This is a genomic window from Dyella sp. M7H15-1, assembly GCF_004114615.1.
Taxonomy (GTDB): Bacteria; Pseudomonadota; Gammaproteobacteria; order Xanthomonadales; family Rhodanobacteraceae; genus Dyella_B.
Map to the genome: position 1 here is coordinate 2994846 of NZ_CP035300.1, position 115343 is coordinate 3110188.

The 115343-nt window shown below is 58.2% G+C and carries 89 protein-coding genes, 3 pseudogenes and 2 riboswitches (2 of these 94 cut by a window edge); of the genes and pseudogenes, 52 read left to right on the forward strand and 40 right to left on the reverse strand.

Annotated features, from left to right (window positions below):
- Nucleotides 1–965, reverse strand: the 5' portion of a protein-coding gene (gene metK / locus EO087_RS13765; protein WP_128899367.1) for a methionine adenosyltransferase. Its footprint begins 232 nt before the window's first position; 965 of the gene's 1197 nt are visible here — the first part of the coding sequence; its start codon is at nucleotides 963–965; its stop codon lies off the left edge, out of view.
- A gap of 32 nt (nucleotides 966–997) precedes the next feature.
- Between metK and EO087_RS13770 the strand changes: the two genes are divergently transcribed.
- From EO087_RS13770 to EO087_RS13795, 6 genes are all read left to right on the forward strand, one after another.
- Nucleotides 998–1579, forward strand: a complete 582-nt coding sequence (locus tag EO087_RS13770) for a hypothetical protein (RefSeq protein ID WP_128899368.1) — start codon at nucleotides 998–1000, stop codon at nucleotides 1577–1579.
- A 291-nt stretch (nucleotides 1580–1870) separates the two neighbouring features.
- A complete protein-coding gene (locus EO087_RS13775; RefSeq protein ID WP_240669209.1) occupies nucleotides 1871–2761 on the forward strand; it encodes a DUF535 family protein in 891 nt (296 codons plus the stop codon).
- 14 nt (nucleotides 2762–2775) lie between these two features.
- On the forward strand, nucleotides 2776–3306 hold the full coding sequence (locus EO087_RS13780; RefSeq protein WP_128899370.1) for a sigma-70 family RNA polymerase sigma factor: 531 nt from the start codon (nucleotides 2776–2778) through the stop codon (nucleotides 3304–3306).
- Nucleotides 3303–4313: a FecR family protein gene (locus EO087_RS13785; RefSeq protein ID WP_240669063.1), complete on the forward strand. Its 1011-nt coding sequence runs from the start codon at nucleotides 3303–3305 to the stop codon at nucleotides 4311–4313. The genes EO087_RS13780 and EO087_RS13785 overlap by 4 nt, the downstream gene beginning before the upstream one ends.
- Before the next feature lie 130 nt (nucleotides 4314–4443).
- Nucleotides 4444–6843, forward strand: coding sequence for a TonB-dependent receptor (locus EO087_RS13790; protein ID WP_128899371.1), 2400 nt, complete (start codon nucleotides 4444–4446; stop codon nucleotides 6841–6843).
- A gap of 832 nt (nucleotides 6844–7675) precedes the next feature.
- Entirely contained in the window at nucleotides 7676–9832 is a 2157-nt protein-coding gene (locus EO087_RS13795; protein WP_164931852.1) for a S53 family peptidase, read from the forward strand.
- Between the two features lie 397 nt (nucleotides 9833–10229).
- Here EO087_RS13795 and EO087_RS13800 read toward each other — a convergent pair whose 3' ends face one another.
- The 5 genes from EO087_RS13800 to rfbB are packed head-to-tail and all read right to left on the reverse strand — an operon-like array spanning nucleotide 10230 to nucleotide 15056.
- A complete protein-coding gene (locus EO087_RS13800; protein ID WP_128899373.1) occupies nucleotides 10230–11642 on the reverse strand; it encodes a mannose-1-phosphate guanylyltransferase/mannose-6-phosphate isomerase in 1413 nt (470 codons plus the stop codon).
- Nucleotides 11643–11645: 3 nt separating this feature from the next.
- A complete protein-coding gene (rfbD, locus tag EO087_RS13805) occupies nucleotides 11646–12572 on the reverse strand; it encodes a dTDP-4-dehydrorhamnose reductase (RefSeq protein WP_128899374.1) in 927 nt (308 codons plus the stop codon).
- On the reverse strand, nucleotides 12569–13126 hold the full coding sequence (gene rfbC, locus EO087_RS13810) for a dTDP-4-dehydrorhamnose 3,5-epimerase (protein ID WP_128899375.1): 558 nt from the start codon (nucleotides 13124–13126) through the stop codon (nucleotides 12569–12571). Before rfbC ends, rfbD begins: the two co-directional genes overlap by 4 nt.
- 11 nt (nucleotides 13127–13137) lie before the next feature.
- A complete protein-coding gene (rfbA, locus tag EO087_RS13815; RefSeq protein ID WP_128899376.1) occupies nucleotides 13138–14010 on the reverse strand; it encodes a glucose-1-phosphate thymidylyltransferase RfbA in 873 nt (290 codons plus the stop codon).
- Nucleotides 14007–15056: a dTDP-glucose 4,6-dehydratase gene (gene rfbB / locus EO087_RS13820; protein WP_128899377.1), complete on the reverse strand. Its 1050-nt coding sequence runs from the start codon at nucleotides 15054–15056 to the stop codon at nucleotides 14007–14009. The genes rfbA and rfbB overlap by 4 nt, the downstream gene beginning before the upstream one ends.
- 177 nt (nucleotides 15057–15233) lie before the next feature.
- Here rfbB and EO087_RS13825 point away from each other — a divergent pair, with 177 nt between their 5' ends.
- The 4 genes from EO087_RS13825 to EO087_RS13840 all read left to right on the forward strand — a co-directional run bounded on the left by EO087_RS13825 (nucleotide 15234) and on the right by EO087_RS13840 (nucleotide 28813).
- Nucleotides 15234–16436 (forward strand): acyltransferase, encoded by a 1203-nt coding sequence (locus EO087_RS13825; protein ID WP_164931853.1) that lies wholly within the window; start codon nucleotides 15234–15236, stop codon nucleotides 16434–16436.
- Between the two features lie 201 nt (nucleotides 16437–16637).
- Complete coding sequence (locus EO087_RS16810) at nucleotides 16638–19952, forward strand: filamentous hemagglutinin N-terminal domain-containing protein (RefSeq protein WP_128898384.1); 3315 nt, start codon at nucleotides 16638–16640, stop codon at nucleotides 19950–19952.
- A 1660-nt stretch (nucleotides 19953–21612) separates the two neighbouring features.
- A complete protein-coding gene (locus EO087_RS13835) occupies nucleotides 21613–25200 on the forward strand; it encodes a hemagglutinin repeat-containing protein (RefSeq protein WP_240669210.1) in 3588 nt (1195 codons plus the stop codon).
- A gap of 400 nt (nucleotides 25201–25600) precedes the next feature.
- Nucleotides 25601–28813, forward strand: coding sequence for a hemagglutinin repeat-containing protein (locus tag EO087_RS13840; protein WP_128899380.1), 3213 nt, complete (start codon nucleotides 25601–25603; stop codon nucleotides 28811–28813).
- A 315-nt stretch (nucleotides 28814–29128) separates the two neighbouring features.
- On the opposite strand, the gene EO087_RS16310 is transcribed toward EO087_RS13840, so the two are convergent.
- On the reverse strand, nucleotides 29129–29608 hold the full coding sequence (locus EO087_RS16310; RefSeq protein ID WP_164931712.1) for a hypothetical protein: 480 nt from the start codon (nucleotides 29606–29608) through the stop codon (nucleotides 29129–29131).
- A 22-nt stretch (nucleotides 29609–29630) separates the two neighbouring features.
- Here EO087_RS16310 and EO087_RS13850 point away from each other — a divergent pair, with 22 nt between their 5' ends.
- From EO087_RS13850 to EO087_RS13875, 6 genes are all read left to right on the forward strand, one after another.
- Nucleotides 29631–33377 (forward strand): hemagglutinin repeat-containing protein, encoded by a 3747-nt coding sequence (locus tag EO087_RS13850; protein WP_128899382.1) that lies wholly within the window; start codon nucleotides 29631–29633, stop codon nucleotides 33375–33377.
- A 32-nt stretch (nucleotides 33378–33409) separates the two neighbouring features.
- On the forward strand, nucleotides 33410–33790 hold the full coding sequence (locus tag EO087_RS13855; protein ID WP_128899383.1) for a hypothetical protein: 381 nt from the start codon (nucleotides 33410–33412) through the stop codon (nucleotides 33788–33790).
- A gap of 198 nt (nucleotides 33791–33988) precedes the next feature.
- Nucleotides 33989–34420 (forward strand): IS200/IS605 family transposase, encoded by a 432-nt coding sequence (tnpA, locus tag EO087_RS13860; RefSeq protein WP_128898014.1) that lies wholly within the window; start codon nucleotides 33989–33991, stop codon nucleotides 34418–34420.
- Between the two features lie 69 nt (nucleotides 34421–34489).
- Entirely contained in the window at nucleotides 34490–36961 is a 2472-nt protein-coding gene (locus tag EO087_RS13865; protein ID WP_128899384.1) for a hemagglutinin repeat-containing protein, read from the forward strand.
- A 409-nt stretch (nucleotides 36962–37370) separates the two neighbouring features.
- Nucleotides 37371–37556: a hemagglutinin repeat-containing protein gene (locus EO087_RS13870; RefSeq protein ID WP_128899385.1), complete on the forward strand. Its 186-nt coding sequence runs from the start codon at nucleotides 37371–37373 to the stop codon at nucleotides 37554–37556.
- Nucleotides 37553–38419, forward strand: a complete 867-nt coding sequence (locus tag EO087_RS13875) for a hypothetical protein (protein ID WP_164931854.1) — start codon at nucleotides 37553–37555, stop codon at nucleotides 38417–38419. Before EO087_RS13870 ends, EO087_RS13875 begins: the two co-directional genes overlap by 4 nt.
- On the opposite strand, the pseudogene EO087_RS13880 reads toward EO087_RS13875, so the two are convergent.
- The 5 genes and pseudogenes from EO087_RS13880 to rpsU all read right to left on the reverse strand — a co-directional run.
- Nucleotides 38410–38649: pseudogene (locus tag EO087_RS13880) on the reverse strand (transposase domain-containing protein); the annotation flags it as partial. The gene EO087_RS13875 and the pseudogene EO087_RS13880 overlap by 10 nt on opposite strands.
- Before the next feature lie 410 nt (nucleotides 38650–39059).
- Nucleotides 39060–39677 carry a DedA family protein gene (locus EO087_RS13885; protein ID WP_128899387.1) on the reverse strand — a complete coding sequence of 206 codons (618 nt, stop codon included), beginning with the start codon at nucleotides 39675–39677 and terminating at the stop codon, nucleotides 39060–39062.
- Between the two features lie 43 nt (nucleotides 39678–39720).
- Nucleotides 39721–41508: a DNA primase gene (gene dnaG, locus EO087_RS13890; protein WP_128899388.1), complete on the reverse strand. Its 1788-nt coding sequence runs from the start codon at nucleotides 41506–41508 to the stop codon at nucleotides 39721–39723.
- Between the two features lie 92 nt (nucleotides 41509–41600).
- Nucleotides 41601–42047 carry a GatB/YqeY domain-containing protein gene (locus tag EO087_RS13895; protein WP_128899389.1) on the reverse strand — a complete coding sequence of 149 codons (447 nt, stop codon included), beginning with the start codon at nucleotides 42045–42047 and terminating at the stop codon, nucleotides 41601–41603.
- A 164-nt stretch (nucleotides 42048–42211) separates the two neighbouring features.
- Complete coding sequence (gene rpsU, locus EO087_RS13900; protein ID WP_115477777.1) at nucleotides 42212–42427, reverse strand: 30S ribosomal protein S21; 216 nt, start codon at nucleotides 42425–42427, stop codon at nucleotides 42212–42214.
- Between the two features lie 250 nt (nucleotides 42428–42677).
- Between rpsU and tsaD the strand changes: the two genes are divergently transcribed.
- From tsaD to EO087_RS16315, 4 genes are read left to right on the forward strand one after another with little or no spacing between them, the layout of a single operon-like run.
- A complete protein-coding gene (gene tsaD / locus EO087_RS13905) occupies nucleotides 42678–43730 on the forward strand; it encodes a tRNA (adenosine(37)-N6)-threonylcarbamoyltransferase complex transferase subunit TsaD (RefSeq protein ID WP_128899390.1) in 1053 nt (350 codons plus the stop codon).
- A 32-nt stretch (nucleotides 43731–43762) separates the two neighbouring features.
- Complete coding sequence (gene folB, locus EO087_RS13910; protein ID WP_128899391.1) at nucleotides 43763–44122, forward strand: dihydroneopterin aldolase; 360 nt, start codon at nucleotides 43763–43765, stop codon at nucleotides 44120–44122.
- A complete protein-coding gene (gene folK, locus EO087_RS13915; RefSeq protein ID WP_128899392.1) occupies nucleotides 44122–44604 on the forward strand; it encodes a 2-amino-4-hydroxy-6-hydroxymethyldihydropteridine diphosphokinase in 483 nt (160 codons plus the stop codon). Before folB ends, folK begins: the two co-directional genes overlap by 1 nt.
- Before the next feature lie 16 nt (nucleotides 44605–44620).
- Complete coding sequence (locus EO087_RS16315; protein ID WP_164931855.1) at nucleotides 44621–44767, forward strand: hypothetical protein; 147 nt, start codon at nucleotides 44621–44623, stop codon at nucleotides 44765–44767.
- Between the two features lie 9 nt (nucleotides 44768–44776).
- Here EO087_RS16315 and EO087_RS13920 read toward each other — a convergent pair whose 3' ends face one another.
- Complete coding sequence (locus tag EO087_RS13920; RefSeq protein ID WP_240669064.1) at nucleotides 44777–48220, reverse strand: ankyrin repeat domain-containing protein; 3444 nt, start codon at nucleotides 48218–48220, stop codon at nucleotides 44777–44779.
- A gap of 467 nt (nucleotides 48221–48687) precedes the next feature.
- Here EO087_RS13920 and EO087_RS13925 point away from each other — a divergent pair, with 467 nt between their 5' ends.
- Nucleotides 48688–50097, forward strand: coding sequence for an outer membrane protein transport protein (locus tag EO087_RS13925; protein WP_128899394.1), 1410 nt, complete (start codon nucleotides 48688–48690; stop codon nucleotides 50095–50097).
- 182 nt (nucleotides 50098–50279) lie between these two features.
- Here the strand turns inward: EO087_RS13925 and rpmG are convergent, their stop codons facing one another.
- Nucleotides 50280–50447, reverse strand: a complete 168-nt coding sequence (gene rpmG, locus EO087_RS13930; protein ID WP_126675274.1) for a 50S ribosomal protein L33 — start codon at nucleotides 50445–50447, stop codon at nucleotides 50280–50282.
- An 11-nt stretch (nucleotides 50448–50458) separates the two neighbouring features.
- Nucleotides 50459–50695, reverse strand: a complete 237-nt coding sequence (gene rpmB, locus EO087_RS13935; RefSeq protein WP_128899395.1) for a 50S ribosomal protein L28 — start codon at nucleotides 50693–50695, stop codon at nucleotides 50459–50461.
- A 395-nt stretch (nucleotides 50696–51090) separates the two neighbouring features.
- Here rpmB and secB point away from each other — a divergent pair, with 395 nt between their 5' ends.
- The 7 genes from secB (at nucleotide 51091) to EO087_RS13970 (ending at nucleotide 57728) form a co-directional block, all read left to right on the forward strand.
- Nucleotides 51091–51588 carry a protein-export chaperone SecB gene (secB, locus tag EO087_RS13940; RefSeq protein WP_128899396.1) on the forward strand — a complete coding sequence of 166 codons (498 nt, stop codon included), beginning with the start codon at nucleotides 51091–51093 and terminating at the stop codon, nucleotides 51586–51588.
- Between the two features lie 11 nt (nucleotides 51589–51599).
- Nucleotides 51600–52625, forward strand: a complete 1026-nt coding sequence (locus EO087_RS13945) for an NAD(P)H-dependent glycerol-3-phosphate dehydrogenase (RefSeq protein WP_128899397.1) — start codon at nucleotides 51600–51602, stop codon at nucleotides 52623–52625.
- 95 nt (nucleotides 52626–52720) lie between these two features.
- Nucleotides 52721–55744, forward strand: a complete 3024-nt coding sequence (locus tag EO087_RS13950) for a DEAD/DEAH box helicase (RefSeq protein ID WP_128899398.1) — start codon at nucleotides 52721–52723, stop codon at nucleotides 55742–55744.
- Nucleotides 55745–56242: 498 nt separating this feature from the next.
- Entirely contained in the window at nucleotides 56243–56599 is a 357-nt protein-coding gene (locus EO087_RS13955) for a hypothetical protein (RefSeq protein ID WP_128899399.1), read from the forward strand.
- A 15-nt stretch (nucleotides 56600–56614) separates the two neighbouring features.
- Entirely contained in the window at nucleotides 56615–56971 is a 357-nt protein-coding gene (locus EO087_RS13960) for a hypothetical protein (protein ID WP_128899400.1), read from the forward strand.
- 16 nt (nucleotides 56972–56987) lie between these two features.
- Complete coding sequence (locus tag EO087_RS13965; protein ID WP_128899401.1) at nucleotides 56988–57350, forward strand: hypothetical protein; 363 nt, start codon at nucleotides 56988–56990, stop codon at nucleotides 57348–57350.
- Between the two features lie 15 nt (nucleotides 57351–57365).
- On the forward strand, nucleotides 57366–57728 hold the full coding sequence (locus EO087_RS13970) for a hypothetical protein (protein ID WP_128899402.1): 363 nt from the start codon (nucleotides 57366–57368) through the stop codon (nucleotides 57726–57728).
- On the opposite strand, the gene EO087_RS13975 is transcribed toward EO087_RS13970, so the two are convergent.
- The 5 genes from EO087_RS13975 to EO087_RS13995 form a co-directional block, all read right to left on the reverse strand.
- Entirely contained in the window at nucleotides 57729–58172 is a 444-nt protein-coding gene (locus EO087_RS13975; RefSeq protein WP_128899403.1) for a D-Ala-D-Ala carboxypeptidase family metallohydrolase, read from the reverse strand.
- 94 nt (nucleotides 58173–58266) lie between these two features.
- The gene (gene tssD, locus EO087_RS13980) at nucleotides 58267–58746 is read right to left on the reverse strand and encodes a type VI secretion system tube protein TssD (RefSeq protein WP_128899404.1); all 480 of its coding nucleotides are present in this window, start codon (nucleotides 58744–58746) and stop codon (nucleotides 58267–58269) included.
- Nucleotides 58747–59084: 338 nt separating this feature from the next.
- On the reverse strand, nucleotides 59085–59768 hold the full coding sequence (locus EO087_RS13985; protein ID WP_128899405.1) for an HAD family hydrolase: 684 nt from the start codon (nucleotides 59766–59768) through the stop codon (nucleotides 59085–59087).
- 65 nt (nucleotides 59769–59833) lie between these two features.
- A complete protein-coding gene (glk, locus tag EO087_RS13990) occupies nucleotides 59834–60844 on the reverse strand; it encodes a glucokinase (protein ID WP_128899406.1) in 1011 nt (336 codons plus the stop codon).
- A 128-nt stretch (nucleotides 60845–60972) separates the two neighbouring features.
- On the reverse strand, nucleotides 60973–62499 hold the full coding sequence (locus EO087_RS13995) for a S53 family peptidase (RefSeq protein ID WP_128899407.1): 1527 nt from the start codon (nucleotides 62497–62499) through the stop codon (nucleotides 60973–60975).
- A 209-nt stretch (nucleotides 62500–62708) separates the two neighbouring features.
- Between EO087_RS13995 and hemB the strand changes: the two genes are divergently transcribed.
- Nucleotides 62709–63710 (forward strand): porphobilinogen synthase, encoded by a 1002-nt coding sequence (gene hemB, locus EO087_RS14000; RefSeq protein WP_128899408.1) that lies wholly within the window; start codon nucleotides 62709–62711, stop codon nucleotides 63708–63710.
- Between the two features lie 79 nt (nucleotides 63711–63789).
- Nucleotides 63790–64260, forward strand: coding sequence for a hypothetical protein (locus EO087_RS14005; protein WP_128899409.1), 471 nt, complete (start codon nucleotides 63790–63792; stop codon nucleotides 64258–64260).
- A 35-nt stretch (nucleotides 64261–64295) separates the two neighbouring features.
- Here the strand turns inward: EO087_RS14005 and EO087_RS14010 are convergent, their stop codons facing one another.
- A complete protein-coding gene (locus EO087_RS14010) occupies nucleotides 64296–65642 on the reverse strand; it encodes a hypothetical protein (RefSeq protein ID WP_128899410.1) in 1347 nt (448 codons plus the stop codon).
- Between the two features lie 148 nt (nucleotides 65643–65790).
- Between EO087_RS14010 and EO087_RS14015 the strand changes: the two are divergent.
- Nucleotides 65791–65916: pseudogene (locus EO087_RS14015) on the forward strand (IS4 family transposase); the annotation flags it as partial.
- A gap of 110 nt (nucleotides 65917–66026) precedes the next feature.
- On the opposite strand, the gene EO087_RS14020 reads toward EO087_RS14015, so the two are convergent.
- Both EO087_RS14020 and EO087_RS14025 read right to left on the reverse strand, forming a co-directional pair.
- Nucleotides 66027–66926: a hypothetical protein gene (locus EO087_RS14020; RefSeq protein WP_128899411.1), complete on the reverse strand. Its 900-nt coding sequence runs from the start codon at nucleotides 66924–66926 to the stop codon at nucleotides 66027–66029.
- Nucleotides 66927–67072: 146 nt separating this feature from the next.
- Complete coding sequence (locus EO087_RS14025) at nucleotides 67073–67870, reverse strand: glutaminyl-peptide cyclotransferase (protein WP_128899412.1); 798 nt, start codon at nucleotides 67868–67870, stop codon at nucleotides 67073–67075.
- A 112-nt stretch (nucleotides 67871–67982) separates the two neighbouring features.
- Between EO087_RS14025 and EO087_RS14030 the strand changes: the two genes are divergently transcribed.
- The gene (locus tag EO087_RS14030; RefSeq protein ID WP_164931856.1) at nucleotides 67983–69080 is read left to right on the forward strand and encodes a glycosyltransferase family 9 protein; all 1098 of its coding nucleotides are present in this window, start codon (nucleotides 67983–67985) and stop codon (nucleotides 69078–69080) included.
- Between the two features lie 163 nt (nucleotides 69081–69243).
- On the opposite strand, the gene EO087_RS14035 is transcribed toward EO087_RS14030, so the two are convergent.
- The 6 genes from EO087_RS14035 to folE all read right to left on the reverse strand — a co-directional run bounded on the left by EO087_RS14035 (nucleotide 69244) and on the right by folE (nucleotide 76767).
- Nucleotides 69244–69990: a pteridine reductase gene (locus EO087_RS14035; RefSeq protein ID WP_128899414.1), complete on the reverse strand. Its 747-nt coding sequence runs from the start codon at nucleotides 69988–69990 to the stop codon at nucleotides 69244–69246.
- A 75-nt stretch (nucleotides 69991–70065) separates the two neighbouring features.
- A complete protein-coding gene (locus EO087_RS14040) occupies nucleotides 70066–70752 on the reverse strand; it encodes a hypothetical protein (RefSeq protein WP_128899415.1) in 687 nt (228 codons plus the stop codon).
- A 172-nt stretch (nucleotides 70753–70924) separates the two neighbouring features.
- Nucleotides 70925–73732: a TonB-dependent receptor gene (locus EO087_RS14045; protein ID WP_240669065.1), complete on the reverse strand. Its 2808-nt coding sequence runs from the start codon at nucleotides 73730–73732 to the stop codon at nucleotides 70925–70927.
- A 325-nt stretch (nucleotides 73733–74057) separates the two neighbouring features.
- Nucleotides 74058–74564, reverse strand: coding sequence for a DUF1993 domain-containing protein (locus tag EO087_RS14050; RefSeq protein ID WP_128899416.1), 507 nt, complete (start codon nucleotides 74562–74564; stop codon nucleotides 74058–74060).
- Nucleotides 74561–75916 carry a TCR/Tet family MFS transporter gene (locus tag EO087_RS14055; protein WP_128899417.1) on the reverse strand — a complete coding sequence of 452 codons (1356 nt, stop codon included), beginning with the start codon at nucleotides 75914–75916 and terminating at the stop codon, nucleotides 74561–74563. The genes EO087_RS14050 and EO087_RS14055 overlap by 4 nt, the downstream gene beginning before the upstream one ends.
- 248 nt (nucleotides 75917–76164) lie before the next feature.
- Nucleotides 76165–76767, reverse strand: a complete 603-nt coding sequence (gene folE, locus EO087_RS14060) for a GTP cyclohydrolase I FolE (protein ID WP_128899418.1) — start codon at nucleotides 76765–76767, stop codon at nucleotides 76165–76167.
- Between the two features lie 131 nt (nucleotides 76768–76898).
- On the opposite strand from folE, the gene EO087_RS14065 reads away from it, so the two are divergent.
- Complete coding sequence (locus EO087_RS14065; RefSeq protein ID WP_128899419.1) at nucleotides 76899–77714, forward strand: shikimate 5-dehydrogenase; 816 nt, start codon at nucleotides 76899–76901, stop codon at nucleotides 77712–77714.
- Nucleotides 77715–78103: 389 nt separating this feature from the next.
- Here the strand turns inward: EO087_RS14065 and rmuC are convergent, their stop codons facing one another.
- The 3 genes from rmuC to EO087_RS14080 are packed head-to-tail and all read right to left on the reverse strand — an operon-like array spanning nucleotide 78104 to nucleotide 81214.
- Nucleotides 78104–79528, reverse strand: coding sequence for a DNA recombination protein RmuC (rmuC, locus tag EO087_RS14070; protein WP_128899420.1), 1425 nt, complete (start codon nucleotides 79526–79528; stop codon nucleotides 78104–78106).
- Nucleotides 79529–79544: 16 nt separating this feature from the next.
- A complete protein-coding gene (locus tag EO087_RS14075; protein WP_128899421.1) occupies nucleotides 79545–80717 on the reverse strand; it encodes a class I SAM-dependent rRNA methyltransferase in 1173 nt (390 codons plus the stop codon).
- A gap of 59 nt (nucleotides 80718–80776) precedes the next feature.
- On the reverse strand, nucleotides 80777–81214 hold the full coding sequence (locus EO087_RS14080; protein ID WP_128899422.1) for a hypothetical protein: 438 nt from the start codon (nucleotides 81212–81214) through the stop codon (nucleotides 80777–80779).
- A 483-nt stretch (nucleotides 81215–81697) separates the two neighbouring features.
- Here EO087_RS14080 and EO087_RS14085 point away from each other — a divergent pair, with 483 nt between their 5' ends.
- Together EO087_RS14085 and EO087_RS14090 are read left to right on the forward strand one after the other, a co-directional pair.
- Nucleotides 81698–82135 (forward strand): hypothetical protein, encoded by a 438-nt coding sequence (locus tag EO087_RS14085; RefSeq protein ID WP_128899423.1) that lies wholly within the window; start codon nucleotides 81698–81700, stop codon nucleotides 82133–82135.
- 64 nt (nucleotides 82136–82199) lie between these two features.
- Nucleotides 82200–85967 (forward strand): glycosyltransferase, encoded by a 3768-nt coding sequence (locus EO087_RS14090; RefSeq protein ID WP_128899424.1) that lies wholly within the window; start codon nucleotides 82200–82202, stop codon nucleotides 85965–85967.
- 147 nt (nucleotides 85968–86114) lie between these two features.
- Here EO087_RS14090 and EO087_RS14095 read toward each other — a convergent pair whose 3' ends face one another.
- Entirely contained in the window at nucleotides 86115–87431 is a 1317-nt protein-coding gene (locus EO087_RS14095; protein ID WP_164931857.1) for a glycosyltransferase, read from the reverse strand.
- A 20-nt stretch (nucleotides 87432–87451) separates the two neighbouring features.
- Entirely contained in the window at nucleotides 87452–88915 is a 1464-nt protein-coding gene (locus EO087_RS14100) for a glycosyltransferase (protein WP_128899425.1), read from the reverse strand.
- 185 nt (nucleotides 88916–89100) lie between these two features.
- Between EO087_RS14100 and EO087_RS14105 the strand changes: the two genes are divergently transcribed.
- From EO087_RS14105 to EO087_RS14160, 12 genes are all read left to right on the forward strand, one after another.
- Entirely contained in the window at nucleotides 89101–90270 is a 1170-nt protein-coding gene (locus EO087_RS14105) for a PLP-dependent aspartate aminotransferase family protein (protein ID WP_128899426.1), read from the forward strand.
- Between the two features lie 316 nt (nucleotides 90271–90586).
- A complete protein-coding gene (gene gmd / locus EO087_RS14110) occupies nucleotides 90587–91621 on the forward strand; it encodes a GDP-mannose 4,6-dehydratase (RefSeq protein ID WP_128899427.1) in 1035 nt (344 codons plus the stop codon).
- Between the two features lies 1 nt (nucleotide 91622).
- Nucleotides 91623–92516, forward strand: coding sequence for a GDP-mannose 4,6-dehydratase (locus tag EO087_RS14115; RefSeq protein WP_128899428.1), 894 nt, complete (start codon nucleotides 91623–91625; stop codon nucleotides 92514–92516).
- 73 nt (nucleotides 92517–92589) lie between these two features.
- Nucleotides 92590–93936 carry a phosphomannomutase gene (locus EO087_RS14120; RefSeq protein ID WP_128899429.1) on the forward strand — a complete coding sequence of 449 codons (1347 nt, stop codon included), beginning with the start codon at nucleotides 92590–92592 and terminating at the stop codon, nucleotides 93934–93936.
- A gap of 110 nt (nucleotides 93937–94046) precedes the next feature.
- Entirely contained in the window at nucleotides 94047–94847 is an 801-nt protein-coding gene (locus tag EO087_RS14125) for an ABC transporter permease (RefSeq protein ID WP_128899430.1), read from the forward strand.
- A gap of 13 nt (nucleotides 94848–94860) precedes the next feature.
- Entirely contained in the window at nucleotides 94861–95610 is a 750-nt protein-coding gene (locus EO087_RS14130) for an ABC transporter ATP-binding protein (protein ID WP_128899431.1), read from the forward strand.
- Nucleotides 95610–96971: an FkbM family methyltransferase gene (locus tag EO087_RS14135; RefSeq protein WP_128899432.1), complete on the forward strand. Its 1362-nt coding sequence runs from the start codon at nucleotides 95610–95612 to the stop codon at nucleotides 96969–96971. The genes EO087_RS14130 and EO087_RS14135 overlap by 1 nt, the downstream gene beginning before the upstream one ends.
- Before the next feature lie 48 nt (nucleotides 96972–97019).
- Nucleotides 97020–97643, forward strand: coding sequence for an acetyltransferase (locus tag EO087_RS14140; RefSeq protein WP_128899433.1), 624 nt, complete (start codon nucleotides 97020–97022; stop codon nucleotides 97641–97643).
- Nucleotides 97644–97658: 15 nt separating this feature from the next.
- Nucleotides 97659–98759: a DegT/DnrJ/EryC1/StrS family aminotransferase gene (locus EO087_RS14145; RefSeq protein WP_128899434.1), complete on the forward strand. Its 1101-nt coding sequence runs from the start codon at nucleotides 97659–97661 to the stop codon at nucleotides 98757–98759.
- Nucleotides 98760–98761: 2 nt separating this feature from the next.
- Nucleotides 98762–99796 (forward strand): glycosyltransferase family 4 protein, encoded by a 1035-nt coding sequence (locus EO087_RS14150; RefSeq protein WP_128899435.1) that lies wholly within the window; start codon nucleotides 98762–98764, stop codon nucleotides 99794–99796.
- Entirely contained in the window at nucleotides 99793–100824 is a 1032-nt protein-coding gene (locus tag EO087_RS14155; RefSeq protein WP_128899436.1) for a glycosyltransferase family 4 protein, read from the forward strand. The genes EO087_RS14150 and EO087_RS14155 overlap by 4 nt, the downstream gene beginning before the upstream one ends.
- Nucleotides 100821–102125: a glycosyltransferase gene (locus tag EO087_RS14160; RefSeq protein WP_128899437.1), complete on the forward strand. Its 1305-nt coding sequence runs from the start codon at nucleotides 100821–100823 to the stop codon at nucleotides 102123–102125. Before EO087_RS14155 ends, EO087_RS14160 begins: the two co-directional genes overlap by 4 nt.
- 314 nt (nucleotides 102126–102439) lie before the next feature.
- Here EO087_RS14160 and EO087_RS16950 read toward each other — a convergent pair.
- Nucleotides 102440–102529 (reverse strand): annotated as a pseudogene (locus EO087_RS16950) (cysteine synthase A); the annotation flags it as partial.
- Nucleotides 102530–102623: 94 nt separating this feature from the next.
- A riboswitch (SAM riboswitch) is annotated at nucleotides 102624–102741 on the forward strand.
- 83 nt (nucleotides 102742–102824) lie between these two features.
- Here EO087_RS16950 and EO087_RS14170 point away from each other — a divergent pair.
- From EO087_RS14170 to EO087_RS14180, 3 genes are read left to right on the forward strand one after another with little or no spacing between them, the layout of a single operon-like run.
- On the forward strand, nucleotides 102825–103862 hold the full coding sequence (locus EO087_RS14170; RefSeq protein ID WP_128899438.1) for a homoserine O-succinyltransferase: 1038 nt from the start codon (nucleotides 102825–102827) through the stop codon (nucleotides 103860–103862).
- 3 nt (nucleotides 103863–103865) lie between these two features.
- Nucleotides 103866–105074, forward strand: a complete 1209-nt coding sequence (metB, locus tag EO087_RS14175; RefSeq protein ID WP_128899439.1) for a cystathionine gamma-synthase — start codon at nucleotides 103866–103868, stop codon at nucleotides 105072–105074.
- Complete coding sequence (locus tag EO087_RS14180; protein WP_128899440.1) at nucleotides 105071–106156, forward strand: homoserine dehydrogenase; 1086 nt, start codon at nucleotides 105071–105073, stop codon at nucleotides 106154–106156. Before metB ends, EO087_RS14180 begins: the two co-directional genes overlap by 4 nt.
- 10 nt (nucleotides 106157–106166) lie before the next feature.
- On the opposite strand, the gene EO087_RS14185 is transcribed toward EO087_RS14180, so the two are convergent.
- A complete protein-coding gene (locus EO087_RS14185; RefSeq protein WP_128899441.1) occupies nucleotides 106167–107825 on the reverse strand; it encodes an APC family permease in 1659 nt (552 codons plus the stop codon).
- 161 nt (nucleotides 107826–107986) lie between these two features.
- Here EO087_RS14185 and metF point away from each other — a divergent pair, with 161 nt between their 5' ends.
- The gene (gene metF / locus EO087_RS14190) at nucleotides 107987–108820 is read left to right on the forward strand and encodes a methylenetetrahydrofolate reductase [NAD(P)H] (RefSeq protein WP_128899442.1); all 834 of its coding nucleotides are present in this window, start codon (nucleotides 107987–107989) and stop codon (nucleotides 108818–108820) included.
- A 269-nt stretch (nucleotides 108821–109089) separates the two neighbouring features.
- Nucleotides 109090–110007, forward strand: coding sequence for a branched-chain amino acid transaminase (locus tag EO087_RS14195; protein WP_128899443.1), 918 nt, complete (start codon nucleotides 109090–109092; stop codon nucleotides 110005–110007).
- Between the two features lie 93 nt (nucleotides 110008–110100).
- On the opposite strand, the gene ahcY is transcribed toward EO087_RS14195, so the two are convergent.
- The 4 genes from ahcY to EO087_RS14215 all read right to left on the reverse strand — a co-directional run.
- On the reverse strand, nucleotides 110101–111564 hold the full coding sequence (gene ahcY, locus EO087_RS14200; RefSeq protein ID WP_128899444.1) for an adenosylhomocysteinase: 1464 nt from the start codon (nucleotides 111562–111564) through the stop codon (nucleotides 110101–110103).
- Between the two features lie 62 nt (nucleotides 111565–111626).
- Nucleotides 111627–111712: riboswitch (S-adenosyl-L-homocysteine riboswitch) on the reverse strand.
- 123 nt (nucleotides 111713–111835) lie between these two features.
- Entirely contained in the window at nucleotides 111836–112009 is a 174-nt protein-coding gene (locus EO087_RS14205) for a BrnT family toxin (protein WP_128899445.1), read from the reverse strand.
- A gap of 57 nt (nucleotides 112010–112066) precedes the next feature.
- Complete coding sequence (locus tag EO087_RS14210; RefSeq protein ID WP_128899446.1) at nucleotides 112067–114208, reverse strand: ATP-binding protein; 2142 nt, start codon at nucleotides 114206–114208, stop codon at nucleotides 112067–112069.
- Between the two features lie 7 nt (nucleotides 114209–114215).
- Nucleotides 114216–115343: the 3' end of a hypothetical protein gene (locus tag EO087_RS14215; protein ID WP_128899447.1), read on the reverse strand. It continues 1608 nt past the right edge of the window; 1128 of the gene's 2736 nt are visible here — the last part of the coding sequence; its start codon lies beyond the right edge, outside the window; it ends in the stop codon at nucleotides 114216–114218.

Sequence of the window (115343 nt, forward strand, 5' to 3'; positions counted from 1 at the left end):
TTGCCAGTGCCGAAGGTCGTGACCGAGATGGAGGTGGGCTCGGCCACACCGATGGCATAGCTCACCTGCACTTCGCAGCGGTCGGCGATGCCGGCGGCCACGATGTTCTTGGCCACGTAGCGGGCGGCATAGGCAGCCGAACGATCCACCTTGGACGGATCCTTGCCCGAGAACGCGCCGCCACCGTGACGGGCCCAGCCGCCGTAGGTGTCGACGATGATCTTGCGGCCGGTCAGGCCGCAGTCGCCCACTGGGCCGCCGATCACGAACTTGCCGGTCGGGTTGATGTGGAACTTGGTGTTCTTGTGCAGCAGCTTGGCTGGCAGCACCGGCTTGAGGATGTGCTCGCGTACGGCCTCGACCAGATCCTTCTGCTTTACATCCTGATCATGTTGAGTGGAGAGCACCACGGTGTCGATCGCTGTTGCCACACCGTCTTCATAGCGCAGGGTGACCTGGCTCTTGGCATCCGGGCGCAGCCACGGCAGCGGGGAGTTCTTTTTTTTGCGGACCTTGGCCTGCTGCTCCACCAGGCGGTGCGAGTAGTAGATCGCCGCTGGCATGAAATCCTTGGTTTCATGGGTGGCGTAGCCGAACATCAGGCCCTGGTCGCCAGCGCCCTGCTCTTCGGGCTTCTTGCGGTCCACGCCCTGGTTGATGTCGGGGGACTGCTTGCCGATCAGGTTCAGCACGCCGCAGGTCTCACCGTCGAAGCCGACTTCCGACGAGTCATAGCCGATATCCACGATGACCTTGCGGGTCAGGGCTTCCAGGTCGATCCAGGCACTGGTGGTGATTTCGCCGGCGACAACCGCCACGCCGGTCTTCACCATGGTTTCGCAGGCCACGCGCGCGCGCGGATCCTGCGCAATGATCGCGTCGAGGACAGCGTCGGAAATCTGGTCGGCGACCTTATCTGGATGACCTTCGGAGACCGATTCGGAGGTGAAGAGGTAATTGCTCATCGTGGCTTATATCCTTCTTTACGGATAAAGAGATGGAAGATGGAGATTGCGAATCATACACGCAGCTACCCGGTTTTTCACCGCCAAGTCTGGCGTATCCACACGACAGTGAGGCTGGATTCAGGCGCGGATGGCACTGCCCGGCCGAAGCCAGGGGGGTGCCCAGCCCGCGTCCGCAATGTAAGTCACCACTTTACGTCCACCTGGTACTCAGCAACTGGCTCGACGGCACCCCGTGGGACGTCGGCGACTTCGCCATCACCACCCCCGGCAGCTTCGCCTTCGACATGCCCGACTGGCTGCTCAACCGGGTCGCCGCGTGGAGTGGGTTAGTGACCTTCACCATCGATGCCACCTTCATCGACGACCACCTCATTCCCGCCGCCGTCTATCTGGCGGAAGGCTACGTCCAGCTCGGCAACCGGCGCGATCCGTACGGCGCCATCACCGTGCCAGGCAACGTCTACGAACTTAACTTTGATCCGCGCGACGACGTCGGCACCTCGAAGCGCAGCGTGCCAAGGACACCCTTGCGCAACTGCGTCCAACACAATAGCCCACCTAAAACAGGCCCTGCCACTCCATTTCAAAATCCAGCCCATCAAACGTCTTAGGAGCACTGTCAAACATCCCTTGGGGCGAATGCCTTGAACAAAACCAATCATCCCCCCGCTGGCGTCCTCGGTATCGGTATGGAAGCTTCCCTCTCCTCTGGCGCTTATACAGCGGAATTGCAGCGCTTTGACCGTAATTCGTTGTCCTCCCCCGAAAAGAGTTGTGACACCGCAACAGAGCCTTCCGCCGTTTTTGTCCGCAGCGCACTTAAGAATCTGCTGACTTCCTTCCGCCATCGCTCGGACTGGGTTGGTCCATGGCACAAACGAGGCTTGATGGCCTTCAAGTACATGTTGCGTTCCGCTTGTGTACCGCTGCGACATGCGCGCTTTCTATCTTTCGTTGCAGCCCACCCGCAAATGCGGGCTTATCAGCAGCGCGATCCTCGCATGTTGGAACGTCATAACCATCGTTATATGAACGTGCACTCGAGTCTGCGTGAACGCGTGGAACAGGTGCGGCAGCATTATCGTTTTGCACTGACACAGCTTCCAAGCGACCTGTTCGAGCTGATCTATGTCTTTGGCTATGCCAGTTTGGGATGCCTGAGTGCCAAGGATGGCTCCCTTCTGACTCTTTTCCTGCGGCCACCGATTTCCAATGGCTGCGAGGGTGAGCTTTACTTGCAGTTGTGCGATAGCAATGAAGATCCGCTCTACAGCATCGTGTTCACCGTATCCGATGAAGAGCCAGCGATCCGGATCGGCTGTCTGCAAGGTCCGCGAGGCGAAGGTGCGAAAGAGTTGGTTCGCGAACTGACGCGCAATATGTATGGCATGCGGCCTAAGCAATTGATGTTGTCGCTGGTCTATGCCTTTGCGAACCACTACGGTATCAAGCAACTGATGGGGGTCAGCAATGAAGCGCATCCGCTCCGGCGCAAAGGGCGTGCGATTTTTTCCGATTACGACGCCTTTTGGGAAGAGCAGCAAGGCCAGTTGACCAAGGGTGGCTGGTATGCCTTGCCGTCAACGCCGACGCATAAGAGTGAGGCGGAAGTGCCGAGCAATCATCGCTCTGCCTTCCGCAAGCGCGAAGCTTTCCGCCTGCAGGCCGAGCGATTGCTGATCAACGCACTGGTACAACCTATTCCCAAGTTGCCTGACTTCCAGGTACCGGAGCGTCAGAAGGCCAAGCGTCCGTTGCGGGATCTCCGGGTTGAAGCGTCTTGGGTAAGCTAGGCGCATCAGCCGCTATGGCTACGACGACGGTATCGCTGCCTATGCATGTGGACGAGATCGAGAAGCTGTTCCGCGAGCATAATCGCGCCCTGGTCGCCTTCCTGCAATGTCGGTTGAATTCGCGTTCCGACGCCCAGGAAGTCGCCCAGGAAGCCTACTTGCGCGTTCTGACCATAGACAACCGGGATGACATTGATTCCTTGCGCGGTTACTTGTTCAAGATCGCAGGCAACCTGGCCATTGACCGGCTGCGCAAGCGCAAGGTGCGCAGTGATTTCGCCGTGGCGCAGGCAAGTGAAGAACCAGTCGGTGAATCCACGCCGGTGCACCACGCGATGGCGGTAGAGCAAGTGGCGGGCATTCGGCGCGCGTTGCGCGAATTGCCGGCCAAGGTCAGTCAGGCGTTTGTGATGCACGTTATTGAAGGGCGCGACTTTGGAGTCGTCGCACAAACCATGAATCTGAGTGAGCGCATGGTGCGCTACCACGTTGCCAACGCGCTGGCCCATTGCCGCGCGAAGATAGACGAGAAGGAGATGTCATGATGGCAAAGATAACGCAGGACGATACCTTGCACATCGCCACAGACTGGTGGGTGCGTTTGCGTGCCCCGGATGCTACGGGTGATACCACCGATCAGTGGTTGGCCTGGACACAGGAAGATGCCAGCCACCTGGAGATGTTTGAACGCATCAACGAACTTGCTTCGCGGCTGGGTTCGCTCGACAGCATCTCGCGTCAGAGCCTGGTCAACGCCTTTGTCAGCGCCGCCGCGCCGCGGCGCCGCTGGCTGCCACGGGTGGCGGCAGCATCGTTTGTCGCAGTGATTTTCTCGGGGCTCGTTTATTTCGCCTGGATCCAGCTTGCGCCAGGCGTCAGCACGCAGGTGTACAACAGCGCCATCGGACAGAATCGGGACATCACTTTGTCAGATGGCACGCAGGTGGCGCTTGGCGCGGCATCCACGATGACCACCCAGTTCAGCAAGGGGCAGCGTCACATCGAACTGACGAATGGCGAAGCCTTCTTCCGGGTGGTGCATGACCATAGCCGTCCATTCGTGGTAGCCGCCGGCGATATTTCGGTGCGTGACATGGGTACGGCTTTCGATGTGCGGCGCACCGGCCAGCAGGTCACCATTGCCGTAACGCAGGGACATGTCGAGATTGCCGACATGAACCTGAAACCGGGCGAAACCCAGCGCGGTACTTTGGAAGTCAAGGCGGGACAAATGGTGTCCTACGATCCTGGCACCTCGGCCATGACAGTCGGCAGCATCACGCCTGAGCAAGCCACGGCCTGGCGTAGTGATCGCCTGGAGTTTATTGACGAGCCACTTGCCGTAGTGATCGCTAATGTGAACCGCTACAGCCACCGATCCTTGCATATTGCTGACGCCGACCTGGGCAAGCTGAGCTACACCGGCAGCATTCGTACGGATGCCATCGATAGCTGGTTGAATGCTTTGCCACAGGTCTTCCCTGTGCGTGTGAGCAAGGACGCCAATCAGGTCATTCTTTCCGACGCACAGCACCCATCTTCGCATCGCTGAGCAAATGGCTGCCCGCTCTCAAAGGATCGAGTCAGCGAAGCAAGAGGGCTGTATATAAGGAGTGAAAAGCGCCTCACTCCATGGCAGACTAATGCCCCCTGCGTGGAGTTAAGGCAACGCTGAATAAATCATGAGCCGATTTGCCTGGCTGCTCGCTTACGGCTACCTGACGTTGGTGTTTGCCGTTTGTGGCGCCACGCCGGTGCCCGTCCATGCAGCAGAGCAACCGGTCGGCACGCGCTTCGCCATACCTGCCCAGCCGCTTTCCGCCGCGTTGATCGCGTTTGGCAAGCAGGCCAACGTGCAGGTGCTCACGGCCGGGCAGACGGTGGATGCACTGCGCTCGCACGAAGTGACTGACCTATTGGGCGTCGAAGCTGCCCTGGGCAAGCTGCTTGAAGGCACGGGTATGACATTTACCTTTGTCGACGCACGCACCGTGGTCGTCAAGCCCTTTGCCATGCTGGCTGGGACAAAGTCCAACTCGGCCTCGAATTCCACCATAACGGCAACGACGTTGTTGCCGCCTATTCAAGCCATCGGCCTGGTAGGCAGGGATGAAGGCTTTATGGCCGATGTCAGCAGCGGTCCGACGCGTAGCATGTCCGATCCACTCGACGTGCCACAGTCGGTGGGCATTGTCACGCAAGGATTGCTGCAATCCCAGCAGGTTCAGACCATCGCTGAGGCGATCCAGAATGTGGCAGGCGCACAGTATGTAGAGGGTTCCAGCGGCCTGCCTATTTTCATGGTGCGTGGTTTCATTACCGGCAACGGCATGACGGATGGCATGCCCAACAACGTCCAGGGTATTGGTGATTTTCCGCCGATGATCGGCGTGGAGCGGGTGGAGGTATTGAAGGGGCCTGAGTCCGTGCTCGGCGACACCTCTGTGAATAACAACTTCGGCGGTCTGATCGACGTGGTGCTGAAAAAACCGCAACCCGAGTCGATCCGCCAACTCACGTTTTCAATCGGCGAATATGGCGAAAAGCAGTTGGGACTGGACCTTGCCGGCGCCTTGAATGCCAGCCGGTCATTGAGTTATCGCCTGGTGATGAACGGTGACTACTCCGATCACACCCAGCAAGGTGTGCGCGGCCAGCGCAATCGCTATGTCGCGCCATCCATCGGATGGTCGTCACCTAAGACAACCTTTATCGCCGGCATGTCGTGGATGATGAATCACATGCCGATTCCGAATCACACTGTATTGCTCGACGATACGTTGTCTTCGGCGGCGCCATTTAGTGTGCGACTTGATAATCCAGATGACCACACTGCGATTGAGACGCGTCGGTTTTATTACATGCTGGAGCATCGCTTCAATCATATGTGGTCGTTCCATAGTCGTGCGCAGTACGTGCGTGAATCCATCGATGCGCAATATTGGTCAATGAATGACATTAAGCCTTCCGGTGATGTGGCAGCCATTGCGCAGCATTATCACACCGCCGATGCGTATTATGTTTTGCAGAATGACGTGACGGCCTCGTTCGGCCATGGCTGGATGCAGCATTCGGTGATGCTTGGTTTTGATTATTCGCGCATACAAGGTGGCAGCAGTTACAACGTTGATTTTGGCATGCCATACAACATCTTTACCGGTGGGCCTCTGCCAGCGATCATCTCAACGCCTTCTTCCGAAGATATCGCTAGTGGGTACTTTTCAAGTAGCCCATGGATTACGGAAACAGGTCTGTTTCTGCAAGACCAGATGACCTTAGGTATGCATTGGCAAGGGATGGTTGCGTTGCGTCGCACGGGTTATGAGTTGCAAAGCTACGACCCTAACGACGACATTGTCTCGAGCCAGCACCGAGTGCAGTGGGTGCCGAATTATGGCGTCATGTACCGGCCCACGCCCGATATCGCGATCTATGGCAGTGTCGCCAACGGCTTCCAGCCCGATACGGGCGTTGGCAAGGACAATCACCCTCTGCCGCCATCGTTGTCACGTCAGATTGAGTTGGGCACCAAGTTCGACCTGTTCCAGAACAAGGCACGACTGACCGTGGCCGCCTACCGTATCATGCTCAACAACAGCTCGGACCTGATTTCGTTGCAGCCGCCGTTTTACTACAGTCATGGACCGGGGCAGTCGAACAAGGGCGTCGAGGTTGAGTTCAACGGACAGATCCTGCCGGGCTGGAATGTCAGTGTGGCGGCTACCCATGCGGTCATCCACAATGATGATGGCTCATTGCCAATTGGCGCGTCGCGGCGGCGCCTCAATCTGTGGACTAGCTATACCTTCCAGAGCGGCTGGCTGCGTGGCTTTGGCATTGCGGGCGGTGTGCTGGCGCGCAGCAGTACGGAAGGACAGACGTCCGATACGACAACCTACATCCATATTCCAGGACAATCTGACGTGGCGGCGAATGTGTTTTATCGCGCTTCCCGTTGGAGTGTTACGTTGGGTGTGAAGAATCTGCTTGGTCACAACCTGTACGGCTCGCAGTTCAACGAAACCTTTGTGCCATTTCGCAATCGCCGCACGTATCTGCTGAGTGGCGCGGTCGACTTTTAGCCGCATGCTTCCACCCATGCACTGGAGTGGATCGTTATCGTTCGATATAAGCGCAAGAAAAAAGGCCTGTCTACAGACTAGGGTGGGATGACATCCTTTTTCGCCATAAGCGAACATGAAATCTGGATGCAAGGCCATTCAACCGCCCGCCGGGCGTTCCGCGACTGTCAGCGGATATGCGAATAAGGAATGAGGGTGTGCGCTTGGTTGACCGCCAACAAACGACCGCCAACAAATGGAGCGTTCACCTTGGCGCATCCGACATTCAATTTGTTTACAGCGCGAACAAAGACGTCGCATCAAATCACGACGATGATCAAGTGTGCGTGCGCAATATTCGCGTGAACAAGAACTTTCGGTGGCAGTGCATGAGCGAAAAACACAGGAAAGTTGAACATCTTTATGTGTTAGCTCGATGCAAATGCATGCGTTATTGAAGGATGATGGATTTGAATCGATGTATCTGCAGTGAAAAACATGTTGTGTCGATGCAACGATGAATGTGTCACGTACATGCACAAATATGCGTATGCGCGGAATATTTTGCGTCTAAAAGAAAATGTGATCGACTTCATGCAAGTGTCATCTTTCTATCACGCGAATTGCATGCTAGAAAGGCGGAAAGGGGAGAAAGCGACTACAGCAAGCAAAAGTCGCATCGCTTTATTGCAGTGAAGGCAACAAGGGGAGGTCGTTTCACTTTTTACCGAAGACGTCAGTTGTGCATTTGCGTTGGGTGCATCGTGGCTCTGCCATGTCGCCGCCTTTACGGGACGCATCGAAGATTCACGAGCCCCATTTCTTACAAAAAACTCCTTGGGGAGATACACACGTGATATTTGGAACCGTACGTCATGGCGGCCACCGCGCCGCCAAGTTTGCGTTTACCCTATTGGCAGCCAGCCTTGCATCGGCCTACGCTGCCAATAGCCACGCAGCCGTTACCATCGGCTTGCTGTCGAAGCCACAGATTACGCAAGTGCCGAACAACAATGATCGCGTCACCATTCCGGGCAATGTTTCGCCCCACGCCATTGCCGCCAACGACAAGGGCCGGGTTGATGATTCGACCGCCATGAATCACATGCTGCTGGAGCTCAAGCGCCCCGCCGATCGCGAGCAGGCGTTGCAAGCGCTGATGCAGCAGCAGCTCACCAAAGGTTCGGCGAACTATCACAAATGGCTGACCAATACCGAGCTGGGTGAACAGTACGGCCCGTCCCAGATGGATATCGACACGATTACCCACTGGCTGGCGTCACAAGGTTTCATCGTCAACAAGGTGTACCAGAACGGCATGACGATCGACTTCTCCGGTAACGCGGGGCAAGTGCATCAGGCATTCGGCACCGAGATCCATCACCTGAACGTCAAGGGCGAGAACCATATCGGCAACATGAGCGATCCACAGATTCCGGCAGCGTTCGCAAATGTGGTGGAAGGCGTGGTATCGCTGAACGACTTCCGTCCGCATGCGAATTACAAGCAGCATGTGGATTACACCTTCACTGAAAGCGGCTCCACCTACTACGCCGTCACGCCGGCCGACCTGGCAACGATCTATAACCTCAATCCGCTGTTTACCGCAGGCGTCAATGGCAGTGGCCAGACCATTGCCCTGATCGAAGACACCAACGTGTATTCGACCAGCGACATCACGACCTTCCGTTCGACCTTCGGCTTGCCAACGGCCAACTTCAGCCAGGTCCATCCGGAGAGCTGCACCAATCCGGGCGATGTGACCGGCAACGATGGCGAAGCCGAGCTTGACGTGGAATACGCCGGTGCCGCGGCACCGGGTGCAACACTCGAACTGGTTTCCTGCGCCGATACGTCCACCACCTTTGGCGGTCTGATCGCGATGGAGGGCCTGCTCGAAGCCGGCCATGCGCCCACGGTGTGGAGTGTGAGCTACGGCGAGTGCGAAGCGGAAAACGGTGCGACGCAGAATGCCGCATACAGCTCGACTTATGAAAGCGCCGCGGCGGAAGGTATCTCGGTGTTTGTCTCTTCCGGTGACGAAGGTGCGGCAAGCTGCGACGCCGACGAAAGCAATGCCACGCACGGTATCGGTGTGAGCGGCTTCGCATCGACGGCTTACAACGTAGCCGTGGGCGGCACCGATTTTGGCGATACCTATGCGGGTACTAGCAGCACTTACTGGAGCTCCAGCAATAGCTCGACCTACGGTTCGGCCTTGTCGTACATCCCGGAAATTCCGTGGAACGATTCGTGTGCGAGTTCACTGATCGCCACCAAAGAAGGCTACAGCGCAACGTATGGCAAGAGCGGTTTCTGCAACAGCAGCGTGGGTAAGGAAAACTTCCTGACCACGGCTTCCGGCAGCGGTGGCCCTAGCGGATGCGCCTCCGGTTCGCCCAGTACCAGCGGTGTCGTGAGCGGCACCTGTGCGGGCTGGTCCAAGCCTTCGTGGCAGTCGGGTCTGGTCGGCAACCCCAGCGACGGCGTGCGTGACATTCCGGACGTATCGCTGTTCGCCGCGAATGGCGTGTGGGGTCACTACTACGTTTATTGCTACAGCAACAAAGCAGGTGAGGGCGTCGCGTGCACGGGTGCTCCCAGCGGCTGGGCTGGTGCAGGGGGCACCTCGTTCGCTTCGCCGATCATGGCGGGCATCCAGGCATTGGTGGATCAGCACAACAGCTTCACCACGGGTGCGGGTAATCCGGCTCCAACCTATTACTCCATCGCCAAGACGGAGTACGGCTCGTCGGGCAGCAGCACTTGCAACTCCAGCAATGGCAAAAGCGTGGGCAGCTCGTGCGTGTTCTACGACGTCACCCAGGGCGATATGGATGTGAATTGCACCGGTTCGCATAGCTGCTACAAGCCCTCGGGCACGTACGGTGTGCTGTCGACCTCCACGTCCGCCTATGACCCGGCGTATGGCACGGGTACTGGCTGGGATTTCGCCACGGGCATCGGTTCGGTGAATGCCTACAACCTGGTCTACAACTCCGCCTGGTAATCGGCTTCATGGTGGTAACGCTGACGCCCCCTGATTTTCCCTGTCTCTTGATCACATTTTCGTGCGTGCGAAATGCGCGCTTTTTTGCTCGTCATCCCGGCGCAGGCCGGGACCCAGTGACTTTAGTTCGCCAGTGCTCTGCCTGAGTCGGCGTTCTACGAAGAGCGAAGACGCTGGGTGATTCGCTTCGCTCACCCCTTCGGGGCCGTCCTTCGGACGTTCTCCGCGCTGCGCACTACGTCCGGCCTGCGCCAGGACGACGAGCAAAGGCGTTTGGCGTTGAGATTTCGACTAAAAATGTGATCAAGAGACAGGGTTTTCCAGGGGGCGTTTTTCTGTTCTGGCAATGCGGGACAATCGGGAAGGAAAGACTTACCCGGAGCGGTTCTAGCCTGAGTCAGGCACGGCCGTAGACGTCGTCGAAGCGAACGATATCGTCTTCGCCCAAATAGCTGCCGGATTGCACCTCGATAAGTTCCAGCGGCACCTTGCCCGGGTTGCGCAGGCGGTGCATGCTGCCTAAAGGGATGTAGGTGCTCTGATTCTCGGCCATCAGGAACACCTTGTCGTCACAGGTGACTTCAGCCGTGCCTGACACTACGATCCAGTGTTCGGCGCGATGGTGGTGCTTCTGCAAGCTCAGGCTGGCACCTGGTTTCACCACGATGCGCTTCACCTGGAAACGCCCGCCTGCTTCGAGCGAGTCGTAGCTGCCCCACGGACGATGCACCACACGGTGGAAGGAGTGCTCGGTGCGGCCCGAGGCCTTCAGTCGGTCGACTACCTTCTTCACATCCTGGGCGGCATTGCGATGCGCGACCAGGGTGGCGTCCGGTGTGCTGACCACGATCAGGTCGTCTACGCCAACCGTGGCGATCATGTGTCGATCGTGCGAGCGCAGCAGCGAGTTGCGGGTGTTGATCGCCAGGGTGTCTCCCTCGCGCTGGTTGCCGTGCTCGTCGTGCTTGCCAGACAACCATAGCGCCGACCATGAGCCGATATCGCTCCACGCGCAACTCACCGGAATCACCGCGGCGCGGGAGGTTTTTTCCATGACTGCATAGTCGATGGAATTGTCTGGCACCTTGGCGAAGGCTTCGGCATCCACTCTGACGAAATCCAGATCGCCATGTCCGGTGGCATATGCCTTGCGCACTGCTTCGAGCATCTCCGGCGCATGTTGGCCTAACTCTTCCAGATAGCGTGTGGCCTTGAACAGGAACATGCCCGAATTCCAGTCATAGCCGCCGTGTTTGACATAGCTTTCGGCGGTGGCGAGATCCGGCTTTTCCACGAAACGTTCTACGCGGAATGCGTTACCGCCGACGGGCTCGGCGCGGCAGATATAACCAAAACCCGTCTCCGGGCGGTCGGGGCGAATACCGAATGTAGCGAGCCAGCCTTCGCGTGCGGCAGGCAGGGCCTGCTGCACGGCTGCATTGAAGCTGCGGGTGTCACCGATCAGATGGTCCGCCGGGAGTACGAGAAGCAAGGCTTCCGGATTGCGTTCCAACGCCTTCAAGGCACCCAATGCAATAGCTGGGGCCGTATTACGTGCAAGCGGTTCAAGCACGATGGTGGCGCCTTGTATACCCTCTTCGAGCAACTGGTCGGCCACGAGGAAGCGGTGATCTTCGCTAGCCACCACGATGGGTGCCGCGACTTCCGGCAGCTTCTGCGTACGGATAACAGCTTGTTGGAACAGCGTGCCATTCCCGCTCAGGGAGAGAAATTGCTTCGGGAGGTTCCGGCGCGAAACAGGCCACAGGCGGGTGCCGCTGCCGCCGCTGAGAATAAGAGGAATCAACATGTTTTATGGGACCCATGTATGAATGGTATGGTGCAAACCTTGCCGCCAATCCGGTAAAGAATAGCCGAATTGCCGCTGGAACCCCGTGTTGTCCAATACGGACCAGGCCGGCCGGCGGGCAGGAGTGGGAAATTCCGCAGTGGTGATAGGTGTCAGCCTGGGCGTGCGGGTCAGCACGCCAAGCGCTTTGGCTAGTTGCATGATCGCGTCGGCAAAGCCGTACCAGGTCGTGCTCCCCCCCGCGACCAGATGATAGGTTCCATTCATGTGATTTCGCTGCATGGGGGCGGCTTCCAGCCATTTATCAAGGGCGGCAAGGGTGGCCTGGACAATCAGTGCCGTATCGGTGGGGCTGCCGTGCTGGTCAGCCACGATTCGGATTTCCTCGCGTTCTGCCGCCAGGCGCAACATGGTGCGAAAGAAATTATGCCCATGCGGTGCATAGACCCAGGCCGTGCGTAGCAGCAGATGGTCAGCGCCGCTGTTGCGCAGCGCGCATTCCCCGACCAGCTTGCTGCGACCATAGGCCCCCAGCGGCGTGGTAGGAGCATCGATGGCATAAGGTGCTGTGGCGTTGCCGCCAAATACGTAGTCGGTGGAGTAGTGAATGATGAGTGCGCGGTTAACCGCAGCCCATTTGCCAAGCACGCCGACGGCATCGCCGTTGACACGGGTGGCAAGCGCTTCGTCGCTCTCCGCGCGATCCACTGCCGTATAGGCTGCGGTATTGACGATCACGTGGGGCTGCAGTCGGTCCAGCACGCCAGATAACGTTTCGGGCTGCGAAAGGTCCGCTAGCTCGGCTGGCCCGCCATCGAAACGGTGGCCGTCGCGCGTTGTGGCGATGAGCTTACCGCGCGCTGCCAATCCGCCTTGTTCAAGAAAACTGCGGCCAAGCTGTCCATTCGCGCCAAGCAGCAGGACGTTCATGCTTCGAACAGTGGCAGGCGATTAGCTGCCACGTCAGCTAGGAGCGGCGCTTTTGCGTCTTTGGCGGAAATCAGTGGTTCACTCATGGGCCAGTCGATGCCAATGGCCGCATCGTTCCAGCAGATGGATGCATCAGCAGTCGAGTCATAGAGCGTGGTGCATTGATAGATGAAGGTCGCGTGCCCGGAAAGTACGCAGAAGCCGTGCGCAAAGCCGTCCGGAATCCACATGTGCCGATGGTTATTGGCGGTCAACATCGCACTGGTCCATTGACCAAAGGTGGGAGAGCCGCGGCGGATGTCCACAGCGACGTCGTATACCTCGCCTTCAAGCACACTGACGAGCTTGCCTTGCGGATGGGGCCATTGATAGTGCAAGCCGCGCAGCACACCCCTGGATGAACGCGAGACATTGGTCTGCACAAAACCGGCATGGATGCCAAGCGCGGCGTACTTCGCCTGATGATAACTTTCGTAGAAAAATCCACGCGAATCCTCGAACACTTGTGGCTCAACCACCAGTACGCCAGGCAGGGAAGTTTGTACAGCTTTCATCGGGCGGAACCTTACTTCATCAGTTGAACGAGATACTGGCCATAGCCGGTTTTGATCAATGGCGTGGCCAGACGCATGACTTGCTCGGCATCGATCCAACCGTTGAGATAGGCGATTTCCTCGGGACAACAGACTTTGAGTCCCTGCCGGTTTTCGATCGTCTGAATATAGTTGCCTGCTTCCATCATCGATTCATGCGTACCTGTATCCAGCCATGCGTAGCCGCGGCCGAGCTGTTCCAGGTGCAAGGAGCCGTCTTCCAGGTAGCAGCAGTTAAGGTCGGTGATTTCCAGCTCGCCGCGTGCGGACGGCTTGAGGTCGGCGGCGTAGTGGCAGACACGCTGATCGTAAAAATACAGACCGGTAACGGCGTACTGTGATTTGGGTTGCACCGGCTTTTCTTCAATACCGATGACGCGTCCTTGGGGATCGAATTCGGCGACCCCATATCGTTGCGGATCTTTGACCCAATAGCCGAAGATGGTCGCGCCGTGCTCACGTGCCGTTGCGCGCTTCAGGCGTTCTGTCAGGCCCACGCCGTAGAAAATATTGTCGCCAAGCACCAGGCAACTCGGTGCGTTTCCAATGAAATCCTTGCCAATGACGAAGGCCTGGGCAAGACCATCGGGCGATGGCTGCGCTGCGTAACGGATATCAATGCCCCACTGCGAGCCGTCCCCGAGCAGGCGTTGGAATAACGCCTGCTCGTGTGGCGTGTTGATCATCAGGATCTCACGCATGCCCGCGAGCATCAGCACCGACAACGGGTAGTAAATCATCGGCTTGTCGTAGACCGGCAGGAGCTGCTTGCTGATGGCCTGCGTGATCGGATAAAGCCGCGTGCCGGAACCGCCGGCCAGGATGATTCCTTTGCGTGAGTTCATACGCCCAGTCGCTCCATACGATAGCTGCCATCGAGTACGCGCTGTACCCAGGGTTGATGAGACAGGTACCAGTCCACGGTTTGCGCTATGCCTGTTTCGAATGTTTGGGATGGTTGCCAGCCGAGTTCCCGCTGAAGCTTGCCGGCGTCAATAGCGTAGCGGCGATCATGGCCGGGGCGATCCTTGACATGGGTGATGAGTGATTCGTGCTCGCGATCGTCAGCCAGTGGCCGCAGATCGTCGAGCAATTTACAAATAGTTCTCACCACCACGATATTCGTGCGTTCGGCATTGCCGCCGACGTTGTATGTCTCGCCGATCCGGCCAGCTTCGAGTACGCGATGGATGGCTGCGCAATGGTCACCCACGAATAGCCAGTCGCGGATATTCATGCCATCTCCATAAACCGGTAGCGGCTTTCCAGCCAAGGCTTTCTGGATCACCAGCGGGATCAGCTTCTCGGGAAACTGGTAGGGCCCATAGTTATTCGAGCAATGGGTGGTGAGTGTGGGCAGGCCGTAAGTGTGATGAAAGGCTCGCACCAGGTGGTCAGAAGCGGCCTTGGATGCTGAGTAAGGAGAGTTAGGAGCGTAGGGGGTCATCTCGGTGAACATCCCTTCCGCGCCCAGCGATCCATATACCTCATCGGTGGATACATGCACAAAGCGAAAATCGTCGCGTGCCTTTCCTTCCAGCTCACGCCAATAGTCTCTGGCGGATTCGAGCAGCACCAGGGTACTCACAACATTTGTTTGAACGAATACGGAAGGGCCGTCGATGGACCGATCGACGTGCGATTCGGCGGCGAAATTCACGATGGCGTCGGGTCGGTGCTCGCGCAGCAGCGTGTCGACCAGATCTCGATGGCTTATGTCGCCGTGCACGAAGATATGCCGGACGTTGTTGCTAAGCGATGCGAGCGTATCGCGGTTGCCGGCATAGGTGAGCTTGTCAAGGTTCACGATACGGGCACCATCGGCGACCATCCGAAGCACGAAATTGGCCCCGATAAAGCCGGCTCCACCAGTGACAAGCAGTGTTCTCATGTAAAAAACTCCGGGACGATGGGGCATACTTGGGGGCAAAACAGGCAACTCGGTCGGCTTGCGCGCCGTAATGTTTGTCCGTACGCGAAATATACCGTTACTTCCGGTGCAAGGTGTCGCACGGTTTGCAGTCCCTTGATAGGACGGCGAATGCCATTGAGTGAGGGGCGACAAACGATGTCAAGAACGGGCCATATGGGGAGTGGTCCAGCAACAGAATGTGCAAGTAGGAAGTGCGACAGGTCTCAAAGCAACGCCATTGGTCACATACACATGAAAACCCTCGCCGAAACGCTAGAGCGCGATAGCAACAATTTCGATCTGATACGACTGGGAGCGGCGCTTGCGGTGATGTTCGGCCACTCTTTCGGTGTCCACGGAGGCAACGTTGACATGGAGTGGATGCTTCAATTCACTCATCGCGAATCGTTTGGCAGTCTTGCCGTGTACGGATTCTTTCTGATCAGTGGGCTACTCGTTTCAGCCAGTTACGTCAATCACGCCTCTCCGTTACGGTTCGTCAGTCTGCGCGTGATGCGCATATGGCCCGGTGCGATCGCGTGTGCGTTGTTTATTGGGCTTGTCGTGGGGCCACTGTTTACCCGTCTTCCGCTAACCGGTTATTTCGCCGATCCCATGGTGTTCCGCTGGCTGGTTCATAACGCCTCTCTGGTAGGTGGTGTAGGTGGCTGGCTTCCGGGTGTGTTCGAACACAATCATTTGGCGATGCTGGTAAACCCGACGTTCTGGACCTTGCCCATCGAATTGGAGTGCTACGGGATCGTTTTAATCGTAGGGCTTCTCGGCTTCATCGGCTCTAGATGGAGGACGCTGCTTGCAGTCGGCGTGGTTGGCGTACTTTTCACGTACTTCGCGAAACATCCTCCAACGCACATCACACTGGGACAGTTTTTCATCATTCCAATCGCCTATTCCTTCTATCCGGTGCCCTTTTTCCTGTTGGGCATGTTGCTCTATCCGTTCCGGAGATACATACCTTTGCACTGGCTGCCGGCCGTGTTGTTGTTTGCCGCGTATATCATGTTGCGCGATACCGTTGCAGGGACAATCATTTTATATCCTGGTTTTGCTTATGGCTTGCTTTGGATGGCGTCATTGCCAAACTTGCGGAGATTCAAGCCGAGGCATGACTATTCCTACGGCATCTATCTGTACGGTTTTGTCGTTCAACAAGCGATAACCGTGCTTCTTCCAAGTCTGAGCAATTACTGCAGCGTGGCAATTGCCATACCGATCACCGTAGTGCTGGCGGCGGTGTCGTGGCATGTCGTTGAGTGCCCATGTCTAGCGTTGGTTCGACGCAATGCGAGCTCGTTTGCCGGGGTCTCGCCGATCGCTGCCGCGGATGCGAGAGCCTGATCCTTGTAGCCTGATTGTGGCACGACTGGGCTCCTGAGCTAGACCCCAAAGCAGAGCGTTACCTTGCAGTGGCAGTCGAACGCGCAGTGGTAACCCCCGCAGTGGTAACCCCCCGTGCGAGCACTAATTCGATGTAGGCAACGACTGATTTCGTGTCATCCGTGGGTTAGCGCACGGATGGTCTTGCTACGGTAACCCCCCGTGTGTACCCGTGCTCGCTTTGGTTTTTTCATCAAGGACAGGATGATGATCTCGCGTCGTGTTTCTTCGGGTTCTTCTCGCACATTGCCGCGTCATGCCTTGACCACGGCGGTGCTCGCCGCACTGCTCGGCACCCCGGTTCTGGTTGCCGCGCAAGTCACGCCCGATCCGAATGCCGGCGTACACCGCCCCGGTGTCGATGCGGCGGCCCATGGCACGCCGGTGGTCAACATCGTGGCGCCGTCGGCCGCTGGCGTGTCGCACAACCAATACCAGCAATTCAATGTCGATCAGCCGGGGCTGATTCTCAACAACGCCGCCAACGTGTCGCCGACGCAGTTCGGTGGATACATCACCGGCAATCCAAACTATCCGCCGGGCCGATCGGCCAAGGTGATCGTCAACGAAGTCACCTCGACCCACCCGACCTATCTGCGCGGCTATACGGAAGTGGCCGGTAACGCCGCCGATGTGATCATTGCCAATCCCAACGGCATCCGTGTGTCGGGAGCGGGCTTCATCAACACGCCACGCGCCACGCTGACCACCGGTGTGCCGGTGTTCGGTGGCGATGGTTCCTTGAGTGCCTTTCACACGACGCGCGGCGCCATCAGCATCGATGGCGATGGCTTGAATGCCTCCAACATCGACCGCCTCGATCTGATCGCACGCAACCTGGCCGTGAATGGCAAGGTGTGGGCCAATCACCTCAACGTGGCCACGGGCGCGAATCAGGTGGGCTATGCGGATCTGTCCACCCAGGCGATCGGGGGCGATGGCGTCGCCCCGGTGGTGGGCGTGGATGTGGCCGCGCTGGGCGGCATGTATGCCAACCAGATCATGCTGGTCGCCACCGACGCGGGCATCGGCGTGCGTAACGCGGGTCAATTGGCCACGCAGAGCGGCGATTTCATCATCGACAGCGCCGGTCAATTGCAACTGACCGGCACGACCTCGTCGGCGGGCAACCTCACGATCCACAGCCGCTCACTGGCCAACAGCGGCACGCTGCAGTCCGGCGGTGGGTTGTCCGTGCAAACAGCCGGCGACACGACTAACGCTGGCACGCTCTACAGCGGCGGCAACGTGGGCGTGGTCGCCGGCGCGCTGACCAACCACGGTTCGCTGCAATCGGCGGGCAGCATAGCGCTGCAAAGTGCCGGCGATGTCACCAACACCGGCACGCTCTACAGCGCCGGCGATATCCACCTTACTGCCGCCGGCACGCTCAGCAACAGCAACCTTATCGCGGCGGCCAATAACGCGACCTTGCGTGCGCAGCAAGGGGTTTCCTCCGGCACACTCGGTGCCGGTGTGGCTGGCGACGGCAGCCTGCAAGGCAGCGGTGCGCTCGACGTCGCCACCACGAACCTGCTTGCTGCTAATGGCCGCAACCTCGCCGCTGGCGGCATGACCCTGCAAGGCAGCGCGCTCGACCTGTCCCATGCGCAGACGCAGGTCGGCAGCACGATCGTCTTGATCAGCACCGCGGGCGATATCGATCATCACAACGCCACGCTTGCCACCCATGGTGCGCTGACGGTGCGCAGCGCCGGCACGCTGGACAACACCCGCGGCACGATCCAAGCCGGTTCGCTCGATGCGCAAGCCGCCGTCTGGCGCAATGCTTACGGTTCCGTGCAAACCCGCGGCGCCATGACCGCCCAGATCCAAGGTTTGCTGGACAACACGCACGGCACCTGGATCAGCGCGGCCAACGCTGCGCTGCGCGCTGGCAGCTTCAGCAATAACGATGGCCTGCTGTACGCGGCTAACGATCTGTCGCTCCACAGCAGCGGCTTGCTGCAATCCACCGGCACCCTCTACAGCGGCCAAGCGCTGGACCTGTACGCCGGTCAACTTGACCAACGCGGCACGCTGCGCAGTGACGGCGCACAAACCGTGCAGGTAGCGGGCGATGCCACCCTGGCCGGTACGACCTATGCCGGTGCGGCGTCGCAATGGCAAGTCGGCGGCACGCTCACCCACACCGGCACCCTGGCCGCACTCAACGATCTCACCCTCACCGCCGGCACCTTGGCGAGCCGCGGCACGGTGGCGGCGGGCCTTCAGTCCGATGGCAACCTCAGCGGCAACGCGTCACTGACCCTGCGCACCCAAGGCGCACTCGCCGCCACCGGCACACTCGCCGCCTCCGGGGCGCTCAGCGTGAGCGGCAGTGCCCTCGATCTGCATGGCGCCACCACGCGCGCCGGCGGCGATATCGCACTCACCGCATGGCTGGGTGATATCAACCATGCCGGCGGCGACCTCGCCACCCCGGGTCGTCTAAGCATCCAGGCCGCACACGCCTTGAACAACGCACAAGGTCGCCTCCAAGCCGGTCAGTGGAACTTGCAAGCCGGCAGCCTGACCAACCAAGGCGGCCAACTGCTGCAAACCGGCGACAGCGACACCACACTTGCCGTGACCGGCTTGTTGGACAACGCCAACGGCACCTTTGCCAGCAATGCGAACAACCTCACCATCAGCGCGGGCGTGATCAACAACACAAACGCCGCCATTCAGCACGCCGGCGCCGGCACGCTGGCGATCACCACCGATACGTTGACCAATACACAGGGTCACATCGTCGGCAACGGCAACCTGGTTCTCGACAGCGCCACCACCGTCAACGACGGTGGCACGCTGAGCGTCGCCGGCAACGCCACCCTCACCGGCACCGACTTCAGCAATGCGGGCGGCACCGTGGTGGCCAACGTGCTGCAAGCCAACCTCGGCGGCACGCTCAGCAACCAGGCCGGCCTGCTGCAAGCCAAGCTCGCGCACCTCGCCGCCGATGCGCTGACCAATGGCAACGGCCAGATCAAGGCGTTGGATGGCGATCTGGCCATCACCGTCGCCACCACGCTCAGCAACGATACCGATGGCTTCCTTGGCAGCAACCAGGGGGTGAACCTCCACACCGGCAGCCTGAACAACGCCGGCCAGCTCTACGCCGGCACCGACCTCACGCTCACCGCGCAAGCGGACGCCCTCAATCGCGGTGCGCTGCAAGCCCTGGGGTCCGTCAACGCGACTATCGCCGGCACCCTCGGCAACGACCACGGCCGCCTCGAAGCCGGCGGTGGGGACGGCACGGCATCGTTGACCCTCCACGCCGCATCGATCAGCAATCACGCTGTTCGCCAACCACGACGTGGTCTTCAACCTGGGCGGCACACTGACCAACACCCGCGGCGCCACCTTGCAAGCGGTCAACGCGCTCACCGTCAACGCGGCCAGTCTGGACAACCAGGCCGGCGCCGACATCAACAGCCGCACCACCACCCTCCATGCCGCCACGCAAACTAACCAAGGCCGCCTCGAAGGCGACAACCTGGTGTTGAACGCCAGCCACGTCAGCAACACCGGCACCATCATCGGCAACACCATCACGATCCACGCTGCCAGCCTGACCAACGGCGCCGACCTTGGCACGCAAACCGACAACAACCCCTACCAAACCGGCCTGATCGCCGCCGTCAATGCACTCAATCTCTATATCACCGGCGATCTGCTCAACCGCGACGCCATGCTCTACAGCCTGGGCGACCTCACCCTCGCCGCCGATGCCGCCGGCACGCGCAGTCAATCGGTGACGAACCTTTCCGGCGACATCGAAGCCGGCGGCAACCTCATCGTCAACGCCCAGCAGATCACCAACGAGCGGCGCGTGCTGGAGACGGAAACCTACACGCTCAGCCCCGCCGAACAGCAAGCCAACCGCACCACCCGCACCACCCTCTTCGATTGGACCACCGACCCCGAAGCCACCACCTTCTGCAACGCCTACGCGCAAACCATCGGCATGAATGGCCACGCCGTGCGCTGTGGTCCGCTGGGTTATTACGGCGATGCCGCCTACGACACGCTCACGCAAACCATCCTGTCCATCACCCGCCTCACCGCCGCCAGCGCCGAAAGCCGCCTCTTGGCCGGTGGCAACATCCGCCTCAACGGCTCCGTCCTCAACAGCAACGCCACGATCGCCGCCGGCAACCATCTGATCATCAACGGCCAGGATGGCAACAACGGGGGCGGCAACGTCGGCAGCGACACCGTGCAAAACCTCGCCTTCGTCCCCACCGTGTTGCTCCAGAACGACCTGGTGCGCTCCGTCGATGGCGATTACCGCGGCAAGCGCTGGTACTCCAACCGCGAATCCAACCAACCACCGATGGTCTTTGCCGAGCACGTCACGAGCGCCACCCTGGCGGCGGGCAGCGTGCCTTTTCTGACCCTCGATGCCGGCCCCAGCTTGCGCGCCACGATGAGCGCTGGCAACGCGGTGGACATCCGCGCGCAAGACGTCAGCAACACGCCCGTCGGCGCCGACGGCAAACCGGTCAGCGGCGTGGGTCTGGGACAAAACAGCAGCGGCCCATATCTCAGCGGCCAGGGTGGCGGCGGCGCCGGCAACGTCGTCGGCAACACCCACCCCGGCAACCTGGGCAACCTCGGCCCCGCCCCCGGCGCCCCGTTCGTCGGCACCCCGCAGCAGCCCTATCCGGTGCAACTGCCCCGCAACGGCCTGTACACCCTTCACCCCGGCAACGGCAGCCCGTATCTGGTGGAAACCGATCCACGCTTCGCCACGATGAGCGGCTTCCTCGGCAACGACTACCTCCTGAACCAGTTGGGCCTGCAAGGTGACCTCACCTTGAAGCGCCTGGGCGATGCCTTCTACGAAACCCAGCTGGTGATGGACCAACTCACCAGCCTTACGGGCCGCCGCTTCCTCGACGGCAACGGCGATGCGTTGGAGCAATACAAAGCCTTGATGGATGCGGGCACGCAGGAAGCCCAGTCATTCAACCTCAGCGTCGGCGTCGCCCTCACCCCCGCCCAGATCGCCAGCCTGACCCAGGACATGGTCTGGCTGGTCAACCAAACGGTGAACGGCGAACAAGTCCTGGTGCCAGTGGTGTATCTGAGCCAGAACACCGCCAGCCACGTGGCCAGCGGCGCGGTCATGCAAGGCAGCACCGTCAGCATCAACGCCAGCAACCAGCTCACCAACACGGGCACCCTGCAAGCCAGCAACGATGCCCGCCTGAAAGCCGGCAATCTGCTCAACGCCGGCACCGTCGCGGCCGGCGGCAACCTGAGCGTGCAAGCCGCGCAAGACCTGCTCAACGCCGGCGCCCTCCAGGGCGGCAACGTCGCGTTGGTGGCCGGCAATAACCTCACCAGCCGCGCCGATAGCAGCACCGTCAGCCTGGGCACCGTCAACCTCAGCGGTCTCTCGCTCAGCGATGCGCAACGCGCCGGTATCGCCACCGGTGGCCAGCTCAGCGCCACCGGCATCCTCACCGCCCAAGCGGGCAACAACCTCAATCTCGACCATGCTAACGTCAACGCCGGCCAAAACCTCGGCCTGGCGGCGGGCAACGACCTCACCGCCACCGCCAGCACCCTCAACGCCGGCAACGACGCACAACTGATCGCCGGCCATAACTTCACCCTCAACGCCGCCGCCGGCCAAGGCAGCAGCCAGCAAAGCGCCCACGCCGCCAGCGCGAGCACGCACACCGATGTCACCACGCTCCACGCCGGCGGCAGTGCCGTGCTCGCCGCCGGCAACGATCTCACCAGCCAGGGCGCACAGCTCCAAGCCGGCGATCAACTCGCCCTCAGCGCCGGCCACGACCTCACCCTCAACGCCGTCACCGATACCCAAAGCCAAGGCAACAGTTGGCAGAGCGGCCACACCCAATACAACCAGATCACGCAAGACCAATCGTTGCGCGGCACCACACTCGACGCCGCCCACGGCATCGCCCTCAGCGCCGGCCACGACCTCACCACCGTCGCCGCCAACGTCACCAGCAGCAACGGTGCCATCGCACTCGCCGCCGGCAACGACGTGAACCTCCACGCGGCCCAAGAAAACCACAGCTGGCAACAAGACAGCACCACCAAAAAATCCGGCCTGCTCAGCAGCAGCACCACCACCACCCACGATGCCAGCCAGGACAGCCTGGCGGTCGGCACCTTGCTCAGCGGCAACACCGTCACCGTCGCCGCCGGTCATGACGTGAACACCCAAGCCGCACAAATCGTCGCCACCGACGACATCGTGATGGCCGCCGGCAACAACCTAAACATCGGCACCGCCACCAGCACGCACAGCGAGCAGCACGACAAGACCGTGAGCAAATCCGGTCTGATGGGCCAGGGTGTTGGCATTCTGATCGGCAGTTCCAAAGAGCAGACGAGCGCCAGCCTCACCCAAAACACACCTACCGGTAGCCTGATCGGCAGCCTCGACGGCAGCGTGACACTCACCGCCGGCAACACCGCGCACATCACCGGCAGCGACGTCATCAGCCAGATAGGCACGACGATCGTCGGCAACGATGTGACCATCGATGCGACCGTCGGCACCACCGATACCGCCCAAACCTACAAGCAGCAGACAGCGGGCATCACGGCGGGTCTCAGCGGTGGCCTGGTGAGCGCCGTACAAGGCATTTATGGCATGACGCAGGCCAGTCATGGCGCACAGGACGATCGCCTCAAGGCGCTATACGCCACGCAAGCCGCCTACACCGCCAACGAAAGCTACAACGCGTATCAAGCCAACGCCGCGCAAGGCGGTGATGCCAGCAGCGGCATCAACCTTCGCCTGGGCATCGGCGCAAGCAGCGCGAGCAGCAGCACCACCACCCACGACGACACCGCCTACGGCAGCCGTATCCATAGCCCGGGCAACGTCACCATTGCCGCCACCGGCGGCGACCTCAACATCATCGGCAGCCAGATCGACGGCCAGAACGTGGCCCTCGCTGCCGCCAACAACATCAATCTTTTGAGCCAAGCCGAAAACCACACGCTAGAAAGCAGCAACAAGAACGCCAGCGGCGGTGTGGGCATCCAGATCGGCAGCGGTGGCGTTGGCTTCTACGCCCAGGCGTCCGTTGGCAAGGGCAGTGCACACGGCAACGGCACCACCCATGCCGACACCGCCATCAATGCCCGCGACACGCTCACCCTGATCAGCGGCAACGACACAACGATCAGGGGCGCACAACTCACCGGCAATACAGTGCTCGGCGCCATCGGCGGCAACCTGCTAATCCAAAGCGAACAAGACACCGACGACTATGCCAGCAAGCAACAGCAGATCGGTGGCGAAATGGTCATCGGCATGGGCGGTGGGGGCAGCCTGAGTTACAGCCAAAACAACACCAACAGCCACTACGCCAGCGTGAACAACGTGAGTGGCATCGGTGCAGGCAGCGGCGGTTTCGACCTTACCGTAGGCGGCAACACACACCTGATCGGCGGCGTGATCGCCAGCAGTGCGGAAGCCAGCAAGAACAACCTGACGACAGGAACGTTGACCTACGAAGACATCCGGAACGAAAGCAGCGGCAAGGCCTCCAGCACCAGCCTGGGCGGTGACAGCAGCATGGTCAGCGGCAGCAAGTACACCGCGGGCAAGGGCATTGCCGGCAATCTGTTGGGCAAAGGCAGCGATAGCGAACATCACAGCAGCACCACGCCTAGCGCCATTGCCGATGGCACCATCACCATCACTAACGGTGCCGCGCAACAAGCGCTGACCGGTAAGACGAGCACCGAAGCCATCGCGGGACTGAGTCGCGATGCGCGTCTGGACAATCAGGCGCTGGTTCACCCGGATCTTGAGAAGCTGCAAGCGAACGCTGAGTTGGAGCAGGGGCTTAAAGGGTTCGGATATCAGGTGGGCACCCACTACACCGACGAGGCGTATCGCACGATGTTCATAAAGGCGGCGGATGTGTATGAAGTGGCTTACAACGACAGTGGCAAGGCTGTACCTGGCCGTAAGTTGACTGACGAAGAAAAGAGGCAGCTACAGCCCGGCAAGGATGGTGCGGTCTTTATCGCCGATAACGGCATCTTCAATGGCAACGAAGCGGCGGCTAAATACGCGGATCAGCACAGCAGCGCGGGTGACGGACCCCAGTACTACATTGCGTTCCCAGAGGCCGGCAACAGCTTGTCTGAATTGCTGGTTGCCGGATACCAGAAAAGTCTTGAGAGCGACTTTTTTGGGCTTACCAACGCCACCGAGGAAACCAAACAGATGATGATGCTGTACGGACAGGATGGCTTGCATTTCGATGGTCACAGCCGTGGGGCAATGACCATCGGCAACGCCATGGAATCGATCGCCAAGATGCCTGGTGCGGAGGGCATTTTGTCGGGGACGACCATCAGCTTCTTTGGGCCGGCATATAACGCGGGGAAAGCGGACCAGATTTTGAGCTTCCTGCAAGATCGCAAGGCTATTGCTGATCCAGCACAAAGGCAGGACATGGTGTTGGCACTGCAAAATCACATCGCTGATCCGGTGGGGCGATTCATTGGTGGAAACCCTGCAACCGGCGGTACGAATCCTGAAGGGTCGGCAACTCTTTGGGAGATGATTCGTGCGGGGACAGGTCAACCAAATTCATCACACAATTGCTATGGGGCGCCTGTGGGGCCAAATTCTTGCGGCAATTTCTGGAAAGAATCTCCAGAGCAACAGCCCATAAGTATTCCAGTAGACGAGGCCGGGAAAAAATGAACCATGCTATGAGGAGCTTGACCATTTTCACATTGGCTGCACTTCAAGGGGGGTGTCTGGGATATAAGCCATTCCAGCCGCCGCCGCCGCCAAGCGAGTCCTGGATTAAAGCGGGCGCATCAGAAACTGATGTGACGGCAGCCTTGTTGGAGTGTGGTTTTACTCAGCCAAGAGGAAAGGTTCCTGGACTACAGCAAAAGATGACACTCGACGAAGATGCGTTGGCCTTATTGTGCATGGAGCACGGTGGCTTTGTTGCCAAATATGGTAATTCATATGCTGACTTCTGTAGGAATTTCAAAGGGGTGGAGGCTTGCCGAGTTGGCACCCCAGCTCCTTTGCCTGATGTAAACAGACGTCTTAACAGCCAATTCTGCAAGCGATTTCCTCATGCAGATGTTTGCACCCTAAGACGTCTTGGCTCCTGAGTAGCACTACCACGCAAGATAGCTACGCCATCGGCAGCCTGCTCAGCGGCAACACCGTCGCCGTGGCGGCCGGTCACGACATCAACACCCAAGCCGCACAAATCGTCGCCACCGATGACGTGGTGATGGCCGCGGGTAACAACTTGACTATCGGCACCGCTACCAGCACGCACAGCGAGCAGCACGATCAAACGACGAAAACCAGTGGCATGTTCACCAGCGGCCTGAACCTGATGATCGGGTCCAGCAAGGAAAGCAACACGTACACCGAAACCGATACCACCCCGCAAGGCAGCGTCATCGGCAGCTTGAACGGTGGTGTCACGTTGACCGCCGGCAACCGTGTGCACATCACCGGCAGCGATGTGCTGAGCAACACCGGCATCGCGATCGTCGGCAAGGACGTGACCATCGATGCGGCGGTGGGTACGCAGGACACCACGCAAACTTACAAACAACAGCAAGCGGGCCTCACGCTCGGCTTGGGTGGCGCCGTCGCCGATGCGATGAACAGCGCCTACGCCAGCGCCGAACGCGGCAACCAAGTGCAGGATGATCGCTTGAAAGCCTTGTATGCCGCGCAAGCCGCGTACAGTGCCAGCGATGCCTTGGGCATGGCCGGCACCTCACTCGGTCAGGCTGCGACCAAGACGGACAATCCCAACGGCATCAACCTGCAACTGGGTATCGATGCCAGCAGCGCCAGCAGCAGCACCACCACCCATGACGAAACGGCTTACGGCAGCCATATCCGCAGCCACGGCGACGTAGTCATTGCGGCGACGGGTGGTGACCTCAACATCATCGGCAGCCAGGTTGACGGGCAGAACATCGCCCTGGCTGCGGCCAACAACCTCAATATCCTCAGCCAAGCCGAAAACCACAGCCTGCAAAGCAGCAACAAGAACGCCAGCGGCGGCGTGGGCATCCAGATCGGCAGCGATGGCCTGGGCTTCTATGCGCAAGCCTCGGTCGGCCAAGGCAGTGCGCACGGCAACGGCACCACGCATGCCGAAAGCCTGATCAACGCCAGCGACACCCTCACCCTCGTCAGCGGCAACGACACCACCATCAAAGGCGCCCAGCTCACCGGCAACACCGTCATCGGCGCCATCGGTGGCAACCTGCTGATCCAAAGCGAACAAGACACCGACGACTACGCCAGCAAGCAGCAACAGCTCAGCGGCAAGATGGTCATCGGCTATAGCAGCGGCGGCAGCCTCAGCTACAACCAGAGCAAGGTCAACAGCCACTACCAGAGCGTGAATGAAGTCAGCGGTATTCAAGCAGGCAGCGGCGGCTTTGACATCACCGTCGGCGGCAATACGCACCTGATCGGTGGCGTGATCGCCAGCAGTGCCGATCCGAGCAAGAACCTGCTAGATACCGGCAGCCTCACTTACGAGAGCCTTCACAACGAGGCCAGCTACAGCGCCAGCAACATCGGCGTGAGCGCGAGTTACAGTGCCGGCGGTGGCTTCAGCGGTTCGCCAATGCTTGGTGTGCCGCAAAGCGGACATAGCAGCAGCGATACCAACAGCGGCATCGCGCAAGGCACGATCATCCAACGCGACAGCAACACCGATCTAAGTGGACTGGATCGCAACCCCACGTTCGACAACCAGGCCCTCAACCCCATCTTCGATGCGCAGAAGGTGCAGGAGAACATGGAAGCGGGCCAAGTCGCGGGCCAAGTGGGCATGCGAAGCGCCGGCACGCTCGCGCAATACATGGCCAATCACGCCACGACGCCAGAAGAGCAAGCGGCTTGGAGCGACGGCGGTACGAACAAGACCTTGCTGCATGGCCTGGTCGGCGCCGCCACCGCAGCGCTAGGCGGTGGCAATGCCTTGCAAGGCGCTCTGGGTGCGGCCGCCAGCGAAGCGGCCAGCGGCGCCATGCAGCGCTACCTGGACGATCAAGGCATCGCCGATCCCAACCAGCGCAACCTGCTGATGCAGTTGGCGAGCACGGCGATCGGCGGCGCTGCCGGTGGCGGCACAGGCGCGGCGACCGCGTTGCAAGGCGATCAATACAACTGCGCTCTTCATCCCGAATACGTGCAGCGCATTGATAAGGCGGCGCAACAGTTTGCCCAAGAACAATGCAATGCAGGCAACTGCATCAGCGTGGATGAGGCCCGTAATCGACTTATCTATCAAGCCTATCGAAACCAGGACGCAACCTTCGACCAGGTGCAGGCGGTGCAAGGACGGCCGAATGATCAGGCGGCGGCGGATTTCCTATCCATTCGATCGTCCGGCTACCTCGATCCGCTGTCGGGACGGCCCATCGACTTGTCGAGTACCGATGCCGGCGAGCGTCAAAATCCAGCCCTTTTTGCCAACGCGCTGTACAACGACAAGCAGGCGTATGAGTGGGTGAAGCAAGCCACCGGCCTGTCGGATGACTATCTGCAGGCGATGGCGCGCCAGGACTACAACGACAACCAGTTGCCGGCCTATGCCAGCCAGTACGCCGACTGGACGACCCATCAAACCCTGCGTGACATGATCGGCTATGGCACGCCGTTCGGTGGCGTTGCTACGGCCGGTGAGCTGGCCTATCGCGGGCAATACGTCGAAGCCGGAAAGGAAGCGGGCAAGGAAGTCGCGATCAACGTGGCGGCGGCCGGCGTGGGCAAAGCCGTTGGTGCGGCGGCTTCGGCGATCAAGATGGCGATCAAGGATGGGAAGGCGACGGGAGAAGCGGCGAGCGCAGCAGGTGATGCGCTGAAGGCAGGTAATACCGAGGCAAATCAGGCAGCAAACGTTGCACAAGCTGCTGCTCAGAAGCAACTGGACGATACCGCTGCTAAAACGCTCTTCGGGCAGGAGAGGAAGTTTTGGTCACAGGATCCAGTTAACTTTGAAGGCAATAAGGTCTACCAAAGGAATGATCTTATCGACCCTGCACGGATTGATCCGAAGACAGGAATGACAAATCTTGAATTGATGCAATCTGGTAGAGCACCGATCGGTCCAGATGGCAAACCTTTGAACCTGCATCACATGCTACAAACACAAGATGGACCCATTGCCGAAGTGACTCAGGGCTTCCATCAGCAATACAATGCAACCCTACATGTCAATTCTGGAAGTAACATTCCGTCAGGTATTGAGCGATCAGAGTTTGCGGCATGGCGTACGCAATATTGGAAAGAGCGAGCCACGGATTTTCAGTAGGTGAAATATGAATGACGCTATCGATACAGCTATTGATCGCCTTCTTGATCTGTCCAAGGGCGCGCGGACGAAGCTTCCTGTTCCTAGTGAAGAAATGATTGAACAGTGTGAGCAGGAAATTGGGATGCCCATTCCTGAAGATTTTCGTAAAGTACTTCGTCGCGCTAGTAATGTTTTTTTTGGGCCCATCGATCTTGTAACGATCACGGGGTCTCCACAGTCACATTGGACTGATCTCAAGGCAGTCGTAGCCGATGCCCGATCGAGTGGCGTCCCTGGCGATTGGCTGCCCATATGCGAGGACAACGCAGACTTCTATTGCCTTGTCCCAGATGGCTCTGTCCGCTTCTGGTCGCACAATGGTCCAACCCAGGAGTCCTGGCCAAGTCTTGCCGCTTGGATCGAGGATATCTGGATAGCGAGCAAGTAGAGCCGTGTCGATGATGAGAGCGTACGCAACTGGTCATGGACCAGCTCACCAGCCTCACCGGCCGCCGTTACCTCGACGGCAACGGCGACGCACTGGAGCAATACAAAGCCCTGATGGATGCCGGCGTCGACGAGGCGCAACAGTTCCATCTCGCCGTCGGCGTCGCACTCACGCCCGACCAGGTGGCGAGCCTCACGCAAGACATGGTGTGGCTGGTCAGCGAACAGGTGAACGGCGAATCCGTGCTCGTACCGGTCGTCTACCTGAGCCAGAAAACCGCCAACAGCGTGGCCGGCGGCGCGGTGATTCAAGGCACCACCGTCACCTTGAACAGCAGCGGCAACCTTAGCCAATACGGGCAACATTCAAGCGAGCCAGGACGCCAGCGTGAAAGCCGGCAACCTGCTCAATGCCGGCAACCTCGCCGCCGGCGGCAACCTGAGTGTGCAAACCGCGCAAGATCTGCTCAACGTCGGCACGATCCAGGGTGGCAACGTGCAACTGGTCGCCGGCAACCACCTCACCAGCAGCACCAACCTCGGCGATATCGGCAGCGGCCTGCACCTCGGCGCCATCGCCGCCCCGACGCTGAACCTGCCCACCGGCGGACAGATCGCCGCGATCGGCGACCTCACCGCGCAAGCGGGCCACGACCTCACGCTCAACAACGTCAACGTCAGCGCGGGCCACAACCTGGGCCTTGCGGCCGGTCACGATCTGACCGCCACCGCCAGCGCGATCAACGCCGGCAACAACATGCAAGGGATCGCCGGCAACAACCTCAACCTCAACGCCGCCACGCACACCGCGCGCAGCGGCACGCAAATGAACGGCCAAGCCAGCGCCACCCACACCGTCACCGCCGTCACAGCAGGCGGCAGTGTCGTGCTGGCAGCAGGCAATGATCTCAGCAGCCAAGGCACGCAAATCAAAGCGGGCGATCAACTCGCTGTCAGCGCCGGCCATGACATCGTGCTCAACGCTGTGACCGACAGCACCTCCACCACGACACAAGGCGTCCAGGGCAAGACCATCGTCAGCACCGCTCACGACGACGAAACCCTGCGCGGCACCAGCCTGGATGCGACCAACGGCGTCGCGATCAGCGCCGGCCACGACCTCACCACCGTCGCCGCCAACGTCACCAGCACCCATGGCGGCATCACTCTGGCTGCCGGCAACGACATCCATCTGAACTCGGCCCAAGAAAACCACAGCACCGTCCAGAACACCAAAACCCACAGCGGCGGACTCTTCAGCAGCACCACGACCACCACGCACGACGCCGTACAAGACAGCTACGCCATCGGCAGCCTGCTCAGCGGCAACACCGTCACCGTCGCCGCCGGTCATGACCTTACGGCCACCGCCGCACACGTGGTGGCCGACCAGGACCTCATCATGGCCGCCGGCAACAACCTCACACTCAACACGGCTACCAACACACACACGGAAGAACACAGCGTCAGTAAAAGCAAGTCAGGTGTGATGGGAGCGGGTTTCGGTGTGATGGTGGGGCAAACCAAACAGAGCCATGACACCACGCTCACTCAGACCACGCCCGACGGCACCCTTATGGGTAGCCTGGGCGGTAACATCAGCGTGACGGCGGGGGATACCGTCCACCTCCAAAGTGCCACCGTCGCGGCGTTGCAGGGTGATATCGCCGTGATCGGCCGCTCCGTGAACATCGAAGAAGCCTACGCCACCACGACCTATCATGACGTCACCAAGACCCAACAAAGCGGCCTGACCCTCAGCTTCTCTGCGCCGGTGGCCAATGCTGCCGCCGCCACCTTTCATGCGGTCCAAAACACGGGGCGCAGCAATGATGCGCGGATCAACGCCATGGTCGCTGCCAGTACCGCCTACGATGCTTACCAAACGGTAGGCGCAGCGGCGGCTGCGATGAGCGGCCAGGGTGCTGCCGGTATTTCTCTCACGGTGGGTTCGCAGCAGTCCAAGAGTGAAACGACGATACAGCGCAATGAAGCAGTCGGGAGCTCGATCAAAGCCAACGGTCGCATAGATATCGTGGCTACCGGCGGCGGGCAAGATTCCAACATCCGCATCTCTGGCTCCGATGTCTATGGCGGGACGGGCACGGGCCTGTATGCGGATAACGCCATCGATATCTTTGCCGCCCAAAGCACATCCACGCAGCACAGTAACAACAGTTCCAGTGGCTGGAACGCTGGCCTGGTGGCAAGTGTGGGTTCCCATGGCTGGGCCGCCGGCATCACCGCCGGCGTCAATGCAGGCAAGGGGCATAGCGACGGTCAGACCATAACCCAAGTCAACGCGCACGTCGGGAGTGGTGGCACGACCACGCTAAGCAGTGGTGGTACCACTACGATTCGAGGGGGCCAGGTCAGCGGCGATCGCATCGAACTGGATGCCGCCGACCTGGTCATCCAAAGCCTGCAAGACACCAGCCGTTACACTAGCGGGCAAAAGAATGGCAACGTGCAGGTCACAGTGGGTTACGGCGCCTCGGCCAGCGGCAGTTATGGCCAGTCCGGCGTCAACAACGACTACGCCAGCGTCAACGAACAAAGCGGCATCCTGGCGGGTGATGGCGGCTATGTCATCAACGTCAAAGGCAACACCGACCTCATTGGCGGCATCGTCACCAGTACCGCAACCGCCGAAGCAGCCAGCAACAACCGTTTCAGCACCGGCACGTTGACTACTGCCGATATCGAAAACCACGCTGACTATAGTGGCTCCGCATGGGCGGCAAGCGGTGGCGTAGGCGTCAATAGCAAAGGTCCGCAAGGCAACCACGAGCTGGCCATGGGCTCACAGGATGGTACGCCGGGTGGCATGGGGGTTAATAAGTCGGTCGGCTTCGGTCATGACGGTGACCACCAAAACAGTGTGACCCACGCTGGCATCAACACCCGCAACCTCACGATCCATGATGTGGCGGGACAGGCCGCGACCGGCAACTCCGTGGAAGCCATCAAGGCGAAAATGGCCACCGCAACGACCACGGATACGCTCGCCTCGAACAGCGGCGCACTTGCCAACACCTTCGACGCCAAGGCGGTAGAGAACGAGCTGGCGACGCAAGTCCAGGTGACACAAGCCTTCGATCAGAACCGGCAACAGGCCAAGGCCGAGTTGTATGCCCACGTGCAGGAAAAGCGTCATCTGGCACACGAGGTGCGCATGGCAAACGGCGGCTACGACAATGACGAATCGCGGCGTTTGGACGCCGAGGCGGTATCCCTGGCCAAAACCGCCAAGTGGCTGGATGTAGCCGCGATGGGTCTTTACACCGGCACCGACTTGACAGGTGTTGCGCTAGGTCAGACCGCCATCAAGATGGATCAGGTGCGCCGTGTCGCCAGCGCCCCCAACACGATCATGCTGCAAACCTGCGATGCAGGCGGACAGAAGTGCAGCCATCGCGAAGTAAGGCTGGAAGACGTGCAGGCCAGTGACGACGGCCGCATTCACCTCTTCAACAACGGCATCTTCAATAACACGGAAGGGGCCCTTCACGCCGGCGCCCTGCAAAACACTAACGAGGCGAATGCGCAAGGGGTGTACTACATCCTCAATCCCTATACGGACAGTTGGTTTGCGGAGGGGTTGTATGCGGCTTACGACAAGCTCAATGACAAGTTGGGTGGGTGGTTGCCGTTGACGAGTGCGGAGAGGATGAATCAGGACTTCATTGACGCGGCCAAACAACAAGACGCATCGATCGATAGCGTTAACCATAGCCGCGGCAGCATGACCTGGACGGTGGCGTTGGAGGATTCGCAGCGGCAAGGTAAGGCAAATTTGCCAATTGGCACCGTGGTCTATAACGGTGCGGCAGCTAATGCTTTAAATGCGGCCAAGCTGGTTCAGAGCCTAGGCGATGGATATGGCAAGGTTTATCAAGCCACCCATCCCACCGATATCGTCGGCAGTTGGTGCATCATCCTTGGTTGCAATCCTGCTACGAGTGACAAGAACAATGGTGGCTTCCCAAGCTCGCATGGCTCCTATACCGGCTACCTACCCTTACCAGGCACACCATTGCGGGAGATGACGGACAAAACATGGGGCGAAGGGAGCTACAGCATTCCGGAGTTAGTGGTTCCTTCAAAAGATAAAAGGGGGAGTGCGAACAATTGATGGATCATATATTTCGATCGAAGGAGAAGTTTATGGGTAAAAAAAGTAAAGTTGATTTTTTTCCCCCTATTATTTTGATGGTGGCGGCGTTGATCTTGACGGCCTGTGCTCGGCCTCCGGAATATACCCGAGATAGTCATCGAGTACTGGTAGTGCCTAATGAGGGTTGGCAAAAGCCTGATGTAGATCATAAGTATGCTCAACTTGCAAGAGATCAATGTTCCAATCAGATGGAACAGGATCCCGAGTATGTACGGATCATGCGTGATTTTAAGAATATTCGAATAGTTGATCGGCGCTATAGGTCCAGTGTAGATCAGGAAATAATTGATGCTCCAAGTATTTATGCAGGTAAATTCATCGCTCTATGCATGAAGCGACAGGGTTTTTTCTACGGAAAATACAAGGACTAGAAGTTGTTTGCTTACCAGTTGTGCTGGTTCATCCACCACCCAAGCTGCGCAAATCGTCGCCACCGACGACATCGTGATGGCCGCACGTAATAACTCAGAATGAGGTAAGCCCCCGGCTTTGCCGGGGGACTCACCAAGGTTTGACCTATACGGCGGTCGTAGTGAACCTGAAATCTCGACCAAGAGACGAGGTTCACGATGAAAGAGTATCAAAGCTTGAGTCATGCCCGTTGGGACTGTAAGTACCACGTGGTGTTCATTCCCAAGCGGAGAAAGAAGCAGGTGTTTGGAGAGTTACGCAAGCACTTGGGCGAGGTCTTCCACGAGTTGGCTTCGCACAAGGAATCGCAGATTGTGGAAGGCCACCTGATGAGCGACCACATTCACATGTGCATCAGCATTCCGCCGAAGTATGCAGTGTCGAACGTGGTGGGTTACCTCAAGGGTAAGAGTGCCATCACCATTGCGCGCAAGTTCGGAGGACGGAATCGAAACTTCACTGGGGAGTCGTTTTGGGCACGAGGCTATTTCGTCTCGACGGTGGGCTTGGACGAAGCGATGGTGAGGGCATACATCCGAAACCAAGAGCAAGAGGATGAACGTTACGACGAGATGAAGCTGGGCGTGTAGCCCGCCGCCTTCAGGCGGCTCACGCTGTTATCGCCCCTTTGAGGGGCTCACCCAATAAAGCCCCCGGCTTTGCAGGGGGATACTTACTTAGAACTAGGCGTCGCCACCGATACCCATAGCGAACAACACGATCGCACCACCCAGACCAGCGGTGTGTTCACCAGCGGCCTGAACCTGATGATCGGCAGCAACAAGAAAAGCCAAACCTACACCGAAACCGACACCACCCCGCAAGGCAGCGTCATCGGTAGCTTGAACGGTGGCGTCACACTCACCGCCGGCAATCTCGTGCACATCACCGGCAGCGATGTGATCAGCAACACCAGCACCGCCATCGTCGGCAACGACGTCATCATCGACGCGGCGTTGGGCACGCAAGACACCACGCAGAGCTACAAACAACAGCAAGCGGGAATCACGCTGGGCTTGGGTGGGGGCTTGGATAGCGCTGCGCAGAGTGTCTACGGCCGCTCTCAAGCCGCCAACCATGCCGAAGACGACCGCCTCAAAGCGCTGTATGCGAGCCAAGCTGCCTATACCGCTTACGAGGCGTATAACGCCTACCAAGACGCAGCCGGCGCGGCAGCATCGGCAGATACGAATGTCAGTCAAGGCATCAGCTTACGTATTGGCCTTGGCGCCAGCAGCGCCAGCAGTAGCACCACCACCCACGATGAAACCGCCTACGGCAGCCGCATCCAGAGCAATGGCGACGTGATCATGGCGGCCACCGGTGGTGATCTGACGATCATCGGCAGCCAAGTCAATGGCCAGAACGTGGCGCTGGCCGCTGCCAACCACCTCAACCTCCTAAGCCAGGCCGAGAACCACAGCCTGGAGAGCAGCAACAAAAACGCGAGTGGTGGCATCGGCCTGCAAATCGGCAGCAACGGCTTCGGCGTCTACGCTGAAGGCTCGGTAGGCCAGGGCAGTGCGCATGGCAACGGCACCTCGCACGCCATCAGCAGCATCAACGCCAACGACACCTTGACGTTGATCAGCGGCAACGACACCACCATCCAGGGCGCCCAACTCACCGGCAACAGCGTGCTCGGCGCCATCGGCGGCAACCTGTTGATCCAAAGCGAACAAGACACCGACGACTTTGCCAGCAAACAACAGCAAATCGGTGGCGCCATGGTCATCGGCGCCGGCGGTGGTGGCAGCTTTAGCTACAGTCAGAACAAATCCAGCAGCCACTATGCCGGCGTGACCGATGTGAGCGGTATCGGCGCGGGCAGTGGCGGCTTCGACATCACCGTAGGTGGCAACACGCACCTGGTCGGAGGGGTGATCGCCAGCCGCGCCGATCCCAGCAAGAACAGCTTGACCACTGGCACGCTCCTCTATGAAGACATCCAGAACCAAAGCAGTGGCAAAGTCTCAAGCAGCAGCTTGGGTAGCGACAACAGCGTACTCAGCGGAAGCAAATATGCGATCGGCAAGACCGTCGTGGGCAACCTGATGGGTGGTGGCAGTGATGACGAAGCGCACAGCAGCACCACGCATAGCGCCATCGCCAACGGTACGATCGCCATCGCGGACGGGCAGGCGCAACAAGCATTGACGGGCAAGAGCGCTGAGCAAGCCATGGCGGGCCTGAGTCGAGATGCCAGCCTTGACAATCAAGCATTGGCGCGCCCAGACCTTGGCAAGCTGCAAGCCAACGCCGAGTTGGAGCAGGTGGCGAACAGCCTGGGCTATCAGATGGGTACGCACTTCACCGATGAGACGTATCGCACGATGTTCGTCAAGGCGGCGGATGTGTATGAGGTCATAAAGGATGATGAAGGCAAGTTGGTTCCTGGGCGTAAGTTGACTGATGAGGAGAAGAGGCATCTTCAGTCAGGAAGTGACGGAAAAATCCATATTGCTAATAATGGCATCTTCAATGACCAAGCCGCCGCAGAAAAGTACGCGAACCAACACAGTACCTCGGATGGGCCTCAGTACTACATTGCGTTTCCCAAGGCCGGAAATGGTCTGTCTGAATTGTTAGTTGCTGGATACCAGAAGAATCTTGAGGGCGACTTCTGGGGGCTGACTAACGCTGGCGAAGAAAACAAATGGATGATGCTGTACTACGGCCAGGAAGGTTTACATCTTGATGGTCACAGCCGAGACGCCATGACCATTGGTAATGCATTGGAATCGATTTCCAAGATGCCAGGTGCAGAAGGCGTTCTTTCCAATGCAACGGTGACTTTCTTTGGGCCTGCATACAACGCAGCTTCTGCGGACAAGCTGCTGAGTGTCCTGCAAGGCTACGGCGGGATATCTAATCCTTTACGGCCTTATGACATGATTCTGATGTTGCAGAACCACATAGCTGACCCAGTCGGTGGTTTTATTGGCTGGAACCCTTCTACGGGAGGAAGCATTCCTCAGGGAACAACAATGCTTGAGCAAATTATCAGAGCCGCAACAGGTCAGCCTGGCACCTCCCATAATTGTTATGGAAATTCCACGTCGCCAGCTTGCGGAAATTTCTGGCTAGAATATCCCGACAAAAAGCCAATCTCTTTGCCCGTTAAGGAATGACGGTATGAGAGCTATCATTGTGCTTTTCATTGTCCTTGTGATTTCTGGTTGCGTTTGGAATGTTGACAGGCCAAATCCCTTTGAATATGAGCAATGGTCTTCACCCGCCGATGGTGATCCTGTAGAAATCGCGCTGCTGGAATGTGGCTATCCAGACATCTTCGGAGGAGCTGGACAACGCTTCTCAGATAGTGATGTCATTCACGCAGAAAGGTGTATGCGAAGCTATGGCTACCAACAGGTGAGCACTTACGGAGATTCAATTTGTAGGCATCAGCCAAGTACTCAAGCATGTCATGATGGGTATACTCCGCGTAGAAACCCCGCAAAGCGATTGCATTCGCCATACTGCGAAAAATATCTTAAATCGAAATACTGCAAATAGGTCTTCACCAGCGGCCTGAACCTGATGATCGGCAGCAGCAAAGAGAGCCAAACCACCAGCGAAACCGACACCACCCCACAAGGCAGCCTGATCGGCAGCTTGAACGGAGCTGTCACGCTCACGGCCGGTAACCTCGTGCACATCACCGGCAGCGATGTGATCAGCAACACCGGCAACACCTGCTCGGCGCCATCGGCGGCAACCTCTTGATCCAAAGCGAACAAGACACCGACGACTACGCTAGCAAGCAACAGCAGCTCAGCGGCAAGATGGTGATCGGCTACGGCTCGGGCGGCAGCGTCAGCTACCACCAGAGCAAGGTGAATAGTCACTACCAGAGCGTGAATGAAGTCAGCGGCATTCAAGCAGGCAGCGGCGGCTTCGATATCACGGTGGGCGGCAACACGCACCTCATTGGCGGCGTGATCGCCAGCAGTGCCGACCCGAGCAAGAACCTGCTCGACACCGGCAGTCTTACCTACGAGAGCCTTCACAACGAAGCGAACTACAGTGCCAGCAGCATCGGCGTGAGTGCGGGCTACAGTGCCGGTGGTGGCTTCAGCGGCTGGCCCATGCTTGGCGTACCGCAAAGCGGCCACAGCAGCAGCGATACGAACAGCGGCATTGCGCAAGGCACGATCATCCAACGAGACGGCAACACCGATCTCAGTGGCCTTGATAGAAATACCACCCTCGATAACCAGGCGCTCGCGCCGATCTTCGATGCACAGAAAGTGCAGGAGAACATGGAAATGGGGCAAGTCGTAGGCCAGGTGGGCATGCGAGCAGCCGGCGATTTGGCTGGACAGATGGGCTGGGCCGAAGGCAGTCCGGAGCGCACGATTCTGCATGGGGTCGTCGGCGCGGGCATCGCGGCCTTGGGTGGCGGCAATGTGGCGCAAGGTGCGTTAGGTGCTGCGGCTAACCAGCTCGTGGTCCAGAAAATGGCCGACTATTTGGTGAGTCGTAAGCGTCCAGCAAATCCACCTTGCAAAGCACACGGGTTTAGTCCGCTCCTTCGCCCAGCCTTTGGTCCATGCGTGGAGCAGCGCGGTGACCGCCGTCAGGGATAATCCAACGTGCGCAATGGCAGCAGTTCGTCAATGCGTCGGTTGGGCCAGGTGGGAAGTTTTTCCAGTGTGTCTTTCAACCAAGCAAAAGGTTCCAGGCCATTGAGCTTGGCAGTGGCGAGTAGATTCTGAATCGCAGCGGCACGTTGGCCGGCGCGTTCCGATCCGGTGAATAACCAGTTCTTTTTTCCCAAACAGATCGGCCGGACAGCGTTTTCCGCCGCATGGTTGTCGCCGAGCCGGCACCCACGTCAACGGCGAAGAATCCGGTGCGGTCCAAGCATCGGAAACGCTCGTTGCAATACGCCGTCGCCAATACTCAAACGTGGCATACGCCAGGTTCTCTTGGCGGCAGTAAGCAAACCGATTCAGTCCACTGCCTTCCCAGCGGCGGCAGTGTTCACCCCAGTACGCGAACTTATTTGGATCCGATGCCATGACTCACTCACTTCAAGCTAGGTCGTGATAGTGTCTGGCACGGTTAGCGTTGTGACTATGTGGGCGTGTTGGACGCTTACTGAATGCAATAACAGGGGTACGCTTGCTCATGGGCTCGCTCTCGTCCATCCATCGACGGTGGATAGTTTTACGCTCCTCCGCTGGCCTGTGAGGTCTCATCGGAGCGAGGGCGAGTCTGTGTTGATTACGCTGCATTGTTGCGCTTGTGCCGACGCCACCGCCATGCCACTAACATCACCAGCACGACGAGAACAACAAGCAGCCACAGGCTGTGTTGTCCGCGTTGTATCCACATGCGCAGCCATTCGCGACGGTTGGCGCCGAAGTAGCCCAGGTAGACCCAGAACGGTACGCTTACCAGCGCGGCTAGGCCGTCGAGCAGCAGGAAGCGCCAGAAGCTGACGCGATGGCTCGCGCCGGCGGTGATATAGACGGCCGTACGCATACCGGGAAGAAAGCGTGCGAAGAACATCAGGCGGTTGCCGAATCGCGAGAATTTATCCTGCATCTTGACGTAGCGGCGCGGCGGCATCAGCAGGGCGATTGGTTTCCACTGCAGCATGTGCACGCCGAAATGGTGGCCAAGCAGAAACATGGCCGCATCGCCGATCAGTACACCGGCCATGGTCACGACCGCCATCACGTGCACGTTTGCGTAGCCCAGGCCTGCAATGATGCCGCTGGCCACCAGGGTGATGTCTTCCGGTATCGGAATGCCGGCGCCGCACAGCAGCAAGGCGATAAGTACCGCCGCGTAGCCATTTTCGGCGAACAGGGTGATCAGGCGTTCGAGCAAATCCATCCATGATCCTTGTCAGTGTCAGCCAAGGAGTATCCCGCAGCTTTCATGACGTCGCGTTCGGCATTGGGGCGCGCGCAGCAAGCAGTTCGCGCAGTTCGGCTTTTTCAACGTTGCTGAGTGCGCCTTCGCGGTTTTTTGCCACCAGCTCCGCCCGGCGCTGATCGATGATTTGCAATTCCATGCGATGCAAGGCATCAAAAAATTCCGTTCGCTGCGTTTCCGGCTCGCCGACCATGGTGGCGGCGGTCAGCTTTTGCAGTGAACCGTATTCGGCGCGTTCGCTGAAGTGTTCGATCAGCATGGCCGCGTTGATGCCGGGGCGCGCACGGGCCAGGTCCAGCAGTTCGGCCAGCAATTCCACGCCAGGCTTTTTCAGGCACAGAAAGCCATAGGGCTTTTCCACCTGGTCGGCGAGCCCGGGTTGGGTGAGCAGCAGCGAGATGGCGCTGCGTACCAGCGAGCGTTGCACGGCGGCCGGTCGCTGCATGGGGTGTCGCGGCTGGGCATTCGGTTCCAGCACAGCACGCGCGCCGCTGCGCTTTTCCAGCTCTTGCGCCATCAGGTCGCGGAAAGCGCCATCGGGCAGGCGTGCGATCAGCGGACGTGCGCGTTCGGCAAGACGCGCGCGGCCGTCCAGGCTGCTGACGTCCACGCCTTGCGAGAGCTCGCTGAAAAAATATTCCGAGAGCGGCGTGGCTTCGCGCAGACGCTTTTCGAAGCCGTCCTTGCCTTCCTTGCGCACCAAGGTATCCGGATCTTCTCCATCGGGCAGAAACAGGAAATACGCCTGCCGCCCGTCGCGCAGGCGCGGCAGTGCCGATTCCAGCGCTTTCCAGGCAGCGGCGCGACCGGCACGGTCGCCATCGAAGCAGAACACCACGTCCGGCGCGGTGCGGAACAGCACCTCGGTATGCTCGGGCGTGGTGGCGGTACCCAAGGTGGCGACAGCGATCGGCAGGCCGGCCTGATGCAGGGCGATCACGTCCATATAGCCTTCCACCACCACGATGCGCGCCAAATGGCTGTTGGCTTGCTTCACCTGCCACAGCGCGAACAGCTCGCGGCCTTTGTGGAAGAGTGGGGTTTCGGGTGAGTTGAGGTATTTCGGACCGTCACTTTTGCGCGCGTCCTGCGCGCTGGGTTCAATAGCCGGCGACCCGCCGCCGGACTTTCCAAGAATCCTTCCACCAAAGGCGATCACCCGGCCGCGCCGATCGAGGATCGGAAACATCAGCCGCTCGCGGAAGCGGTCGTATTTGTTGCCACGCTCGTTGCTGGCGGCCATGCCCGCTTCAGTCAGCCACTGCATGCGCTGTTCGTTGGTGCCGAGGCTGCGGATGACGCCATCGGAGCCGGCCGGAGCCCAGCCGATGCGGAAGCGCGCAATGGTGGCCGCATCCAAACCGCGTTGGCCACAATACGCCTTTGCTTCGGCGCTTTTGGGCAACTCGCCTTCATACCAGCGCGCGGCGGCGTCCAGCACGGCGTAGAGATCGGTCTTATCCTCGCGTGCCGCGTTATCGCGGCCGCCTTCGTAAGGCACTTTCATGCCGACCGATTGCGCTAGCTCTTCGACAGCGTCTGGAAATTCCAGTCGCTCGTAGTCCATCAAAAATTTGATGGCGCTGCCGTGTGCGCTGCAGCCGAAGCAATGGAAAAACTGCTTGGCCGGGGTGACGTAGAACGACGGCGTGCGCTCGTTATGGAACGGACAGCAGGCCGTCCACTCGCGTCCGGCTTTCTTCAACGGCACGCGCCGCTCGATCACGTCGACGATGTCGACGCGGGCAAGCAGTTCATCGATGAAGCTGTCGGGAATGCGGCCGCGCATAGTTTAAGTAGGTTGGATTAGCGCAGCGTAACCCAACAGATGCCGCGATGATTGTTGGGTTATCACCACGGGCGTGGGTTTGCACCCCAACGTCAACTGCCAAGGCGAGCCTTGATGCGGGCTGATACCTGGCCCATGTTGGCGCGGCCGGCGACCTTGCCTTTGACCGCGCCCACCACCTTGCCCATGTCGCGTGCGGTGCTGGCACCGGTTTCGGCGATGGCGGCATCGATCAGGGCATTGACTTCGGCGTCGCTGAGCTTGGCGGGCATGTAGCCTTCGATCACCACCATTTCGGCGCGTTCGACGGCTGCCAGATCTTCGCGACCGGCTGCGGCGTATTGGCTGATCGAATCCTTACGTTGCTTGAGCATCTTCTCCAGCACGGCGAGGACCTGGGTGTCGTCCAGTTCGATGCGCTCATCCACCTCGCGCTGCTTGACCGCCGCGAGGATCAGACGAATCACGCCAAGACGTTCCTTGTCGCCACCGCGCATGGCGGTCTTCATGTCATCGGTAAGCTGTTGCTTCAAAGTCATGAGAAGGCTCCTTCGGAAAGCACAAAGCCGACATTGCGGGGCAACGTCGGCCAGTGCGTGTACCTGACTGGCAGTGGCTGCGAATGGACGCGCCTACTGCAAGCAATTGAACGGTTCGGCACGAATCGCGCCCGAACTCGGGGTCTGCGAGAGGCAGAAAGGCTTCAGTACAGGCGGGTCTTGCGGGAAACGTCGCGCGACAGACGGCGCAGATGACGCTTTACGGCAGCGGCGCGCTTGCGCTTGCGTTCCTGAGTCGGCTTTTCATAGAACTCGCGCTTGCGGGTCTCGGCGAGCACGCCGGCCTTTTCGCAGGTGCGCTTGAAGCGACGCAGGGCAAGTTCGAACGGCTCGTTCTCGCGAACTTTTACGCTGGGCATGAAAACTCCGGGATGGTGAAGACGGGTAAATCGGCCCGCGGAACCGGGCGAGCCAAGAAGTATACCCGCAGGCAGGTAAAGATTTCAAAGGCGGATGGGCCGGAACGCTGAAGTTCACCGTATGGCATGCGGGTCCGGCTTTTTGTCGATACCATTTCAGCCTACCTTGGGCCTCGATTTTAGCGCCCTTGCCACCCATCTCTCCCATCATCCAGTGACTCTTGGGTCGCACCGAGAACCCCGTCAAAGCATGCCCCTGCCTACTTCTTCCCGTCCCATCCTCGGTATCGAAACGTCCTGCGACGAAACCGGCGTAGCCCTGCTGCGCTGGGAGCCGCAGGCGCCGGGACAAGGTTTGCTGGCACACGCGCTGTACACCCAGATCAGGTTGCATGCCGATTACGGCGGCGTAGTGCCGGAACTGGCCAGTCGCGATCACGTGCGCAAGTTGCTGCCGCTGGTGCGCGAAGCTTTGGCCCAAGCCGGACTGACCCCGGCCGATCTTGGTGGGGTGGCCTATACGGCAGGCCCCGGCCTGGTCGGCGCCTTGTTGGTGGGGGCTGCTACGGGACGTGCGATGGCCTGGGCGCTCGGAGTGCCCGCGATCGGAGTGCATCACATGGAAGGGCATCTGCTGGCCCCGCTACTGGAAGATGATCCGCCGGAGCCGCCGTTCGCGGCGTTGCTGGTGTCCGGCGGTCATTCCATGCTGGTGGAAGTGCAAGCCGTTGGGTATTACCGGATGCTCGGCGACACGCTTGACGATGCCGCCGGCGAAGCCTTCGACAAAACCGCCAAGCTGATGGGGTTGCCCTACCCGGGTGGTCCGGCTCTAGCGGCTTTGGCGGGCAGCGGCAGGCCGGGGCTGTTCCGCTTTTCGCGTCCGATGACGGATCGCCCGGGCCTCGACTTCAGTTTTTCGGGCCTCAAGACCCAGGTCTTGCTGGCGTGGCAGCAGTCCGACCAGAGTGAGCAGACCCGCGCCGATATCGCACGCGGGTTCGAGGAAGCTGTGGTCGATACGTTATTGATCAAGTGTCGCCGTGCGCTCGCCGATACGGGGGCGAAGCGGTTGGTGATTGCCGGTGGTGTGGGCGCCAACCGGCGCCTGCGTGAGGAACTGGCGGCGGCGGGTGCGAAAGACGGCTTCAAGACCTATTTTCCGCGCCTGCAGTTTTGCACCGACAACGGCGCCATGATCGCGCTGGCTGGTGCCATCCGCTTGGCGCATGGCCAGCATCAGGATGAATCGGTGCAGGTTTTTCCGCGCTGGGATTTGCAAACCCTGCCGCCTGCTGCTTGATCGCATCCCTCGCATCGCGGAACCTTGCACGTATGGATATCGTTTTCATCGAAGACCTGCGCATCGACACCGTCATCGGCATCTACGACTGGGAGAAGCGCGTGCGCCAGACGCTGTCGTTCGATATCGAGATGGCGTTCGACAACACCGTGCCTGCTGCGAGCGACGACATTGCGCACACGCTGAACTACAAAGACGTGTCCAAACGTTTGATGGCTTATGTCGGGGAATCCAGCTTCGGATTGGTGGAAACGCTGGCTGAGCGTTGTGCAGCCATTATTCGCGAAGAGTTCGGCGTGGCGTGGGTGCGGCTCAAGCTGTCCAAGCCCGGCGCGGTGCGTGGTGCCAAAGCCGTGGGTGTCTGCATCGAGCGCGGCAAGCGACCGAACTGATGGCGCGTGTCTATCTCAGCCTGGGCTCCAACCAGGAGCCGCATCGTTACCTTCGTGCCGCGTTGGAAGAATTGCGTGCCCGCTTCGGCGCGCTGAATGTTTCGCCAGCTTATCGAAGCGCTTCGGTGGGCTTTGACAGCGCGGACTTCGTCAATCTGGTGGTGGGCATGGACACGGATCTGGCCCCGCACGCACTCAATGACTGGCTGCATGCACTGGAAGACCGTCACGGTCGCCGCCGTGCCGTGCCGCGCTATGCCGATCGCACACTTGATGTGGATATCGTGCTTTATGACGATCTAGTCACGCAGGGGCCGGGGCATCTGGATATTCCGCGCAAGGAGCTGAAACATGCTTTCGTGCTCAAGCCGATGGTCGATATCGCGCCTGATCTGCGGCATCCCGTCGACGGACGCACGATGGCCGAATGGTGGGCTGCGTTTCCAACGGGCAGCGAACCGTTGGTGCAGATAAATCTCTAGGGGCCTTCTGGACGTCATGCCGCGGCGCAAGCCGGTGGAGCAGGCATTTCGCGGCGCGATGGGTTTGGTCTTCGATGCCAACCCTGAGCGGTTGGTTGCGGTGGGGCTATGTGATTTCGTTGATCGGCTGCAGGTGGATCTGGCTGGTTTGCTTCAGGCTTGAGGGTGTTTGTCACCCTGTGTGATCAGACGGCTGTGCCGGCTGGCGCAGGGTCTGCCGCACACTGGGAATGACGCTGGTGCGTGCGGCCAGTTCGTGTGCGATATCGATGAAACCGAGATGGCGCGCAACGTCGGCTGCGGTGCGGCCAAAGTTGTCGGCCGCATGGCGATCGGCGCCGCGTGAGAGTAGTACGCGTGCTGGCGGCAACATGGCATGCATCGCGCAGGCATGCAGGGCCGTAACGCCGCGCTGGTCGGCATGTTCGATACGTGCGCCGGCATCGAGCAACACGGGCAGCAAGGCACCGATGTGTGTCGCGTCGGAGGGTCTGCCTGGACGCAAGTGTGCGCCAAGCAACAGCAATAAGGATGTTTTGCCTTCGCTATCGGCCAAGTTCAGGTCAGCCTTGCGCTTGAGCAATGCATCAAACAGACGGCGTGCACGCAAGCTGTCGTTCTGCTCGAAACCGAACTGCGATGCGGCATGTAACGCGCTGTGTCCGCGCGCATCCACGGCATTCGGATCGGCACCCGCTTCCAGCAACTGTTCGGCGATCTCCGGATAACCCTGTACGGCAGCGATCATCAGCGCCGTCGCATCGCCCGGCAGGCGCTGATCCACCGTCGCACCGCGCTCAAGTAGCAAGGCAACCAGGGCTTCACGACGTGCGGCAACCGCGGCGGCAAGCGGCGTCATGCCGTTGCTGGCGCTAGCGGACATGTCGGCACCGGCCTCGATCAAGGTGATGGCGACATCGCGATGACCGGCGCCACCGGCGTGCAGCAGGGCGGTGGCGCCCTGTGCATCGCGCGCATCCACGGCAAAGCCAAGTTCCAGCAGTCGGCGCACCGCGGTATCGGCCCCCTGTTGGGCGGCTTGAATCAGGTCATCGGCGCGCAATGGACGGTGCGGACGTTGCCAATCGTTCCAGTCGAGCCAGCGCTCCAGTTCAAGGTGTTCCAGGGCAAGGCCAAGCGGTGTTTCGCCATTCACATCGACGGCTTCGGTATCCGCGCCATGCGCCACGAGTGCGCGTACCATCGGCAGCGCATCGGCGCCGTATTCGAGCGCTGCGAACAAGGGTGTACGCCCACTGTTATCACGTGTGTTGGGATTGCAGCCACGGCTCAACAGGGCTTGCAGCACGGCGAGCTGGCCATTGGCGGCAGCCAGGTGCAGCGGTGTGCGTTCGCGTTCGTCGAGGCCAAATGGATCGGCGCCGCGTTCGAGCATGGTCAAAGGTAAGGCGGCAGCCTGCGGTGCGTTGTGCAGTCGACCCAGTGTTTGGGCGAGCAGGCTGCCACCGGCGGGGCTTGCGCCCGCATCCAGCAGATCGTGGAGCGCTTCGGCGCTGTCGGGCAGCAACGGCAGTAGCGCGTCGAACAGGCGGCGTCCGAGCGGCGGCAGGGTGGGATGCTCGCTATCGGGATCGTCGATCAGTTGTGGCTGCAAGCGAGTTTCGGCTTGCAGTCCGTGATCGAGCAACCAGCGTCGTGCGGTACGGAGATCAGGGTCGGTCAACTCCAAATAGAGCTGGGCAAGCTGCGACGGTGACCAGTTGCGCACCCGGCTGGCGAAGCTGGACACGATCGCCCAGTGACCAAAGCGCAAGGCATCGAGGAGATGTGCTGGCGTGTCGGCGCCTTCGGAAATCGCGTCGAGGTTGAGGCTTGCAGGTAGCGGTGTATCCGGGTCGAGCAGGGCGACTAGGTCCCAGCGTCCGCTGGCGGCGGCATGGTCGAGTGCGCTGCGGCCATCGTTGCCGGGTGACTTGGGTTCGGCGCCGAGGGCAAGCAGGGTGCGGACCGTTTCAGCCTGCGCATGGGGTGATTGGCAAGCCAGCGTGAGCGCATCGCGACCATGCTTGTCGCGGGCCAGCGCGTTCGCCTGTGCGTCAGCCAGCATCTGTACTACCGCAACAGCGCCGGCACGCGATGCTTCCATCAACGCCGTGCTGCCATGATGATCGATCAGGTTCACATCCGCGCCGGCCATGTGCAGCGCGCGCGCAATCTGTTCGTGGCCTTCTGCGGCGGCCATCATCAAGGCGCTGCGTTGCTTGGCATCCACACCATTCACGGCGGCGCGGTGCTTCAGCAACATCTTCACCCCGGTGATGTCGTCGTCGGGAATGCCCGCGGCAGCCACCAGGGCGGGTTCGCCGCTAACTGGCGACGACTTGGCGCCGCGCTCTAGCAGAAACTGCGCTAGCGGCCAGTTGGTGGCGCGACAAGCGATCGACAGCGGGCTTGCGCCCGCCTTGTTGAGCGCATCGAGGGAAGCGCCCGCATCCAGCAGCAGCGCTGCGATGGTCGGTTCGCCGCTGAGCACGGCGCCGTGCAGTGCTGTGTTGCCGTCGGCATCGGCGGCCAGCGGGCTGGCGCCGTTGGCCAGCAAGGTCATCACCGCATCGGCGCGGCCGTGCCAGCTATCGCGCGTTGTGGCGAGCAGCGGCGTCAGGCCGCCGCTGGCGCGATTCACATCGGCGCCCTTGGCGATCAGGGCGCGCAGCAGGTGCGGATCGGGCAGCAGGGCGGCAAGCGTCAACACCGGGCGCTGGTCACGGTCGCCGGGAAGCGGTGTGGTATCGGGATCGGCGCCGGCTTCAACCAGGGCTAGAGCGCGTGCGATATCGCCGGCGCGGGTCGCTGCAAGTAATGCGCGCGCTTGTTCCGGTGTGCCGGCCGTACGTTCTTCCTCACTGAGCGGTGGTGCGGGTGCCGGGGCGATTGCCATCACAGGATCCACGCGTTCGTTGCGCGAGGATTCCTTGCGCTTTGGGCGGCGGCCTTCGGACAGCATCACCCGCAGGGTGCGATTGGCGATCACCAGGCAGCCGAGCGGAAGTATCACTACGGCATACACCACGATGGCCGCCGTGCGCATTTCCGTTGGCAGCACGACGTAGAGGCCGCTCAGTGCGATGGCGGCGAACGACAGGATCAGCAACGACAGCGCGCTGGGCAGGAAATGGCTGAAAAAGTGCTCCTCGCGTGCAAGGTGCCGGCCAAAGGTGATGCTGCGCGCGGTGGCGGTGAACAGCGACGAACCTTCGTGCTTGTCATGCGCGGGATAGGCGTCGTCCCAGACGAACACCAGCGCAAACGCCGGCCAAAGGCGCCAAAGCGTCATCAGCGCCAGTACCACAGCAGCCGCTAGCATCAGGCTGGCGCCAAGGGTGGGCTGCTGGGTGAGTCGCAGCATCGGCCATGCAATGAACAGGAACATCAGCGCGACGTAGCAGGTGAACATGGTCAGATGTACCGCGCCCCGGCGCAGCACGGTGCGGATGAAATTGGGTTCGGGATCGAAGCCGATCGCATGGCAGATCGCCGCCATTGTCAACGTATTGGCCAGTAGCAGGAGAATCAGCGTGACCGCATGCGCGCCGACGGCGGCGGCAACGCCTGCGACGACGAATCCTGGCACGAACCAGATGAGGGAAGTCAGCATGGAGGATGGGCGGCGCGATTTGATAGGTGGCATGGGGCGAGTATAGGAATCAGGACCGCGTAAGACGGTAATCACACGTTAACTATGGGTCTTGCGCTGGCTGGCGTAGACAAACAGTGCATGGCAAAACCCGCGAAATCTTCGTGTGAGTCGTGAAGGTTAGCAGCTTATGGCGATAGGGCCGGGAATCGGGAATCGCAAAAGCGAAGCGCGCCCTGCTTTTACCATTTCCGATTCCTGATTCCCGGTGCTGCCGCAGCCGAACCATGCTGCAACCGCACTTGCATGCCCCGTTCACAGCCGGCAGAGTGCCCGCCGGGGTTATCAAACGTGTGTATGAATTTTACTGTGGTGACCCTCTGATAAGCCCCGAGCCGTCATCCACCCCAGGGATGGCGTTCCCTCGGCAAGACCCCGGCCGCCCATGGCTGGACTCGTCACCAAGAAAAAGCAGGAGCAAGCAAGCGATGCATATGTTTTTCCGCAACACCGTCCGTGGTGGTCGTCCGCTCGTCCTCGCCACCCTCGGCCTGGCCATTGCCGGTGCCTTGGCTGCACCGCAGCAAGTCCACGCAAGTGCCTTCCAGTTGAAGGAAGACAGCGCGCAGGCCATGGGCCGCGCCTACGCGGGCTCACTGACTGCCGGTGGCGATGTGTCCGTGGTGGCGAATGGTCCGGCGGCCATGGCTGACCTCAAGGGCACCTATTTCGAAGCAGACATCACCGCCATCAACTTTGGCGCCAACTTCAGTGGCAGCGCGCATGACGCGTTCGGCAATCCGATCAGTGGCAACAACGGCGGCAACGCCGGTACAACCATACCAGTGCCGGCGCTCTTCTTCGAAACTCAGGTGAACGACCGCTGGCACGTGGGTGCCAGCTTAAGCGTGCCGTTCGGCTTCAAAACTGACTACAACAGCGACTGGGTCGGCCGCTACAACGCCATCGAATCGAAGTTCGAATCGCTCGACGCGACGTTCTCGGCCTCGTATAGCCTGACCGATAACTTCAGCATCGGTGCCAGCGCCATTGCGCAGCACACCACCGCCACGCTGACCAATGCCGTCAATTTCTCCGCGATAGGTCAGCAATTGGGCGCCGCCGTTGGTCTGCCGCCGGCCGAGGTTGCTGCCTTGATTCCGCCGGGCACTGACGGCTATGCCCGTGTCAACGGTCACAGTTGGGACTGGGGCTGGCAGTTGGGCGGTTACTGGAAGATCGATCCGAAGGATCGCCTCGGTTTCAACTATCGCTCCAAGATCACGCATCGCCTGCAAGGTACGGCTGACTTCACCGTGCCGCAAACCGTGTCCACGCTGATCGGCCAGTTGGCGCAGGTGGCGCCAGCATTTGGTGCAGCCAGTAAGGCGTTCCAGAACACCACGGGCTCGGCCCTTTTCACCACGCCGGCGGTGGCCACGGCCAGCTACTGGCACCAAGAAGACAAGTTCGGCTTCGGCGCCGATGTGTCTTGGACCGAGTGGGATGTGTTCAAGAATCTGACCGTGAACTTCGCCAACCCGTATCAGCCGGCAAGTTCGCAAGTCTTTAACTGGCATAACTCCTGGTATGCCTCGTTCGGCGGCGAGTACTACCTCACCGACAAACTGACTTTGCGTGGTGGTATCGGTTACGACAGCACGCCGACCGCGGCGGCCACCCGCGATGTGCGTGTGCCGGATGAAAGCCGCAAACTGCTCTCGGTCGGGATTGGCTACAAAGCCACCGAGCATTTTTCGATCAACGCCTCGTACGTGCACGTCTTCGTGAATCGCGCAGCGATCAATGGCGCGGTGAGTGCGACGGAAGACGTTATCACCGGTAGCTCCGATGACTACGGCAATCTGCTGGCGATCTCAGGTGTCTACAAGTTCTGATAAAGGACTTGCACTTCCTAGCAGGTGCGCCATACCTGGCACACCATAAAAAAGCCCGTCTTGCGACGGGCTTTTGAAATGCGAGTTGACCATCTGCGACCAATTGCGTTGTTGTAAAGCGTTTCCGGCCTTCGCCGGGATGACATAACAACTAGCCATGCGCATCGCGCATGGCTGTTGCGTCACTTGATCTTGCCTTCCTTGTAGATCACATGCTTGCGCACGACCGGATCGTACTTCTTGAACTCGAACTTGTCCGGGGTATTTTTCTTGTTCTTCTGTGTGGTGTAGAAGTGGCCGGTACCGGCCGACGAGATCAGGCGGATCTTGTCTTGCTTGCTGTTAGCCATGACTTAACTCCTCAGACCTTTTCGCCGCGGGCGCGCAGGTCGGCGATCACGGCCTCGATGCCCTTTTTGTCGATGGTGCGCAGTGCCTGGTTGGAGACGCGCAGTTTCACCCAGCGGTTTTCGCTGGGAACCCAGAAGCGACGCTCATGCAGGTTGGGCAACCAGCGGCGACGGGTTTTGTTGTTGGCGTGCGAGACGTTGTTGCCGGTCTGCACACCTTTTCCGGTGACTTGGCATACACGGGCCATGATGACCTCCGTAATGTTGTGAACCGCCCTTTGGCCAGGACGACATCGGCCCAGCGGCGGCGTGCGCCACGCGATGCTGGAGATGGTGCTTTCGCCGGAAGCCGTGAGGTCCGCATCGCGTGGCGGACTGGCCCGGAAGACCGGGTCGACAGGGGCGAGCCACGTATTATCCCGGAAAAACAGTCTGCTGCGCAATGTTTAAGCGCCGGGAAATATCCCCGTCCCGCTGGCGGAAAAAAGGCTGGGGTTCGCTTCCGCGCAGAGGCCATGCGAGCCGTCATCCGAAGGGACGTGGCTGCGGTCGGGAATCCGTCTCATGGCGATAGCTCAGGATGTATGGAACAATCTCACCCTTTGCGCCCTGCGTGCGCGCTTATTTGAACCGAGGGATTCCCATGGCAGAAATCAACGCCAACGGCCAGACTAATGGCCCTGCCGGCCAGCCTCAATTGGTGCTGCAGAAGATCTATGTGAAGGATGTGTCCTTCGAGGCGCCGAATGCCCCGCAGATCTTCCAGGAAATCGGTGAAATCACCGAGGCGCCGCAGGTCCAGTTGAACCTGACCCAGCGTGCGACCGGTTTGGGCAACGATCTCTATGAAGTCGTGCTGAGTCTCACCCTGACCTGCACGGTGAACGAACGTACCGCCTATCTGGCCGAAGTGCATCAAGCCGGCCTGTTCGGTATCGCTGGTTTCGCCGAGGTGGATCATGCGGGCATCATCGGCAGCTATTGTCCGAACCTGCTTTTCCCGTACGCGCGCCAGGTGATCTCCGGCCTGGTCCAGGAAGGTGGTTTCCCGCCGTTCCTGCTGCAACCGATCAATTTCGAGGCCCTCTACGCCGAGCAGCAGCGTCGCGCAGGCGGTGAGCCGCGTACGCTCAATAGCTGAGTTTCTCCATCATGAGCGATCAGCCGGTGATGACTGTGCTGGGTGCTGGCTCTTGGGGGACGGCGCTGGCAACTTTGGCTGTGCGCAATGGGGTGCCCACCCGTTTATGGGGGCGTAACACCGAGGCGCTGGCCGACATGAAGGCCACCCGCCGCAATCAGCGTTACCTGCCCGATCTGGAGTTGCCGGCAAATCTGGATTACGAACCGGAGCTGGCCACTGCCGTACGCGGCGCCAAAGTGGTCCTGATCGTGGTGCCCAGCCATGCCTTCGCCGAGATGCTGGACGAGCTGGCGCCGCTGCTCGATCCCGACGCCAATATCGCCTGGGCAACCAAGGGCTTCGAGCCGGGTACCGGCCGTTTCCTGCACGAGCTGGTGGCCGAAAAACTGCCGCGGCGCGCGGCTGCAGTGATCACCGGCCCTTCTTTCGCGCGCGAAGTGGCGGCGGGCATGCCCAGCGCGGTGACGGTGCACTCGGAAAGCGAGGCCTTTGCCCAGGAGCTGGCCATCCTGTTGCACGCCCCCAACTTCCGTGCCTATTCGGGCAACGACGTGCTGGGCGCGGAACTCGGTGGCGCCATGAAGAACGTGCTGGCCGTCGCCACCGGGGTCGCCGACGGCATGAAGCTGGGCCTCAACGCGCGCGCCGGCCTCATCACCCGAGGCATGAACGAAATGCTGCGGCTGGGCAAGGCGTTGGGCGCCAAGCCAGAAACCTTGATGGGCCTGTCGGGCCTGGGCGATCTGGTCTTGACCTGCACTGGCGATCTATCGCGTAACCGACGTCTGGGTCTCGCGCTGGGGCAGGGCATCGGTATTCATGAAGCCGTGGCACAGATCGGGCAAGTGGTCGAAAGCATGGTGACCGCCGATGAAGTGGTTCGTCTGGCCGACAAACATGGCCTGGACCTGCCTATCAGCAAGGGCGTCCAAGCCGTGTTGCACGGCGAGGTTACACCGGTCGAAGGCTTGAAAGCCCTGATGGCTCGTGAGCAGAAGCCCGAGTATTCGGAAGGCTTGTTCGAAACGCGTTGAGCGTGACTTCTGATCGAAGGCTCTATGCTGCTTGCAGCACGGACCCAAATCGCTGCTAAGCTCAAGGTTTTGATCGCCCCAGGGATCGCATGCGCATGCACCTACCGGACGAGAACCAGCACGGTGATTCTTCCGCCCAGCAAGATGAGTGCGAGGACAGCCTGCCGGGCGTGTGGCGCAAGCTGCTGGCCAGGCCGGCCGCGGCCGCGGCGCACGAACACGCCGTGCTGGGGTTCTTTTTCGAGGTGATGTCAGAAGAAGGCGCGCCCTACGCCCGCCTGGATGCCGCGCCGGTGTTACTCGTGCCGGCTGAGCACGGGCGCTTCACACGTCCCGCGCCGTTGGAAAGTAAACTGCTGGCGCACACCCCGATGCAGGCGCCCGAACAACGCTTGGCCACGGCTGTGCTCGGTTTGCCGCAAGCGTTGCGCAAATCGCGCAGCTACGCGCGTCTGACCGGTCACGTGGGCAATGCCTTGCTGGCGGAGATGCTCGACACCGCGCCATGCTTCCTCGGCGGTCTGGCCGGCTTGTGTCTGTCACGCGGCAAGTCGCACCAGCTCAACTGGCATTGGCATTTGGAAAACGACGGCAGCCAGCGCCTGTTACCGACGCTACCGCACAACCAGCGCTTGTTGCGTGTGGACGGACTCTGGTATCTGGATGCCGAGCGTGCCGAGCTGGGCCATCTGGAGGCCGATCCCGAAGAAACACACTGGCTCGACTTGCCACCCCTCAAGCACGATGACAGCCGTGCCTTGCGTCACAGTCTGCCATCCAGTCGCCTGGCGCACCGCATCCCGCTGCCACAGGTGTTCGATGAATTGCGTCGTACCAAACTGGCGCCCAGGCCGGTACTCACCCTGCACGCGCTCACGCGTCACGCGCGTTTGGCGGCCGGCACACCGCCGCTCGCGTATGCCCGGCTTGCTTTCGATTACGCCGGCGAGCGCTTGCCCGGCCGCGGTGGCGAACCATTGGTGCGCCGTGTGCGCAACGGACAACTGGTTGAGATCACGCGTCGGCGTGCCGAAGAGTTGTCCACCATGGAGCAACTGGAGCGTGTCGGCCTGACGCTAGGTGTCGATACCGAAGGCCTGCCCTGGGATCTGGCCGATACGCTGCCAGAAGACGCATGGTTGTTCCCCGGCAAAGGGCACGCTGGCGCACTGGAAGTGAACACCCCGGCGCGCTGGCTTGCCCTGCGGCCAAAACTCGAAGCGGAGGACTTCCTGCTCGAGTATGCACCGAGCTTTCCGTTCGAGGTGCTGGAAGGCCCTGTGCGCTGGTACGGCAACGCGGTCGAGGATGCTGACGACCACGCTTTCGATCTGGAAATCGGTATCGAAGTCGAAGGCAAACGCTGCAACCTGCTTCCCGCCGTGGCGCAAGCCTTGGCCGAGCATCAGCTTAACCTCAGCCCAGCCCCCAACGAACCCGAAGACGCGGTGTGGTATGCGCCCGTCGACGAACGTCGACGCGTGCCGGTGCGTTTGAAGGAGCTGCGCGGATTACTCGCTCCGCTTGCCGAATACCTCGAAAAGCCGAAAAAGAAATTGCATTTGCCCCGCGTGCAGGCGGGCCGGCTGGAAGAAATCGTCGAAGCGCTGCCCAGTGGCGGCGAGCTGCAGGCTCCCGAGCCATTACGCGGGTTCACCGCTCGCCTGCGCGATGCCGCGGAACGCGCCAGCGACGCCATACCAGAAGGGCTTACGGTTGAATTGCGTCCGTATCAACGAGAGGGGCTGCGCTGGTTGAATGCCTTGGCCGAAGCGGGCGTGGGTGGCGTGCTGGCCGATGACATGGGTTTGGGCAAAACGCTGCAACTCATCACGCATCTGTTGGCATTGAAAGCACGCGGCGCGTTGCAAGAGCCGGCACTCATCGTTGTGCCCACCAGCCTGATCCCCAACTGGCTCGCGGAAATCGCGCGTTTTGCACCATCCTTGCGCGCACTCGCCTTACATGGTCCGCAGCGCAGCGGTGACTTTTCGCAGATCGAGTCGCAGGACATCGTGTTGACCAGCTACGCCTTGTTGCCGCGAGACGTGGTCACGCTGCGCAAGCAGCCGTTCTCGCTGATCGTATTTGACGAAGCGCAGCAGGTGAAAAACCCGCGTACGCAGGCACGCCGTGCGGCACTTACCTTGCGTGCGCCGCGTTGCATTTGCCTTACCGGTACGCCGTTGGAAAATCATCTGGGCGAACTATGGTCGCAGGTAGATCTGGCGGTGCCGGGTTTGTTGGGTGATGAAGGTGCGTTCCGTCGTCACTATCGTGTGCCGATCGAAAAGCAGCGTGACGAGGATTGCCAGGCGCGTCTCAATCGCCGCCTCGCACCGTTCATCCTACGGCGTACCAAGGCGCAGGTGGCCGCCGAATTGCCGTCCAAGACCGAGATCACGCGCCGCGTCGTGCTCGATGGGCGTCAGCGTGAACTGTACGAGAGCTTGCGTCTGTCATTGGCCGACGAATTGCGCGAGGTGATCGCTCAGCGTGGCATTGCGCATAGTGGCATCGTGGTGCTGGATGCGCTGCTCAAACTACGCCAGGTCTGCTGCGATCCGCGCTTGGTGAAACTGGAAGTCGCGCGTGGTGTGCGTGATTCGGCAAAATTCGAATTGCTAATGGACATGCTGCCTGCGCTGCTGACGGAAGGGCGCAAGGTGCTGTTGTTCTCGCAGTTCACCGAAATGCTCAAGCTGATCGCCCATGAGCTGGAGCGTCATCGCATCCGCTACGTCATGCTGACAGGCGAAACGCGTGATCGCGCCGAACCCGTGCAACGTTTCCAGGAAGGGGATGTGCCACTGTTTCTGCTGTCGCTCAAGGCGGGTGGCGTGGGGCTCAACCTCACCGCGGCGGATACGGTGATCCACTACGACCCATGGTGGAACCCTGCTGCTGAAGCACAAGCGAGCGACCGTGCGCATCGCATCGGCCAGGACAAGCCGGTGTTCGTGTTCCGTCTGATTGCGTCAGGCACGGTCGAGGAACGCATTGAAGAGCTGAAGGCACGCAAGGCCGAGCTTGCCGAAGCTGTGCTGGCAGGTGGTGGTACGCGCGAGAAGCTCAGCTTTGATCAGGCGGACTTGGATGCGTTGCTGGCGCCGGGGTGATCTGCCCCGGTCATAGCCTTGCCGCAGGCTCACGACTCGCAGGGTCTTCCCGTTGGAATGATCGCCCAAAGGCGTGTCGGACATTGCCTTCGCAAACGGCTAGCGGCTTCCCGCGCTGATCCAAAACGCTTACTTTCAAGCCTTCGCCGTTCGGGTTACAGCCTGGCGCCAGACCATTCCCGCGTGCACGCGAGCCATGGCTATCGCTACCCGAGCGAGCTGTAAGAGGAGTTGATATGCGTAACGCCGTGATTGCTTGCACACTTTCGTTTGCCACGGCTTCCACGGCATGGGCTAGCGAGGGAACGGTTACCTGCAAAACCGAGAAGGCAATGGTTACATTGAGGACCACGCAGCTAAATTAGTTGTTCGCACGCCGGATGGCATCGTCCATCTGTGGGGAATGCCTTTTGGTGGGGGCTGAGTCAGGTCGCTTTTAATTTTCTACGCTTGTCCTAACCCAGACCATAAATCAGAAAAGCTTTACAAGGAGCAGTTATGCCTCGCATCGTCACTTCGTACCTGCTTTTGCTTGTGATCACTACCAACGCATGTGCGCAAACCTTGCCTGTGGATCGCGACATCGGCCCGGGATCTCACGCGGGGACCATCGCGTGCAAGACAGAAGATGCGATGGTAATGCTCATGAAGGCATCGCCTGCACTTACTACCAACGAACAAGTTTTAGACCGGCTCATTAAAAGTGGCGATTGCCTGATTATGTCACGCGGTTGGGCCGTTTTGTTGGCAGAAGATCCGCCCCTGGATCAGCAAGAGGACCACGCTTCCAAGTGGACCGTTCGAACACCCGATGGAGTCGTCCACATGTGGGGGACGCCCTTTGGCGGGGACTGAATTGAAGGAGTTGTTATGAGTAACAGCCTTATTGCCTACGTGCTTTCGTTGATCATTGGCATCAACGCCGTTGCCGAGGACTTGCCGATCGATTCGCAGCACATCACTGGATCGGATGAGGGGACCATTACGTGCAAGACTGAACAGGCGATGGTGACCTTGATGAAAGCATCGACTGCACTCACCACCAATGAAAAGGTACTAAGTCGCCTCGTTGAGAGTGGAGATTGTCTGATTATGCCGCGCGGATGGCTCGTTTTAAGGGCGAAAGATCCACCGTTGGATCAGCAAGAGGACCATGCATCCCAGTGGACTATTCGAACGCCCAATGGAATCGTCCACATGTGGGGGACACCTTTTGGAGGGGACTGAACCTGAAGGAGCTGATATGCGCCATATCGCCACTATATATGCACTTTCTTTTGGCTTCGCGGCCGCTGCATGTGCGCAAAGTTCATCGCAAGATCGGGCAGAATTCATCTCCGGATCAAGTGAGGGAACCATTGTATGCAAAAGCGAAAAAGCGATGGTCACTTTGATGAAGACCAGGACGGCCATGATGGCGTTAAACCTGGACATCTTGCACCGGCTTGAGGAAAGCGGGGATTGCTTTGCAATGCCACGGGGATGGCTAATGCTGGAAGCGCAAGACCCGCCATTGGACCAACAAGAGGACCACGCAGCTAAATTAGTTGTTCGCACGCCGGATGGCATCGTCCACATGTGGGGGACGCCCTTTGGCGGGGATTGAACTGAAGGAGCTGATATGCGCCAAATCGTCACTATGTACGTACTATCCTTCGCCATCACCGCCACTGCATTTGCACAGACTTCGTTGCACGATCGGGCCGAGCATATTACGGGCTCCGATGAGGGCACCATCGTGTGTAAAAACGAGAAGGCAATGGTCACTTTGATGAAGACCAGGACGCCGATGATGGCGTTAAACCTGGACATCTTGCACCGGCTTGAGGAAAGCGGCGATTGCTTCGCAATGCCACGCGGATGGCTAATGCTGGAAGCGCAAGACCCGCCATTAGACCAACAAGAGGACCACGCAGCTAAATTGGTTGTTCGCACGCCGGATGGCATCGTCCATATGTGGGGAATGCCTTTTGGGGGCGACTAGTCATGGACCTTCCACCCTATGATAGCGGCCCTTGCCGGTGGGGCCGGTTGGCGTCAGGCCCTCCACCAAAAAACCACGATAGTTTCCTTCGTACCTTGGCTCGTCTGGGACATAGCCAAGGTGCAAATGTTCGCCTTGCGTCGCCGTATAGCTTCCATGGTGAATCACCTGAAAACGGAATGCCAAACCCGTTGCGTCACCAAAAATCTCCCTTCGCCTTGAGCGGATCAAATCAAACGCCGTCGCATCCGTGACACCCTCGCAATGAAAATCAGCGGCGTGGTGTATCAAATGGAGGCTATTAGTCGCACCGCCGGCAGGCACGTGTCCCCGGTCGCCGCTGGTTACGCGCACCACGCAGCCCAGTTCATCGGCGATTCGCTCCAGCGCTTGCTGTACTCGCTCATCGCTGACGCGGTAGCTTTGATAATTGACAACAAACATCGATTCTCCCTAGTCGGCCGATGTGCGCTGGGACGTTGTCAATTCGCTCCCCTGCGTGGGCCGGGCGTTCTCGCGTGTGTAGGGGGTGAAGGGGTTAGCTGCTCCACGCGTCGCGGTATTGCAGATTGCCGTCCAGATACGTCCAGGTGATCTCTTCGTAGCGCAGGCAAAGCTTTTCGATATGGTTGTGCTGCTGCGACGGAGCGTTCTTGATGTTAGGCACTTCGGGTGTCACGGCCACGATCTTCACGTTGCGCATGGTCATATTGAAGTATTCGGTTTCCCGCCCGGCCTCATTGACGCGATACCACTTTATTTCGGCAGACTGCAACGTGTCGCCGCGTGCCAGTCGCATGTAGAGGATGGGCGAAGATCGATCGACTTCCTTTTCGATTACCAGCGGCATATGCAAGCGGCTGCCAAGCAATTGCCCGGTGACGCCGTCGGCGGAGGCGTGCAGACCATGCCTGAAACCCAACACCTCGATGCTCCCCTCGCGACCTGCCACCTGACTCGACCCGCGGATGTCGCTGCCGTCGATATCTTTCAGCCACAAATGCAATGGAATAGACATATATGCCACTTATCTGCCCGATATCGGTGCAATATTCCGTTTTCTGCTACGTGACACTGTCGGATATTTTTGGTGCTTCCGCTGCAGTAGGGAGCTGATCCGTGTCAGATTAAGCTCAATGGTACGTCTCGCCATCGCTCGCCGCAGGTGAGAACACGTAGGTTAATGCGATGGTCATTGGCATATGTTCGTGGGCAAACTTCAATTTGAGTTTTGGCAGGGACGTCCAATCGAAAATCCGCCGATTGCCCGCAAAAAGCTTTATGCAAGCCTGCAGTGCCGTCCTTGCGCTTTCCGCAAGAAACGATGCGACTTCCGTCCCATCATTCGGAGCGTACTCAATCGCGTGCGGCGACTTCGTCAATATGTTGCAGCAGGTCGGCGGGGTCGGCGTAGACGCGAAACGCACCCGAGCGCTGCAACTCATCCTCGCCATAACCGCCGGAAAGCAGGCCCACCCCCAGCGCACGCGCGCGCTGTGCGGCCAACATGTCCCAGATACTGTCGCCGATCACCAATGATTGATGGATATCCACACCCAGCCGCTCGGCCGCGGCAATGAAAAGATCAGGATCAGGCTTGGCGTGGCGAACCATATCGCGTGTCACGACGGGCACTTCGTTCGGATCAACGCCCAATGCGGCCAGATTATGCGCAGCAGTCTGCATCCGGCCGCTGGTTGCGATGGCCCAGGGAATGCCTTCCTCGGTCAGGAAATCCAGCAGCTCGCGTGCGCCGGGTAGCGGACGTACCGAGCCTTGCGCGTGATGCCGGTTGAACGCCTCGGCATGCCATTTTTGCAGGCGCTGGATGCGTTCCTCGGTAATGTCGAGCCCGGTCTCACGCAGCAGGATGTGGGTGAATAGGCCGCCGCTCATGCCGATCTTGCGATGGATGCTCCAAACCGGCAGCACCACGCCTTCCCGATCCAGTGATTCTTTCCACGCCAGCACGTGCTGATAGACGCTGTCGATCAGCGTGCCGTCGAGGTCGAAGAGAAATGCGGTATGTGAGCGGGGCATGGTGTTCGTCGAGGAAGGCATGGGGTTGGCTGAGTGCCGTGGACACCCAGCCAACAAGCGCGACGTTATCGCGATAAGCGGCGACCGGATTCGAGCACGGCCAATGCCGCCGCACCCAGCAAGCCGGGCTCCGGGTGCGTAATCGCAATCGTCGGTACATGTTCCATCGTATCGCGGAAGCGGCCTTTGGCTTCGAAGCGCTCGCGGAAACCGCCGCTTTGCAGCCAAGGCATCAGGATCTTCAATACGCCGCCGGTAAGGTAGACGCCATCCCAGCCGCCCAGGCTGAGCACCAGGTCGCCAGCTACGCTGCCGAAGATACCCGCCAGGGTTTCCACGGTACGTATGCAGAGCGGATCGCTGTTGTCCGTGGCGCGTGCGCTAATGTCCTCCGGCGTGTATTCCTCGGCGTGTTGACCGGCGATATCCGCCAGCGCGAGGTAGAGATTCACCAGGCCATTGCCGCAGATCATGCGCTCATTGGACACTCGGCCAAAGCGCGCATTGAGGCGATGCAGAATTTCCACATCTTCCGCCGTATGCGCTGCAAAACCTGCATGGCCACCTTCGGTTTCCAGCACGATCCAGTGGCCGTAACGCAGCAGCAGACCGGCCACGCCAAGGCCCGTGCCTGGGCCCATCACTACAAAGGTCTGTGACGATTGGTGGTCGTGCCGCGGCAGCAAATCCGGGCCCACGGGCTTGAGCTGATCGTTTTGCAGCAGCGGAATCGACATGCCCTGCGCCGCGAAATCGTTGACCAGTTGCACCCCTTCGAAGCTCAGTTCCTGTTGCAATCCATGCGCGGAAACAGCCCATGGATTGTTGGTGATCTTCACCGTTTCACCGTTCGCGATGCGCCCTGCGGCAGCGATGATCGCGTGCGAAGCGGTGTGGCCGGTGTCAGTGAAATACTGGCGGATGGTGTCGGCCAGCGTGTCGAAATCTTTCACGCGATAGCGGCACACGCTATCCATCATCAATGGCGTGGCGGAAGCGGTATCGGCGAGCGCAAAGCGGACATTGGTACCGCCGAGGTCGGCGAGCAGGGTAGGGGTATTGATGGAGCGATCCATGTGTATTCCAGACAGCTATCCGGACAAGACTGCCCGTTGTGGCGCCATTCGTCCAGCCTCGGTCTATGCAACATCGCGCCTCCCCCGTGCACGCTGCTAAGGGAGCGCGCGCAAGTTGGCGCAACGGCTCAGGTTTTCAGCGCCGCCAAAGCGGTCAGCAATGCCTGGCCGTTGGGGCTGCCCAGGCCAGTGCAGGCATCCCAGCCGGGGCCGGCTTGGTAGGTGCCGTTATTTCCTTGTGTGATATCGCGGAAGGCCGATTCGCCGATTTGGTAGATCGCCGCATGCACATCACCGACCGGTGCGCCAAGCTGCTGATTCAGGCGTGCAATCAGCGCGGCCCACAAAGGCGCCACGGCACTGGTGCCACCGATCACCTGTGACTGTCCGTCGATCAATACCTGATAACCCGTCATCGGATCGGCATTCCCGGAAACGTCCGGCACGCCGCGTCCAGGGCTGCCATGGGGCGACGCAGGTACGTTGGCATTCTGCTGCCAGTCAGGCAGTGGATATTCGACACTCACCCCACCGCCGGTGGCGCCTTCGTTGCTGGCCGTCTCGTTCCACACCACCTCGCTCTGGATGGTGGCGCCGTTGGCAACCAGGGTAGTGCCGCCACAACCCAGCGAATACGCGCTCGACGCCGGAAAGTCGACATGCGGCTGACCATCGCTTTCGCCATCGCTGGAGCCATTGTCACCCGCGGCCACGGTGACGGTAACACCTAGCGCCGCCGCATCCTGCAAGGCCGTTTCCATCGCGGCCAGCGATGAGCTGTTCCAGCTATCCTCCGGGCCGCCCCAACTGATCGATATCACCGACGGCTTATGAGTCGTATCGTGCGCAGCTTGTGAAATCGCCTCGTAAAAGCCCTGATCGGTATTGGCAGTGAAATACACCACGATAGTGGCACCGGGCGCCAGTGCGCCGGCAACCTCGATGTCCAGCATTACTTCGTCGTCGGCATCGCCGCTGCCGGGCTGGTTCTGGCCACCCGCTACGGACACGGCGATCACTTTCGGCTGCGGACTGATACCCAGGCTGGAAAAATACTGGCGCAGATCGCTGGTCGTGAAGCCACCACCCAGTTCGATAATGCCAATGGTTTCACCGCTACCGTTGGCGCCCGCGGGGAAGTTGTACCACTGACCGACCTGGATGGGCGTGTAACTGGTGTTCGGCGTAGCACTTGGCCGCCGTGAACGCGGTTGTGCCACGGGACGGCGATCCAGGCCCAATACCGCCATGGCTTCCGCCGGAAGCGTCGGCGCATGTCCGCAGCCAACGAAGGGAGGCTGGCTGTTGAGCTGGTATTTACCGAGCGTGACGCCAAAGGCTCTTTCCAGCGCAGCGGGTGTTCCGCGCAGATGCAGGACGCGTCGCGACGCATCGCTGCCGATCTCGCCCAGACCGTGTTGTTGGGCAAACCGGCGCAGGCTTTCCATATCGCCCGGATCCGCACCGTAATGTTGCCCGAATTCCCCGCGCTGCCAGCGTGGCGGATGCGGCCATGATGCGCTTGGCGGTGCGGTTTGCGTGCGACGTCGCAGGACGAGGGTGACATCCATCGGCTCGGTATCCTCGTGCGGACCGAGGTACTTCATGCCTTCCGGTGAGGTCCAATGCGACGGACGCTTGGTGGGGTGGCTCATGACGTGACTCCTGGGAGGGAACATGCACCGAGCGAAGATGCCACACGGAATGTGTCGATCTTGCTAATGCGCAGGCGGTCGTTCATCTCTCGTCACATGATCGATGCAGACCATCTCAGGGTCTGAGCCATCCGAGTGCGGCGAAGTGCCTGCATGCGCAACATGTTGGTGGCGTTAAACTAAATGGATTGATCGCAAGAGATTTCCGCATGAACTTCCCTGCCATCCGCATGCGCCGCATGCGCCGCATGCGCCGCGATGCCTTCTCCCGTGCACTGATGCGCGAACACACATTGCTGCCCGCCGATCTCATCATGGTGGCCTTTGTGATCGAAGGGGAAAACAAGCGCGAGCCCGTCCCGTCGATGCCGGGGGTGAATCGTGTTTCCATCGACGGCTTGCGGGAGCTTGCAGGTGAATGCGTGCGCCTGGGCATACCCGCGCTGGCGCTGTTTCCTTCACCTGGCGCATCGGTGAAAAGCGAAGACGCGGCGGAAGCCTGGAATCCGCAGGGACTTATGCAACGCGCGACGCGCGCACTGAAAGCGACGTATCCCGAACTGGGCCTGATCGGTGACGTGGCGCTGGACCCCTACACCGCGCATGGCCAGGACGGCCTGATCGACGAGCATGGCTACGTGATGAACGAGCCTACCATCGAAGCCCTGATCAAGATGTCGCTGGCCCAGGCCGAAGCCGGCATGGATTTCGTAGCGCCGTCGGACATGATGGACGGCCGTATCGGCGCCATTCGCGAAGCGCTGGAAAAGGCAGGACATATCCATACGCGTATCCTGGCCTATTCCGCCAAGTACGCCTCGGCATTCTACGGCCCGTTTCGCGATGCCGTCGGCTCGGCCGCCAGCCTCGGCAAGGGCAACAAGCACACCTATCAGATGGATGTGGGCAACAGCGACGAAGCTTTGCGCGAAGTGGAGCTGGATATCGCAGAAGGTGCCGATGTGGTGATGGTCAAGCCGGGCTTGCCGTACCTGGATGTGCTGCGCCGCGTGAAGGATGCATTCGGCGTGCCAACCTTCGTCTACCAGGTCAGTGGCGAGTACGCGATGCTCAAGGCCGCTGCGCAGCATGGCTGGCTGGATGAGCGCGCCGTGGTGCTGGAATCACTCATCGCGTTCAAGCGCGCCGGTGCCGACGCCATTCTTACCTACTTCGCCATCGACGCCGCCCGCTGGTTGCACGGGGAGTAAGCGTGTGTCACAACTTTGTAGCGATTCAGCCTCGATCGCGCTAGGCTGAAGCTGTCGGATTACCACAGGGGGAAACGACATGTTACAAGCCATCCAAAGCGGTACGCCGGTGCAACTATGGCAAGCGTTGGTGCAGGAAACCTATGCACGCACCGGCCATCCACTCGACGAATCGAGCGAAAGCTATCTGGTATTCGTGCTTCTGCGCTACCAGACCGACACCTTGCTGCTATCGCGTACTCAAGGTATGGACTGGATGGACGCGCTGTCGCTGGCCGGTACCGCGCGATCCGATGCACTGCGCGACGTGGGCGATCGCTGCCTGCTGCTGGCCGGATTGTTTCCCGGCTATGCCGAGCGGAGCCGGGTAAGCGTGGATTACTTCATCACCCTCGGACGCAGCGCCTATCAAGGCGTAGCCGATGCCGCCCGGCAGGCGTATGCGGCGCTGTATGCGCAACTGGCACACAGCTATCGTGAGCTGGTGGAGACCTTGGATACGATGCGACGGCTTTCGAAGGCGTCGGAGGTGGTTAAAACCATTCGTTAAAACAACAGGGAATAAGTAGTGTTGTTGCCGAGCGTTTACTGAAGGTAAAACTGGTTACGGCTTTCCAACATCTCATGTTTCCCTTCGCCTTTCTTAATGCCAACGCAAAGCGTCCCGTTGACGTTAAGTACTCTTGCAAGACGCGTATCTATCTCGTGTTTCTGCTCGCGATACTCCGTATAGCAGGGAATAGTTGTCTCTTTGAGGTGGTGGGCAGCATCTTGGTAACGAAATTCCGCAATGTTGTATTCACTCTCAATGAGCGAGTCTTTATGTTTCTCAGAAACAGGGAGTTGCCATGAATCTTTTAACCATAGAAGGACGGGGTGTATGTGATCAAATTTTGCGTGACCATGCTGTGTTTTGCTGAAGCCCATGTTCCCGAATAGCGTTTCCACGCTAGAATTACCCCAGGCGAGAGGTTTTAATATGTCTCCATCTTCTTTCTTCCAATTCGCTGGTTCTTTATATTCAACAATTTTTTCAGGGTATGTACTGCCAGGTCTATACAAATCAAGCAATTCCTGGCGAAAAAGAGCTGAGATATCTTCTTTAATTTTTTTGCAGAAATGGGTGTAGCGTTGCTCGAAGGCGCCCCCATCCGGCTTGTTTTTGTCTTCCTCTATGGCAGCCTTTTCAGATATAAGAAACTTATTAAATGCCTGTTTGTAGGCTGTGTTCATGCGAAGCGCAAGACTCGTTTCTTCTGGTGACATCCGTGGAATATCCACGGAGTGATCAAGACCTATTTGGTCGTGCCAATAGGTGGGTGGCAAATGAGTAGCAATGCTATTTATTGCGCTCCCATGTGGAATACTCACGGAGTGATCAAGACCTATTTGGTCGTGCCAATAGGTGGGTGGCAAATGAGTAGCAATGCTATTTATTGCGTCATCATTTAATGCATTGGAAAGAATGAGTTTATCCCTTACTTCGTCACGTAATGCTCCGTGACTGGTAGCTGTATTACACAAATCACTTAAAAAAACCTTATATTCATTTTGCGACGCAAAAGTCCTAAGGGGTGTCTCGTCGCCGTTAGGGTGCATTGCTACGAGGTTACGACCCTTTAATACAAGTTCATATGGATCATCATGGCTAGTATGACGGTATAAGATAATAATATCCGAATTAGTCTCGACATTAAGGCCCGACCCTTTCATCAGCATATCGTTTATCGCTGTATCCAACTCAGCCTTTCTCGCATCCATGCGGTACGCCTCATAAAACGACGTGATCCCAAAGCTGAATATGTTCTTGATCGCATCAAGGACAGTCTCCCCCTTACTTTGATGTTGATGCGGATCTACAGCATGACCGTAGTCCATTTCACGGATATGAGACGGTCCGCTAAAAAATCTTTGGAACGAAGTGATGTGCATGGTCTTATCGACTTTTAATGATAGTGCTTTACATTACACATTATCTTTTCACTACGCAGCACCGACCATCGGGTATTTACCTGATAGTGGCCAAGCGTCATGGCTGCGCAAATCCGGGCGGGGCACCACACGAATCCGCTAAGTTGGACTAGGCGGCTTCCTGGGGCGCAAGAGCGACGGCGAGCCTGGCGTAAAGACACTGTGGCGGGGATTGCAGCGTGTGCTGGATTTTGCATCGGGCTTGCGGTATGCCAGGGAGCACAGTATGGTGTGACTTGTGTGTAATCGGATGGACTAAACCGCGTGCTTTGCAAGGTGGATTTGCTGGACGCTTACTGCCGATAGGGGGGTGGTAAAGAAGCAATGGCGGTATTCATTGCGTTCTCATAATACATCGGAAAGAATGAGTTGATCCCTTACTTCGTCACGTAATACTCCATGACGGGTAGCTATGTTGCACAAATTACTTAAAAAACTCTTATAGTCATTTTGCGAATTAAACTTCTTAAGTAACTTGATGCCGTTAGTGCCGTTAGAGCTTTCTGCTACGAGTATATGGCTTTCTGATATGGGTATATTACGATGCAATACAAGTTTGTATGGATTATTATCGCTAGAGTGGCTGTATAAGATAATAGGATCACTTCCGGTGATGAAATTCAGTCCATTCGTCAGTATATCGTTTATCGCTTTACTCAGCTCGTTCTTTATTGCATTCATGCGGCACGATTCAAAGGAAGTGATCCCAAAGCTGGCCATGCTTTTGATCAAATCAAGGGTATTCGTCTCATTGCTATTCATTGCGCTCCTGTTTAATACATCGGAAAGAATGAGTTGATCCCTTACTTCGTCACGTAATACTTCGTGACGGGTGGCTATATCACACAAATTACTTAAAAAATCCCTATAGTCATTTTGCGACTTAAAAGTCTTAAGTTCCTTGAAGCCGTTAAGGCTTATTGCCACGAGTTTATTCCGCTGTAATACCAGTCTGTATGGATTATTATCGCTGGCGTGGCTGTATAAGAGAACAGGATCCGGACTCCCGGCTTTAAAGTTCAGTCCGTTCGTCAGCATTTCGTTTATCGCTTTATCCATCTCAGGCATTTTCGCGTCCATGCGGTACGATTCATAAAAGGAAGTGATCCCAAAGCTGGCTATGCTTTTGATCAAATCAAGGACGCTCTCCGCATTGTTTTGACGTGGAGCTAGAGCATGATCATCGTCCACGTTATGGTTATAAGACGGTTCGCTAGAAAATCTTTGAAACGAAGTGATGTGCATGGTCTTATCGACTTTTAATAATAGCTCTTTACATACAAAATTATCTTTTCACTACGCGCAGTACTAGCCATCGGGTATTTACCTGATGGCAGCCAAGCGTCATGGCTGCGCAAATTCGGACGGGGCATGGTGTTGACTGAGTCTGGTTACTTGCTGGTAGGCACCGTCGCGGCGGGTAGCGTCAGCTTGATTTCATAGATCAAGGGCCAGCGCTTGCCTGTCACGAACAGCCGGTCGTGGGCAGCGTCGTAAGCGATGCCGTTGAGCACGTCGTTGCTGGGATCGAGCGTTTCCCCGGGTTTCGGGCCAAGGCCGGTCAGGTTGATGACGCCGACCACTTTGCCCGTTGCAGGGTCGATCCGGACGATGGAGTGGGTCAGCCACACATTGGCGTAGATCTCGCCCTTCACCCACTCCAGCTCGTTGAGGTTGATCACGGGACTGCCACTTGCCGTGACGTCGATCTTGCCAGTTTGCTTGAGCGTTTCTGGATCGAGCACGCGGAGGGTGGCCGAGCCATCGCTCATGTAAATGTGCTTATCGTTGGCGGTAAGTGCCCAGCCTTCGCCGCGATAATCAAACTGGCCCAGCTTCTTGAACGTTTTCAGATCGTAGATAAAGCCATGCTGTGACTGCCAGGTAAGTTGGATCAACCGGTTTTTCCAGGCAACGATACCTTCGCCGTAATCGGGCGGTGGCAGGTCCGCCGTCTGCAGTACCTTGCCAGTCTTGATATCGACCTTGCGTATCGACGACGCACCCACATTGCCCGTGCTCTCGTAAAAGTAACCGTTAAGGTAGAAAAAGCCTTCGGTATAGACACCCGTATCGTGCGGATACGTATGCACCACCTGATAACCGTAAATCGCAGGGGTGTCCCGTGCAGTGGCCACGTGGGTGCAGCACACTAGGAATAACACGAGGAGCGATGTGAGTGATTTCATGGCATTGGATCATCCCATGTCCCGGACCGCGAGTCAGCAGCAAGCTATCACAGTCCAGTATGATGCGGCTCACCGTCGTGGATTAGCGACAGGCTGTGATGTCCGCTCGCATATGTCACATTCCGCTCAGCCGCTCGTGATCCGTTTTGGTCGTCTCGGCGACACGCTGTTGTTGCAGCCGATGTTGCGCCGATTGCATGCGCGCTATGTGCAGCCCTGCCATGTGCTGGCCAGAGGCCGCTACGCGGCCGAGCTGTATCAGGGTCACCCTGATGTCGCGGACATGCTGGTGTTGGATGCGCATCACCAGCCGTTTGTGTTGAGTCCAGAGCAGTGGCATGTCGTCCATCAACTGCGGCGGATGCGTGACGTGCCCGTATACGTGGCCGAGCTGCAACCCACCTCGCTAGCCAGGATCCGGTTTTTGCTGAAAATGGCCGGCATCCCGGATCGCCATTGCGTGTTTCTCGAACACATCCCGCTGCCGCCGGACAGTCACTGGATCGAGCATTTGCTGCAGCTCGCCGATGCAACGCCGCCGGCGTTTCATAGCGCATTCGGGCATGTTGCATGCATGACCAGCGCTGTTCCTGAGCTGGTGGTCAGTCCACAGGAGCGCGCCGATTGCGACCAATGGTTGATTCATCGACAACTCGCCGGCCATCCGCTGGTGTTGCTGCAGGCCGCCAATAAACGTACCGTGCGTTGGAACGGTGTGCGCAAGGCCAGTGATGATGACAAATCCTGGCCGATCGAACACTGGACGCGTGTCGTAGCAGCCATCAACACGCAATGGCCCGATGCACGCATCCTGCTTTGCGGCTCGCCGGCCGAAGCACGTTATCTGGAAACCATCCGCGCAACGATGGCGCAGTCCGGAGTGGAAGTCGTGGCCAGGGATTTGCCGGTGCCGCGACTGAAAGCGCTGCTGGCGATCGCCCATAGCATGATTTCGGTGGACACTGGCCCTGCGCACATGGCCGCAACGATGGGTTGTCCGCTGGTGGTGATGTTTGGATCGGGACCGCTGAGCTATTGGGCGCCGCGTGGTGCTTCGCCAGATGCGGTGCGTGTGCTTGGCGGACCGCCGCGGCAACGTGTCGACGCCATTGCGCCGGATGAAGTCATCGCTGCATGGCGCGGATTGCCCTTACGCGCGCCGCCATCCTCACGTGTGGAAGCGGGGTTGACGTCAATGGCACTAACTTAAGCATTGTCGCCCGGCCTTCGCCGGGACGAGTGCGCCTGTGACGGCGCGACATCAGCGCTACGTTCTGTGGGGGCGACTACCCTACTGACTGTGCTTGCGCGGCTACCAGCGCCTGGCCTACCTATTCGGCGACTTCGAACAAATGCTTCGGCGTACGCAGTGATCAGATCGAGATGCTGCGGCCACCGTCGACAGAAATGATCTGCCCCGTGACATACGGCGCATCCCGCAGCAGCCATAGCACCGCGCCGGCGACATCTTCGGGCGTACCAGCGCGACCGAGCGGTGTGCAGGCGAGCATGGTTTGTTGATCGTCGTAGGGCTTGCCATCGCTCGGCCACATCACGGCTCCCGGGGCGACCCCGTTGACGCGAATCTCGGGGGCAAGGTCCAGTGCCAGCGTACGCGTCATCGCCACGAGTGCGCCTTTGGCCATCACATAGATCGGATAACGGGCGATGGCGCGTGTCGCATAGATGTCCACGATATTCACGATGGCGCCATGAGTCGCGCGCAGTGCGGGCATGGCGGCCTGTGCGAGGAAGAAAGGTGCCTGTGCGTTGGAGGCAAACAGCTCGTTCCACTGCGCCGCGGTGGCAGTGCCGATAGGAGTGGGATAGAAGGCTGAGGCGTTGTTGACCAATGCGTCGAGGCGTCCATAACGTGTCAGAGTGTCGTCCACCCGTTGCGGCAATGCGCTTATGTCCGCCAGTTCGGCCTGGAGCACAAGTACGCTATCGCCGCGTTGTGCGTGCAACTCCTCGGCCAGAGCGTGTGCTTCGTCTACCGAGTGTCGGCAATGCAGTGCCAGATCGTAACCGGCAGCGTGCAAAGTGCGTGCGATCACGGCGCCGACACGTTTGGTGCCACCTGTGATCAGGGCGACCGGGCGTGGGTTAGGCGAACTCATGCGGTAGCTCCTGCACAGTGATGGTGGCGGCGCGCAGCTTGACGCAAACGCTGTGCGACGTCATCGGGCATGGCATCAATGGGTGCGCGTAGCGGGAATTTCACGCGTACCCGCTTGGACCGGATCGTTGTTTTCATCGGCCATGCCGATTTCACTTTTCAACATGGCAAGGGTGGTGGCTGCGACCTGGCGCGTGTCGTAGTAGGCATAACCACCGACGCCGATAGCGCCGATCAGCGGCATCCAGCGTGACAAGCCTTCGCCCAGCGCACGCTGCGTCACCTTCACGCCAATCTGTTTGGCAACGCGCTCGATCACGCCATAGGACACGCGCCGGAAGATCAGGCGGTCGCCCAGACGCACCACCAGATCGCGGAACGCCTGTGCCGAAGTGTGGCGAAACAAACACCACAGCATCTGCTCGCGCCCCAGTTCGGTGTGCCGGCCATAAGCTGCGGCGATATCACTGACCAGTTGCGCCTGAATTTTCCAGATCGAAATCAGCTCCGGCAGAATGGTCAGCCAGCCCAGTGGACCGGGTGGCAAAGCCAGCGACCCCGCGGTGATCGCCGCGCGCTGAGCAGCACGTTTGGCCAGCCGACGGGCTTCGGTTTCTGGATCGTTCTGACTGTGCACCTTGCTGTCAGGGATCCGGCTGATGAAATCCAGGATCGCGCGTGTCACCCGGTTGCTTGCATCGTCTTGGCCAATCACGGCCGGCAAGTGGGTGCCGGATGTAGAGGTTTCGTTGGACTCGGTCATGCCTCGCTCCTGTGGAATCGTTTGCCGATCATAGGTTGGCTACAGGATTGTCTTATGAGGATGACATAAACTATCCGATGACACACTTGCACCTCCTAGCAGGTGCGCCCTGCCGGGCGCACAAGAAAAAGACCCTGCATCTAAATGCAGGGTCTTAGACTAACGGTGCTACTTATTTGCCGAACTTGTATGTGGCTTCGACGAAGTAACTGCGGCCGTAAACGTTGTAGTTGTCACTGTTGTAAGGCTGGTTTGCCGTGCCCGGATAACTGTTGTCCTTGGGGGGCATTTTGTTGAATAGATTGTCGACCATGAATGACAAGGTAAGGCTCGGAATCGGGCTGTATGACACGCTTGCGTTATAAATCATCCAGGGCACCAACTTGCCAGCGCCTGGGGCTGTGTAACTATCCGTGTTATAGGCCTGGTAATTTGGGGTACTTCCATAGCGATTCCCATAGAGCGTTGCGCTCCAAGCATCCTTGCTCCAGGTTAGCGAAGCATTAGCCTTGGTTTTAAAACCGGCGCTATACCAGATGTTGTAGAACGGCGACCGAAGTACATCGATAACGGGGTCGCTGGGGTTCGCCTGTACCGTGTGCTTCAGAACGTCACTGTACGAAGCATTGAGTGCTATGTTTCCGAAATCGCCAGCTTTGAATGCATAGTTGAATCCAACGACCAGTGCATCCAGCTTTTCACTCGCGATATTGACTTTTGGTGTCGCAATTTGGGTGATATTTCCATTTGCATCGCGTGTTACCTGGTTCAATGTTGCAGCGCAAGTTGGCGACTGGATATTAAGATCACCGAGCCTGCATAGGGCCTCCTGCCTGAGAATCATATCCGGATCTTGCGGCTGCACTTCGTTGTTGATGCTCCAATGAAAGTAATCGGCTGTTACAGACATCCGTGACACCGGAGCCCAGACCAGACCGTATGTCCATGTTGTGGCCGTGATGGGTTGTAACTTGGGATTTCCATTGGTTACGATCATGAATTGATAGCTATCGTAGGGCGCTGGGCAGTTTTGAACGTTGCCGGCGGCGTAACCTCGTAAGGCGCAATTGTAATAATCCGGAGCAAAGTTGTAGCCCGTGCTCTGGCCTTGAAATTCATCCGCGAGCGTTGGGACTTTGAACGCGGAACCGTACTTGGCCCGCAATAGCAGCGCATCGAAAGGTCGATACTCGAAACCTACGCTATAGGTAGGCTTGCTTACCGTTGAGTTGGCGACGTTGAAAGCGTCGTAACGAAGCGATGCATTCATGGTAAGTTGGTTGAGAAGCGGTAGTCGCAGTTCCGTGGTTGCGGCATAACGGGATCGATGTCCCGCTCCTTGAATCGCTGACGTTCCCCATGCGTCGCCGGCCATCAAGCGCGGATCCGGAGAGTAATCCCAGCCCTGATTGCCGCCTTCGACGAGGAAGGCTACACCCGCGTCGCCACCTGGCATCTCCATAAGCGATGCGTTGGTCACGACAGCCCGAAGCATGTTGTCCCAGCTCTTGCTTCGTGTGTCCGCATAACCGGTGAAGCTGCGAAAGTCACTATTGGGGATGGGTGAATAAAACGCGCCGTAGTTCGGATTGAAAATGTCATGTGGCGCACCATCGTCATCGACATATGTGCCAAGACTGGGGCCAAGGATGTGATCTGAAAAATAGGCTTCTATTGGATCGGACCATCGATAAAAGTTTCGTTCGATGAGTTGATCGTTCGAGTGAGTGAAGCTGATGTCGTAATCCCAGTTCGAGGCGCCGATACCACCTTTGGCCCCTAGCACCAGCATATAGGTGTTTTCGGTGGTTTTATTCATGATGGACTTGTAGCCACCGACCTCTTCGGGAGTAAAGCCGCGTTGCAGGTCAACGACATCGTCAAGGTTGGGGTCGTAATAGCCGTTATAACTAGCCGAAGTGCCCCACCATGTCGTCGCTGGGCCATTGGTGAACTTCTGCTGCTGGTAGCTGTACAGAAAATCACCATAGAGCTGGATGTTTTCGTTTACATCAAAGGTTGCATGAGTGTAGGCCTGCGCTGTCTTGCTATCATTGCCGATCGTGGCGTAACCGGGGGAGTAGAAGGAGCCGCAATATTCTCCCTTGCCTGCGCGGCTCTGAAGTCCCTCCGTTCCTCGGAACTGATTGCTTACCAGCGCGCAACGATTGGGGTCGAGCATGTAGTACTTGTTGCTGGATACGAGGTAGTCGCGGCTGGCGGTTTCTGGCGAAGTGCCGTGCTTGTTGAAGGTTGCTGTCAGGGAGCGATCCATGGCCCAAGTAGGTTGCGTGCTTTCGAACTGGGCGCCAGCGAGGATGTTGAATTTCCCGATGTTGAAGCTGTCGGCAAAGCTGATGCGGCGATCTGCGCCGCCACCTTCTTTGCTCCATCCGTAGCGGACATCGACCACTGGCGCGTCGAGCTTCTTCTTAAGAACGATATTGACGACGCCAGCGATGGCGTCCGAGCCGTAGAGTGACGATTGGCCGCCTGGAAGAATGTCGATATGGTCGACCATCTCGGTCGGTATGCTGGCGAGATTGTTGAAAGTGTCGCTACCGTTATAAAGGGCCGGGAAGTCACCCATGGGGCGGCCATTGATGAGGTATTTTACGTAGCCCACGTTCAAACCGAACATGCTGAGCGTTTGGGCGCCTGGAGTAAAACTATTGGTGTCTTGTGCTCCCTGTGCGCTACCCGTTGCGAAGGAGGCTTGCTGAAGTGCATCAGCAACGCTCGTAAATCCTTTTTCCTTAAGTTGTGCGGCAGTGATCGTTGTGGTCGGGGTGGATGTTTCCACCTGCGTTTGCGGAATCAATGATCCGGTAACCGTCACTGCCTCGAGCTTTTTCGTCGGCTTGCTGCTATCCGTAGTGTTGCTGTCCTGTGCGAATGCGCTGGTGCATCCCAGTGCCGCCACGCAGGCCACTGCCAGCAACTTGTACGCGTGCTGGCCACTATTCCCTCTCTTCATCATGCTTCTCCCTGGTCGTATTCGTGTATTGGCTTTACCCAGGTTTAGGCAAAACCTTCCCCTTCGGACCTTTGTTTGATCCTCTATGGAGTTCGTCGCGGTAGCCCGCTGCGGCTACGTTGCTTCGAATGAAGCGCGGATAACCGTTAGGCAATTAGTAATACCTGTAAAACAGGTAACGCTATCAGATGGGTCTGAAAGTCGTGTGGGTGAGCATACGCTTGCATGCATGACCTATTGCGCGAATTGACTGCGGATGTTGTATCCGCCAAAACAAAAACGACGCGGACCAAATCACGCCGTTCGAAGTGAAGTTTGCAGGTTTTGCTCAGGGCTTGCCGATGTAGTCTTCCTTGCCAATACCGGCGCCCGCCACACGCAGGATGTCGTAGGCTGTAGTGCAGTGGAAGAACAGGTTGGGAATGACGAAATGCAGCAGATAGGCCTGGCCTTCGAATGACAGCTCGTTATTGCGCGTCTTGATGGTGATGGCGCGGGTTTCGCTGCCATCGATTTGCTCGGGTTTGAAGCTCTTGATGTAGTCGATAGCGCGTTCGATGCGGCTGTAGAGTTCTTCGAAGGAGGTTTCGTTGTCTTCGAACTTGAGCGGATCGACCCCGGCCAGGCGCGCGGCGCCATTCTTGGCCATGTCGGTGGCGATCTGCACCTGTTTGACCAGTGGCAGCATGTCGGGGATCAGACGTGTCTGCAACATCACTGAATCGTCAACATTTTTGTGTTTTGCGTGTGTCTGACCCAGCTTGAGGACATGGTGCAGGTTGTTCAGGGCGCGCAGGAAGACGGGTATGGCAACCTGATACATGGAAATACTCATGGTGATGGCTCCGATTGATCGTTGGGAAGAGGCTCGTGACAGATGACGTCCGCCGCGGGGGAAAGCTCTGTGCTTAGCATCGTGGCGGCATGTTCCGAAGCCGGTCCTGCTTGTACGACGTGTATGTGTCGTATGGCATAGCCTGCGACGAGAGTTGCAACGGCCAGCAACGACCCGGCCAGCACAAAGGCGATGCCGGGCAGATGCACAGGGGCGTGGTCACTGATAAACAGTGCGAACAAATTGGCGAACACTGCCGGTCCGAAGATGCCGGCGAGGCTGGCCAGGCTGCTCAGCGCGCCCTGCAAGCGACCTTGTTCGTGTGGATCCACTTGCTGTGTCATCAAGGCTTGTGCAGGCGGTCCGGACAAGCCACCCAGGCACAGGAAAGGGATTCCTAACAGGAACATCCAGCTTACGGATGACAGGCCGAAGAACATGTACCCGACGACGCAAAGCGGCAGGCCCAGCATGATCATGCGCCGTTCGCCGAGTTTCGGCATGAGCTGCCGTACCAGGATCGCTTGCACCAGCCCGCTGCAGAGTCCGACCAGGCCCAGCGTGTAGCCCACGGCCTGTGGGCCCCAGCCATAGCGGTAGTCGGTGTAGAGCACATAGGTAGAATTGAGGGAAAATTGCGCCAAGTTGATGAGGAAGAACACGGCAGCGAACGCGAACACCTGCGGATAGCGGCGCAACAGCACCAAGGCGCCGAAAGGATTGGCATGGCGCCAGTCGAAATGTTTGGCGCGGCGCTCTGCCGGTAATGACTCCGGCAGTACGAAGAATCCATAGCAGAAGTTCACCAGTGACAGTCCGGCGGCCACCCAGAATGGCAGGCGAAGGCTGATATGCCCCAGGAATCCACCCAGCGCCGGTCCCGCGATAAAACCGAGGGCGAATGCGCCACCCATCGCGCCGAAAGCGGCCGCACGCTGCTCCTTCGGCACGATATCGGCGATGTATGCGTTGGCGGTGGAGAAGCTGGCCGAGCAGATGCCGGAGACGGCGCGGCCGACAAACAGTAGCCACATCACCGGGGTCAACGCCATCACGATGAAATCCACCCCCAGTCCAAAGCTGGAGATCAGGATGACGGCACGCCGGCCAAAGCGGTCCGACAGTGCGCCTTGCACCGGCGAGAACACGAATTGCATCAGCATGTAGACCGTGCCGAAAGCGCTGATCCACACGGCCGCTTTCGCGATGCTGCCGCCGATCAGGTCCACGACCAGATGTGGCAGGACCGGAATGATGATGCCGAATGCGAGCATGTCCAGCATCACCGTCACAAAGATGAATGCGAACGCGGCTTTCTGGCGGGAGGAAGCGGGAATCGGTGCGGAATCCATGTGTGGGGCGTCGATAGGTAGCTCGAAAGGTCAAAGATTCAACCATAGCCGATGGCGGGCGGCTTGGTATGGGCAGGACGTGAGCAAAACGTCGCGCAATGTTGGTGAGGGTGAGACCAGGGCGCGAAAACAAAGATATGTGCGAGAACTGAATCGCTCGCTTCGCCCGGACCCATCCGATGTTTCGCAAGTCTGTGCATCCGCATCCGCTGAAGGCAGCCAAAGCAAGGCGGCGATGGCGGTTTGCATCAGCGGCGGCTGCCACGCAGGCCGATGAAATCGAGGAACTCGGCGCGGGTACGGGCATCGTCGCGGAAAGCGCCAAGCATCTGGCTGGTGATCATCGACACGCCGCGCTTGTGCACGCCGCGGGTGGTCATGCACTCGTGACTGGCATCCACCACCACGGCCACACCGGTCGGACGCAGGTTTTCATCAATGCAGCGCGCGATTTCCGCGGTCATTTTTTCCTGCACTTGGAAGCGGCGCGCAAAAGCATCCACCACGCGCGCCAGCTTGCTGATGCCAACCACACGATGGGTGGGCAGATAGCCTACGTGGGCGCGGCCGATGATCGGCGCCATGTGATGTTCGCAGTGGCTCTCGAATTCGATGTCGCGCAGCACCACCATTTCGTCATAGCCGGCCACTTCCTCGAAGGTGCGGCGCAGGTACTCACTCGGGTCGATCTGATAGCCGCTGAACCAATCACGATAGGCCTTGACCACGCGCCGGGGTGTATCGAGCAGACCCTCGCGTTGCGGATTCTCGCCGGCCCAGCGCAACAGGGTGCGCACCGCTTCTTCGGCTTGCTCGCGGGTAACATCGGTGGACTCGTGCTGCTCGCTCATGCGGCTTTCCTTGGTGCTGTGCTGGCTTACAAGTGTAGCGCCCGCGTCAAGATGATAGGGTCGCAGGGAGATGGGGCGGCTTGCGCTGCCCGTAACCCGTCTTCCCCGCTGATTCCGTACGAGCCTTGCCGATGTCCCGATCCATCAACCGCGATACCCAGTTGTGCATGTCCTTGTCCGGCCGGCCGGGCAACTTCGGCACGCGCTTTCAGAATTTCCTCTACGAGGCGCTGGATCTCAATTACGTCTACAAGGCCTTTACCACCAAGGATTTGCCGGCAGCGATCGGGGGCATCCGTGCTCTGGGCATTCGTGGTTGCGCGGTCTCGATGCCGTTCAAGGAAGCCTGCATACCGTGGGTGGACAGTATCGATGATTCGGCGCAGGCGATCGCCTCGATCAACACGATCGTCAACGAAGATGGTCATCTGCGTGCCTACAACACTGACTACATCGCCATCCGCAAGCTGATCGAGCAGCATGGATGGTTGCCGGATACGGAGTTGGCCTTACGTGGCAGCGGCGGCATGGCCAAGGCGGTGGCCTGTGCGTTCCGCGATGCGGGGTTCAGGCACGGGTATGTCGTGGCGCGCAACGAAGCGGCCGGGCGCAAGCTGGCCGAAGTCAGCGGGTTTGCGTGGGTCGCCGATACATCGGAGCTGGATGCGAAGCTACTGATCAACGTCACGCCACTCGGCATGGAAGGTCCCGAGGCCGGCCAATTGTCTTTCGATCGAGCCATGGTGGAACGTGCGAAGGTTGTCTTCGATGTGGTGGCTTTGCCATCGGAAACGCCGTTGATCAAACTCGCTCGTTCGCTCGGCAAGCGAGTGATGACGGGGGCTGAGGTGATCGTGTTGCAGGCGGTGGAGCAGTTTGTGCTCTATACGGGCGTGCGGCCGGATGATGCGCTTATTGCAAAAGCTGCTGCAAATGCGTTGCCTTAATCTCAATGGCACTAACTTAAGCATCGTCGCCCCGGCGAAGGCCCACTGCTGTCCGGGGAAAATTGTGCCGCGTGCGAAGTGGCTAAAGACGTGCATGGAGTGAGCCCCTCTCCCTTCGGGAGAGGGGTTGGGGTGAGGGTTCGGCCAGCGCGCGAAAACAAAGAATTGCGCGAGAACTGAAGCGCGCGCTTCGCCCGGACCCTCACCCGCCTGCCGGCACCCTCTCCCGTAGGGAGAGGGGTTCACTCATCAGATGTTTCGCAAGTCTCCGCATCCGCTGATGCGGTGAAATCTTTGGCATAAGCCACACTCCATCAATCAGCGTGACTTTCCCCGGACAGCAGTGGGCCTACGCCGGGGCGACGATGCTTACGTTAGTGCCATTGGCCTTAATCTTCTGTCGTTTCTTCTTCACCGTTGAGCGCATCGTCCAGCAACTGCTGCGCCTGTTCACCCGGCAAGGATTCCACATCGCGCAGCTTGCGTTCGATCGCCCGCGTACGCACGCTGGTGGCATCGATGTGCCTGCCTGCTTCATCCAGCTTCTTGCGCACCATCTTTAGCACGTCGCCGAACTTGCCAAATTCGTTCTTTACCGCGCCGAGCAATTGCCATACCTCGCTGCTGCGCTGTTGGATCGCCAGCGTGCGGAAACCCATCTGCAAGCTATTGAGAATGGCGGAAAGGGTCGTAGGACCGGCCACAATGACGCGTTGCTCGCGTTGCAGGCTTTCGAACAAGCCTGGGCGGCGGATGATTTCGGCGTAGAGACCTTCGGTGGGCAGGAACAGGATGGCAAAGTCAGTCGTCGCCGGCGGCGCAATGTACTTGGCGCGAATAGTCTTGGCTTCTTCGCGGATATGGCGCTCCAGTGCCACCGCCGCACGCTCCACCGCATCGATATCGGCTTGCTGCTGCGCATCGAGCAGACGTTCGTAATTTTCGCTAGGGAATTTCGCATCGATCGGCAGCCATACCTGGCTGTCGCGCTCGCCCCCCGGCAGGCGGATGGCGAATTCCACGCGATTATCGGAGCCCGGAACGGTGGCGATATCGATGGCGTATTGCTCGGGCGTGAGTATCTGCTCCAGCAGTGCGCTCAACTGCATTTCGCCAAGAATGCCGCGTGTTTTCACATTGCTCAGCACGCGCTTGAGATCGCCCACACCACTGGCCAGCGATTGCATTTCACCCAAGCCGCGCTGCACGGCTTCCAGGCGCTCGGAAACGAGCTTGAACGACTGGCCGAGGCGTGTTTCCAGTGTGGATTGCAGTTTTTCGTCGACCGTGGCCCGCATCTGCTCCAGCTTGATGGCGTTGTCCTGCTGGATGGCGCCGAGTTGGGTTTCCAGCGTGGTGCGTACTTCGCCGAGGCGCTTCTCATTGTCGGCCGTGAGCGCTGCCAGTCGTTGTTGCTGCTGTTCGCCGAGCCGGGCGAGGCTGGCGGCCAATTCTTCGCGGCCACGACGGGCGTCTTCGGCAAGACGCTGGGCGAGGGTTTGCAGGCCGTTGTCGGTGCGTTCGGTGAGCAGGTCCAGACGCTGGCCAAACAGACTGATACGTTCCTGCTGCTGTGCGGCTATCGCGTCGAATTGGTCTTGCATCAGGCCGCGGAATTGCAGCAGCGACTGGCTCAACTCGCCGCGTCCGGCGCGCTGTTCCTGGGCGAGGGCGTCACGCAGGTGGCGATTGTCGTCCTTCAGGGCGTCCAGTCGTGTGTGCAGGCCCACGTCGCCGCGCCCACGCAGCAAGATAAGCATCTGCAGGATCAGCAGGAGCACAGTCAGGGCCAGCAGGATGTCGATCAGGGACATGGATGATTCCATTAACCTACGAAACGCGGCAGAACACGGCTTTGAGATAGCGGCTTTCCGGCACATCCGTGCGCACGGGATGATCCGCACCCGCGCCGCGTACTTCCAGCACCTGGATTTCGCGTCCGGCATTCAGCGCTACGCGGCGCAGCATTTCCAGGAAATCGGCTTCGCTTACCAGGCCGGTGCAAGAGCAGCTCAGCAGCAAGCCGCCGGGCGGGATCACATCCAACGCCAGGCGATTCATGGCGAAGTACTTTTTCAGTGCGTCGAGCACCTTGGTGCGATCGCGGGTGAGCTTGGGCGGGTCGAGGATCACCGCATCGTAGCGCTCGTCGCGTGCCACCGCCTGACGCAGCCATTCGAAAATATCCGCCTGCTCGAAGCGAGCGGACACGTTATTCGCCCCGGCGTTGGCACGGGCGATTTCCAGGATGCCGGCATCCATGTCTACGCCGACTGCCTCGCGTGCACCGCCAGCCATCGCATGCACTGCGAAACCGCCGGCATTACAGCACAGATCCAGCACGCGCCGTCCGCACACCAGTTCAGCGAAGCGCCGGCGGTTTTCGCGCTGGTCGGCGAAAAAGCCAGTTTTGTGGCCGTAGCCAGGTGCGGCGTGAAAGCGCAGGCCGTGTTCGTGCACTTCCACGGGTGAGGGCGCTTCGATCGCGCGGCAATCGAAGGACTCCTGCTTCTGTACGTGGCTTTCGGCAAACCAGTACAGGCGCGCACCGGGGAAGTGGCGCAACAAGGCGGCATGAATCGCGTCGCGGAACTTCCACATGCCTGCCGCGAAATATTCGATCACCAGGATATCGGCGTAACGATCGACGATCAGACCGGAGAGGCCATCGCCTTCGCTGTGCACCACGCGCCATGCGTCGGTGACGGTGTCGAGTGCCAGCAGCTCCCGACGCAGCGCCACGGCGCGATCGATGCGTGCGGCAATCCATGCGCTGCCGATCGGCTCATCGGCAGACACGGTGAGCAAGCGTAAGGCGATACGAGCGTGCCCGTTCCAGAAGCCACGGCCCACGAAGCGGTTCTTGGCGTCCATCACATCGACCACGCTGCCCGGCGGGATGCGTGATGGGGGCTTGTGAACCTGCGCCGACCATACCCAAGGGTGACCAGGGGTGCGGTCGGTTTTAAGGCGGACAACGGGTCGTTCGGAGGGGGTATTCATCCGCCTATAATAACTGGGGCAGCCGCTTTGCCTTGGGTTTCAGCGAAGCAATCGGTGCCTCAGCGCAGCTTGAGCACCAGCCACGACACCAGCGCGAGCACATTCACGCCCAAGTGCGACACGGAAGGTCCATAAAACGCCAACACAAAACGCTGGCTGCCAAGCTGCCAGCTCAGCTCAGGCCGCGTGGGCAGATGCACAACCGTATACAGGTCGATGCACGCGCCACAGTGCAGGGCGTAGCTGAAAACGGGTGTGGCGATCAGCGGCAATTGCAGCCATTGCGCAATGCCGGAGAAGCGAATGCCACGTTCGCTGTTTTCCAGCAGCAGTACGCCTGCCACTAGCACGAAGGCATACACCGCGAACTCGATCAGCCCGAAGGCTGCCGTACGCAACGGGCCGATGGCCAGTAGGCGCGGCAGGATGATCGCCATGCCGTAGAAACCGCCGGCGACTTCCAGGATAGCAATCAGACGAAACAGGATCAGGCGCATTCAACACTCCCTTAAAAGCGAACAACGAGTGTAGAGGAGCGAGAAGTGAAAGAGGGTCCCTTGGGTCAGCTTGCGCCTGTTGGGACATTGGCGATGATACCTGTGCCTATTAGTGTTTTGATGGCTTTTACTCATTCATCGGCTGATGCTGGTTATATACCCTGATTTCCTTTTTGGGCCTTGAGGAGCGAGGAAGGGATGCGGACAGACAGGGCTTGCCCCAACCTATTGAATTTAAAAGTGATGGGGTGGCACTTGGAAGGCCCGCAGGGTGTGCCGCGCGGCTTGGTCACGCGAGGCTTGGAGGAGCGAGGAAGACGGTCAGTCTTCCCCGCGCCACGCAACACACCCTGCGGGCCTTCCAGGTGTCATGACGACGGCGATACTTATTCAGCGTTGCCTTAAGTTAAAATTCGTAGCGCGCCGCACCAAATGATGGGCCTGACAATGACTAGTAAGGGGCATCCGACGGATGTCGATAGTGTGAAAACAACAACGCTTGCACGTGACGGTGTTCCTTTTGCTGAGTGCGTGACTATTGATTGGCGCGAGACGGCGGAGCGTCGCTTAACCAAGTTGACCGATGCGGAACATGATCTGGCTGTGGTTCGCGACAGGCTCGACTACCTTCAATCCAATTATCGTTTGCTCTTGCAGCAAAGCGAACAGCGACTGGTGCGCATTCGTGAACTGGAACGGGAGTTGGAGGAATTGAACGCAGCACATTCGCGGTTCTTCGGTGACTTTCGTCGACGGCTGGCTGCGCTTCGCCCGCGTATCAAGGCACTTATACTTTTTGCGATTGGCCTGATATTGCGGGTGCCTTTGGCAAGACCCGTCGTCCGAATAGTGCTGCGAGCCTTCCCGAAGCTCGGCGATAAGCTGCGCGCTAGGTTTCTTACCTCGGGTCAGTCCGAATAGCGCTCTCGGCGTTAATTCCATAAAAAAACAGTCATTACTGGCATACCATTGCCGAGGGAGTTTGATGAAGATCGTCCTGGATCTCCAAGGAGCCCAGTCCAATAGTCGTCATCGGGGTATAGGTCGCTATACGGTTTCTATGGCACGCGCATTTGCTGAAGAGGCGGCGAAGACGCATGAGTTATGGCTTGCCCTTAACGGTCGGCATGATTGTTCGGCTCTCGATCTGATCGAAGATTTCAGTGACCTCATACCTCGGAACCGCGTGTTGATTAATGAGCTGCCGGCTAATATTGCAGGTTGTTTGGAGGCCAACCGTGAGCGGATGCTTGTGGCGGAGGTGGCGCGAGCAAGTTTTTTCGATCAAATCGATGCCGATTGCATTTGGCACAGCAGCATGTTCGAGGGTTGGGGTGACGATTCCAGTGCTTCATTGGGTAGTGGAACAGATGATTACCGCCACGCGGCAACGCTATACGATCTGATCCCGTTGATTCATCCCGGACGGTATCTGCACGATTCGAAGTACAAGCACTGGTATTACCGTCGTTTGGGTCTTCTCAAGCGTTGTGGTTTGTTGCTGGCCATTTCTGAATCCTCTCGCCGTGAGGCCATAGACTTCCTCGGCATCCCACCCGATCGCGTAGCAGTAGTCTCAGCAGCCGTAAGCGGAGCCTTTGCCCCAACTTTTGCGGATGAGACAGTGTGGGCGCGCTGGCATCAGCAATACGGGATTACTCGTGGCTACGTGTTGTACGTCGGTGGTTATGACGTGCACAAGAATGTGGATGGCTTGCTGACGGCCTATGCGGATTTGCCTCCCTCGCTGCGGGAACGTCACCCTCTGGTCTTAGCTGGGCGGTGCGACGAGCAAGTGAAGCGCTTCCTGGTCAATCAGGCAGGACGGTTAAGGTTGAAACATTCAGGCGTGATCTTCACCGAAGAGATCGACGACGCTGAACTAGCGTTGCTGTATTCGAACTGTGAGGTTTTTGTCACACCATCTTTGCACGAAGGATTTGGCCTGCCTGTGTTGGAAGCGATGTCGTGCGGCGCTGCGGTAGTGGGATCCAACACGGCGAGCTTGCCTGAGGTCATCGGTTGCGAGGATGCACTCTTTGATCCTCGAAGTCCCAGCTCGATGGCACACAAGTTACAGCAGGTGCTTACCGACGCAGATATGCGTAAGCAATTACGCGAGCATGCGGTGAAACAGGTTGCCCAGTTTTCGTGGGCGGGTTGTGCGCAAAAGGCTTTGGCGGCGATTGAGCAGCATGTTGAGCGCTCACCAAAAAAGTTGGTTCGAACGCTGCGCCCGCGGTTGATCTATGTATCACCGCTCCCGCCTGCACGCTCTGGCATTGCTGATTACAGTGCCCGATTGCTGCGCGATCTGGCGAGTCACTACGACATCGAGGTCGTTGCCGACCAGCCAGAAGTATTGGATCCGTGGGTTCAGGCCAATTTTCCGTTCCATTCGGTGGACTGGCTGCGGAAGTTTTCTGATCTGGAAGCCCGTGTGCTCTACCACATGGGGAATTCGCCCGTGCATGCGTTCATGTTTGAGCTGATGCGCCAAACGCCGGGCGTGGTTATGTTGCATGACTTTTTTATGGGAGGAGTTCGCAACTGGATGGATTCCTTCCCGAGCGCCAGGCGTAACTGGACGGTTCCCCATAGTAAGGATGGCTTTAGACAAATTCTGTTTGAACATCATGGTTACGGTGCACTCCTGCACGATATGCGTCAGGGGCGTCGTTCGACGATCGATACCTATCCGGTGAACTTGGACGTGCTTGATCGGGCGTTGGGTATTTTGGCGCACTCACATCATGCTATCGATTTGGCTCGATGGCATTGGGGTGAACAGATCGCCGGAAAATTCAAGGTCGTGCCTTTCCCTAAAGCCTTGTCCCGGCGTGATCGCCGTGAGGCCCGGCGCCTCCTGGCTGTCGGGCCGGATGAATTTGTCGTCTGCAGCTTTGGCTTGCTAGCTCCTACCAAATTGAACCATCGTTTGCTCGAAGCATGGTTCAAATCTTCGCTGGTCAATGATTCTCGCTGTCACCTGATTTTTGTGGGAGAAAATGATGGTGGGGAATATGGCAAGAATATCGTTGCCACTATTGAGAAGGCATCGTCTTCCAAGCGCATTCGGATTACAGGTTTTGTTGACGAAGATCGTTACATGGACTATGTGGCTGCGGCAGATATCGCTGTGCAATTGCGTACGGCAAGCCGGGGCGAAACATCGGCTGCGATTTTCGATGCGCTGGCGCAAGGTGTCCCCCTGATTGCCAACGCACATGGCTCCATTGACGAGTTGCCAGATGATGCTTTGTTTAAGCTCGACGATGAGTTTAGCGAAGAAGACTTGGCCGCTGCGCTGGACACGCTTCGGGGGGACGACTCATTAAGGCAGCGCTTTGTTACCAGATCATCCGAATGGCTTCAGCGTCACCACCACCCAGTCGTTGCTGTGGAACGCTACAGGGATGCCATAGAACAGTTTTCAGGTCATGGTGTCAAGGCACTTAATGAGCATGCGCTAGCTGTATTGCAGCGGAATGCTGATTCCCCTAAGCAGGGCGAACGCATGCGGCGGATGGGTTATGACTGGATGGCGCGCAATCGGCCGCGCCCGGACAAGCCGCGATTATTCGTGGACGTCACTGCGACGTCGTCCAGCAAGTTGCATACCGGCATAGAGCGTGTCGTGCGCGGCGTGCTGACCCAGCTGTTGAGCGCGAATGGTTTGTCGTGGCGCATTGAGCCGGTCAGGTTGGTTGACGGGAAATTTGTACAAGCTTTGCCTTATACGCAGCATTTGCTTGAGCTATCTCCCATTGCTGGCGAAGGCAGCGAAGTCCATCCGCACGCAGGAGACGTGTTCCTCGGACTGGATTGGGTGGCCGATGTGTTGCCAGCCAATACAGCCTTGTTGGATGCATGGCGCGCATGCGGTGTAAAGATGCTTTTCGTTGTCTACGACTTGCTTCCGGTACGCATGCCTCACCACTTTCCGGATTTCATTTCGCCCATGCATGCGAGCTGGTTGCAGTGCATCGGGCACTACGCTGACGCTTTGGTAGGCATTTCCAAGGCCGTTATCGAAGATCTGCGCGACTGGTACGATGATCATCCGCCTGAACGCCGTACGCCTCTTGAGCTAGGCTATTTTTATCCAGGTAATGACCCGGCTGCGACGCGTCCAACCCTCGGATTGCCCAAGGAGGCGTCCAGGCTACTGCGGCGTTTGACCGATACGCCAAGTTTTCTGATGATCGGAACGGTTGAGCCGCGCAAGGGGCATGCATTCGTATTGGATGCGTTCGAGCGTTTCTGGGCGAGCGGAGGGTTGGCCAATCTTGTCATTGTCGGAAGACACGGCTGGATGTCGGATGCGCTGGGTGAACGCTTGCGCGCCAGGGCAGCTTCTGATGCGCGGTTGATTTGGATCGAGCAAGCGAGCGATGAGTATCTTGAGCAGCTCTATGGTGTCGCACGCGCGTTGATTGCGGCTTCAGAAGGTGAGGGGTTCGGTTTGCCACTTGTTGAGGCGGCACGGCGTGGTCTTCCCGTCATCGCGCGCGATATCCCCGTGTTTCGAGAGGTATCCGACGGGCTTGCTTACTACTTTGACGGTCATGACGCCGATAGCCTTGTTGACATCCTCGGCGTTGTGCTGACGAGCGAGAAGTTCGCCCAGGCGCGGGAGCCATCAAGTTCCCTGTCATGGAAAGCAACAACTTCGCGGTTGTGTGAGCTGATCAGCCATGGACGCCATGAGCAATGGCTTGCGCCATGGGTGCCGATGCGGGAGCGCGGCTGATTTCTCCGAGCCCGCTTTCTGCTTGACGCTTCGGTCTGTGCGAAAGAATTTCAAGAGGCTTTGATTGGGTTGGGCATGGGGTGAATGGCAGCGCGTAGTGTCGTAGCACTGCCATTTGGCACGAGGTTGCGGCATGCGGCAATCAGGTCAGGATATGCTCGCAGCACTCCTATCCCGCTTCGTCATCGTACTGCGTTGCTCTGATAATAGAGATTGCAGAAATTTTTCCAACCTCGGTTTGATCGCCTGGGTGGAGCAATATCGTTCCAGCGAGTGGGTCGCAGATTGGCTCATTGCGGCATAAACGTCGGGTTCATGTTTGGCAACGTGGTAACTATTTCGATATGCCTGTGCCAGGGACTGGTAATGAATGCGGTATCGTGTGGTACGTATAGCCTGACGCTGATCATGTGGCCATGCACCTGGTTCGCGGCTCGCATCCACCACAAATGCACATTCGTGGTTGATGTAGTCCATCATGGACGTATGCCGGCAAGCAATTGCCGGAATGCCTGCGGACATGTATTCCATCAAGGGTAGGCATTGACCTTCGCCGATGGATGTATTGACCGTATAGGTGCTGTTGCGCAGCAGCGCATGGTATTCCTGGTTGTGCAGATACGCGTGGACAAGCAGAACCCGACAGGAGGCTGGCCCCGTGGTATAGATAGCCTCCAGCATGTGAGGGATGATTGCAGAAGGATCATAGTGCGTTAGCTTGATCAAAAGTGTGGCGTCGGGCTTGTCGCGAAGTGCTTCGCAAAACGCGTTGATCATCATCAGCCAATTCTTGCGAGCGTCCCCAGGGTTGAAGATGGCTGTGTAGACAATGCCATCAAGGTCAATATGATCCTGGTGCTCCTGGATGTTGGAGGGCAGGGGCAGTACGTTCGGCGATGCGTCCTGCAGGGCGCGTTTGCGATAGGCATACAGGTCAGTACGCGTGCTGTCGATAACCAGTCCTTTAACGGAGAGTACGCGAGAAGGTTCGACCGCGCGCTGCACACTTTGCATCCGGTCCCACAGAGGAGCAGGGATACTTTCAATGGCGAAGTTGGCTCCGAGCGCGGCACGCGTCCGGTTCACGGTGTAGCTTGAGTGCGAGAGGGCGGCGCCTAGGCGTCCCAGGACCCGTCGCCAATCATTTCGTGGCTTGCCGTTGAAGGCTTCGTCAGGAAGCGTTTCAAACTCCCACGCAAATACAGGGACGGTGGGGCAAGCCAAATGGATGGGTGTTTTGCTAGGAGGCAGAAAGCAAAGGAATACGCAAGGTTCACCGCGTGCTACAGCATCGGCATAGATGGCATCGACTTCAAGTTCCGGATGGGTAACCTCGATGACGGTGCCTATTTGTTCCAGCAAGGGTTTGAATTCGTTTAAAACAAACCGGTAGCTGTATTCGGGGCGTCCTAGTCGCTGTACCAATTCGCACGTTGACGTGCTGGTGTAAATAATAAGAATCATGGAGTGTCGACGAAAACGAATCAGTTCAATTGAAAAACTGGTGTGTCGGTGCCGACATCCAGAGCGGGTAATGCGAGCTTGAAAAATCGGCGAAGTGATCTCTTTACTGCGTTATATCCGCAGTATGCCTGGATCGATTCTTGCGCGCGTGATGCCATTCTGCGATAGCGCGCTGGATCGTTATTGACCATCGCATAGCTTTCTTTGAATGCGTTCACTAGAGATTCCCAATCTAATTGACAGTAAGAGGTGCGATTGATCTGATGGTCGCCGTGTGGCCAGTTAGTTGGCATGCCAGGATAGCTTTTGAGGACGAATGCGATATCGTCGCGAATATAATCAGCCATCGCGGTGTTATCTGGAGCAATGGCCGGTATGCCTCGATTTAGAAATTCGACCAGCGGCAAGCAGAGTCCCTCACACAGGGACGTGTTGACGTAATACGTGCTTGCTTCCGCCAACGCCGTGTAGTCCTGATCAGATAAATAACCATAGATGGCGATCACGCGGCATTTGAACGGTGCGAGCTTCGTTAGCATCATCAAGAGTTGAAGGTGGTTATGCGGTAACTCCTTGCCGGTTAGCTTCAATAGGAGTGTCGCTTCTTCGTTGTCGCGGAAAGTCCAGCAGAAAGCGGTAACCAAGTCTTCCCAATTCTTGCGGCCAGCGGATGGGGTGAGCACGCTCGTATAGATGACTCCGCGCAGTTCAATGCGCACATTGAATCGAGGGGGTAATTCCCAGCCGGAGGGGGCCGGCGGCAAATATTCCTCGGCGGAGGCGCCTTCCGGGATGTGCTTGTGCTGGATTGCTGGCGTGGGTGCGGCATAAGGCTTGACTGTCTGCATGGGCTCCGGAAGCAACTGCAAGTCGGTTGGGTCGAATGGCGTTTCATCCAGGGTATCTGGATGTACAAGACCATCAGGGTCCAGGCCGATACGCTGGCTATCGAGAACGACCGCGTTTATTCGCAAAGTGACTCCTCCACCACGCAATGGATCGCCGTCGGCTGCCAGGGCGGTAGAGACTTGTGGCAGCGGTGAAGGAATGGCTGCTATGGGATAGTGGTATCCCATGCTGCGGCGTACAGCTTCGGCCGTATGGTTTGAAAGGCAAATGGCTTGCCTCGCAATACCCAGTGGTACACGCCAGTCATGACGCGGATCGTCGATCCACGATTCTTCTTCAATCTGCTCTGGAATGTTCGGATATTCCCACGCAAACACCGGCACCGTGGGGCAAGCGAGGCCTAGAGGGGTCTTGTGCGGAGGGGCAAAGGACAGCAGTACGCACGAATCGCCCTTCGTTTTGCAGTGCCTATATAAAGGGTCAACGCTAGAGACATCTGTAAGTTCGATAACCTCACCAAGTTCAGCGAGTACGGCCCCGAAAGCGCGCAACAGGAAAAAATAGCTGTAATCGGCCGCGCCTAGCTGATCTCCGATTTTGTTCTTGTCAAAGTTGGCGTACAGAAGGAATGTCATACGTTCGGCTGTCTCCCCTTTATCTGCCTAGTGTAGTTGTGCCCGTCGTCGCCAGGGCAGTATGGCCAATGGTGCCGTGCAACGCTGCAATAGGCTGTTTCCAAGCCTATTTAGCCCATTTCTTTTTGTTAGGGTAAGATGACAGGTTTTAAAAACATAGTCATCCAGCCTGAGATGTTGCCAACATGGGTATAGCCAAAAAGAGTCGACCGCGTGGACTGGGAACACGTGCCATTCACGCGGGCCAGCATCCTGATCCCGCCACTGGTGCGATCATGACTCCCATCTATGCGACCTCCACATACGTCCAGGAGAGTCCAGGGCGACATAAAGGTTTTGAGTATTCGCGTACTCAAAACCCTACGCGGATGGCTTATGAGCGCTGCATCGCTGATCTCGAAGGGGGCGCAGGAGGCTTTGCTTTTGGATCCGGTCTGGCGGCGGCGGCTACCGTGCTCGATCTGCTTGACAGCGGCAGTCACGTGATTGCTATGGATGATCTCTATGGCGGTAGCTACCGTTTGTTCGAGTGTGTTCGCCGTCGTTCGGCAGGGCTCGACTTCAGCTTCGTCGACCTCAATGATGCCGAGGCATTGCGGGCGGCATTGAAGCCGAACACACGCATGGTCTGGGTGGAGACGCCAACGAACCCCATGCTCAAACTGGTTGACTTGGCCAAAGTCGCCCGTTTTGCAAAAAAGCACGGGTTGATCCTGGTGGTCGACAACACGTTCTGCTCCCCCATTCTGCAGCGCCCGTTTGAGCATGGAGCGGACCTAGTGTTGCATTCGGCAACCAAATATCTGAATGGACACTCGGATATGGTGGGCGGTGTGGTGGTCGCAGGTAGTGCTGAATTGGCCGAAAAGATGGCCTTTCTGCAGAACTCGGTGGGTGCCATTGCTGGCCCGTTCGATGCGTTCTTGGCGATGCGCGGTCTCAAGACGCTGCATTTACGAATGAAGGCGCATTGCGAAAGTGCGCTTGAGCTGGCGCGTTGGCTGGAAAAGCATCCTGCCGTGGAGCGCGTGATTTATCCGGGCCTCAAGAGTCATCCGCAGCAAGCCCTGGCGCGTCGTCAGATGGATGGGTTCGGCGGCATCATCAGTGTCGAAATCAAGGGCGGATTGAAGAAGGCTCGCCGTATGCTGGAGCGCTGCGAGTTATTCGCACTGGCAGAGTCATTAGGTGGAGTCGAAAGTCTTATCGAGCATCCAGCGATCATGACGCACGCCTCCATACCGTCAGCCAATCGCAAGCGGCTTGGAATCACAGATGGACTGATAAGACTATCGGTAGGCGTAGAGGATGTCTGGGATCTTCGTGAAGAGCTAGGGCACGCTCTAGCAGGCTGATCGTATGGATTGCTTTTGCCCTGAGAGCGGACTGCTCGGTTCAGTTATTGGTCTTGCGTATTGGGGCCGGTCGTTACACCCTACACATCCTTTGAGGGTAGTACTTGAGCCGGTGATACCTCGTTGGAGCCGGCCAGTTGGCCGCGAGGCGGGCCGAGTTCTGGGCGGCCCTGATGAGCTGCGTGTAAAGAATTGGCAGCAATGCCAATGACTCCAGTTTCTTGCTTCGTTCCTTTTGTTTTGTGCTGGAACGGTGCAGGCGGTTACATTCTTTCTCGACTTATTTCGTTTACTGACTCTTGAGATGCACGACCACATGAAAACTGCACTGATAACGGGTATTTCCGGCCAGGATGGCGCCTATCTGGCGCAGCTTCTTCTCGACAAAGGCTACAGGATATACGGTACTTATCGTCGTACAAGCTCGGTCAATTTCTGGCGCATCGAAGAGCTTGGTATCGACAAACATCCCCATTTGCACTTAGTCGAGTACGATCTGACGGATCTGGGTTCGAGCATTCGCTTGCTTGAAGCCACTGAGGCGGAAGAGGTTTACAACCTTGCCGCCCAAAGCTTTGTCGGCGTGTCCTTCGATCAGCCCATTACCACGGGGCACATCACCGGCATCGGGGCGGTGCATATGCTGGAAGCGATCCGGACGATCAACAAGAAGATTCGCTTCTACCAGGCATCAACCTCGGAAATGTTTGGCAAGGTACAGGCAGTGCCACAGTCAGAGAGCACGCCTTTCTACCCACGTAGCCCCTATGGTGTTGCAAAGCTTTACGCCCATTGGATGACGGTCAACTACCGCGAATCTTACGGTATCTTCGGCGCCAGTGGCATTCTGTTCAACCACGAATCACCGTTGCGTGGCCGGGAGTTTGTAACGCGAAAGATCACGGATGCGGTGGCCAAGATTAAACTTAGCCAGCTCGACGTGCTCGAGCTGGGCAATCTGGATGCCAAGCGCGATTGGGGATTTGCCAAGGAATACGTCGAGGGCATGTGGCGCATGCTGCAAGTCGATGAGCCTGATACCTATGTACTGGCCACCGGGCGCACCGAAACGGTACGCGATTTCGTCAGTATGGCTTTCAAAGCCATTGGGATCGATATGGAGTGGAAAGGCTCCGGCGATAAGGAGCGCGGTCTCGATGCAGCAAATGGGCGTGAACGTGTACGTGTGAATCCGCGCTTCCATCGTCCTGCCGAGGTTGACTTGTTGATTGGCGATGCCGGCAAGGCGGAGCAAAAGCTAGGCTGGCGTGCCCAGATGACTCTTGAGGATCTGTGCCAGACGATGGTGGAGGCTGACCTCAAGCGTAACGAACGCGGGGCATCGTTCTAAGATGTCCCAGTCGCGTGCTTTGATCACGGGTGCCAGCGGATTTACGGGAAGGTATGTTGCTTCTGAACTAGAAGCGGCCGGTTTCAAGGTCACTGGCCTCTCGTATGGAGGTGGGCAGTCTGCTCTCGAAGACATTTGCGCAGATGTTCTTGATCGTCAGGCATTGCGTGAAGTCATCGCATCGGTAAGTCCGGACGTTGTTCTTCATCTGGCAGGCATTTCATTCGTTGCACATGGCGACGTTGATGAAATTTACCGCGTAAACGTGTCGGGAACACGCAATTTGTTGGAGGCATTGGCTTCGCTGATTCGGCCACCTTCATTGGTAGTACTTGCCAGTAGTGCCAATGTTTACGGGAATGCAACGGTCGAACCGGTTACCGAGGATACGCCAGCCTCGCCAACCAACGACTACGCGGTCAGCAAGCTTGCCATGGAATACATGGCAAGCTTGTGGAAATCCCAGCTTCCCATCGTCATCACACGTCCTTTCAACTATACGGGAATAGGGCAGTCAGAGCAGTTCCTTCTGCCTAAAATTGTCTCGCACTTTCGTCGCAAGGAGAGCTCCATAGAGCTCGGCAATACGGACGTTTTTCGGGACTTTGGTGATGTTCGTGATGTGGCACGTGTTTATCGCAAGCTGGTAGAAACTCGCCCGGCTGGCTCCGTGCTCAACATATGTAGTGGTGTGGGACATTCGCTGGACGAGATACTGGAGACAATGGCGGCCATCGCGGGTTATCACATTGACGTCAAAATCAATCCGGCATTCGTTCGAAAAGAAGATGTGCGGCGTCTGATAGGGTCCAACCGTGCACTATTTGATGCGATTGGGTTTGTGCCGAGTATTCCGTTAAGCGAAACGCTGTCGTGGATGTATGGTGGCGAGTGAGCTCGGCGTGAATGCCCTTATATAATCGGAAAAGCGGTTCGGACAAAGCGACTTCCATGGAGAGAGCACACCGATGCTGAAATGTTTCAAGGCATACGATATCCGCGGCCGGATTCCTGATGAGCTGAATGAAGATCTGGCTTATCGGATCGGCTGTGCCTATGGCGAAGTACTAAGCGCGCGCGAAGTGGTAGTGGGCTATGACGTACGTCGCGACAGCCCCGCTCTAGCCAAAGCACTCACCCGTGGCCTCAATGAGGTTGGGGCAAGTGTGATTGATATCGGCCTCTGTGGCACTGAAGAAGTCTATTTTCAAACAGCACACCGTGGTGTAGATGGCGGCATCATGGTGACAGCCAGCCACAACCCGATGGATTACAACGGCATGAAGCTGGTTCGTGCCGGGGCGAAACCCATCAGTGGGGACAGTGGCCTGAACGACATCCGGGAAAGGGTGGAGAGTGGTCACTTTGGCAAAGCACCCATTTATGGCGAAAACCGCCTGGATGCAGATAAATCCGCCTATATTCAGCATCTGTTGAGCTACATCGACAAATCTTCACTACGTCCGTTGAAGATCGTCGTCAACGCGGGCAATGGCGGAGCAGGGTTGATTGTCGACGAATTGTCGCATCATTTGCCGTTTGATTTCGTGCGAGTGCATTGCGAACCCGATGGAAGCTTTCCAAATGGTATCCCCAATCCATTGTTGCCGGAAAACAGGGCCGCGACGGCGGATGCCGTGCGCGTTCATGGCGCTGATCTTGGCATTGCATGGGATGGTGACTTTGATCGTTGCTTTTTCTTCGATGCCAGCGGGCGCTTCATCGAAGGCTACTATCTGGTGGGATTGCTGGCGGCACAGCTTGTTGCAAAGCAACCCGGCGCCAAGATCATTCAAGACCCACGTCTCACTTGGAATACCATAGACATGGTTCGACAAGCGGGCGGCGTGCCGGTGGTGAGCAAGACCGGGCATGCATTCATTAAGGAGCGCATGCGCGCCGAAGATGCAATTTACGGCGGCGAAATGAGTGCTCATCACTACTTTCGTGATTTTGCCTATTGCGATTCGGGAATGATCCCTTGGTTATTGATCGCAGAGCGCATGAGTCGAACGGGAGTTTCGCTTGCGGAGATGGTCGAGGAGCGCATGCAGGCTTACCCATGCAGTGGTGAGATCAACTTCCGCGTCGAGGATACGACGGCAACGATAAATAGAGTCGTGCAGCTTTTCGTTGGCGATGCACTTGTCGTCGATAGAACAGACGGAGTCAGCATGGAATTTGATCGTTGGCGCTTTAACTTGCGCGGATCGAACACCGAGCCTCTATTGCGCCTCAATGTCGAATCTCGCGGCGATCAGGTATTGATGGAAGACCGTACAGCATATTTAGCGGATTTGATCCAGAAGCAATGAGTAGCAAGTTTTGTGTGGGCATAACAGCTTTCGCGAAATTTGTGCCGAGCCGGCTCATCACTTCCGGGTCTAATTGAAAAGCAGCTTTCTTAAAGAACTGGTTGGCATCGATGCAAAAACAAATAATGGTCACTGCGGTCGGGGACATCGTGGCGGCGTTACGCCGTATCCACCTTGTCGGCATGCTCGGCTGGCAGGATGTGCGTCAGCGATATCGTCGATCAGTCCTTGGACCGTTCTGGCTGACCATCAGCATGGGTGTAATGATCGGCACGATTGGCTTGGTGTTTGGGCAAATCTTCAAGTCTCCGCTGACGGAGTTCCTGCCATTTCTGGCAGCGGGAATGATTCTGTGGGCATTCATTTCCAGCGTTGTTTTGGAAGGATGCGATTGCTTCATTTCGGCCGATAGCATTATTAAACAGTTGCCGATTCCGTTGTTCGTGCATGTGTTGCGCATGATATGGCGAAACACGCTGATTCTCGCGCACAACATAGTTATTTTTCCACTCGTGCTTTTAGCAGTGGGGCGCCCGATCGGCTGGCTAGGACTCCTTGGTATTCCAGGCTTCCTTCTTGTTGTGGCCAATCTGACATGGGTGGCGCTCCTGCTCGGCATTTTGTGCGCAAGATATAGGGATTTGTCGCAGATCGTTGCCAGTCTTCTGCAAGTTCTTTTTTATCTCACGCCCATCATGTGGATGCCATCGAGTCTGCCTCGGCGCGCAGGGACATTTTTACTTGACCTGAATCCCGTTTATCACCTTCTTTCCATTGTGCGTTCGCCACTACTCAATGAGTGGCCATCGCAGAGTGATTGGGGTGTATCGCTGGGGATATGCATACTCGGTTGGATGGTTGCACTGGTTCTGTATGGACGCTACAAGCGTCGCGTTGCCTATTGGCTGTGAGTAAGGCGAAAGTATGGCGATCGTAGAATTTGACAATGTCAGCGTTGACTTCCCTATTTACAACGCTAGCGGCCGTTCATTGAAAAAAAGTTTGATGCGTGCGGCTACTGGCGGACAACTAGGCGCCGATGGACAGGGGCGTGTCGTCGTTCGTGCGCTGGAAAACCTGAATTTCACGCTTAGGGACGGGGATCGAGTTGGTTTGATAGGGCACAACGGGGCCGGTAAGAGTACGTTGCTTAGACTGCTTTGCAGTGTTTATGAACCATCGACAGGCAGTGCAAAAATCGAAGGCGAGGTAGGCTCCTTGCTCGATATTTCCTTAGGAATAAACGGCGAAGCCACTGGGCGTGAAAATATCTATCTGCGTGGAGGATTGCTGGGGCTGAAGCGCGGTGAAGTTACTCGCAGGATGGATGAGATCGTTGACTTTGCAGAACTCGGTGAATTTATCGACATGCCGGTTAGAACTTATTCAACGGGTATGCATTTACGCTTGGCATTTGCCGTGTCTACGATTATGCGGCCAGAGATTCTTCTGATGGATGAGTGGCTTTCAGTAGGTGATGAGAATTTTAAGCACAAAGCAGAAACCAGAATGTCCGAGATTGTGCAGTCAACCCATATCCTTGTCATTGCCAGTCATTCGCGCGAACTGATTAAGAATAGCTGCAATAGAGTCTTATGGCTTGAACATGGGCGGGTTCGTATGGACGGTGGTCCAGGGGAAGTCCTTCCTGCGTACTTTGGGACTAATCTGTGATGAACAAGATTTACAGGAACCAGGTTGATCTCAGAAGCGCCTTGTTTAGCCTCGCAAAGAGGGAAGATGCCTATCAAGACAAAGGTGATGCGATGGGAGATTCAAGCCCGGGCACACCGTTTTCTGAAGGATTGGGTCAGATGCAGAACACCTCTGTTGGGTTTAAGCGCCGCATCAAGTGGTTGCTTAGAAAGCCTGCGGCTGCCGTATATAGATTTTTGAAGCCCTTCATTCGTCCGCTGGCCTATAGGACACGCACATTTTTTCATGATGGGATTCATCAACACACTTCCAGGTTGTCTGCCGAGTTGCACGTCAAGCTTGATCAAGAGATGTGGCATCTGATGACCTTCAAAGAGGAGCTACAGCGTCTGAGGGCGGAAGTGCAAGCCGATCAGTCAAAGACTTCCGCCACGGTCATTCAAGAGCTGCAATTCATGAGGGAGCTTCTTGAGGAGGACCTCCATGATACCTATGCGAAAGTAGAGCGCGCGCTTGCAAGCATTGAATCATCGCTGTCAACTAAGTTGGATCGCACCGAGGCGTACGCCTATGTAGGGGCTCGCCGTTTTGCAGTCAATTGTGGCAATGGAGACGTGCTCGTAAGGACAGATATTGGTTACATTATGTGCCAGGGGTCTACTGATCCTGCGGTTCTCTCCATGTTGATAGAGAGTGGTGACGTGGAGCGCGGTACTCGTTTGTTGATTCAGCGACTACTAAAGCCCGGTGATCTTTTTATTGACGTGGGGGCTAATTTGGGCTTGCACACCATGGCGGCAGCTCACGCCATGCAGGGCAAAGGCAAGATCATTGCTTTTGAGCCCTTCCCAGATACGGCGCGTCTGCTCAGATTGTCTGTATTGATAAACGGTTTTGCAGACATGGTTGAAATTCATCAGACGGCTGTTTCAACGGGATCTGGCAAAAGGTCACTTTACCTCGGGCAAGTCAGCGGCCATCACTCTTTGTTTCCTCATGGCACGGGGTTGGGAAACGAACAGCGACACGTTGAAGTGTCGCTGTCTAGCATTGATGACATCGTCGGCGAAGACGAGCCGGTTGCGCTCGTTAAAATTGACGTCGAAGGTGCTGAGTTGGAGGTGCTGGAGACGGCTAAATCAACGATACGGCGTAATCCCGGCATTGCAATCATTGCCGAATTTGGTCCTTCTCATTTGCAAGTGGTCGGTCATGATGCTGCCGATTGGCTCGCTTCGTTTACGTCTCTGGGAATGGATTGGCGTGCGATCAACGAAGATACAGGTGCTTTGGAGCTTTATTCTTTTGAGCAGTTGAAGAGTGTGCATTCTGTCAATCTCCTCTTTGCCAAAACAGGCTCCTCCGTGTTTTCCATTTAAAGCAGTTTTTAAAGAAAATCTATTCTAGGGTTTGACGCGAGCATAGCCATGGTTAAAGGCGTAGTGATGATAGGGGCAGGAGGGCATGCAAAGGTTTGTATAGAACTTCTGCGGGCCATGGGAAGGTCTGTTGACTTCTGCATCGGCAACGCAGGAGCTGCCCAGACTTGTCTAGGGGTGCCGGTTGTTGAAGGGGATGAGTACATGGCAAAGCTCCGGAAACAAGGGTATGAAGAAGCTTTTATCGCCATCGGTTCAAATTCCCTTCGAAATCGACTTGGCATCCAGGCGATGAATCTAGGCTACAAACTTGTTAACGCAATAAGTCCAGTTGCTCAAATTTCGCCAAGTGCAAGCATAGGAAATGGAGTTGCTATCATGGCCGGAGTGATTATTAATGCAGAGACGATCATAGGTGATTTGGCCGTCATTAATACCGGGGCCAGCATAGACCATGATTGCCATATTGGCAGGGCGGTTCACATCGCCCCTCAATGCGCACTTGCTGGTAATGTGACGATTGCATCTGAAGCATTTTTAGGTGTGGGTTGCAAAGTTATTCCAGGTATAAAAATCGGTGAAAACACCACGCTTGGAGCGGGTGCCGTTGCTATCAGGAATATTCCTGCCAACATGAAGGCTGTTGGCGTGCCTGCAAGAATCGTTAATTAATAAAAGGATTAAATAATGAAACGCATTTCTGTCGCGCAGCCGAAGCTTTCTGGTAACGAACAAAAATACGTCCTTGATTGCCTAGAGACGAACTGGATTTCGTCCAATGGCAAATACATCAATGCTTTTGAGCAGGAGTTCGCGACATTCTGTGGGGTCAAGCATGCCATAGCTGCCAACAATGGAACCACTGCATTGCATCTGGCACTGGTTGCGCTTGGACTTAAGCCCGATGAGGAAGTTATCGTACCGACAGTTACCTATATAGCTACGGCTAACGCGGTCCGTTACTGTTCTGCAACACCCGTGTTCGTGGATGTCTGCTCCGACACCATGAATATCGACCCCGAAGCGATCGAAGCAAAGATCACGCCCAAGACGCGTGGAATTATTCCGGTGCATCTGTACGGTCATCCCGCCGATATGACGCGTGTCAACGATATTGCAAGTCGGTACGGACTTTGGGTGTTAGAGGATGCCGCGGAAGCTCATGGTGCGGAAGTTCATGGCAAGCGAGTTGGCGGCCTAGGTGCATGCGCAATTTTCAGCTTCTTTGGTAACAAAATTATCACCACCGGCGAAGGCGGCATGGTTACCACTCATGACGACGAGCTGGCCGCGAAGCTTCGGCTTTTTCGAGGGCAAGGCATGGATCCGCAGCGTCGTTACTGGTTTCCGGTAATAGGTTACAACTACCGTATGACCAATATTCAGGCGGCTATCGGGCTCGCACAGATGGAGAACGTCAATCAGGCACTCTACGAGCGTGAGCGGCTTGCGGGGTGGTATAACGAGGCATTAGCCGAGCTGGAGCAAAGGATTATTCTTCCGGTGAAGCAAGAATGGGCCAAGGAGGTTTATTGGATGTATAACATCTTCCTGCGAGAAGGGGGGGCGCAGAAACGCGATGCAGTGATGCGTTCGTTGGATGAGGCAGGGATAGAAACACGTCCTGTGTTTTATCCGATGCATGTCATGCCACCCTATCAGGATAATGGTGTTTATCCCGTTGCAGATCTGTGGGCTCAGCGAGGTATTAACTTGCCCACTCATCAAGATCTAACGCGCGAAGATGTTGAAAGAATCGCGAGCAGCCTCAAAGTTGCGCTTGCCTGAATATGCGCATCGCCCTTTGTTCTACGATGGTGCCCTTTGTTCACGGGGGGGCGCGAAATATTGTCGAGTGGCTTCAAACGATGCTTGTGAAAGCGGGGCATGAGGTCGAGCGCGTCTATTTGCCTGAACTTGATGTGCCCGAATTATTGTTTCAGCAAATGATGGCCTTTAGATGGGTGGATTTGAGTGCCGCAGATCTGGTCATATGTTTTCGACCGCAGGCTCACCTGATTCGTCACCCAAACAAGGTTGTGTGGTTTATTCATCATCTTCGAAGCTTTTATGATCTTTGGGATACCGGCTATCGGGGATTTCCAGATGATCTTGGGCATCGAGGTATTCGGGATGCTCTGCGGGCCAGTGACGACGCGGCGTTGGCGGAAGCGCGGCTTATTTTCACCAACTCGAAACAGGTGTCTGACCGACTCAGCGATTTTAATGGTGTGACTAGCGAGGTTCTCTATCCGCCACTGATTGCGCCTGAGCGTTTCTATTGCCGAAGCTTCAACGACGAGATAGTTTGCATTTGCCGTTTGGAACACCATAAGAGGCAGCATCTACTCGTTGAGGCGATGAAGTATACGCGTACGCCGGTGCGCCTGCGTTTGTGCGGCAGTAGTTCCGGATGCGGTTACCCGGAATTACTGCGCCGAGCCATCGAAGGCAACGCGCTTGATAAGCGTATCGTTTTGGATGAACGCTGGATCAGCGAAGAAGAGAAAGTCGAGCTGCTGGCAAGTTGCTTGGCGTCAGCCTATTTTCCCCTAGACGAAGATTCTTATGGCTACCCGAGCCTGGAATCGAGTTATTCGAGTAAAGCCATTCTTACGGCCAGCGATTCGGGTGGCGTGCTCGAGCTAGTTGAGGATGGTGTCAACGGTGTTGTAGTGGACCCGGAGCCACGCGCCATCGCAGTGGCAATGGATAATTTCTACCTGCAAAGAGAAAGAACCAAGGAAATGGGTGTGGCTGCTATGAAGAAATTGAGTGAATTGAATATTTCCTGGGAGCACGTTCTGAGGAGATTGCTAGCGTGAAGATTCTTGTTGTCAACAACATGGCTCCCTTTGTTTGGGGAGGGGCTGAAGAGTTGGCGGTGAATTTGCAACAGAATCTGATCGCGGCTGGTCATGAATCAGAAGTACTCCGCATTCCTTTCCAGTGGGAGCCAGCCTCAAAAATACCCTCGCAGATGTTGCTCGCACGCACCTTGGAGATGTACAACACGGATAGGGTAATAGCCTTAAAATTTCCAGCGTACCTTGTCCGCCACCCGCGCAAAACACTATGGTTACTGCATCAGTACCGGCAGGCTTATGATCTCTATGATGTAGGGCAATCCAACCTTTTCGGGGTGGAAGGTGAGACGCTACGAGGGCTTATCCGTAATGCGGACAATGATGCTTTTCGGGAAAGTGATCGCATTTTTGTGAATTCCGAGGTCACGCGTAACCGTCTAAGGCATTACAACGGGTTTGATGCTCAAGTACTGTTGCCTCCCGTTAACGATCCGGAGAGGTTTGTAGGTGGGTCGGGTAACTATATTTTTGCCGGCGGTAGAGTCAACAGCATGAAGCGCCAGCATTTGCTTGTTGAGGCGATGAAATATGCAACCCCCGATGTGCGTCTGGTCATTGGTGGGCCGCCTGATGCACCCGAAGATGCTATTCGACTGCATGGACTTGTGGAGCGGCTCGGACTGAAGGATCGCGTTCAGCTCGATCTTCGCTTTTTGCCACGGGAAATTTATGCCAACTACATTAATGGAGCCATGGCGGTTGCTTACTTGCCATATGATGAGGATTCACTGGGGTACGTTGCAATGGAGTCTGCCACAGCCGGCAAGGCACTGATTAGCACCCATGACAGCGGTGGAATACTTACTCTTGCTCGGGATCAGCAAACGGGACGCGTTGTTGCTCCGGAGGCTGCCGAGTTGGGAGATGCCATATCTTTCCTTTGGCGAAATCGCGAGGCCACCAAGGCTATGGGGCAGGCAGCCAAGGAGCTATGGCTAAGTTTTGGAATTAATTGGCGTTCGACCGTAGAGGCGCTGCTGCAGTGAACATTGTACTTTTTACTCCAGCGTTGAAGACTTCTGCGATTGGCCGGATGGTTAGTCGTGTGGCCAGCGAATTAATCAAATGGGGACATGTCATCTCTGTGGTAAGAAGTGAAGATATACACCTTATAGCTGAGGCCACACATGATTTTGGCGTAATTCCCATTGCTTGGAATGACGATGAGATGGTCAGGCCACTCATGCAGGATGCTGATTTTGTTGTATACCAGATAGGGGACAACTATTCCTTTCATCGAGGTTGCCTGGAGTGGCTTGCTCGGAAGTCAGGAGTCGTCTGTCTACACGATTTCTATGTCGCTCATTTATTTTTGGGCTGGGCAAGAGATCATGCCTCAGGAGCCAGCCAGGTGGTTGAGCGTTGGTATGGGAAGGGCGCCCCTTCAGCTTTTTTTTCTGCGGCCTCCACCGCAGATTTCATTAGGGATACGCACCAGTCCATGCCTATGACGGAATGGGTTTGCTCAATGGCAACCGGCGTCATTACGCATAGTAGCTGGGGCATTTCCAGGGTCAAAGAAGGTTGCGCCGGACCAGTGCAAGTGGTGCCGTTAGCTTACGATGTCGGTGATACGTTGAATCAAGAGGTCGGGCCACATAACGTTCAATGTGATGCGTCGATCAAGATTTTGACTGTAGGACATGTCAATCCTAATAAACGAGTGGCTAGTGTGATAGGCGCGATTAAAAGCAGCCAGCCTCTGCGGAAGCGTTGCAACTATCAGGTTGTCGGGCCAATACAGGTCCATTCAGTCAATGAATTGGCAGCATTAGCCAGGAATGGTGGCGTACGGCTTCGAATCCATGGAGAAGTAGACTCTCAGGCACTGGCAAGGATGTTCCAATTGGCCGATATCGTTTGTTGTTTGCGCTGGCCTAGTCTAGAGGCGGCCTCGGCATCGGCGATAGAAGCCATGATGCACGGAAAGGCAGTCGTGGTTACCAATACGGGTTTCTACAGTGAGCTTCCTGATGATTGTGTCATTAAAGTTGATCCGATGAACGAGGTGGCAAGTCTTCGTGTTGCATTGGAGCGACTCGCTTTTGATGATGATTTGCGTCAGACCTTGGGAACACGTGCCCGCGCATGGTCGACGAATACATTCACTGCGCACAATTACGCCCGGCAACTGGCTGAAATGGGAAAAATGGCCGCCAGGTCCGCTCCCGTGATTGGAGCTTTACGTCATTTTGCATCTGTGCTGGAAAGCTGGGGAGGAAAAGACATTGATATGGATGAAATAGTGCATCCTCTTCAGCTATTCCAGGATTCAGATTATTCGTGATCTTTAGTCGGAACCAGGCAGACCCCCGCCCCTGCCACTCGCAAGGCATCCTCTTCTCCCTGCTCTGCGTCTCGGGCATGAAGATCACTAACCGATAGCCCATCCGATTACACACATCTTTTTTCGATGTCAGGCCGGGTGAGTAGGGCGTGAGCCCCTCGTTAGGGTGAGGGCGCGACCAGCACGCGAAAACAAAGACTTGTGCGAGAACTGAATCGCTCGCTTCGCCCGGATCCTCACCCGTCTGCCGACACCCTCCCGGAGGGAGAGGGGCTTACCCATCAGATTGTTTCGGATGTGTGTAATCGGACGTGATAGCCGCGGCTAGCCCCGATCAGGCCAATGCCGGTATTTCCCGCCGTCCCCTCCACGATGGTGCCACCTGGGTGAAGCAGGCCCTTCTGTATAGGGTAAATCACTGATTGTTTCAGGGTGTTTTTACGTTTAGACGTCTAAACGTTCATTGACGAGTAAAAAAGGCATAGGTATAGTCAATGCCACTCATCGAGACCGGCTGAGGGACAGGCCCTTTGAAGCCGGGGCAACCTGCAGGATCAACCCTGTAACGGTGCCAACTCCTGCGGAGCGCCCCAAGGCGTCGACCGGAAGATGGGATGTCGTCGATCCATGCCTCAGCATGCTTGATAGGTGGCAGCTCTCTACAGGTTCTCCGCAGGGCGATGCAATCGGAGAACCAGAATGCCGCAACTCGCCAATGCTTCCCTCGACGATCGCCCTACGGCCGTGATCGTGCCCCTGCACTCACGTACTGCGCTGACCGAACAGCGCAGTAGCCGGCGTCTGAGCATGCAGCCAAAATACGGCGACCATGCCAGCAAGGTGGACGTTCGCTACCAATGGACAGGCGCGCCTGACGCACCTACGGTCATCGTACAAGGCGGCATCTCCGCAGACCGTCACGTGGTTGACACCGATCAGGGCGCGCCGGGCTGGTGGTCCGAGTTGGTGGGTCACGGACAGGCCATCGACCTGGCGCACTGCCGCGTGCTGAGCATCGACTGGCTGACGCCCGCTGACTTCGAGGAAAGCCCTCGTGCCGTTTCCAGTGAGGATCAGGCAGATGCGCTTGCCGCGTTGGTGGATGCGCTTGGCATCGTGAGCGTAGCGGCATTTGTCGGGTCATCCTATGGTGCGATGGTTGCACTGGCCTTTGCCGCGCGCCACGCAAGCAAGGTCGACAAGCTTGTCCTGCTCGCCGGAGCACATCGCGCGCACCCTATCTCCACCGCACAGCGTGCTATCCAACGCCAGATCCTTCGCTTGGGGCAGACCACGGGACAGGTGGAGCAGGCACTTTCGCTGGCACGTCAATTGGCCATGACTACCTATCGTGGCAGTGAGGAATTCGCGCGTCGTTTTGCCGGTACGCCAGACTATCGCGAAGGGCGGTTTCACTTCCCGGTCGAGGATTACCTCGAGCACGCCGGCCGCCGCTTCGTGCAGCGTTTCGATGTGGAGCGCTTCCTGGCGTTGTCAGAATCGATCGATCTGCACGACGTTGCACCGGAGGACGTCAATGTACCAGCTACGTTGATTGGGTTCCCATCCGATCGTCTCGTGCCGCTGGCTGATCTGTGCGAATTGCAGCGTCGTCTGCGTGGTTCGGCCACGTTGGAAGTGATCGATTCGCCTTATGGCCACGATGCCTTCCTTAAAGAAACCCATCAACTGGCGCCATTGTTGCGCCAGGTCATTTCCTGTCGTTGTGGAGCCTGAATCATGTGTGCTGATGTCGTAAACGAACCTGCCTCCAGCACTCGCGCGGTACGCGCAGGTATTGAATCGGACACGCAGCACGGCGCGGTTGTACCGCCGCTGCATCTTTCCACCAACTACACGTTCACCGGGCTAGGCGGCAAGCGTGCGTACGACTATTCGCGCAGCGGTAACCCGACGCGGGATTTGCTTGGCAACGCTCTGGCCGATTTGGAGCAGGGAAGCGGTGCCGTGATCACTGCCAGTGGTATGGCCGCGGTGGCGCTGGCTTTGGAGTTGGTGCCCGCCGGTTCGACCATTCTCGCCGCTCACGATTGCTACGGTGGCACATGGCGCTTGTTGGATGCCTGGGCCAAGAAGGGGCGCTTCAACGTGTGCTTTGTTGATTTCACTGACAGCCAGGCACTTGCTGAAGGACTGGCGAGCAAGCCGTCGTTGTTATGGGTGGAAACCCCGTCCAACCCGCTGCTGCGGATTACCGATATTCGCCATGTTGCGCAGGCGGCTCATGCGGTCGGCGCACTTGTGGTGGTCGACAACACTTTTCTTTCACCGGCTTTGCAGCAGCCGTTGGCGTTAGGTGCTGATGTCGTGGTGCATTCCACCACCAAGTACATCAATGGCCACAGCGATGTCGTAGGTGGGGCTGTCGTGGCGCGTGATGCGGCCGTGGCCGAACAGCTCAAATGGTGGGGTAACTGCAATGGCCTTACCGGCGCGCCGTTTGACAGCTACCTAACGTTGCGCGGCCTGCGCACGCTGGGTGTGCGTCTGCGTCAACACCAGGAAAATGCCGAGCGCATCGTTACGCTCCTTGATCGCCATGATGCGGTGCGCAAGGTCTATTATCCGGGGCTCGAGAACCACGCAGGCCACGCACTCGCGACGCGTCAGCAGCAAGGTTTCGGCGCCATGCTGAGTTTCGAGCTGCATGGCGATGTGGCACACATCGCAGCCTTTGTGGACGGTCTCCATTATTTCTCGTTGGCTGAATCGCTCGGTGGCGTGGAAAGTTTGATCGCGCATCCGGCCTCCATGACGCACGCTGCGATGACTCCGGAAGCACGTCGCGCTGCCGGCATCGCCGACACGCTGCTGCGACTTTCCGTCGGTATAGAGGATGCTGAGGACCTGCTGCATGACCTGGACGCAGCGCTGCAGCGCGCACAAGCCGTTTCGGGCGATGCATCCAAACGACGGGTGACTGCATGAGTGCGGTATGGGTCGAGGTGCCGGTACGCAAGCCTGTGCCGATGGCAAAAGCCGATATCGCCATGGTGCTGCTTGGTACTGGGGTGGTAGGCGGTGCGTTCCTGAAGCTGCTACGTACACCGGTCGCCAAACGCTTGCATCTGGTGGGGGCGGCGAATTCGCGCAAGCAACAAACGGATCCAACGCAGCTTGCCGCACGCGATCTGCGTGATCGGCTTAAGCGCGAAGGCACGGCGCGAGATGACGCCGCACTGCTGTCCGCGCTGGATGCGCATCACGCCGAATTGAAGGTCATTATCGACGCGACGGCGTCAACGGAGCTGGCGTCACGTCATGCAGAATGGCTGGCTCGCGATTATCACGTCGTCACCGCCAACAAATCGCTGGCGGGTGGCCGGCTCGCAGGTTGGCGCGAGCTACAAGCTGCGTGTGCCGTGGGTGGTCGTTATGGCGATTCCGCGACCGTAGGCGCGGGGCTGCCGGTATTGTCGACCCTGCGTCGCCTGGGTGATTGCGGCGATAGCTTGCTTACGCTGGAAGGCGTGTTTTCCGGCTCGTTGTCTTATCTGTTCAATCAGTACGACGGCAGTCGTCCGTTCTCTGCGCTGCTGCGCGATGCGCGCAAGCTGGGTTATACCGAACCGGATCCTCGTGCGGATCTCTCCGGCGAGGATGTCGCGCGCAAGCTGCTGATTCTGGCACGCAACGCTGGTTTCGCATTGGGTAGTGACGAAGTGGTGGTAGAAAGCCTGGTGCCCGAAGCATTGCGCGACATGTCTACCGAAGCGTTTCTGGATCGCCTGGAAGAGCTGGACGAATCATTGGCCGCGCTGCATGACAGCGCTCGCGCAAGAGGCCACGTACTGCGTTTTCTCGCACGGCTCAATCAGTGGGGCCGCGCACGTGTTGGTTTGACAGCCGTGCCGCTCAATCATCCTGCCGCACGTTTGTACGGCACGGACAACCAGTTTGCACTGACGACCACGCGTTATCACACGCAGCCACTGGTGATTCAGGGACCCGGGGCAGGGCCGGAGGTAACCGCCCAGGCCCTGCTGGGTGACGTACTCGCCCTGGGTTAGTTGCAATGGGTTAGGCGCGCCGTACTGCGATGTCTTCTTCTTCTGGCGGCAGCACTGGTTGATCCGGATGCAGATGGGTGGCTTCACACGCGGCTTCCACCGCCGGCGTGCGCCATCCGGACTTCACGCCCCACAGATAGAACACCAGGCCGATGGTCGCGACCACGGCCAGATCCATGCCATAAGGTAGGTAGCCTTGGCCACCAAAGGTGGTGCTGCCGGCCCATGACACCGCAGCGATGGTGGGCAAATACACGATCAACCAAAGGGCGGCCTGGAAGTGCCGGCCAAATTCACGCCAGCCCGACCTCGCCTGGTAATAAAGATAGATCGGAAGTGCGACGATCATCAGCAGGATGATTTCGCCGGTAAGCGGCCATTTTGCCCAGTACAACAATTCCGTCGCCATGATGAAGGCCACGCCCGCTAGCACCGGCAGGCCGGCAATCCGCAGCGGTCGATAAAGCTCCGTCGCCGTGCGGCGCAAGGTCATCACACTGACCGGGCCAGTGAGATAGGAAATGATCGTCGCCACCGAGATCACCGCCGCCAGCGTACCCCAGCCGCGGAAGAAGAACAGGAACAGGAAGGACACGGCGAGATTCAGCCACATCGCCGGACGCGGCACACCCCATTGGGGATGAATCCGCCCGAAGAATCTCGGCAAGGTGCCATTTCGCTCCATGCCGTAGATCATGCGCGCCGTGGTTGCTGTGTAGGTCATGCCAGTGCCGCTTGGGCTGATAAAAGCATCGACATACAGCAGCATCGCCAACCAATGCAGGTTGCCGATGATCGCCAGTTCGGCAAACGGCGAACGGAAATCGATACCATGCCAACCCGCTTTGGCGAGCATGTCCTGCGGTACCGCGCCAAGATAGGCAACCTGCAAAATCACATAGATCACGGTCGCCAGCAGAATGGAGCCGACAACTGCGAAGGGAATGCTCTTACCCGGGTTGCGTGCTTCACCCGCAAGATTCACCGGACTCTGGAAGCCGTTGAAGCTGAACACGATGCCTGCGGTGGCGACAGCAGTAAGCACCGCGGGGAAATCGATGGTGTGGCCACCGCCATGAATGCCAACTGAGAAATTTTCGGGATGGAAGCCGCTGGCAATCAGTGCGAGACCGGTGGCGGCAGGCACCACCAACTTGAACACGGTGATCGTGGTATTGGAGCGCGCGAACAGCTTCACACTCCAAAAATTCAGCAGGAAATAAATGATCACCAGCATCGCCGCGATCGTCAGTCCGGTATGGCTCAACTCGCCCACGCCATCAGTCACGTGATACAGGTCGTGCGCCCATTCCCACGGCCAGGAGGCCATGTATTGCACAGAGGCCTCGGCTTCCACCGGAATTGCTGAAGCAATAGCGATCCAATTGGCCCACGCCGCGATAAAGCCGACCAGCGAGCCGTGCGAGTAGTGGCCGTAGCGCACCATGCCACCGGATTCGGGGAACATCGCACCGAGTTCGGCGTAGGTCAGTGCGATCGTCATGATGATCGCTGCGCCCAACACCCAGGCCCAGATGGCTCCGGGGCCGGCCAGGCCCGCCGCTTTCCACGCGCCAAACAGCCATCCTGAGCCAATGATCGAGCCCAAGCCGGTGAGCATCAGGGCGAACGGACCTACATCGCGGCGAATGGCGTTGGAAGAAGACATGCGTACTCCTGCGAAACACGACTCGGCCACCCCGTGGGGCACAAGCGTCCGATAATGACAGACCCAAGCAGGTAGTGTCAGCCCGCGGCGATATCCCTAATATCGCTTCATCCAGAATAAGAGATATACACTAGGGTGACTTGCCGCCACGGACCCTTGCAATGCTGGCCATTAGCTTTGAATTTTTTCCGCCCAAGACCGACGAACAGCGTGCACAGCTCGATCGTGTCGCCAAGGAGCTGAAAGGGCTTAAGCCCGAATATGTCTCCGTCACCTTCGGTGCCGGCGGTTCCACCCTTAGTTATACCGGCGATACCGTGGCACGACTGCACCAGCAGCATGGGCTGGAGGTGGCGCCACACCTGTCCTGCGTAGGCGGCACCCGTCAGGAAATCGCTGACCTGCTCGATACTTACCGCGCCGCAGGCTATCGACGCATCGTGGCTTTGCGTGGCGACCTGCCTTCGGGTATGGCGACGCCTGGGGACTTCCGCTATGCCGTCGAACTGGTGCGCTTTATCCGCCAGCACACCGGCAATCACTTTCACATTGAAGTGGCGGCTTATCCAGAGATGCATCCGCAGGCCGAAGACGTCCAGGCCGATCTGCGCCACTTCAAAACGAAGATCGAAGCCGGTGCGGATGGTGCCATTACGCAGTATTTTTTCAACGCGGACGCGTACTTCCGCTTTGTCGACGATGTACGTCGACTGGGTGTGTCGGTGCCGGTGGTGCCGGGCATCATGCCGATTTCCAACTACGCCCAGCTCAAGCGCTTCTCCGACGCCTGCGGTGCGGAAATCCCGCGCTGGATCGCCAAACGCATGCAGGCCTATTACGACGATGTAGCGTCCATTCGCGCGATGGGGGCTGACGTTGTCGCGCAGTTGTGCCGACGGTTGCTGGAAGGGGGGGCGCCGGGGCTGCATTTTTATACGCTGAATCGGGCAAAAGCGACTCGCGCAGTACTTGATCAGTTGAACGGAATGCATTGACGCATCGGGCTATGCGTGCCGATGTGTTTATCAATCCTGTGCTGATGAGGATGATTCATCGGGAGCCGATTCTTCCCGTCTCCGGGCACGGGCGGGAGAGCACGGGTGATACGAACCGAGGCCGATGACGGCAGTGGTGACACCGAGTCGGTCCATTTCGATGTCGTCCATCACACGGGATGCCTTTGGCTACGCTCGATGGACTGAAGACAAACGGCGTCCGAACCCCTCTGGCGGTATCATGAGCGGTCCCCAACGGAGAACTCCCCATGGCTCAGCAGTACCCCGAATGGATCTGGCAGAACGGCGACATCAAGCCATGGAAGGAAGCCACCACGCACGTCATGTCGCATGCGTTGCATTACGGCTCATCCGTTTTCGAGGGTATACGCAGCTATGTCACGCCGGAAGGCGCGGCGATTTTCCGTCTGACTGATCATCTCAAGCGTCTGTATCAGTCAGCCAAGATCTACGACATGGTGCTGCCGTATTCGCAGGATCAGCTCGCGACCGCATGTCGCGAAGTGATCCGCAAGAATGACTTCGCTGCCGCTTATTTGCGTCCGGTGGCTTATCGCGGCCTTGGCGGCTTCGGTCTTTCTGCTGAAACGTCGATCGACGTCGCGGTGGCGAGCTGGCCGATGGGCCCTTACCTTGGGCCGGAGGCTTTGGAGGTCGGTATCACCGCATGCGTGTCGAGCTGGCAGCGCTTTGCTCCGAACACCATCCCTGCCGGTGCAAAAGCCGGTGGCAATTATCTTTCTGGTCAGTTGATTGCACGCGAGGCACGTCGCCTTGGCTTCGGTGAAGGCATTGCCCTTGCAGCGAACGGCCTGCTCAGCGAAGGCGCGGGTGAAAATCTGTTTCTGGTGTTCGATGGCGTATTGCACACCACGCCAGCCAGTGCGTCGATCCTCACTGGCATCACGCGCGATACCCTGAAGGTGCTGGCTCGCGAAGATGGCATTGATGTGATCGAGCGCGATATTCCACGCGAATACCTCTATCTCGCCGATGAAATCCTGATGTGCGGCACAGCGGCGGAGATCACGCCGATTCGCGAAGTCGATGGCAAGCAGATCGGCAGTGGCAAGGCAGGGCGCGTTACGCGTCGTCTGCAGGAGCTGTACTTCGGCCTGTTCAACGGCAAGACGCAGGACAAATGGGGCTGGCTGGAGCCGGTTTAATGTGATGTGCGCGCCCCTCTCCCTGGTGGGAGAGGGTGCGAATAAAAACCTGGTTGGCGATACCAGCGTAGGTATTGCTGTCGCAGGGCAGTATTAATAGCGATAATGGTCGGGTTTATACGGCCCTTCCACCGGCACGCCGATATACGCCGCCTGTTCAGGAGTGAGCTTGGTCAGCTTCACGCCGATCTGTTCTAGATGCAGGCGCGCCACTTCCTCGTCCAGCTTCTTTGGTAGGCGATAGACCGTCTTCTCATACTTGTCTTTGTTCGCCCATAGGTCGAGCTGGGCCAGCGTCTGGTTGCTGAAGCTGTTGGACATCACAAAGCTTGGATGGCCGTGTGCGCAGCCCAGGTTCACCAGACGACCTTCGGCCAGCATATAGATGCTGTGGCCGCCGTTGTTGGACGAAGTGACGCCAAAGGTATAGCGATCCACCTGCGGCTTGATATTTTCGCGCGTTACATCCCTAGCGGTGTTCAGGCGATCCATCTGGATCTCGTTGTCGAAGTGGCCGATATTGCACACCAACGCGTTGTTCTTCATCGCCGCCATGTGTTCCAGCGTGATGATGTCCTTGTTGCCGGTGGTGGTGACGTAGATGTCGGCGATGCCGAGTGTGTCTTCCACGGTCGCCACCTGGAAACCTTCCATCGCAGCCTGCAAGGCATTGATCGGGTCGATCTCGGTAATGATCACGCGCGCGCCAAAGCCCTTCAGCGAATGCGCGCAACCTTTGCCCACATCGCCGTAGCCACACACCACGGCGACCTTGCCAGCCACCATCAGGTCGGTGGCACGCTTGATGCCGTCGGCCAGCGATTCACGGCAGCCGTACAAGTTGTCGAACTTGCTCTTGGTGACCGAGTCGTTGACGTTGATCGCTGGCACCAGCAGCTTGCCCGCTTCCATCATCTGATAGAGACGATGCACGCCGGTGGTGGTTTCTTCGGAGACCCCCTTCCAGCCGGCCGCGACTTTCTTCCAGAAGCCGGGGCGCTCTTTCGCAGTGCGCTTGAGCAGGTTCTTGATGACTTGTTCTTCGTGGTTGGCGCCGGGCGTGTTGACCCAGTTGTCGCCGTTTTCCATGTCCACGCCTTTGTGGATTAGCAACGTGGCGTCGCCGCCGTCGTCGACGATCAGCTCCGGGCCCCTGACGTTATGAGTACCGTCGCCGGGGTGGGTGAGCATGTCCAGCGTGCAATCCCAGTATTCTTCCAGCGTCTCGCCTTTCCACGCGAACACCGGGATGCCCGCGGCGGCGATCGCGGCGGCGCAGTCGTCCTGGGTGGAGAAGATGTTGCACGAAGCCCAGCGCACCGAGGCGCCGAGTGTGTTCAGCGTCTCGATCAACACCGCTGTTTCCTTGGTCATGTGCAACGAGCCGGACAGGCGCACACCCTTCAGCGGCTTGGACTGCGCATAGCGTGCACGAATCCGCATCAGGCCGGGCATTTCCTCCTCGGCCATGCGGATGCGGCGACGGCCCAACTCGGCCAGTGCGATATCGCGGACCTTGTAGTCGTGCGTATGCGTATCTTGGGTTACAGCATTCATTCGGGATGTCTCCGAGTCTCATGGGAAAACCCGGCCTGGGAAGGCCAGGCCGACGCGGAATCGCGTCATGAGCGCCGTTGCAGTCGAAGCATCCACCGAGCCTGGGTCGTTATGGTGTCCCATAACGCTCGCAGCGCCCCTCGGCGAAGACCTACTATTCTAGTCCCATTAAGGCCAATGGCACTTACTTAAGGATGCTCTGATCTATTCCACGCACCCGTCACCGCACTGTATGCGCGCATACAGTGCGGTGACGGGTGCGTGGAATAGATCAGAGCATCCCTAGCAAGATAAACCGATCCTCATCATCTGAATGATCGGGATCGGCGATCAGCTTGGCTCGCTCATCAGCAAAGGCCGACATGGCCTCATCAAAGCTGAGGCCATGTTTCTTGAAATTGGCAGCGGCCTTGGCTGAATCCCACTCAAAGTGCAGTTCGATCATGGTCAAATCCTGACTACAACGTAATTACGCGTCAAACATTCCCGCCTACGACCACAACTAATCGCCCTCACCCCACGCGAATTCGCCACGCACGAACACCTTGCCCAGCTTGTCGTACTCCCGCTCAACCGCCTTCATCACGTGCCCCATGCCCACCGCTTCGTTTTCGGCGGCGGCATAGAATGCGGCGCGCAGGGCGATGTTGTTGATGTGCCCGCCGCTCAGCGCGGCTTTCGCGGCGAGCAGATCCATGTCGATGTCGCCGGCCAACGGTGTGTCGGCAGGGAATGCCTTGCGCCACAGTTCGCGGCGCTGCTCCGCGCCGGGGAATGGGTATTCGATGATGAACTTGAAGCGCCGCGTGAAGGCGTTGTCGATGTTTTTCAGAAGATTGGTGGAGAGCACCACGATGCCCGGATAGGTTTCGATCCGCTGCAGTAGATAGCCGGTTTGCACGTTGGCGTAGCGGTCGTGCGCGTCGCGTGTCTCGGTGCGCTTGGAAAACAGGCTTTCTGCTTCGTCGAAATACAACACCACGTTCATGGTCTCGGCTTTGTCGAACAGTTGCGCCAGGTGTTTTTCGGTTTCGCCGATGTACTTGCTCAGCACGTTCGCCAGATCCACCCGGTACAGGCCCAGGTTCAGTTCGTTGGCGATGATGGAGGCGGCCATGGTCTTGCCGGTGCCGGTGAGGCCGTGGAACAGCACGCAAAGATTGCGGCTGTTCGGATTGTGCCGTTCGAACCCCCATTGCTCGATCACCCGGTGGCGCTGCCGCGCGTAATGCAGCACGTCTTCGAGCCAGGATCGCGTGGCGTCCGGTAGCACGATGTCGCTCATGCGGTAGCGCGTCTTCACCTCCTGCGCGATGCTGAACTGCTCGCTGACGCTGGCCGCGCGGCAGGCTTCCAGCAGCAGATCCTCGATGGGCGTGCCGTCGTCCAGCAAACGCCTGCTTTCCGTGTCTTTCAGCACCGCGTCGATCTGCGAGGCGGTGAACAGATAGCTGTTGACCAGTTGATCGAGCAGTCCGTCGGACAACGGCAAGGTGTGCCGCTGCGCGCCGTCCCGCCAGATCTGCGTGCGCAAGGCCACGTCCGGCGATGGCAGTTGAATCAGCAGTGGCATCGCCGTGTGCCGCGCATAGCGATGCGCGTGTTCGGCGAGCCGGTGCCACGGGCCGTTGAACGTGACGACGTAGCGCTGGCTTTCCAGCAAGGTATCCAGCACGTTTTCCAGCAGCCCTGGTGCGTCGTCCGTGACGCCATCGCCACTCAGTCGACGACAGTCGGCGAGTACCAGCACGCGGTTACACAGCAAGGCATCCCGGCATAGCAGGCGCAGGCGCCGCAGCATCGCGGCGTGATCGTTGCCTGCCCATTGCCGGCTGTCGAGCCGCGCGCAGCTCATGCCGAGCGCGCCAAACAGCGCGGCGCACACGCGTTCGAGCATGCGCGGGTCCGGTCCTTGCAACTGCAGCACATAGCTCGCGTCGGCCGGAGCATCCGCGCCGCAACGGAGTAGAAAATTCTGCAGTGCGCGGCGCGTGTTCGCATCGATCGGCAAGTTTGCCAGCTCTCCGTCCGGCGCGATGTCCGGCAGCACGTCGGCAAGCCGCAGTTGCGGCGTGGCGCGTCCACAGAGATAGGCGGCAACGGCGGGATCGACACGGAATCCACCGCACAGGCGCAACACGTCGCCCTGCGGCTCGATCTCCAGAATGCGCCAGTGCAGCAGCGCGCCATCGGACAGCAGCGTCGCTTGCACCGCCTCGCGCATGCCTGCCAACAGATGCGCGATTGCCGACAATGGCAGGCAGGCGTCGGCAACGCTTTCGCCGCCGGATGCTTCCAGCAAGGGCGCGCGATACGCGGCATCGAAGTCCGGCAGCATGGCGATCAACAACAGTTGCTGCTCCAGCGCATCAAGCTGGCAGAGCCGTACAAGGTTGATCCAGGGAATGAAGACACCCTGCTCCAGTGTCGCCAGCATGTCTTGTTCGAGCTGCCGCCACGCTGCGGCCAACGCTGCGTCCTGGCCTTGCGCCCATTGTTCGCGCGCGGCATTCAGGCGCGAGGCGAGCGCGGTTTGCGCCGACGGAGCAGCCATCGGCTGCGCCATGATCGCGCGGTCGATGAGCTGATCGGCATAACGGCACAGGGCCGCGATGAAAGCTTCGTTGTCGGCGAAGTGCGGCATCGCACGCTTACGTCGCGGCGCTGTCGGGGCCGAACGGCACCCAATACGCCTGGATGAACAGCGAGCAGTTGTAGCTCCAGGTGATGTCGAGCTGCAGGTTCCAGGTTTCGCCGTTGCACACCGGCACGTTCAGGCTGCCGAATACGGGGTTCTGGAACGCGCCGTTTTCGTCCTGGTGGTATTGATAACTGGCGCATGTCTTGTAGAGGCTGCCGTCGCCGAGGGTGCAGCTGAGCATGCCGAAAAAATCCGGCGCGCTCGCATTGAGTTGCTGTGGTCCGAAGCTGACCACGATCAGGCCGTCGGTGGCGGCTGTGCCGGTGCAGGCGGGATTGCCGGCGCTGATCGGAATCGCCACCCGCTTGCCGAGCAGGCTCACGCTGCCGTTGCCGGCCACGGCCACGCCGGCCACCGTCATCGACGCGGCGGTCAGTGCGCCGCCGACTTCGAGCAGGCTGCTGCCGCTGCTGACGCCGATCACCACGTTGTTCTGGGTAACCGTCAAAAGCTGCGGCGATGGCTGCGAGCCCACGGTCAGTACCGTGCCGCTGTCGTTCTGCAGGCCGATCTGCGCTGTCTGGCGCACCACCAGATGGTCGACGTTGCTGCTGCCGCCGTTGAAATTCACGTCGCCGTTGACTTCCAGCGCATAGCCCTTCTGCAGCGCGTTCAGCGGCATGTTGATGGCAACGGTGTTTTTCGGCTCGCCTTCCGGTCCGTTGTTGAGCACCAGCATGGCGGGCGGCGGCGGATCGTCGCCCTGCTCCAGCGTGACGGTGCTCTGGAACAATCCCAGCAGCGCGGGCAGCACCATGTACGCGGACAGATTGGCCGGAATCGAAACACGCTCGCTGCCGTCCCTTTTTTCCACCAGGGTCAGTTGCGTATCGCTGTCCACCGAGCGCACCTGCCAATTGCTGTTGCTGCCGGGCGACTGGTCCGGCTTGACCATGTCGATCATCAGCCAATCGCCCGACTGCAAGCTGGAGAAATCGGTGCCGCTGCCGGTGATCATCGTGCCGTTGCTGCTGATCGTGCCCTGGCCGGGCTTTACATCCGATTTGCTCTCGCCCTGCGTTGGTATTGGCGTTGACGTCGGCGTCGGCGTCGAAAACAGTTGCGCGCCGGACGGCAA

What these genes read in the sequence shown, in the direction of transcription:
- EO087_RS13770 (WP_128899368.1), top strand. Translation starts at nt 998, where the DNA reads ATGGAAGATGGAGATTGCGAATCATACACGCAGCTACCCGGTTTTTCA.
- EO087_RS13775 (WP_240669209.1), top strand. Translation starts at nt 1,871, where the DNA reads ATGTTGCGTTCCGCTTGTGTACCGCTGCGACATGCGCGCTTTCTATCT.
- EO087_RS13780 (WP_128899370.1), top strand. Translation starts at nt 2,776, where the DNA reads ATGGCTACGACGACGGTATCGCTGCCTATGCATGTGGACGAGATCGAG.
- EO087_RS13785 (WP_240669063.1), top strand. Translation starts at nt 3,303, where the DNA reads ATGATGGCAAAGATAACGCAGGACGATACCTTGCACATCGCCACAGAC.
- EO087_RS13790 (WP_128899371.1), top strand. Translation starts at nt 4,444, where the DNA reads ATGAGCCGATTTGCCTGGCTGCTCGCTTACGGCTACCTGACGTTGGTG.
- EO087_RS13800 (WP_128899373.1), bottom strand. Translation starts at nt 11,642, where the DNA reads ATGTTGATTCCTCTTATTCTCAGCGGCGGCAGCGGCACCCGCCTGTGG.
- rfbD (WP_128899374.1), bottom strand. Translation starts at nt 12,572, where the DNA reads ATGAACGTCCTGCTGCTTGGCGCGAATGGACAGCTTGGCCGCAGTTTT.
- rfbC (WP_128899375.1), bottom strand. Translation starts at nt 13,126, where the DNA reads ATGAAAGCTGTACAAACTTCCCTGCCTGGCGTACTGGTGGTTGAGCCA.
- rfbA (WP_128899376.1), bottom strand. Translation starts at nt 14,010, where the DNA reads ATGAACTCACGCAAAGGAATCATCCTGGCCGGCGGTTCCGGCACGCGG.
- rfbB (WP_128899377.1), bottom strand. Translation starts at nt 15,056, where the DNA reads ATGAGAACACTGCTTGTCACTGGTGGAGCCGGCTTTATCGGGGCCAAT.
- EO087_RS13825 (WP_164931853.1), top strand. Translation starts at nt 15,234, where the DNA reads ATGTCAAGAACGGGCCATATGGGGAGTGGTCCAGCAACAGAATGTGCA.
- EO087_RS13835 (WP_240669210.1), top strand. Translation starts at nt 21,613, where the DNA reads ATGCAAGGCAGCACCGTCAGCATCAACGCCAGCAACCAGCTCACCAAC.
- EO087_RS16310 (WP_164931712.1), bottom strand. Translation starts at nt 29,608, where the DNA reads ATGTTGCCCGTATTGGCTAAGGTTGCCGCTGCTGTTCAAGGTGACGGT.
- EO087_RS13855 (WP_128899383.1), top strand. Translation starts at nt 33,410, where the DNA reads ATGGGTAAAAAAAGTAAAGTTGATTTTTTTCCCCCTATTATTTTGATG.
- tnpA (WP_128898014.1), top strand. Translation starts at nt 33,989, where the DNA reads ATGAAAGAGTATCAAAGCTTGAGTCATGCCCGTTGGGACTGTAAGTAC.
- EO087_RS13870 (WP_128899385.1), top strand. Translation starts at nt 37,371, where the DNA reads ATGATCGGCAGCAGCAAAGAGAGCCAAACCACCAGCGAAACCGACACC.
- EO087_RS13885 (WP_128899387.1), bottom strand. Translation starts at nt 39,677, where the DNA reads ATGGATTTGCTCGAACGCCTGATCACCCTGTTCGCCGAAAATGGCTAC.
- dnaG (WP_128899388.1), bottom strand. Translation starts at nt 41,508, where the DNA reads ATGCGCGGCCGCATTCCCGACAGCTTCATCGATGAACTGCTTGCCCGC.
- EO087_RS13895 (WP_128899389.1), bottom strand. Translation starts at nt 42,047, where the DNA reads ATGACTTTGAAGCAACAGCTTACCGATGACATGAAGACCGCCATGCGC.
- rpsU (WP_115477777.1), bottom strand. Translation starts at nt 42,427, where the DNA reads ATGCCCAGCGTAAAAGTTCGCGAGAACGAGCCGTTCGAACTTGCCCTG.
- tsaD (WP_128899390.1), top strand. Translation starts at nt 42,678, where the DNA reads ATGCCCCTGCCTACTTCTTCCCGTCCCATCCTCGGTATCGAAACGTCC.
- folB (WP_128899391.1), top strand. Translation starts at nt 43,763, where the DNA reads ATGGATATCGTTTTCATCGAAGACCTGCGCATCGACACCGTCATCGGC.
- folK (WP_128899392.1), top strand. Translation starts at nt 44,122, where the DNA reads ATGGCGCGTGTCTATCTCAGCCTGGGCTCCAACCAGGAGCCGCATCGT.
- EO087_RS16315 (WP_164931855.1), top strand. Translation starts at nt 44,621, where the DNA reads ATGCCGCGGCGCAAGCCGGTGGAGCAGGCATTTCGCGGCGCGATGGGT.
- EO087_RS13920 (WP_240669064.1), bottom strand. Translation starts at nt 48,220, where the DNA reads ATGCTGACTTCCCTCATCTGGTTCGTGCCAGGATTCGTCGTCGCAGGC.
- EO087_RS13925 (WP_128899394.1), top strand. Translation starts at nt 48,688, where the DNA reads ATGCATATGTTTTTCCGCAACACCGTCCGTGGTGGTCGTCCGCTCGTC.
- rpmG (WP_126675274.1), bottom strand. Translation starts at nt 50,447, where the DNA reads ATGGCTAACAGCAAGCAAGACAAGATCCGCCTGATCTCGTCGGCCGGT.
- rpmB (WP_128899395.1), bottom strand. Translation starts at nt 50,695, where the DNA reads ATGGCCCGTGTATGCCAAGTCACCGGAAAAGGTGTGCAGACCGGCAAC.
- secB (WP_128899396.1), top strand. Translation starts at nt 51,091, where the DNA reads ATGGCAGAAATCAACGCCAACGGCCAGACTAATGGCCCTGCCGGCCAG.
- EO087_RS13945 (WP_128899397.1), top strand. Translation starts at nt 51,600, where the DNA reads ATGAGCGATCAGCCGGTGATGACTGTGCTGGGTGCTGGCTCTTGGGGG.
- EO087_RS13950 (WP_128899398.1), top strand. Translation starts at nt 52,721, where the DNA reads ATGCACCTACCGGACGAGAACCAGCACGGTGATTCTTCCGCCCAGCAA.
- EO087_RS13955 (WP_128899399.1), top strand. Translation starts at nt 56,243, where the DNA reads ATGCCTCGCATCGTCACTTCGTACCTGCTTTTGCTTGTGATCACTACC.
- EO087_RS13960 (WP_128899400.1), top strand. Translation starts at nt 56,615, where the DNA reads ATGAGTAACAGCCTTATTGCCTACGTGCTTTCGTTGATCATTGGCATC.
- EO087_RS13965 (WP_128899401.1), top strand. Translation starts at nt 56,988, where the DNA reads ATGCGCCATATCGCCACTATATATGCACTTTCTTTTGGCTTCGCGGCC.
- EO087_RS13970 (WP_128899402.1), top strand. Translation starts at nt 57,366, where the DNA reads ATGCGCCAAATCGTCACTATGTACGTACTATCCTTCGCCATCACCGCC.
- EO087_RS13975 (WP_128899403.1), bottom strand. Translation starts at nt 58,172, where the DNA reads ATGTTTGTTGTCAATTATCAAAGCTACCGCGTCAGCGATGAGCGAGTA.
- tssD (WP_128899404.1), bottom strand. Translation starts at nt 58,746, where the DNA reads ATGTCTATTCCATTGCATTTGTGGCTGAAAGATATCGACGGCAGCGAC.
- EO087_RS13985 (WP_128899405.1), bottom strand. Translation starts at nt 59,768, where the DNA reads ATGCCCCGCTCACATACCGCATTTCTCTTCGACCTCGACGGCACGCTG.
- glk (WP_128899406.1), bottom strand. Translation starts at nt 60,844, where the DNA reads ATGGATCGCTCCATCAATACCCCTACCCTGCTCGCCGACCTCGGCGGT.
- EO087_RS13995 (WP_128899407.1), bottom strand. Translation starts at nt 62,499, where the DNA reads ATGAGCCACCCCACCAAGCGTCCGTCGCATTGGACCTCACCGGAAGGC.
- hemB (WP_128899408.1), top strand. Translation starts at nt 62,709, where the DNA reads ATGAACTTCCCTGCCATCCGCATGCGCCGCATGCGCCGCATGCGCCGC.
- EO087_RS14005 (WP_128899409.1), top strand. Translation starts at nt 63,790, where the DNA reads ATGTTACAAGCCATCCAAAGCGGTACGCCGGTGCAACTATGGCAAGCG.
- EO087_RS14010 (WP_128899410.1), bottom strand. Translation starts at nt 65,642, where the DNA reads ATGCACATCACTTCGTTCCAAAGATTTTTTAGCGGACCGTCTCATATC.
- EO087_RS14020 (WP_128899411.1), bottom strand. Translation starts at nt 66,926, where the DNA reads ATGCACATCACTTCGTTTCAAAGATTTTCTAGCGAACCGTCTTATAAC.
- EO087_RS14025 (WP_128899412.1), bottom strand. Translation starts at nt 67,870, where the DNA reads ATGAAATCACTCACATCGCTCCTCGTGTTATTCCTAGTGTGCTGCACC.
- EO087_RS14030 (WP_164931856.1), top strand. Translation starts at nt 67,983, where the DNA reads ATGTCACATTCCGCTCAGCCGCTCGTGATCCGTTTTGGTCGTCTCGGC.
- EO087_RS14035 (WP_128899414.1), bottom strand. Translation starts at nt 69,990, where the DNA reads ATGAGTTCGCCTAACCCACGCCCGGTCGCCCTGATCACAGGTGGCACC.
- EO087_RS14040 (WP_128899415.1), bottom strand. Translation starts at nt 70,752, where the DNA reads ATGACCGAGTCCAACGAAACCTCTACATCCGGCACCCACTTGCCGGCC.
- EO087_RS14045 (WP_240669065.1), bottom strand. Translation starts at nt 73,732, where the DNA reads ATGATGAAGAGAGGGAATAGTGGCCAGCACGCGTACAAGTTGCTGGCA.
- EO087_RS14050 (WP_128899416.1), bottom strand. Translation starts at nt 74,564, where the DNA reads ATGAGTATTTCCATGTATCAGGTTGCCATACCCGTCTTCCTGCGCGCC.
- EO087_RS14055 (WP_128899417.1), bottom strand. Translation starts at nt 75,916, where the DNA reads ATGGATTCCGCACCGATTCCCGCTTCCTCCCGCCAGAAAGCCGCGTTC.
- folE (WP_128899418.1), bottom strand. Translation starts at nt 76,767, where the DNA reads ATGAGCGAGCAGCACGAGTCCACCGATGTTACCCGCGAGCAAGCCGAA.
- EO087_RS14065 (WP_128899419.1), top strand. Translation starts at nt 76,899, where the DNA reads ATGTCCCGATCCATCAACCGCGATACCCAGTTGTGCATGTCCTTGTCC.
- rmuC (WP_128899420.1), bottom strand. Translation starts at nt 79,528, where the DNA reads ATGTCCCTGATCGACATCCTGCTGGCCCTGACTGTGCTCCTGCTGATC.
- EO087_RS14075 (WP_128899421.1), bottom strand. Translation starts at nt 80,717, where the DNA reads ATGAATACCCCCTCCGAACGACCCGTTGTCCGCCTTAAAACCGACCGC.
- EO087_RS14080 (WP_128899422.1), bottom strand. Translation starts at nt 81,214, where the DNA reads ATGCGCCTGATCCTGTTTCGTCTGATTGCTATCCTGGAAGTCGCCGGC.
- EO087_RS14090 (WP_128899424.1), top strand. Translation starts at nt 82,200, where the DNA reads ATGAAGATCGTCCTGGATCTCCAAGGAGCCCAGTCCAATAGTCGTCAT.
- EO087_RS14095 (WP_164931857.1), bottom strand. Translation starts at nt 87,431, where the DNA reads ATGATTCTTATTATTTACACCAGCACGTCAACGTGCGAATTGGTACAG.
- EO087_RS14100 (WP_128899425.1), bottom strand. Translation starts at nt 88,915, where the DNA reads ATGACATTCCTTCTGTACGCCAACTTTGACAAGAACAAAATCGGAGAT.
- EO087_RS14105 (WP_128899426.1), top strand. Translation starts at nt 89,101, where the DNA reads ATGGGTATAGCCAAAAAGAGTCGACCGCGTGGACTGGGAACACGTGCC.
- gmd (WP_128899427.1), top strand. Translation starts at nt 90,587, where the DNA reads ATGAAAACTGCACTGATAACGGGTATTTCCGGCCAGGATGGCGCCTAT.
- EO087_RS14115 (WP_128899428.1), top strand. Translation starts at nt 91,623, where the DNA reads ATGTCCCAGTCGCGTGCTTTGATCACGGGTGCCAGCGGATTTACGGGA.
- EO087_RS14120 (WP_128899429.1), top strand. Translation starts at nt 92,590, where the DNA reads ATGCTGAAATGTTTCAAGGCATACGATATCCGCGGCCGGATTCCTGAT.
- EO087_RS14125 (WP_128899430.1), top strand. Translation starts at nt 94,047, where the DNA reads ATGCAAAAACAAATAATGGTCACTGCGGTCGGGGACATCGTGGCGGCG.
- EO087_RS14130 (WP_128899431.1), top strand. Translation starts at nt 94,861, where the DNA reads ATGGCGATCGTAGAATTTGACAATGTCAGCGTTGACTTCCCTATTTAC.
- EO087_RS14135 (WP_128899432.1), top strand. Translation starts at nt 95,610, where the DNA reads ATGAACAAGATTTACAGGAACCAGGTTGATCTCAGAAGCGCCTTGTTT.
- EO087_RS14140 (WP_128899433.1), top strand. Translation starts at nt 97,020, where the DNA reads ATGGTTAAAGGCGTAGTGATGATAGGGGCAGGAGGGCATGCAAAGGTT.
- EO087_RS14145 (WP_128899434.1), top strand. Translation starts at nt 97,659, where the DNA reads ATGAAACGCATTTCTGTCGCGCAGCCGAAGCTTTCTGGTAACGAACAA.
- EO087_RS14150 (WP_128899435.1), top strand. Translation starts at nt 98,762, where the DNA reads ATGCGCATCGCCCTTTGTTCTACGATGGTGCCCTTTGTTCACGGGGGG.
- EO087_RS14170 (WP_128899438.1), top strand. Translation starts at nt 102,825, where the DNA reads ATGCCGCAACTCGCCAATGCTTCCCTCGACGATCGCCCTACGGCCGTG.
- metB (WP_128899439.1), top strand. Translation starts at nt 103,866, where the DNA reads ATGTGTGCTGATGTCGTAAACGAACCTGCCTCCAGCACTCGCGCGGTA.
- EO087_RS14180 (WP_128899440.1), top strand. Translation starts at nt 105,071, where the DNA reads ATGAGTGCGGTATGGGTCGAGGTGCCGGTACGCAAGCCTGTGCCGATG.
- EO087_RS14185 (WP_128899441.1), bottom strand. Translation starts at nt 107,825, where the DNA reads ATGTCTTCTTCCAACGCCATTCGCCGCGATGTAGGTCCGTTCGCCCTG.
- metF (WP_128899442.1), top strand. Translation starts at nt 107,987, where the DNA reads ATGCTGGCCATTAGCTTTGAATTTTTTCCGCCCAAGACCGACGAACAG.
- EO087_RS14195 (WP_128899443.1), top strand. Translation starts at nt 109,090, where the DNA reads ATGGCTCAGCAGTACCCCGAATGGATCTGGCAGAACGGCGACATCAAG.
- ahcY (WP_128899444.1), bottom strand. Translation starts at nt 111,564, where the DNA reads ATGAATGCTGTAACCCAAGATACGCATACGCACGACTACAAGGTCCGC.
- EO087_RS14205 (WP_128899445.1), bottom strand. Translation starts at nt 112,009, where the DNA reads ATGATCGAACTGCACTTTGAGTGGGATTCAGCCAAGGCCGCTGCCAAT.
- EO087_RS14210 (WP_128899446.1), bottom strand. Translation starts at nt 114,208, where the DNA reads ATGCCGCACTTCGCCGACAACGAAGCTTTCATCGCGGCCCTGTGCCGT.